The 115,343-nt window shown below is 67.1% G+C and carries 98 protein-coding genes, 1 tRNA gene and 2 pseudogenes (1 of these 101 running past the window's edge); 39 read left to right on the forward strand and 62 right to left on the reverse strand.

What is annotated here, in order from left to right; genetic code table 11:
* Both IEW22_RS19900 and IEW22_RS00005 read right to left on the reverse strand, forming a co-directional pair.
* Positions 1 to 227 (reverse strand): hypothetical protein (locus IEW22_RS19900; protein WP_229742036.1); only part of this gene is annotated, 227 nt, incomplete at its 3' end.
* Between the two features lie 429 nt (positions 228 to 656).
* Entirely contained in the window at positions 657 to 1,985 is a 1,329-nt protein-coding gene (locus IEW22_RS00005; protein ID WP_188584541.1) for a salicylate synthase, read from the reverse strand.
* A 153-nt stretch (positions 1,986 to 2,138) separates the two neighbouring features.
* Between IEW22_RS00005 and IEW22_RS00010 the strand changes: the two genes are divergently transcribed.
* Entirely contained in the window at positions 2,139 to 3,809 is a 1,671-nt protein-coding gene (locus IEW22_RS00010; RefSeq protein WP_229742037.1) for a (2,3-dihydroxybenzoyl)adenylate synthase, read from the forward strand.
* A gap of 57 nt (positions 3,810 to 3,866) precedes the next feature.
* Here the strand turns inward: IEW22_RS00010 and IEW22_RS00015 are convergent, their stop codons facing one another.
* Genes IEW22_RS00015 through IEW22_RS00025 form a run of 3 tightly spaced genes read right to left on the reverse strand, consistent with a single transcriptional unit; the run spans position 3,867 to position 5,516 of the window.
* A complete protein-coding gene (locus tag IEW22_RS00015; RefSeq protein WP_188584542.1) occupies positions 3,867 to 4,175 on the reverse strand; it encodes a protealysin inhibitor emfourin in 309 nt (102 codons plus the stop codon).
* 40 nt (positions 4,176 to 4,215) lie between these two features.
* Complete coding sequence (locus IEW22_RS00020) at positions 4,216 to 5,265, reverse strand: M4 family metallopeptidase (RefSeq protein WP_188584543.1); 1,050 nt, start codon at positions 5,263 to 5,265, stop codon at positions 4,216 to 4,218.
* A gap of 35 nt (positions 5,266 to 5,300) precedes the next feature.
* Entirely contained in the window at positions 5,301 to 5,516 is a 216-nt protein-coding gene (locus IEW22_RS00025) for a hypothetical protein (RefSeq protein WP_188584544.1), read from the reverse strand.
* A gap of 153 nt (positions 5,517 to 5,669) precedes the next feature.
* Here IEW22_RS00025 and IEW22_RS20535 point away from each other — a divergent pair, with 153 nt between their 5' ends.
* Both IEW22_RS20535 and mftM read left to right on the forward strand, forming a co-directional pair.
* A complete protein-coding gene (locus IEW22_RS20535) occupies positions 5,670 to 5,996 on the forward strand; it encodes an amino acid permease (RefSeq protein WP_373284113.1) in 327 nt (108 codons plus the stop codon).
* 375 nt (positions 5,997 to 6,371) lie between these two features.
* A complete protein-coding gene (gene mftM, locus IEW22_RS00035; RefSeq protein ID WP_188584546.1) occupies positions 6,372 to 7,226 on the forward strand; it encodes a mycofactocin oligosaccharide methyltransferase MftM in 855 nt (284 codons plus the stop codon).
* Positions 7,227 to 7,263: 37 nt separating this feature from the next.
* Here the strand turns inward: mftM and IEW22_RS00040 are convergent, their stop codons facing one another.
* The 4 genes from IEW22_RS00040 to IEW22_RS00055 form a co-directional block, all read right to left on the reverse strand.
* A complete protein-coding gene (locus tag IEW22_RS00040) occupies positions 7,264 to 7,932 on the reverse strand; it encodes a MadR family response regulator transcription factor (protein ID WP_229742038.1) in 669 nt (222 codons plus the stop codon).
* A 128-nt stretch (positions 7,933 to 8,060) separates the two neighbouring features.
* Positions 8,061 to 9,569, reverse strand: a complete 1,509-nt coding sequence (locus tag IEW22_RS00045) for a MadS family sensor histidine kinase (RefSeq protein ID WP_229742039.1) — start codon at positions 9,567 to 9,569, stop codon at positions 8,061 to 8,063.
* Positions 9,566 to 10,813 (reverse strand): iron-containing alcohol dehydrogenase, encoded by a 1,248-nt coding sequence (locus tag IEW22_RS00050; protein ID WP_373284106.1) that lies wholly within the window; start codon positions 10,811 to 10,813, stop codon positions 9,566 to 9,568. The genes IEW22_RS00045 and IEW22_RS00050 overlap by 4 nt, the downstream gene beginning before the upstream one ends.
* 80 nt (positions 10,814 to 10,893) lie before the next feature.
* Complete coding sequence (locus IEW22_RS00055) at positions 10,894 to 12,045, reverse strand: Nickel transporter NicT (protein WP_188584754.1); 1,152 nt, start codon at positions 12,043 to 12,045, stop codon at positions 10,894 to 10,896.
* Positions 12,046 to 12,504: 459 nt separating this feature from the next.
* On the opposite strand from IEW22_RS00055, the gene mdo reads away from it, so the two are divergent.
* The 3 genes from mdo to IEW22_RS00070 all read left to right on the forward strand — a co-directional run bounded on the left by mdo (position 12,505) and on the right by IEW22_RS00070 (position 16,817).
* Entirely contained in the window at positions 12,505 to 13,797 is a 1,293-nt protein-coding gene (mdo, locus tag IEW22_RS00060; RefSeq protein ID WP_188584548.1) for an NDMA-dependent methanol dehydrogenase, read from the forward strand.
* A 142-nt stretch (positions 13,798 to 13,939) separates the two neighbouring features.
* Positions 13,940 to 15,271 (forward strand): AAA family ATPase, encoded by a 1,332-nt coding sequence (locus IEW22_RS00065; protein ID WP_188584549.1) that lies wholly within the window; start codon positions 13,940 to 13,942, stop codon positions 15,269 to 15,271.
* 13 nt (positions 15,272 to 15,284) lie between these two features.
* Complete coding sequence (locus IEW22_RS00070; protein ID WP_188584550.1) at positions 15,285 to 16,817, forward strand: VWA domain-containing protein; 1,533 nt, start codon at positions 15,285 to 15,287, stop codon at positions 16,815 to 16,817.
* A 75-nt stretch (positions 16,818 to 16,892) separates the two neighbouring features.
* On the opposite strand, the gene murA is transcribed toward IEW22_RS00070, so the two are convergent.
* A complete protein-coding gene (gene murA / locus IEW22_RS00075) occupies positions 16,893 to 18,146 on the reverse strand; it encodes a UDP-N-acetylglucosamine 1-carboxyvinyltransferase (RefSeq protein WP_188584551.1) in 1,254 nt (417 codons plus the stop codon).
* 240 nt (positions 18,147 to 18,386) lie between these two features.
* Between murA and IEW22_RS00080 the strand changes: the two genes are divergently transcribed.
* Complete coding sequence (locus tag IEW22_RS00080) at positions 18,387 to 18,992, forward strand: cob(I)yrinic acid a,c-diamide adenosyltransferase (protein ID WP_188584552.1); 606 nt, start codon at positions 18,387 to 18,389, stop codon at positions 18,990 to 18,992.
* Between the two features lie 92 nt (positions 18,993 to 19,084).
* Here the strand turns inward: IEW22_RS00080 and IEW22_RS00085 are convergent, their stop codons facing one another.
* From IEW22_RS00085 to IEW22_RS00205, 25 genes are all read right to left on the reverse strand, one after another.
* The gene (locus IEW22_RS00085; RefSeq protein WP_188584553.1) at positions 19,085 to 19,510 is read right to left on the reverse strand and encodes a DUF2550 domain-containing protein; all 426 of its coding nucleotides are present in this window, start codon (positions 19,508 to 19,510) and stop codon (positions 19,085 to 19,087) included.
* Positions 19,511 to 19,681: 171 nt separating this feature from the next.
* Positions 19,682 to 20,065 (reverse strand): F0F1 ATP synthase subunit epsilon, encoded by a 384-nt coding sequence (locus IEW22_RS00090; RefSeq protein WP_188584554.1) that lies wholly within the window; start codon positions 20,063 to 20,065, stop codon positions 19,682 to 19,684.
* A 9-nt stretch (positions 20,066 to 20,074) separates the two neighbouring features.
* Positions 20,075 to 21,526 (reverse strand): F0F1 ATP synthase subunit beta, encoded by a 1,452-nt coding sequence (gene atpD, locus IEW22_RS00095; RefSeq protein ID WP_188584555.1) that lies wholly within the window; start codon positions 21,524 to 21,526, stop codon positions 20,075 to 20,077.
* A gap of 15 nt (positions 21,527 to 21,541) precedes the next feature.
* The gene (locus IEW22_RS00100) at positions 21,542 to 22,465 is read right to left on the reverse strand and encodes a F0F1 ATP synthase subunit gamma (protein WP_188584556.1); all 924 of its coding nucleotides are present in this window, start codon (positions 22,463 to 22,465) and stop codon (positions 21,542 to 21,544) included.
* Positions 22,466 to 22,514: 49 nt separating this feature from the next.
* Positions 22,515 to 24,146, reverse strand: a complete 1,632-nt coding sequence (atpA, locus tag IEW22_RS00105) for a F0F1 ATP synthase subunit alpha (RefSeq protein ID WP_188584557.1) — start codon at positions 24,144 to 24,146, stop codon at positions 22,515 to 22,517.
* 126 nt (positions 24,147 to 24,272) lie between these two features.
* Positions 24,273 to 25,625, reverse strand: a complete 1,353-nt coding sequence (locus IEW22_RS00110; RefSeq protein ID WP_188584558.1) for a F0F1 ATP synthase subunit B/delta — start codon at positions 25,623 to 25,625, stop codon at positions 24,273 to 24,275.
* Positions 25,626 to 25,629: 4 nt separating this feature from the next.
* Positions 25,630 to 26,118, reverse strand: a complete 489-nt coding sequence (locus IEW22_RS00115; protein ID WP_188584559.1) for a F0F1 ATP synthase subunit B — start codon at positions 26,116 to 26,118, stop codon at positions 25,630 to 25,632.
* Positions 26,119 to 26,168: 50 nt separating this feature from the next.
* On the reverse strand, positions 26,169 to 26,429 hold the full coding sequence (locus IEW22_RS00120) for a F0F1 ATP synthase subunit C (RefSeq protein WP_188584560.1): 261 nt from the start codon (positions 26,427 to 26,429) through the stop codon (positions 26,169 to 26,171).
* A gap of 112 nt (positions 26,430 to 26,541) precedes the next feature.
* Entirely contained in the window at positions 26,542 to 27,306 is a 765-nt protein-coding gene (gene atpB, locus IEW22_RS00125) for a F0F1 ATP synthase subunit A (protein WP_188584561.1), read from the reverse strand.
* Positions 27,303 to 27,716 (reverse strand): ATP synthase subunit I, encoded by a 414-nt coding sequence (locus IEW22_RS00130; RefSeq protein WP_188584562.1) that lies wholly within the window; start codon positions 27,714 to 27,716, stop codon positions 27,303 to 27,305. Before IEW22_RS00130 ends, atpB begins: the two co-directional genes overlap by 4 nt.
* A 306-nt stretch (positions 27,717 to 28,022) precedes the next feature.
* On the reverse strand, positions 28,023 to 29,405 hold the full coding sequence (locus IEW22_RS00135) for an MraY family glycosyltransferase (protein ID WP_373284107.1): 1,383 nt from the start codon (positions 29,403 to 29,405) through the stop codon (positions 28,023 to 28,025).
* A gap of 66 nt (positions 29,406 to 29,471) precedes the next feature.
* Positions 29,472 to 30,125, reverse strand: coding sequence for an L-threonylcarbamoyladenylate synthase (locus tag IEW22_RS00140; RefSeq protein ID WP_188584563.1), 654 nt, complete (start codon positions 30,123 to 30,125; stop codon positions 29,472 to 29,474).
* Positions 30,126 to 30,174: 49 nt separating this feature from the next.
* Complete coding sequence (prmC, locus tag IEW22_RS00145; RefSeq protein WP_188584564.1) at positions 30,175 to 31,083, reverse strand: peptide chain release factor N(5)-glutamine methyltransferase; 909 nt, start codon at positions 31,081 to 31,083, stop codon at positions 30,175 to 30,177.
* Complete coding sequence (gene prfA, locus IEW22_RS00150) at positions 31,080 to 32,171, reverse strand: peptide chain release factor 1 (RefSeq protein WP_188584565.1); 1,092 nt, start codon at positions 32,169 to 32,171, stop codon at positions 31,080 to 31,082. Before prfA ends, prmC begins: the two co-directional genes overlap by 4 nt.
* 188 nt (positions 32,172 to 32,359) lie before the next feature.
* Entirely contained in the window at positions 32,360 to 32,596 is a 237-nt protein-coding gene (gene rpmE, locus IEW22_RS00155; RefSeq protein ID WP_188584566.1) for a 50S ribosomal protein L31, read from the reverse strand.
* Positions 32,597 to 32,819: 223 nt separating this feature from the next.
* Positions 32,820 to 34,859, reverse strand: coding sequence for a transcription termination factor Rho (rho, locus tag IEW22_RS00160; protein ID WP_188584567.1), 2,040 nt, complete (start codon positions 34,857 to 34,859; stop codon positions 32,820 to 32,822).
* Positions 34,860 to 35,292: 433 nt separating this feature from the next.
* Positions 35,293 to 36,270 (reverse strand): homoserine kinase, encoded by a 978-nt coding sequence (gene thrB, locus IEW22_RS00165; RefSeq protein ID WP_373284114.1) that lies wholly within the window; start codon positions 36,268 to 36,270, stop codon positions 35,293 to 35,295.
* Positions 36,267 to 37,343, reverse strand: a complete 1,077-nt coding sequence (gene thrC, locus IEW22_RS00170; RefSeq protein ID WP_188584569.1) for a threonine synthase — start codon at positions 37,341 to 37,343, stop codon at positions 36,267 to 36,269. Before thrC ends, thrB begins: the two co-directional genes overlap by 4 nt.
* Complete coding sequence (locus tag IEW22_RS00175) at positions 37,336 to 38,709, reverse strand: homoserine dehydrogenase (protein WP_188584570.1); 1,374 nt, start codon at positions 38,707 to 38,709, stop codon at positions 37,336 to 37,338. The genes thrC and IEW22_RS00175 overlap by 8 nt, the downstream gene beginning before the upstream one ends.
* A complete protein-coding gene (gene lysA / locus IEW22_RS00180) occupies positions 38,706 to 40,127 on the reverse strand; it encodes a diaminopimelate decarboxylase (protein ID WP_188584571.1) in 1,422 nt (473 codons plus the stop codon). The genes IEW22_RS00175 and lysA overlap by 4 nt, the downstream gene beginning before the upstream one ends.
* Positions 40,124 to 41,776, reverse strand: a complete 1,653-nt coding sequence (gene argS / locus IEW22_RS00185) for an arginine--tRNA ligase (RefSeq protein WP_188584572.1) — start codon at positions 41,774 to 41,776, stop codon at positions 40,124 to 40,126. Before argS ends, lysA begins: the two co-directional genes overlap by 4 nt.
* Before the next feature lie 79 nt (positions 41,777 to 41,855).
* On the reverse strand, positions 41,856 to 42,692 hold the full coding sequence (locus IEW22_RS00190) for a shikimate 5-dehydrogenase (protein ID WP_188584573.1): 837 nt from the start codon (positions 42,690 to 42,692) through the stop codon (positions 41,856 to 41,858).
* An 831-nt stretch (positions 42,693 to 43,523) separates the two neighbouring features.
* Positions 43,524 to 43,596: transfer RNA gene (locus IEW22_RS00195), tRNA-Arg, on the reverse strand.
* Between the two features lie 53 nt (positions 43,597 to 43,649).
* Positions 43,650 to 46,697, reverse strand: coding sequence for an AAA family ATPase (locus IEW22_RS00200; protein WP_188584574.1), 3,048 nt, complete (start codon positions 46,695 to 46,697; stop codon positions 43,650 to 43,652).
* A complete protein-coding gene (locus IEW22_RS00205; RefSeq protein WP_188584575.1) occupies positions 46,694 to 47,896 on the reverse strand; it encodes an exonuclease SbcCD subunit D in 1,203 nt (400 codons plus the stop codon). The genes IEW22_RS00200 and IEW22_RS00205 overlap by 4 nt, the downstream gene beginning before the upstream one ends.
* Positions 47,897 to 47,987: 91 nt before the next feature.
* On the opposite strand from IEW22_RS00205, the gene IEW22_RS20435 reads away from it, so the two are divergent.
* Together IEW22_RS20435 and IEW22_RS00210 are read left to right on the forward strand one after the other, a co-directional pair.
* Positions 47,988 to 48,632 (forward strand): hypothetical protein, encoded by a 645-nt coding sequence (locus IEW22_RS20435; protein WP_308421333.1) that lies wholly within the window; start codon positions 47,988 to 47,990, stop codon positions 48,630 to 48,632.
* Positions 48,566 to 49,609 carry a molybdopterin-dependent oxidoreductase gene (locus IEW22_RS00210; protein WP_308421334.1) on the forward strand — a complete coding sequence of 348 codons (1,044 nt, stop codon included), beginning with the start codon at positions 48,566 to 48,568 and terminating at the stop codon, positions 49,607 to 49,609. Before IEW22_RS20435 ends, IEW22_RS00210 begins: the two co-directional genes overlap by 67 nt.
* A 49-nt stretch (positions 49,610 to 49,658) precedes the next feature.
* On the opposite strand, the gene IEW22_RS00215 is transcribed toward IEW22_RS00210, so the two are convergent.
* The 3 genes and pseudogenes from IEW22_RS00215 to IEW22_RS00225 form a co-directional block, all read right to left on the reverse strand.
* Positions 49,659 to 50,297, reverse strand: a complete 639-nt coding sequence (locus IEW22_RS00215; RefSeq protein ID WP_407066589.1) for a TetR/AcrR family transcriptional regulator — start codon at positions 50,295 to 50,297, stop codon at positions 49,659 to 49,661.
* A 114-nt stretch (positions 50,298 to 50,411) separates the two neighbouring features.
* Positions 50,412 to 51,930, reverse strand: a pseudogene (locus IEW22_RS00220) (MFS transporter).
* Positions 51,931 to 51,934: 4 nt separating this feature from the next.
* Complete coding sequence (locus IEW22_RS00225) at positions 51,935 to 52,618, reverse strand: PadR family transcriptional regulator (protein ID WP_188584577.1); 684 nt, start codon at positions 52,616 to 52,618, stop codon at positions 51,935 to 51,937.
* A 212-nt stretch (positions 52,619 to 52,830) separates the two neighbouring features.
* Here IEW22_RS00225 and IEW22_RS00230 point away from each other — a divergent pair, with 212 nt between their 5' ends.
* The 4 genes from IEW22_RS00230 to IEW22_RS00245 all read left to right on the forward strand — a co-directional run bounded on the left by IEW22_RS00230 (position 52,831) and on the right by IEW22_RS00245 (position 62,899).
* Positions 52,831 to 53,937, forward strand: coding sequence for a glutathione S-transferase family protein (locus tag IEW22_RS00230; RefSeq protein ID WP_229742041.1), 1,107 nt, complete (start codon positions 52,831 to 52,833; stop codon positions 53,935 to 53,937).
* Positions 53,934 to 54,758: a hypothetical protein gene (locus IEW22_RS00235; protein WP_308421335.1), complete on the forward strand. Its 825-nt coding sequence runs from the start codon at positions 53,934 to 53,936 to the stop codon at positions 54,756 to 54,758. The genes IEW22_RS00230 and IEW22_RS00235 overlap by 4 nt, the downstream gene beginning before the upstream one ends.
* Complete coding sequence (locus IEW22_RS00240; protein WP_229742042.1) at positions 54,755 to 58,753, forward strand: ABC transporter ATP-binding protein; 3,999 nt, start codon at positions 54,755 to 54,757, stop codon at positions 58,751 to 58,753. Before IEW22_RS00235 ends, IEW22_RS00240 begins: the two co-directional genes overlap by 4 nt.
* A gap of 243 nt (positions 58,754 to 58,996) precedes the next feature.
* Positions 58,997 to 62,899 carry a multifunctional oxoglutarate decarboxylase/oxoglutarate dehydrogenase thiamine pyrophosphate-binding subunit/dihydrolipoyllysine-residue succinyltransferase subunit gene (locus IEW22_RS00245; RefSeq protein WP_229742066.1) on the forward strand — a complete coding sequence of 1,301 codons (3,903 nt, stop codon included), beginning with the start codon at positions 58,997 to 58,999 and terminating at the stop codon, positions 62,897 to 62,899.
* Between the two features lie 113 nt (positions 62,900 to 63,012).
* Here IEW22_RS00245 and IEW22_RS00250 read toward each other — a convergent pair whose 3' ends face one another.
* Entirely contained in the window at positions 63,013 to 63,645 is a 633-nt protein-coding gene (locus IEW22_RS00250) for a TetR/AcrR family transcriptional regulator (RefSeq protein ID WP_229742043.1), read from the reverse strand.
* A 93-nt stretch (positions 63,646 to 63,738) separates the two neighbouring features.
* Between IEW22_RS00250 and IEW22_RS00255 the strand changes: the two genes are divergently transcribed.
* On the forward strand, positions 63,739 to 65,217 hold the full coding sequence (locus IEW22_RS00255) for a flavin-containing monooxygenase (protein ID WP_188584580.1): 1,479 nt from the start codon (positions 63,739 to 63,741) through the stop codon (positions 65,215 to 65,217).
* Complete coding sequence (locus IEW22_RS00260) at positions 65,214 to 66,071, forward strand: SDR family NAD(P)-dependent oxidoreductase (RefSeq protein WP_188584581.1); 858 nt, start codon at positions 65,214 to 65,216, stop codon at positions 66,069 to 66,071. Before IEW22_RS00255 ends, IEW22_RS00260 begins: the two co-directional genes overlap by 4 nt.
* Positions 66,072 to 66,228: 157 nt before the next feature.
* On the opposite strand, the gene IEW22_RS00265 is transcribed toward IEW22_RS00260, so the two are convergent.
* Entirely contained in the window at positions 66,229 to 67,098 is an 870-nt protein-coding gene (locus tag IEW22_RS00265; RefSeq protein ID WP_188584582.1) for a glycine betaine ABC transporter substrate-binding protein, read from the reverse strand.
* A gap of 243 nt (positions 67,099 to 67,341) precedes the next feature.
* On the opposite strand from IEW22_RS00265, the gene IEW22_RS00270 reads away from it, so the two are divergent.
* Positions 67,342 to 68,409: a magnesium and cobalt transport protein CorA gene (locus tag IEW22_RS00270; RefSeq protein ID WP_188584583.1), complete on the forward strand. Its 1,068-nt coding sequence runs from the start codon at positions 67,342 to 67,344 to the stop codon at positions 68,407 to 68,409.
* Between the two features lie 59 nt (positions 68,410 to 68,468).
* On the opposite strand, the gene IEW22_RS00275 is transcribed toward IEW22_RS00270, so the two are convergent.
* Positions 68,469 to 69,074 (reverse strand): suppressor of fused domain protein, encoded by a 606-nt coding sequence (locus tag IEW22_RS00275; RefSeq protein WP_188584584.1) that lies wholly within the window; start codon positions 69,072 to 69,074, stop codon positions 68,469 to 68,471.
* Positions 69,075 to 69,194: 120 nt separating this feature from the next.
* On the opposite strand from IEW22_RS00275, the gene IEW22_RS00280 reads away from it, so the two are divergent.
* Positions 69,195 to 69,950, forward strand: a complete 756-nt coding sequence (locus IEW22_RS00280; protein ID WP_188584585.1) for a metallophosphoesterase family protein — start codon at positions 69,195 to 69,197, stop codon at positions 69,948 to 69,950.
* Entirely contained in the window at positions 69,940 to 70,809 is an 870-nt protein-coding gene (locus IEW22_RS00285) for a chromosome partitioning protein ParB (RefSeq protein WP_188584586.1), read from the forward strand. Before IEW22_RS00280 ends, IEW22_RS00285 begins: the two co-directional genes overlap by 11 nt.
* 40 nt (positions 70,810 to 70,849) lie before the next feature.
* Here the strand turns inward: IEW22_RS00285 and IEW22_RS00290 are convergent, their stop codons facing one another.
* From IEW22_RS00290 to IEW22_RS00310, 5 genes are all read right to left on the reverse strand, one after another.
* The gene (locus tag IEW22_RS00290) at positions 70,850 to 72,049 is read right to left on the reverse strand and encodes an ABC transporter ATP-binding protein (RefSeq protein WP_188584587.1); all 1,200 of its coding nucleotides are present in this window, start codon (positions 72,047 to 72,049) and stop codon (positions 70,850 to 70,852) included.
* Positions 72,050 to 72,054: 5 nt separating this feature from the next.
* Positions 72,055 to 72,885: a carbohydrate ABC transporter permease gene (locus IEW22_RS00295; protein WP_188584588.1), complete on the reverse strand. Its 831-nt coding sequence runs from the start codon at positions 72,883 to 72,885 to the stop codon at positions 72,055 to 72,057.
* 6 nt (positions 72,886 to 72,891) lie between these two features.
* Positions 72,892 to 73,923, reverse strand: a complete 1,032-nt coding sequence (locus tag IEW22_RS00300) for a carbohydrate ABC transporter permease (protein WP_308421336.1) — start codon at positions 73,921 to 73,923, stop codon at positions 72,892 to 72,894.
* On the reverse strand, positions 73,920 to 75,335 hold the full coding sequence (locus IEW22_RS00305) for an extracellular solute-binding protein (protein ID WP_188584759.1): 1,416 nt from the start codon (positions 75,333 to 75,335) through the stop codon (positions 73,920 to 73,922). The genes IEW22_RS00300 and IEW22_RS00305 overlap by 4 nt, the downstream gene beginning before the upstream one ends.
* Before the next feature lie 265 nt (positions 75,336 to 75,600).
* A complete protein-coding gene (locus tag IEW22_RS00310; protein WP_188584589.1) occupies positions 75,601 to 76,095 on the reverse strand; it encodes a general stress protein in 495 nt (164 codons plus the stop codon).
* Between the two features lie 242 nt (positions 76,096 to 76,337).
* Here IEW22_RS00310 and IEW22_RS00315 point away from each other — a divergent pair.
* From IEW22_RS00315 to IEW22_RS00330, 4 genes and pseudogenes are all read left to right on the forward strand, one after another.
* Positions 76,338 to 77,661, forward strand: a pseudogene (locus tag IEW22_RS00315) (magnesium transporter MgtE N-terminal domain-containing protein).
* A 31-nt stretch (positions 77,662 to 77,692) separates the two neighbouring features.
* On the forward strand, positions 77,693 to 78,211 hold the full coding sequence (locus tag IEW22_RS00320) for a DUF1003 domain-containing protein (protein WP_188584590.1): 519 nt from the start codon (positions 77,693 to 77,695) through the stop codon (positions 78,209 to 78,211).
* A gap of 270 nt (positions 78,212 to 78,481) precedes the next feature.
* A complete protein-coding gene (locus IEW22_RS00325) occupies positions 78,482 to 79,915 on the forward strand; it encodes a lytic transglycosylase domain-containing protein (RefSeq protein ID WP_229742044.1) in 1,434 nt (477 codons plus the stop codon).
* A 66-nt stretch (positions 79,916 to 79,981) separates the two neighbouring features.
* Positions 79,982 to 81,121, forward strand: a complete 1,140-nt coding sequence (locus IEW22_RS00330; RefSeq protein WP_188584591.1) for an Mrp/NBP35 family ATP-binding protein — start codon at positions 79,982 to 79,984, stop codon at positions 81,119 to 81,121.
* A gap of 79 nt (positions 81,122 to 81,200) precedes the next feature.
* Here IEW22_RS00330 and tatB read toward each other — a convergent pair whose 3' ends face one another.
* The 4 genes from tatB to sigE form a co-directional block, all read right to left on the reverse strand.
* Complete coding sequence (gene tatB, locus IEW22_RS00335) at positions 81,201 to 81,692, reverse strand: Sec-independent protein translocase protein TatB (RefSeq protein WP_188584592.1); 492 nt, start codon at positions 81,690 to 81,692, stop codon at positions 81,201 to 81,203.
* Between the two features lie 154 nt (positions 81,693 to 81,846).
* Positions 81,847 to 83,535, reverse strand: coding sequence for a trypsin-like peptidase domain-containing protein (locus IEW22_RS00340; RefSeq protein ID WP_188584593.1), 1,689 nt, complete (start codon positions 83,533 to 83,535; stop codon positions 81,847 to 81,849).
* A 125-nt stretch (positions 83,536 to 83,660) separates the two neighbouring features.
* Positions 83,661 to 84,155, reverse strand: coding sequence for a hypothetical protein (locus tag IEW22_RS00345; protein ID WP_188584594.1), 495 nt, complete (start codon positions 84,153 to 84,155; stop codon positions 83,661 to 83,663).
* A gap of 214 nt (positions 84,156 to 84,369) precedes the next feature.
* Positions 84,370 to 85,038 carry an RNA polymerase sigma factor SigE gene (gene sigE / locus IEW22_RS00350; protein WP_188584761.1) on the reverse strand — a complete coding sequence of 223 codons (669 nt, stop codon included), beginning with the start codon at positions 85,036 to 85,038 and terminating at the stop codon, positions 84,370 to 84,372.
* Positions 85,039 to 85,565: 527 nt separating this feature from the next.
* Between sigE and IEW22_RS00355 the strand changes: the two genes are divergently transcribed.
* On the forward strand, positions 85,566 to 86,285 hold the full coding sequence (locus IEW22_RS00355) for an O-methyltransferase (RefSeq protein ID WP_188584762.1): 720 nt from the start codon (positions 85,566 to 85,568) through the stop codon (positions 86,283 to 86,285).
* A 69-nt stretch (positions 86,286 to 86,354) separates the two neighbouring features.
* Here IEW22_RS00355 and IEW22_RS00360 read toward each other — a convergent pair whose 3' ends face one another.
* The 3 genes from IEW22_RS00360 to rfbD all read right to left on the reverse strand — a co-directional run bounded on the left by IEW22_RS00360 (position 86,355) and on the right by rfbD (position 89,534).
* Positions 86,355 to 87,467, reverse strand: coding sequence for a mannose-1-phosphate guanylyltransferase (locus IEW22_RS00360; RefSeq protein WP_188584595.1), 1,113 nt, complete (start codon positions 87,465 to 87,467; stop codon positions 86,355 to 86,357).
* 137 nt (positions 87,468 to 87,604) lie between these two features.
* On the reverse strand, positions 87,605 to 88,516 hold the full coding sequence (locus IEW22_RS00365; protein WP_308421342.1) for a glycosyltransferase family 2 protein: 912 nt from the start codon (positions 88,514 to 88,516) through the stop codon (positions 87,605 to 87,607).
* Positions 88,517 to 88,598: 82 nt separating this feature from the next.
* Positions 88,599 to 89,534 (reverse strand): dTDP-4-dehydrorhamnose reductase, encoded by a 936-nt coding sequence (gene rfbD / locus IEW22_RS00370; protein WP_229742045.1) that lies wholly within the window; start codon positions 89,532 to 89,534, stop codon positions 88,599 to 88,601.
* A 1,008-nt stretch (positions 89,535 to 90,542) separates the two neighbouring features.
* Between rfbD and IEW22_RS00375 the strand changes: the two genes are divergently transcribed.
* Together IEW22_RS00375 and IEW22_RS00380 are read left to right on the forward strand one after the other, a co-directional pair.
* Complete coding sequence (locus IEW22_RS00375) at positions 90,543 to 92,045, forward strand: LCP family protein (RefSeq protein WP_229742046.1); 1,503 nt, start codon at positions 90,543 to 90,545, stop codon at positions 92,043 to 92,045.
* A 155-nt stretch (positions 92,046 to 92,200) separates the two neighbouring features.
* Complete coding sequence (locus IEW22_RS00380; RefSeq protein ID WP_188584597.1) at positions 92,201 to 92,911, forward strand: TIGR03089 family protein; 711 nt, start codon at positions 92,201 to 92,203, stop codon at positions 92,909 to 92,911.
* Between the two features lie 164 nt (positions 92,912 to 93,075).
* Here IEW22_RS00380 and IEW22_RS00385 read toward each other — a convergent pair whose 3' ends face one another.
* The 3 genes from IEW22_RS00385 to IEW22_RS00395 all read right to left on the reverse strand — a co-directional run bounded on the left by IEW22_RS00385 (position 93,076) and on the right by IEW22_RS00395 (position 96,118).
* Positions 93,076 to 94,236 carry an acyl-CoA dehydrogenase gene (locus IEW22_RS00385; protein ID WP_188584598.1) on the reverse strand — a complete coding sequence of 387 codons (1,161 nt, stop codon included), beginning with the start codon at positions 94,234 to 94,236 and terminating at the stop codon, positions 93,076 to 93,078.
* Between the two features lie 120 nt (positions 94,237 to 94,356).
* Positions 94,357 to 94,914 (reverse strand): 5-(carboxyamino)imidazole ribonucleotide mutase, encoded by a 558-nt coding sequence (purE, locus tag IEW22_RS00390; protein WP_188584599.1) that lies wholly within the window; start codon positions 94,912 to 94,914, stop codon positions 94,357 to 94,359.
* On the reverse strand, positions 94,898 to 96,118 hold the full coding sequence (locus tag IEW22_RS00395; protein WP_229742068.1) for a 5-(carboxyamino)imidazole ribonucleotide synthase: 1,221 nt from the start codon (positions 96,116 to 96,118) through the stop codon (positions 94,898 to 94,900). The genes purE and IEW22_RS00395 overlap by 17 nt, the downstream gene beginning before the upstream one ends.
* 260 nt (positions 96,119 to 96,378) lie before the next feature.
* Here IEW22_RS00395 and IEW22_RS00400 point away from each other — a divergent pair, with 260 nt between their 5' ends.
* Positions 96,379 to 96,981 carry a GtrA family protein gene (locus tag IEW22_RS00400; protein ID WP_188584601.1) on the forward strand — a complete coding sequence of 201 codons (603 nt, stop codon included), beginning with the start codon at positions 96,379 to 96,381 and terminating at the stop codon, positions 96,979 to 96,981.
* Between the two features lie 29 nt (positions 96,982 to 97,010).
* Here the strand turns inward: IEW22_RS00400 and IEW22_RS00405 are convergent, their stop codons facing one another.
* The 3 genes from IEW22_RS00405 to IEW22_RS00415 all read right to left on the reverse strand — a co-directional run bounded on the left by IEW22_RS00405 (position 97,011) and on the right by IEW22_RS00415 (position 99,770).
* Positions 97,011 to 98,327 carry a HAMP domain-containing sensor histidine kinase gene (locus tag IEW22_RS00405; protein WP_188584602.1) on the reverse strand — a complete coding sequence of 439 codons (1,317 nt, stop codon included), beginning with the start codon at positions 98,325 to 98,327 and terminating at the stop codon, positions 97,011 to 97,013.
* An 87-nt stretch (positions 98,328 to 98,414) separates the two neighbouring features.
* Positions 98,415 to 99,092, reverse strand: a complete 678-nt coding sequence (locus tag IEW22_RS00410; RefSeq protein WP_188584603.1) for a response regulator transcription factor — start codon at positions 99,090 to 99,092, stop codon at positions 98,415 to 98,417.
* Positions 99,093 to 99,173: 81 nt separating this feature from the next.
* Positions 99,174 to 99,770, reverse strand: coding sequence for a PH domain-containing protein (locus IEW22_RS00415; RefSeq protein WP_229742047.1), 597 nt, complete (start codon positions 99,768 to 99,770; stop codon positions 99,174 to 99,176).
* Positions 99,771 to 99,930: 160 nt separating this feature from the next.
* Here IEW22_RS00415 and IEW22_RS00420 point away from each other — a divergent pair, with 160 nt between their 5' ends.
* Positions 99,931 to 100,578 (forward strand): hypothetical protein, encoded by a 648-nt coding sequence (locus IEW22_RS00420; protein ID WP_188584605.1) that lies wholly within the window; start codon positions 99,931 to 99,933, stop codon positions 100,576 to 100,578.
* A 91-nt stretch (positions 100,579 to 100,669) separates the two neighbouring features.
* Here the strand turns inward: IEW22_RS00420 and IEW22_RS00425 are convergent, their stop codons facing one another.
* The gene (locus IEW22_RS00425; RefSeq protein WP_188584606.1) at positions 100,670 to 101,506 is read right to left on the reverse strand and encodes a biotin--[acetyl-CoA-carboxylase] ligase; all 837 of its coding nucleotides are present in this window, start codon (positions 101,504 to 101,506) and stop codon (positions 100,670 to 100,672) included.
* Between the two features lie 79 nt (positions 101,507 to 101,585).
* Between IEW22_RS00425 and IEW22_RS00430 the strand changes: the two genes are divergently transcribed.
* The 7 genes from IEW22_RS00430 to IEW22_RS00460 all read left to right on the forward strand — a co-directional run bounded on the left by IEW22_RS00430 (position 101,586) and on the right by IEW22_RS00460 (position 109,317).
* Positions 101,586 to 103,214: an acyl-CoA carboxylase subunit beta gene (locus tag IEW22_RS00430; RefSeq protein WP_188584607.1), complete on the forward strand. Its 1,629-nt coding sequence runs from the start codon at positions 101,586 to 101,588 to the stop codon at positions 103,212 to 103,214.
* On the forward strand, positions 103,211 to 103,480 hold the full coding sequence (locus IEW22_RS00435; RefSeq protein ID WP_229742048.1) for an acyl-CoA carboxylase subunit epsilon: 270 nt from the start codon (positions 103,211 to 103,213) through the stop codon (positions 103,478 to 103,480). Before IEW22_RS00430 ends, IEW22_RS00435 begins: the two co-directional genes overlap by 4 nt.
* A gap of 2 nt (positions 103,481 to 103,482) precedes the next feature.
* Positions 103,483 to 104,187: a Maf family protein gene (locus IEW22_RS00440; RefSeq protein WP_229742049.1), complete on the forward strand. Its 705-nt coding sequence runs from the start codon at positions 103,483 to 103,485 to the stop codon at positions 104,185 to 104,187.
* 196 nt (positions 104,188 to 104,383) lie between these two features.
* The gene (locus IEW22_RS00445; RefSeq protein ID WP_188584608.1) at positions 104,384 to 105,298 is read left to right on the forward strand and encodes a sulfurtransferase; all 915 of its coding nucleotides are present in this window, start codon (positions 104,384 to 104,386) and stop codon (positions 105,296 to 105,298) included.
* Positions 105,295 to 105,711 (forward strand): SufE family protein, encoded by a 417-nt coding sequence (locus IEW22_RS00450; RefSeq protein WP_188584609.1) that lies wholly within the window; start codon positions 105,295 to 105,297, stop codon positions 105,709 to 105,711. The genes IEW22_RS00445 and IEW22_RS00450 overlap by 4 nt, the downstream gene beginning before the upstream one ends.
* A gap of 48 nt (positions 105,712 to 105,759) precedes the next feature.
* Positions 105,760 to 107,223, forward strand: a complete 1,464-nt coding sequence (locus tag IEW22_RS00455; protein ID WP_188584610.1) for a condensation domain-containing protein — start codon at positions 105,760 to 105,762, stop codon at positions 107,221 to 107,223.
* A 288-nt stretch (positions 107,224 to 107,511) separates the two neighbouring features.
* Entirely contained in the window at positions 107,512 to 109,317 is a 1,806-nt protein-coding gene (locus IEW22_RS00460) for an acetyl/propionyl/methylcrotonyl-CoA carboxylase subunit alpha (RefSeq protein ID WP_188584611.1), read from the forward strand.
* Positions 109,318 to 109,483: 166 nt separating this feature from the next.
* On the opposite strand, the gene IEW22_RS00465 is transcribed toward IEW22_RS00460, so the two are convergent.
* Positions 109,484 to 110,080, reverse strand: a complete 597-nt coding sequence (locus tag IEW22_RS00465) for a nucleotidyltransferase family protein (protein ID WP_188584612.1) — start codon at positions 110,078 to 110,080, stop codon at positions 109,484 to 109,486.
* A gap of 82 nt (positions 110,081 to 110,162) precedes the next feature.
* Here IEW22_RS00465 and uraD point away from each other — a divergent pair, with 82 nt between their 5' ends.
* On the forward strand, positions 110,163 to 110,714 hold the full coding sequence (gene uraD / locus IEW22_RS00470) for a 2-oxo-4-hydroxy-4-carboxy-5-ureidoimidazoline decarboxylase (protein WP_188584767.1): 552 nt from the start codon (positions 110,163 to 110,165) through the stop codon (positions 110,712 to 110,714).
* Positions 110,711 to 111,031, forward strand: coding sequence for a hydroxyisourate hydrolase (gene uraH / locus IEW22_RS00475; RefSeq protein ID WP_188584613.1), 321 nt, complete (start codon positions 110,711 to 110,713; stop codon positions 111,029 to 111,031). The genes uraD and uraH overlap by 4 nt, the downstream gene beginning before the upstream one ends.
* 79 nt (positions 111,032 to 111,110) lie before the next feature.
* Here the strand turns inward: uraH and IEW22_RS00480 are convergent, their stop codons facing one another.
* Positions 111,111 to 112,487, reverse strand: a complete 1,377-nt coding sequence (locus IEW22_RS00480) for an amidohydrolase family protein (RefSeq protein ID WP_188584768.1) — start codon at positions 112,485 to 112,487, stop codon at positions 111,111 to 111,113.
* 257 nt (positions 112,488 to 112,744) lie between these two features.
* Between IEW22_RS00480 and IEW22_RS00485 the strand changes: the two genes are divergently transcribed.
* The 3 genes in view from IEW22_RS00485 to IEW22_RS00495 are tightly spaced (each overlapping or abutting the next) and all read left to right on the forward strand, a layout consistent with a single transcriptional unit that may run on beyond the window.
* Positions 112,745 to 114,094 (forward strand): 8-oxoguanine deaminase, encoded by a 1,350-nt coding sequence (locus IEW22_RS00485; protein WP_188584769.1) that lies wholly within the window; start codon positions 112,745 to 112,747, stop codon positions 114,092 to 114,094.
* Positions 114,094 to 114,906 carry an FAD binding domain-containing protein gene (locus IEW22_RS00490; protein ID WP_188584614.1) on the forward strand — a complete coding sequence of 271 codons (813 nt, stop codon included), beginning with the start codon at positions 114,094 to 114,096 and terminating at the stop codon, positions 114,904 to 114,906. The genes IEW22_RS00485 and IEW22_RS00490 overlap by 1 nt, the downstream gene beginning before the upstream one ends.
* Positions 114,903 to 115,343, forward strand: partial view of a molybdopterin-dependent oxidoreductase gene (locus tag IEW22_RS00495; RefSeq protein ID WP_188584615.1) — the beginning only. The gene runs 2,331 nt beyond the window's last position; the window shows 441 of its 2,772 coding nt (coding positions 1-441); it begins with the start codon at positions 114,903 to 114,905; its stop codon lies beyond the right edge, outside the window. Before IEW22_RS00490 ends, IEW22_RS00495 begins: the two co-directional genes overlap by 4 nt.

Here is a 115,343-nt window from a genome sequence, read left to right on the forward strand (position 1 = left end):
CCACCACCAACCCCACACAGATCGAAACCCACAAGAGCCGGCAGCCATTTCAACACAAACTGGAGAATCAAAACCCCAACCAAAAAAACAAAAAACTGACATAAACTCAAAAAACGCGGCCACAACCACCAACCAGGCAAACCATGGCCGCACAAAAAGTCAACGCCAGCAAAAATATGTGGCATCAACAAAACAACCAAACACACTATCGAGTTCTCAAAGAACACACACCCCCAACAACCATCCACCACCAGGGCAAACAACCATCAGAAGCAGTCTCCAATTATCAGCCACCCCGTCTCCGGAGCAACTCTTCCAGCGTACACACCCCACAGCAACTCCGCAAACCCGCATCCGGATCGACGTTGTACTGAGGGAGGCTCAGCCAGACCGCGCTGACCAACCGCGCATCAAAACACGCGGAACACATCAACACGGGGCGGCCAACACGTATTCCCGGTCTCCGCAACCAGCGGGCTTCCGTAGAACCCCGGGGCGGCGCCGTGGCGCGCTGACTCGACATAAGTTACGCACCCACACCCCACAACACAAATCCCCAGGTCAACGCCCTGAGTTGCGTCCAAAACCCCAGTTCACCGCGCCTGGACCCGTCTACCGAGCCGATTCGATCTACTGTGACGCCGAGCACTCGCCGCTCATTGAACTGGCTGTGAGCGCGCGACGACATAGGGAGCGACGCTGGCCAACTTCTCGCAGGTCTCCTCGAACTCCCGCTCGGGCGTCGACTGTGCAACGACGCCGGCGCCGGCGCGAAGCCACGACTCGCCAGCAGAGGAGAAGACGCTTCGTAAGGTCAGCGTCGCCTCGAGGTCGCCGTGCGACGACGCTGCGACAACGGCCCCCGAGTACAACCCGCGTCGGTCCGGCTCCAGTCGATAGATCGCATCCACAGCCTGCGCTTTCGGGATCCCCGAAGCGGTGATGGCAGGGAAGGTCGCAGCCAGCGCTCGCCACGGTCCGTTCTCAGGCGCGAGCTTTCCCCGCACAGTCGACGCGAGGTGCTGGACACTGCCACGTTCTCGCACCGCCATGAACTCGCTCAACGCAGTGGACCCCGGCACCGACACCGAGTCGATCTCTTCGAATGCGGCCTGCACCGAAATCGCATGTTCGGCAATCTCTTTCGGGTCCGCCAACAGCTCTGCTCGCGCTGCTGAGTCGAGTTCGTCCGAGCGTCCGAACGCACGGGTCCCGGCCAGCGGGTGGCTCACCACCGTCCCGTCGAGTTTGGTCGCGACCACGATCTCCGGGCTGAAGCCCGCTGCTTGCAGGTCGCCGAGCTCCAATAGATAGGACCGCGCCGGGTTGTTGCTCGCACGACCACGCGCATAGGTCGCCGGGATGTCGACCTCGAACGGGATCTCGACTCGTCGCGACAGGATCACCTTCTGATAGCGCCCAGCCTCGATCTCGTTGATCGCCTGTGCGGCGCGATCCCGGTAGTCGTCGGGGTCGGCGGTCACGTCGACCTCGGTCGGCGGTGCGGGTTCAGCAACACGACCGGCTAACACGCGGAGTCGCACTGCGGTCGCGGGGTCGGCATCCCCGGTGTCGACCCCTGCAGCATCTATGAATGCTTCGAAGCGCGGCACGATCAGATGCGCGAGCACCGTGTCTTCGCCGATCCGGTCGACAAGGTCGAAGCGGGGCGCACAGAAGTCGAAGCCAACCCATCCGTATACGCGCCAACTGGCGTCCTGCAGCGAGTCCAGCGCTCGTTCGAGTGCTCCGGCAGGGTCGCCGTCCCAGCGACTGACGGTCTGTTCGCCGTTGTCGGTCACCACGATCTCGTCGCGGGTCAGCACGATCCTGCTCGCCACCCCTGCGGCGAACACCCAGCTCAGGCCACGTTCGTACACCACGTACTCGCCGAATTCACCCGATGACGCCCATGCCGCACAGATCTGAGCGGCCCGCTCTGGCGACAATGCGGCCCGAGCGTGTGAATCGATGAGCAGCGACATGAGGCCTCCCCTTGAGCGTGGGCGAGTCCGGGTATCCCGACCCACCCAACGAAACGTGGTAAGGCTAACCTAATCCAACAGCGGACACCTTGTGGCACCGCCCCGGACACACCGGCGGTCATCGGCCGAGGGTGCGAGACCAGAAAGGCCAGCGTGACCAACCCGATCCTGAGCGAGACCGCATCCGATCTCACCACGGGCTTCACCCCGCACCCGTCGGCCGCCGCGCAGCGCTACGCCGATGCCGGGCTGTTCCCTCAGCAGCCGCTATGGCGAGTACTCGATCAGGCTGCCGACCGAACCCCCGGAGCACCGGCAGTGACCGATGCCTCGACCGACGGGCCGCGCACGCTGACCTACGCCTCGCTTCGTGAGGCCGCGATTCGGCGCGCGGCCGGGTTCACGGCCGCCGGTCTTGCACCAGGTGAACGAGTGATCGTGCAGCTGAACAATTCGGCGGAGTTCGCGATCACCCTGTTCGCACTCCTTCGTGCCGGAGTCGCCCCGGTGATGACGCTGCCCGCGCACCGCCGGACTGAAATCGTCCATCTCGCACAGAGTTCCGGCGCGGTCGCCTACATCACCGAGGACGGAAGGCGCGGCTTCGACTACCGCGACCTCGCCGGGGAGCTGCGTACAACCGTCGACACGATCCGCACCGTATTCATCGACGGCGATCCGGGGCCGTTCACATCGCTGCCCGAGTCCGACCCGGGTGCGGTCACCCTTCCCGATGCTGCCGAGACCGAACCCGATTCGCCCGCACTGTTCCTGATCTCGGGCGGCACCACCGGACTGCCGAAGCTGATCGCCCGCACGCACAACGACTACGCCTACAACGCCCGGCGATGCGCGGAGATCTCGGCGCTCACAGACACCGACACCTACCTCGTCGCCCTTCCAGCGGCCCACAACTTCCCACTGTCATGCCCGGGCATCCTCGGCACGATGATCGCCGGCGGTCACGTGGTGTTGACCGACAACCCGAGTCCCGACAACGCCTTCGACCTCATCGAACGCCACCGTGTGACTGTCACCGCCCTTGTACCCGCACTCGCGCAGGTCTGGTGTGCGGCAACCGAGTGGGAGCCTGCCGACGTCAGTTCGCTGCGTTTGCTCCAGGTTGGCGGTGCGAAACTCGCCGAGCCGGATGCGATCGCGCTCGACGCGGCGCTGGGGAATGTGGTCCAGCAGGTCTTCGGAATGGCCGAAGGGTTGATCTGTCTCACTCGCCTCGACGACCCGCGCGAGCTGGTCCACGCGGTACAGGGCGCGCCGATCTCGGAATTCGACGAGATCCGCGTCGTCGATGACCAGGGCGGTGACGTCGCCGACGGCGACGAAGGCGAACTGCTGGTGCGCGGGCCGTACACGATCCGTGGGTATTACCGCGCACCCGACCACAATCTGCGGTCGTTCACCGACGACGGTTTCTACCGTTCCGGCGACAAGGTTCGTCGGCTGCCGTCGGGACATCTCGCCGTGACGGGCCGGATCAAGGACACCGTGGTCCGGGCGGGTGAGAACGTGGCCGCCGACGATGTGGAAGAGAATCTGCTGGCGCACCGCTCGATTCGCCAGGCCGCAGTCATCGGACTGCCCGATGATGCGCTTGGCGAGCGGATCTGCGCGGTGGTGGTCTTGTCGCATGAACATCCCCGCACGCAGGCGCTGGACCTCTCGTCGGTGCGTTCGTTCCTCACCGAGCGCGGGCTGGCATCGTTCAAGTTGCCTGACGCGCTGACAGTGGTGCCGTCACTGCCCTTGACCGCCGTGGGAAAGATCGACAAGAACGCACTCAAGGCGACCCTCGCGACACACTGAATCGTTGGTTTCGATGGACAGCGTGGCCCGCATGGTCAGCCTGATCGATCGGAACGATCACGCTGGTGACGCTGGCTGTGCGCGCTTTCCGAGGTCATCCAGCAGTGGCCGCACCGCCGCTGGAACCTGCGGTCCCGACCACTGGTACTGCTGACTTCGAGAGCCGTCGCTGACGTTGACCTCGTAGGTGAATCCGTCTGGCACACCCGGAGAATCGCCCTGACGTAGATTGTCGCCACCGGACAGGAGATCGGCCGCGACCCCAGCGTGTTCGTCGGGCAGATCCCGGGAGTCAACGCTCGCGGTCATGTCGATGCCGGCGATACCGCCAGATCTGCGGAAGTCGATGTGCACCGGAGTCGGCACCTCGATCACCTCACCATCTCAACCGATCCGTCACCAACGCTCATTTCAGCGGCACCTTGACTGCTTCCCATCCTGCCTCGACAGCCTGGGCCTGGGAACTGTTGGTACCGAACTGGACACGGGCTTGATGAAGTGTGATGGAAGCGAACGACGCGAACGTTGCGTTCGGCTTCAGTCCCGGATCGGCGAGACTCTTGTACCAAATCGATCCCGCATCTTTCCAGGCCGATCCGCCGATGGTGGTGGCCACCACGTAGAAGGCGTGGTTGGGGATACCGGAGTTGGTGTGCACCCCGCCGCTGTCGGCGGTGGTGTGTACGAAGCCGGTCATGTCGGCGGGTTGGTTGTCGTGTGCATTCGCAGTTCCCGGTGCCTTCATCGAGCGCAATGCGGGGGCGAGTTGCTTTCCCACGATGTCGGCGCCGATCAGCCAGTCGGCCTGATCCGCTGTCTGCCCGAGGTGGTACTGCTTGACCAGGGATCCGAACACGTCGGAGATCGACTCGTTGAGCGCTCCGGATTGACCGGAGTAGGTCAGGTTCGCCTCGTACTGTGTCACGCCGTGGGTCAGCTCGTGGCCGATCACGTCGAGCCCCTTGGTCGTATCGGTGAGCAGCTGGCCATCACCGTCACCGAAGAACATCGCATCCTTGCCGTCCCAGAACGCATTGTCATAGTCGGTGCCGAAGTGAACCAGACCTTTGATGGGCATCCCGTGTCCGTCGATCGAGTCGCGCGCGAAGACCTCCCAGTACATCTGGTACGTGAAGCCGAAGTTGTCATAGGCGGCGTTGACCGATGCGTCGGCAACCGGCTTGTCGCCCTCGGAGCGAACCAGTGTTCCTGGCGATGTCTGAGTCGAGTGCTTCTGGTCGTAGATGCTGCGGTGGGGTTTTCCGCCGACCGTCGGCGCTGCCGCTTGGGGGCCGCTCACGGCGCGGCGGGCGCTGACCTCGGCGCGGGTGAGGCGGAACGAGTGGTCGATCTCCAGGGTGCGCAAGATCGCCTTGGCCTGCGCCTCAGATGCGTCTCGAGCAACGGACTGAAGCAGGTCGGGTGGCAGGATGCAATGGATACTGTTGTGGTTCACGGTGTTTCCTTTCCGAGATGACGTCTGTTCACGAATCAGAGGGCGGCGATCAGCGCCCAGCACACGATCGCGCTGCACTCCGAACTCCACCTGCCGAATGCCCGGTAGATCGCCGCCGCGAGCGCTGCCTGCTGATGAAGGTCGATTCCGGTCGCATCGATCTCGGGGTCCGAAACGTTCCGTACCGCCAGCCACGGTGGCGCAGCGGAACCGAGCTCGTCGGCGACGAGACCGAGTACGGCATCCCCCATCTCCGACACATCGCCTTTGCCCCACAAACCGTAGTGGTTGTCGGAGGTGTCGAACCCAAAGAAATCAGTGGTGACAACTGATTTCGCGGGATCGCCCGGCCCGGCATCGACGATACGGGACGCACGTGTGTTGTCTCGCGGAAGCTGACCCGCATTCGCTGTGAACAGTGCGAGGGCGGTGTCGAAGAACTTGTCGTCGGCGGGCGTGCTTTTGTCTCGATCATGTACGTGCTGCTTGCGCTCGCGGTGCAGACAGTTCTCGCACCCTTGGACACGAAAACCCTGACCTCTCCCATCGAAGCGGTCGTGACGCGCACGGTGTCATCTGCCGCAGGCGTGGGAGTATCGGTTCTTGGAGTCGTCATCATCGTGGCCAACTTGATCGGTGCGATCTGGGGTGCCTCACGCCTAGTCATGTCGAGCGCTCGCGAGGGACTGCTCCCGCGAAGACTCGCACGAATGGGCCTGGTGCACGGATAGGTGACAGGGTTAGTCACGCGGCCTGAGGGGCCTCGTGGTTGATGATGGTCTCGAATTCAATGGGGGTCAATCTGCCGAGGCNCAGGTCCACGTGCCACCAGAACCCCCAGGTCACCGCATCGCTTCCTCGATTCGCGTCCGCAACGTACTCTCTGTGACGCCGGGCACTGTTGCCGCCGGTGGTTTCTGTCGGGCGAGTCATTCACTGATCTGCCCTCATCCCTTCTCCCGCCATCCCCAGTAGGCAGCAGTTTCAGCAGGCAGTGGCGCACGACTTGCTCCTACCGGCCGACCCCTGTCCCTTAGGACAGTTACGTCGTGCTTCTGTCCCTTAGGACAGTTACGTAGTGCTTCGCAGCCTCCTACCGTGTGGCCATGACTTCGGGACATGTGATGTCAGCGGTCTCAGACCCCTCGTCGATCTCGGTCACCAGCGACAGGTCGACCTCCGCTTCCTCGCGGTTGACAGGTCAGCGGTCGGAATCCGGCCGTCTCGCGTGGCGACACGACGCCGACGGCGTACACATCACCCACGGCTACACCAGCGCGGATGTCTGTGACTCGCTCCTGGTGGAGGAGGTCGGCCGGCTCGTCGAGGTGGGCGCCATCGCCGGCCAGGTCGCGTTCGAAGCGGTGATGACCGCGATCCTCGACACCTGCGCCGAGAATGGCGCGGGCTGGGACGCGTTCTACGACAACAGCCTCGCCGAGCTCCGCTCGGGACGCTCCCCGTTCTCCCCCGTCCACCACAGGGCACTCCAATGCCTCTCCGGCACAAGCATTCTGGAGGTAGGGTCCTGCTTCGGCTTCCTGGCGCTGCAGGCCGCAGAGGATGCGTCGACCGTCCATGCATGCGACATCTCGGCCGGATCCGTGGAACTACTCAGGCGACAGTCTCGACGCTGCGGGACTCCGATCGACTGCCGGTGGGCCGACGCGCGCGATCTGCCCTATCCCGACGGATCGATCGACACTGTCACCCTCATCCATCTGCTCGAACATCTCGACGGATCCGACGTGCGTCTGGCCGTGGAGGAGGCAACACGTGTGGCCCGCACCTCGGTCGTCATCGCAGTGCCGTTCGAGGAGGTGCCCAATGAGCACTACGGTCACCGACAGTCACTGACGCTCAGCGACCTCGCCGAATGGGGGACGTTCGCCGACACCCGGCAGTGGAGCGCCGAGATATCCGAACACCACGGCGGCTGGCTTCAGCTCTCGCGACGCTGAGCCCGACCGCGTCACGACCCGCCGGGCCGACACAGCCTCAGATGAGTCCGCGCTTGCTCGCGGTGTAGACCGCCTCGGTGCGTCGGCTCACTCCGAGTTTGCGGATGATGTTGCGGATGTGGAATTTCACGGTGGACGCCGAGATGAACAACTCCTCCCCGATCACCTTGTTGCTCTTGCCATCTGCCATCAACCGCAACACCGCACGTTCTCGCTCGCTGAGTTCCCCGCGACTGTTGGTGTCCCCGGCCAGTGCCTGCACGACCATCGATGCGCTGCGCGGATCGAAAGCACTGTTTCCGGCGTGCACCGACCGAATCGCGCGGACGAGCTCGGTGGTGTCGACGTCTTTGACCACGTAGCCGTTGGCGCCGGCGCGCACGGCGCGCACCACCAACTCGTCGTCGAGGAAGGTCGTCAGGATCAGCGTCGACACCTCCGGATGCGATGCCCGCAACTCCCCGACCAGTCGCAAGCCCTCGTACTCGCCGCCGGCGGAGAGTTTCAGGTCCACCACGGCCACATCCGGGCGGCACCGCGACATCTCGGCGATCGCCTCGTCGGAACTGCTGGCCTCCCCCACCACCTCGATGCCGGTCTCGACCTCGAGAAGTGCGCGGATCCCGGCGCGTAACAGCGCGTGATCGTCGACGAGGACGACACGGATGGCGCCGGTGCGATCACCCGGGTGCGGCTGTGCGGTCACGGCTCCGGCATGTTCCGCGGCGGCACGGTGGGGAGCTCTGACCGACGAGTGCGCCGAGGCGGGCCGGTGGGTCGTCACCGTAGGCCTGTTCAGAGGAGCCGTAGGCCTGTTCAGAGGATCGGGGTGGGTCATCGGGTCGCCTCCCTGGTGACGCGATCAGCTGCCGTGGGGTCGGCTGCCGAGGAGTCCGCTGCGGAGTAATCAGCCGCAGAGTGATTCGCCGCTGGGGGATTCACTACTGGGGAATCCGCTGCTGGGGGATCCGGCGGTGTCGTCGGCGCCGGCACTGCCGCGCTGATACGTACACCGCCCAACCGCGACCGGCGGATGCTGAATCGCCCGCCGAGTTCGGCCACGCGCGTACGCATGTTGACCAGGCCTCGGTGCCGGCCGGCCAGATCCCCGGCCGACGCTGTCCGCAGGACGCGGCGCAGGTGGTCCGGATCGCCGTCACCGTCGTCGTCGACCGCGAGGGTCACCCTGTCGTCGAAAAACGTCAGCGTGATCTGCACCCGTGTTGCGTTGGCGTGCATCGCCGCGTTGAACAGCGCCTCACCGGCCACCCGCAACACCGCGTGCTGGACGTTGTCGTGGAGGTCGCGTTCGATGCCCAGTGTGGTCACCTCTGTGGCGAGCTCCCCGGGGACGTGCATCGAGGACAACTCGACGAGCGCCTCGCGCAGTCCACCGGTCTCGCGGGGTGGGGTGTGATTGAGGGTGTAGATCACGCTGCGCAACTGGTCGACCGCGCCTCGGGTGAGTTCACCGGCGGTGGCCAGACGTCCACTGGGATCTGTGAGGTTCTCGCGGCGGCACAGTTCGATCTGCACGCCCGCAGACAGCACCGACTGGGTCACCGAGTCGTGGAGCTCCCTGGCGATACGCCCGCGCTCCTCGCCGAGCAGACGTTCGCGCATCGCGGTGGACAGTTCGCGTTGGGCCTGTTCGAGTTCGGCATTGCGCACAGCGAGATCCTCTGCGTGCCTGGCCGTCTGGGCGTGGGCTCGCTCGGCTCGGTCGAGCTGGCGGCGACTCTCGTCGAGCAGCGCGGCGTTGAGCAATGCGACCATCGCCTGGCTGGCGAGGATACGCAGCACCACCACGTCGGACGGATCGACGCTCCGGTCGTCACCGATCCATGCCGACAGTCCGCCAACCACCTTCCCGTAGAGCTCCAACGGCGCATGGACGTGATGGGGTTCGGCGATCGGGATGGCCAGCTGGTCGACCTGGTTGCGCAGGATATCGGTGAGCCGGTTGAGCACCTCGTCGGGAACCGTGGCCGGCTCGCGCGCTTCGGCAGCACCCTCGAATGCGAACGTCGTGCCGGCACCGTCCATCAGCAGATGGCGCGGCGAGGTCTGTTCGAGATGGCCGTCGCCCAGGGCGAAGACCACCCAGCGCGCACCGAGGTGTTCGCGCGCCGCGTCGACGACCGACGCCACCAGCGCCTCGGGACCATCTGCGGTGCGGACCAATGCCCGCGAGATCCGGTCGAAGGCCGAGATCACCCGGATCAGCCGCTGTTCGCTGCCGCGCAGCTGGGCGTAGTGGCGAGTCTTGATCGAACGCAACCCGACCAGCGATTCGAGATCACCCTCGATTCGCGTCTGCTGTTGCGAATAGTGGGTCGTCACAATGCTTCCCGATACAGCTGGGCGATCTCGTCGGCGGTGGCCAGACGCGGATTGGTGGTCATACACGCATCCCGCATCGCCAACGTGGCGAGCATCGGGATGTCCTCGGCGACGACGCCGAGATCGGCGAGCCGCGCAGGCATCCCGACGCGCTGCGCCAGGCTCTCCACAGCGTGGGCGAGCCGATCGGCGACGACTCTCGGTGAGCCCGTGGTGTCGATACCGATCGCATCGCCGAGTTCGGCATAGCGCGCGGGATGCGCCTGGGCGTTGTACCGGATCACATGCGGCAACAGCACCGAGTTGATCGCGCCGTGGGCGGCGTCGCAGCGCCCGCCCACGGGGTGGCTCATCGCGTGGGTGGCACCGAGTATCGCGTTGGTGAACGCCATCCCGGCCTTCAACGTGGCATAGGCCATGTCCAGCCCCGCCTCGGGATCGGCCGGGTTGTCGACCAGCCGCGCCAACGACGACCAGGCCATCGACAATGCCTGCAGCGCAAGGCCGTCGGTCATCCGGCTGTGCGCAAGGGAGACATACGCCTCGACGCAGTGGGAGACCACATCCATACCCGACTGCGCCGTCACCGCCGAGGACACCGTCTGTAACACCCGCGGGTCGACGATGCTCACGTCGGGCACCAGCGACCGTCCGACGATCGTCACCTTGGTCCCTCGTGCCGAATCGTTGATGATGCAGAACTGGGAGACGTCGGATCCGCTGCCCGCGGTGGTCGGCGCCGCGATGACCGGCGGCAGGGGCAAGCGCGCCCGGTCGATACCTTCGTAACGCAGGATGTGGCCGCCGTTGGTCGCCATGATCGCCACACCCTTGGCCGCATCGATCACCGAGCCGCCGCCGAGGGCGATCACTCCGTCGGCACCGTGGTCGAGGTAAGCGGTGAACGCCGCGCCCACCTCCTCGGCGCGCGGGTTGGGCGAGACATCGCTGAATCCCGACACCGCCAACGGCAGCCGGCGCAGCGACGAGTCGAGTTCGCCATGCCAGGCGGTGGCACGAACGGTCGCATCCGAGACCACCAACGGGCGCGACATGCCCAGTCCGATCGCCACCTCCGCGACGGATTCGAGTGCGCCACGCCCGATGATGACCTCTGGCGTGTGGAACTTGACCACCGCGGGTGGCTGCATGTGTGTGGGCGTGGGCACCGGTGTCACCGACTCACCGAGCACTCCCGCGGCGGAGGAGCCCGGCGCACGCTCGGTCTGCTCGACCGCTTCCATCTGCCTCACCCGGCCTTCGTCGCCTCGACACCCGCGACGATACGCACGAAGAGCGTTGCGCATGCCCGATTCGGCGGGGGTCATGGCCGTGACACGGAATCCTCGGTCACCGAGGCGTGCGCACCCGCCGCCTCCCAGCGTTGTTCGATGCGTCCGAAACGCCACATGGCCAGCGCCGCCAGCCACGTGAGCACGAAGATCCCGGCGACGAAGAACCCGACGGTGTTGAGGTCGACCGACGCCAACCAGGTCCACACGCCACCGCTGAGGTCGAGTTCGCTGCTGACGATGCTCAACACCTGGAAGACACCGATCACCAGCGCGACCATCACCGACAGACCGGTGACTGTGAGGTTGTAGAACACCTTGCGCACCGGCCGCGAGAACGCCCACTCGTAGGCGAACGACATGAATGCGCCGTCGATGGTGTCCAGAAGCGACATGCCCGCGGCGAACAGCACCGGCAGACAGAGGATGGCGTACCACGGCAGACCGATCGCCGCGCTGGTGCCGGCGAGCACCAGCAGCGCGATCTCGGTGGCCGTGTCGAAGCCCAATCCGAACAGGACCCCCACCGGATAGATCTGCCATGGCTTGGTGATCGACCGTGTCATCTTGCCGAAGAACCTGTTGGCCAGCCCGCGGTTGGCCAACTTGGCCTCGAGTTCGGCCTCGTCGAGCTCACCGGTGCGCATGTCCTGGAAGATCTTCCAGATACCCGCCAGGAGAACGAGATTCACTATCCCGATCAGCAGCAGGAAGAATCCTGACACCGAGGTCCCGATCAGCCCGGTGTAGTGGTGCAACGTCGAATCGTCGTCCTCCACGGGACCGACGATCGCGCGGATCCCCAGCGACAGCAGCACGGCGAGACCGAAGACGACGGTCGAGTGGCCGAGGGAGAACCAGAAGCCGACCGACAGCGGCCGGGATCGGTTGGACTGCAACGAACGGGTGGTGTTGTCGATCGCCGCGATGTGATCGGCGTCGAAAGCATGTCGCATGCCCAATGTGTAGGCCGTCAGACCGATACCCACCCCGAATGTCTTGGTGCCCAGGTCGTGGTGCTGCGGCGCCACGATCAGCACGAGCACACCCCAGCCGACCAGGTGCAGCCCGAGGATGAACAGTCCCATCCCGATCAGACTTCCCCATTCCCGTCTGGTCAGCCGCGTTGCGGCCCGCCGAAAACGTCCACCGGTTCCCCGCTGTGGCCCGGATGAACTGGGCATCCCTGCGGATTGCCCGGATCCCACATCGGTCGTCGTCATCGATGTACTCCTCTTCTCGGTCATCGCCGCCGTTCTGGTGACGGCAATGGCTCGCGAATGCGCGTGAGCTCAACCGTGAGCCACGCGACACCCCGTTCGTGCGTCTTTGTCGCAGAACGAACCCGTGTGGCCAGCGACACCTGTCCTACCGGACAGGTGTGCCCCGATTCCTCTGCGCCGCTCGTCCCGATGGCCGAATATATGAGCCGCCAGACACCTGTCTGTCCAGACACATCTTTGCCGCACCGCACCTCCTTGCGCTAGCCGAACGGACAGGTGCGGCGAGCCGACCGGCCAGCAGCCACCTGAGCCTCGGTCAGTTCTGCGGGCGATGTGCCCCGTTTCGCCGATGGCGCTGCCTACTGTCGCCACGTCCACGAAGGACGTGACTGACGTCTCATTCCTCGCAAGGAGGCCCCGATGCAGGTCGACGAGCTGCTCAAACCCTTTCCCATCAAGGAGTTCCACCCCTTCCCCCGCGCCCTCATGGGTCCTGGCGGGTGGGAGATGGTGGGTCCTGAGGCCCTGAAGCTGGGCTTCACCAAGACCCTGGTGATGACCACCGGTCTGCGCGGCAGCGAAACCGTCGCCAAGCTCATGGGATCGCTGAAGTACCACGGCCTCGACGCCGTCTTGTACGACAAGGTGGAGTCCAATCCCAAGGACTACAACGTGATGGACGCGGTCTCGCTGTACCAACAGGAGAAGTGCGACTCGTTCATCTCGATCGGCGGCGGTTCGGCCCACGACGCGTGCAAGGGCGCGCGGATCTCGGTCGCACACGACGGTCGCAACATCAACGAGTTCGAGGGGTTCAACAAGAGCGAGAACCCCAAGAACCCGCCCCACATCGCCATCTCCACCACGGCCGGCACCGGCTCGGAGACGTCGTGGGCCTATGTGATCACCGATACGACCACCGACCCCGACAAGCCACACAAGTACGTGGCATTCGACGACGCGGCGGTGACCACCCTCGCGATCGACGATCCGGTGCTCTACTACGACCTGCCCATCGACTACACCGCCCAGTGCGGATTCGACGTTCTCGCACACGCTTCCGAGCCCTACGTGTCCCGGCTGAACTTCGCCCCGTCGCTGGGCAACGCCCTCTACGCGATCAAACTCACCGCGGAGAACCTGCGTGAGGCGACGTGGAATCCGACCGAGCTCAAGGGCCGCGAAGGAATGATGTACGCCCAGTACATCGCTGCGCAGGCGTTCAACTCCGGCGGTCTGGGCATCATCCACTCGATCAGCCACGCCGTGTCGGCCTTCTACGACACCCACCACGGCCTCAACAACGCCATCGCGTTGCCGCGGGTGTGGGCGTTCAACATGCCGGTGGCCTACCAGCGCTTCGCCGACATGGCCGAGGCGATGGGCGTGGACACGCACGGGATGACGAAGGTGCAGGCGGCCGACGCCGCACTGGCCGCAGCGATCCGGCTGCTGCGCGACGTGGGCATCCCCGAGCGGTTCGTCGATGTCAACCAGAACAGCTACTCCAAGAATCGGCTCGGCCAGGGGCCGACGAAGTACTACGAGCAGCGTCCGGAGATCATCGCCGACAAGACCAACATCGACGCCCTGACCAACCACGTGCTCGGCGATGCGTGCACCCCGGGCAACGCCAAGGAGTGCACCTTCGACACGGTGCGTCCGGTGGTCGAACACTGCATGGTGGGCGACCTCGACGACTTCCTGTCGTGATGCCCTGATACTCCTGGCCGGCGCCCGGACCTCGGGCGCCGGCCCACCCTCGTCGTCCCTGCACCACTTGGGTTCTGCACCACATCCGTTCCGCCCCACACCCGTTGACCACCAGCCGAGATCTCGGCGAGTGAGGAAAGACATGTCCGTGGACTCCGACATTGATTCGACCACTACGACGCCATCGGCATCCGCATCGGCCGACCATGCGCGCGTCGAGACCGATTCTCCGCGTGCTGAATTCGATTCGGTCGACGATGTGATCAGACGTTTCGCCGAGGTCGGCTACCTGGCCGATCAGCGTCTGGCGACGACGGTCTTCCTGCAGTCACGCCTCGTCAAACCAGTCCTCCTCGAAGGCCCCGCAGGTGTCGGCAAAACCGAGCTGGCCAAGGCGCTCGCCGCGGTCACCGGTCGGACCCTGCTGCGCCTGCAGTGCTACGAGGGTCAGGACGAGACAACCGCACTCTACGAGTGGGACTACGGCAAACAGCTGCTCTACACGCAGGTACTCAGAGAGAAGATCAATCAGGTTGTCGCCGACGCCGCGTCGCTGACCGAGGCGGTCGACCGGATCGGCGCCGAGGAATCGGTGTTCTTCTCCGAGCGATTCCTCGCCCCGCGTCCGCTACTGCAAGCGGTGCAGTCGGGAGAGCCGGTGGTGCTGCTGATCGACGAGGTCGACCGGGCCGACGAGGCGCTCGAAGCGGTGCTGCTGGAACTGCTCGCCGAGTACCAGGTGTCGGTACCCGAGATCGGCACCTTCGTCGCCGAACATCCGCCGATGGTCATCCTCACCTCCAACAACACCCGCGATCTGTCGGCGGCGCTCAAACGCCGGTGTCTGCACCTGTCGCTGGACTATCCCAGCGCCGACAGGGAACTGGAGATCATCAAGTCCAAGGAGACCGGCCTGTCGGAGACATTGGCCGCGCAACTGGTCGACATCGTGCGAGAGCTGCGCGAACTCGATCTGCGCAAGGCACCCAGCATCTCCGAGGCGGTGGACTGGGCGCGCACGCTGGCTGTACTCGGGGCCGAGGAACTGACGCCGGCGATTCTCGCGCAGACTGCCAACGTGGTGGTCAAATACGACCGAGATCTGGCCAAGGCACTATCGGCCATCCCGCGCATGGTCGACCCGAACGCCGAGGTTCCCGACGAGCGTCATCGGCATGGGCATTCGCATGGTCATTCCCATGGCGGACACTCACATTCACACGGCGACCACACAGACGGCGACGACCACACACACGACGATCCCCACGCGGATGCATCGCACACCCACGACGAGGGCGACAGTGACGGTCGGGCGGTGCGCGCGGCCAAGGACTCCCCCGGACGCCACGCCGACAACTACTACGGCGCACCCGGCCGCACGGATGCCGGCACCACGTCTGCGGTCAGTTCCTCGCAGGGTGGTCGATCTTTCGCCGCACGGACCGGCGGTGGCCGCAAGAAGCGTCCGTTCTAGGCTGGGAACGACTGTGCGAGAAGCTATTCACAGGTTCGTGCGACTGCTGCGACTTCACGGACTGCGTATCGGGGTGTCCGAGACCGTCGACGCGATCGCCGCCGCATCCACGGCCGGAGTGCTGTCGGACCGGGAACTGCTGCGCAGCGCGCTGCGGGTCTGTCTGGTCAAGGACCGCCGCGACGAGGACGCATTCGACCGTGTCTTCGACGCCTTCTTCGGCTTGCGGCCGGTGCTGGACGCACCCCACGACCACGGACACTCCCATTCTCACGACGACCTGACCGACAACGGCGAACTCGAGGAGTTCACCCTCTCCGAGGATGTGGGGACCACACCCCAGCAGGGGCACAGCCACGGCAAACCGTCGGATATCCGCGACTACTTCGATCCCGACGACCTCGCCGAGCAGTACAACCTCCATCAGGAGGCGAACAAGCTGGACATGGCCTCGCTGACCGACGAGATCGTGCTGTCCACCGATGCCTTGCCCGGTAACGCCGACGCCGCCCGTGTGGAGCTGGCGCTGTCACGACTGCACAACCCCGGCCGTCCGGGCGATCTCATGAGCGGCAACCCGACCCGTCTGGACGCCGAACTGTCGGTGGCGCAGGAGATGGCGCTGCTCGACTGGCTGGACTCGGCCGACGGCGACGACGGCAAGGCTCCCGAACGCGAGGATCTCACCGCGCTGCGGCAGGCATTGGCCGGACTCCTCGACGGGTTGCCCGAGACGCTGCGTCGTCATCTCGAGCAGCTGCTGGCCACCGACGCACAGATCGAGGAGCGCGAGATCGAGGCAGCGGCCGCAGCCGCGATCGACGAGAGTCGCCGAGCCGATCTCGAGGAATCGTTGCGACGGCTGATCCACAGCCTGCACGGCGCACCACGCTCACGGCGCAAGGTCGCCGCGCGTGGCAGCGTCGACGGTGCGCGGACGATGCGCAAGAACCTGCGCTACGACGGTGTCCCGTTCCGTCCGATCACCGTCGCCAAGGTCTCCGATCGCCCCGATCTCGTGGTGCTCGCCGACGTGTCGCTGTCGGTGCGTTCGGCCGCCGGCTTCACCCTGCAGATGGTTCACGGCCTGCAGGGCCTGGTCTCGCATGTGCGGTCCTTCGCCTTCGTGGCCGATCTCGTCGAGATCACCGAGCTGTTCACCGAACATCCACCCGAGCAGGCGTTGTCGATGGTGGTCTCGGGTCTGCCCGCCGGCGGTGTCCTCGATGTGGACGCCGACTCCGACTACGGCGCCGCCCTGGGACGGTTCGCCGACGACTTCTCGTCGACGATCACCCGCCGCACCACGGTGCTGATCCTCGGCGACGGTCGCGGGAACGGCCACGATCCCAACCTGCGCGCGTTCGAGGAGATCACCCGCCGCGCTCGCGAGACCATCTGGATCACACCGGAACCCCGCTACTCGTGGGGGCTGGGATCGTGCGATCTGCCGGCATATGCGGCACTGTGCGACCGTGTGCACATCGTGCGCGATCTGGCTGGACTCGAACGAGTGGGGATCGAACACTCTCTGACCGGCGTCTGACACGTCGCCCCCGGCAGCCGCTTCCAGGTGCCCGCGGGCCCTGTCGGACGACCAGCTCCCGGTGAACCGAGGATGTCAGCCGACGCGCTCGATCTCGCCGCCGAGCTCCCTCAGCTGTTCGACGAAGCCCGGGTACCCACGGTCGATGTGATAGACGTCGTGGATCTCGGTGACACTGTCGGCGACGAGACCGGCCAACACGAGTCCGGCGCCGGCGCGGATGTCCGAACACCAGACCGGCGCACTCGAGAGTCGTTCGACGCCACGGATCACCGCATGGTGCCCGTCGGTTCGGGCGTCGGCACCGAGCCGGACCATCTCCTCGACGAAACGGAACCGCGCCTCGAACACGTTCTCGGTGATCACCGACATACCGTCGGCCACCGATGCCAGCGCGATCGCCAGCGGTTGCAGATCGGTGGGAAACCCGGGGAACGGCAACGTCGAGAAGTTGACGGCGCTCGGTCGGCCCGACTGCCGGACGCGAAAGCCGTCGTCGAACTGGTCGACCTGGGCGCCCGCGTCGACCAGCTTGTGCAGGACCAGTTGCAGATGGGCCGGCGAGACGCCGGTGACCCGCACGTCGCCGCTGGTCATCGCGGCCGCGATACCCCAGGTCGCCGCGACGATCCGATCGCCGACCACCACATGCGTGGTGGGCGTGAGATCACGGACACCAGTGATCGTGAGCGTCGACGTGCCCGCCCCGGCGATCTGGGCCCCCATCTGGGTGAGCATTTCGCACAGGTCGACGATCTCGGGTTCGCGAGCGGCGTTGTCGATGGTGGTCACGCCGTCGGCCAGCACCGCGGCCATCAAGATGTTCTCGGTGGCGCCCACCGACGGGAATTCCAGCGCGATCGGACCGCCGATCAGCGTGTCGGCCGACGCCACGACACATCCGTGCTCGATCGAGCTCTCGGCCCCGAGTGCACGCAGGCCCGCCTGGTGCATGTCGAGCGGACGCGAGCCGATCGCATCGCCACCGGGCAGGGCCACCACCGCGCGGTGACACCGGGCGATCAGCGGCCCCAGCACACAGACCGAGGCACGGAACTGCTTGACCGCGTCGAAGTCGGCGTTGTACTTGGGTTCGGCCGGCGTGTCGATCGTGACCGTGTCGCCGTCGATGGTCACCACCGCCCCCAGTCCGCGGAGAACCTCGGCCATCAGCGGGACATCGGCGATGTCGGGACAGTTGCGCAGGGTGGTGGTTCCCTCGGCGAGCAGCGATGCCGCCATCAGCTTGAGGACGCTGTTCTTCGCGCCGCCCACAGCCACCTCACCGGCCAGACGCGCTCCCCCGGTGACCAGGAACCGATCGTTCACGCACGCCACTCTAACGAATGCCCGACGCCTCTCGATCACCCCCGACAGATGTCGCGCGTCCGCGTGGTGTGCTCGGTCTGCCATCGCAACCGCGCCGATGGCACACGACCTGATCCGAGTGCGACGGCGGTTCGGCTGCACCGCGGGACCGCCGTGCGACAGGATGGAGATCCGGCGGTCCCACACGACGCCAGGGCATCCGCCCGCGTCTCACCGGCCGCGGACGGCAGGAGGGGTGTGATGGCTGTACATCTGACGAAGATCTATACGCGCACCGGTGATGACGGGACCACCGGTCTGGCCGACTTCGCCCGTGTACCCAAGACCGACGCGCGTGTGGTCGCCTACGCCGACTGCGACGAGGCGAACTCGACCATCGGGGTCGCGATCGCACTGGGACACCCCGACCCACGGATCACCGAGGTGCTCACCCGCGTCCAGAACGACCTGTTCGACGCCGGCGCGGATCTGTCCACACCGGTGGTCCCCGATCCGCCGCACCCGCCGCTGCGGATCCAGAGCAGCTACATCGACGACCTCGAAGCATGGTGCGATGAGTTCAACGAGGGTCTTGCTCCGCTGACATCGTTCGTTCTGCCGGGCGGAACTGCCCTGGGTGCACTCCTGCACCAGGCACGCACCGTCGTGCGGCGTGCCGAACGCTCGGCGTGGTGTGCGGTGGAGGCCCACCCCGACACCACCAGTACGACGCCGGCGAAATATCTGAACCGCCTCTCCGACCTGCTGTTCATCCTCGCCAGGGTCGCCAATCCGGAGGGCGACCGGGTGTGGACCCCCGGCGGCGATCGCACGCGTCCGGCTGCCGCAGGCGACGCACAGAACTGAAACCCGGGGAGATCGGCCCTTATCCGGAGATCGGCCCTGTCCGGAGATCGGCCCTGTCCGGAGACCAGCACTGGGCGGAACAGAGAGAACGCTCAGGCCATCCGGCGGCGCTGCGCGCGTTGTGAGGGTCGCGACTCCACCCAGGAGCGGAACGCGGTCATGGCATCGGTGTTCATCGCGATCTCCACCTCGCCGCGATCGTCGGTGACCTCGAGGATGTCGTACCCGTCGATGAGGTCGCGCTCGGGTCCCGCCGCACTGCGCACACCGTCGATCGTGATCTCGCCGCGGCGCAACGTGCGGTTGGGTCCAGGCTTACAGCTGCGCAGCCGGAAGAATTCGACGCCGTCGTCCTCGTAACGCATGATTCCGTGACGCCATCCGTGATCTCCGGAGGCCGGCATCTCCCGCAGGATGACCTGCGTGCCGCTGCCGCGCAGCCCGTTGACGCGCATACCGCCCAGGATCAGACCCACGACAACGACCACCACGACGATGACGACGATCGCGATGCCCATCGGCGAACCTCTCCCTGTGGGACCGTTGCTGCAAGAGCGGACAAACCCAAACTATCGCACAACGCGAACAGACGAAAAACGAGTTCGACCCCCACCCGAAAACGGGTGGGGGTCGCGAACCGGCGGTCGGGACCGCACGTCACCTGCTCAGTCGCAGATGATCTGCTCTCGTCACTTCTTCTCGAGCATCTCCACTGCGCGGAGGCGGGAGAGGGCGCGCTCGTATTCCGGGGAGCCCTCCTCCGCCGACTCGAGGACCTCGCGCTCCTGTGCCGCGTCGACCGAACTGGCCCACTCGGCAGCCTCGGCGAGGACGGTCACCTTCTCGCCGGTGACCGACAGGAAGCCACCGTGCACAGCGGCGACCAGCCGATTGCCGCCGACCTCGTCGATCACGACGAAACCGCCGGGATTGAGCTCACCGAACAACGGCTCGTGGCTTGCCAGCACACCGAGCTCACCCTCGGTGGTCTGGGCGATCACGAACGTCGCTTCGCCCTCGTAGAGACGCTCCTCGACCGACACGACGTCGACAGCGAACACTCCGTCAGCCATGGGTATCGATCACTTCCCGGCGATCTTGGCCGCCGCGGCCTCCACGTCGTCGAGACCGCCGCAGCTGTTGAACGCCTGCTCGGGGTAGGAGTCGTACTCGCCCTTGCACACCTTGTCGAACGCCGCGATGGTCTCCGACAGCGGGACCACAGAACCCTTCTGACCGGTGAACTTCTCGGCGACCAGGAAGTTCTGTCCGAGGAACTTCTGGATACGGCGGGCGCGCTGGACGGTGACCTTGTCCTCTTCGGACAGCTCGTCCATACCGAGGATGGCGATGATGTCCTGCAGCTCCTTGTACTTCTGCAGGATGCGCTTGACCTCGTTGGCGACGCGGAAGTGCTCGTCACCGACGATCGACGCCTCCAGGATGCGCGAGGTCGACGTCAGCGGATCCACAGCGGGGTAGATACCCAGCTGCGAGATCGGGCGCGAGAGCTCGGTGGTGGCATCGAGGTGGGCGAAGGTCGTGGCCGGAGCCGGGTCGGTGTAGTCGTCGGCGGGCACGTAGATGGCCTGCAGCGACGTGATCGAACGACCCTTGGTCGAGGTGATGCGCTCCTGCAGCTCGCCCATCTCGTCGGCCAGCGTCGGCTGGTAACCCACGGCCGACGGCATACGACCGAGCAGGGTCGAGACCTCGGAGCCGGCCTGGGTGAACCGGAAGATGTTGTCGATGAACAGCAGCACGTCCTGGTGCTTGACGTCGCGAAAGTACTCGGCCATGGTCAGGGCCGAGAGGGCGACGCGCATACGCGTGCCCGGCGGCTCGTCCATCTGGCCGAACACCAAGGCGGTGTCCTGGAGCACGCCCATCTCCTCCATTTCGAGGATGAGGTCGGTGCCCTCACGGGTGCGCTCGCCGACGCCGGCGAACACCGAGGTTCCGGAGAACTCACGCGCGATACGGGTGATCATCTCCTGGATCAGAACGGTCTTGCCGACACCGGCACCACCGAACAGACCGATCTTGCCGCCCTTGACGTACGGGGTCAGCAGGTCGATGACCTTGATGCCGGTCTCGAGGATCTCGGTCTTGCCCTCGAGCTCGTCGAAGGCCGGCGGCTTGCGGTGGATACCCCACTGCTCGCCATCGCGACCAAGACCCGGGCTGTCGAGGCAGTCACCGAGGGCGTTGAACACGTGGCCCTTGACGACGTCGCCGACCGGGACGGTGATGGGCTTGAGCGAGTCGGTCACCACCGCACCGCGGACCAGGCCGTCGGTGGGCTGCATGGAGATGGTGCGGACGATGTTGTCGCCGAGCTGCTGGGCGACCTCGAGGGTCAGCGTCTTGGCGACGGACTCGAGGGTGATCTCGGTGTGCAGAGCGTTGAAGAGATCGGGAACGGAGCCACGGGGGAACTCCACGTCCACGACCGGACCGATGATGCGGACGATGCGACCGGTGACCTCACCGGTGCCCGCATCCGCGGTCTGCTCGGGTGCTGCTGTGGTCATTGTTGTCACTTCCGTTTATTCTGCGAGGGCGCTCGCGCCGCCCACGATCTCGGTGATTTCCTGGGTGATCTGAGCCTGGCGAGCCGCATTCGCCGTACGCGACAGGTTGCGTACCAGATCTTCTGCGTTGTCGGTGGCCGCCTTCATGGCGGTACGACGGGCGGCCGACTCCGATGCCGACGAATCGAGCAGCGCGGCGAACACGCGGGTCGAGACGTACTTGGGCAGCAACGCCGAGAGCAACGCATCCGCCCCGGGCTCGAAGCTGTAGTTGCGGGCGGGCGGGTGCTCTTCGCCCTCCCCGGCCTCGGCCACCACCAGCGGCGCGATGCGACGGACCTCGGGAGTCTGGGTGAGCATCGTGACGAACTGTGTGTAGACCAGATGCAACTCGTCGACACCCTCGAGTGTGCCCTCGCCGTCGGGACGCTCGATCTCGTTGCCCGAACCAGCGGTGAACAGATCCACGAGGAAGTCGGTGGCCGCCCATGCGTCGGTGTACTTCGGGTCCTGGGAGAAGCCGGTCCACGACGCCGCGACGGGGATGCTGCGGAACGCGAAGTAGCTCACGCCCTTGGTACCCATCACGAAGAGCACAGGGTCCTTGCCCTCGCTCTTGACCAGCTCGATCAGCTCACGCGTCTCGCGCAGCACGTTCGCGTTGTACCCGCCGCACATACCGCGGTCGCTGGTGATGACCAGGATCGCGGCACGCTTGGGATTGTCCCGCTCGGTGAGCAACGGGTGATCGAGATTGCCCGCGTTGGAGGCCAACTCGGACAGCACCGCGGTCATCTCGTCGGAGTACGGCTTGGCTGCGGCCACCCGCGACTGCGCCTTGGTGATGCGCGAGGTGGCGATCAGTTCCTGTGCCTTGGTGATCTTCTTCGTCGACTGCACCGAGCGGATGCGTGAACGCAGTTCACGGATACTGGCCACGGGTCACGCTCCTTTCTGTCGGTAACACCACGAACGGGTTGAGGTCACGTCAGGACTTCCGAACCGTGATCTGCTCCTGGTTGACCTCTTCGGCGTCCAGGGCGTCGACGGCCGGCTCGTTGACAACGCGCTTGCCGTCGTGGGTCAGGAAGGACTGCTTGAACCGGTTGGTCTCGTTCTTGAGGACCTCGGCCTGGTCGTCGGCGAGCACCTTGCCGCCGGCGATCGACTCGTAGACACCCGATGCGGAGTGATGCAGGTGCTCGAGCAGTTCGGCCTCGAAGCGACGCACATCGGCGACCGGTACCGAGTCGTACATGCCGTCACCGCAGAGGTAGATCGACACGATCTGGTCTTCGACGGGGACCGGGCTGTACTGGTCCTGCTTGAGGATCTCGACCCAGCGGGCGCCGCGCTCGAGCTGCGCCTTCGAGGCGTCGTCGAGGTCAGAGGCGAATGCCGAGAACGCTTCGAGCTCACGGAACTGGGCGAGCTCCAGACGCAGCGAACCGGAGACCTTCTTGAGGCCCTTGGTCTGCGCGGCGCCACCGACGCGGGAGACGGAGGTGCCGACGTTGATGGCCGGGCGCACACCGTTGTTGAACAGGTCGGACTCGAGGAACACCTGACCGTCGGTGATCGAGATGACGTTGGTCGGGATGAACGCCGAGATGTCGTTGGCTTTGGTCTCGATGATCGGCAGACCGGTCATCGAGCCCGCGCCGAGGTCGTCGGAGAGCTTGGCACAACGCTCCAGCAGACGCGAGTGCAGGTAGAAGACGTCGCCGGGGTATGCCTCGCGGCCCGGCGGGCGACGCAGCAGCAGCGAGATCGCGCGGTAGGCCTCGGCTTGCTTGGACAGGTCGTCGAACACGATCAGGACGTGCTTGCCCTGGTACATCCAGTGCTGGCCGATGGCAGAACCGGTGTAGGGAGCCAGCCACTTGAAGCCGGCCGAGTCCGAAGCGGGAGCCGCGACGATGGTGGTGTACTCCATCGCGCCGGCCTCTTCCAGTGCGCTCTTGACACCGGCGATGGTCGAGCCCTTCTGGCCGACCGCGACGTAGATGCAGCGCATCTGCTTGGTCGGATCGCCGCTCTTCCAGTTCGCCTTCTGGTTGAGGATCGAGTCGATGCACACGGCGGTCTTGCCGGTCTTGCGGTCGCCGATGATGAGCTGACGCTGTCCGCGGCCGATGGCGGTCATGGCGTCGATGGCCTTGATTCCGGTGGCCATCGACTCCTCGACGGGCTGGCGCTCCAGAACGGTCGCCGCCTGCAGCTCGAGGGCACGCGTGCCCTCGGCCTCGATGTCGCCCAGGCCGTCGATCGGCTGACCCAGCGGGTTCACCACACGACCGAGGAACGCATCGCCGACCGGCACCGAGAGCACGTCGCCGGTGCGCGCCACCTGCTGGCCCTCTTCCAGGCTCGCGTACTCGCCGAGGATGACCGCACCGATCTCGTCCTCGTCGAGGTTCAGCGCCACGCCGAGCACACCATGCTCGAACTGCAGCAGCTCGTTGGCCATCGCACCGGGCAGACCTCCGACGTGCGCGATGCCGTCGGAGGTGTCGGTGACGACGCCAACCTCCTCGCGCGAGGCCTCGGCCTCGAACGAGGAGACGTACTTGTCGATCGCACCCTTGATCTCGTCGGGTGAGATGGTCAATTCGGCCATGGCTTCTTCGTTCCTTGCGTTCGTGTTATGAGCGTTTGTGGTGGGTGCCCGTGAGGGTCGCGCCCGGTGGTGCCGGTCGTCGTCGGTCCGGTCACGCGACCCACGGGGCCGCATCACCGGCATCGATCAGCGGGGTAGCTGTTCGGCCGCTTTGGCCAGCCTCGTCGCGATGTCGGCCTCGATCACCTCGTCGCCGATGATGATGCGCATACCGCCGAGCAGTTCCGGATCCACCTCGACCTGCGTCGAGACGGGGCGTCCGTATACCCGGCCGAGCACCTGGGTGACCCGACCGACCTGCTCATCGGTCAACGAGGTCGCGGCGATGACATGAGCAACCGCTTCACCACGACGCGCGGCCGCGAGATCGGCGAGTTCGGACACCACGGAGTCGGCAGGCCGCCCGCGCAGTGTGCGGATCGCACCGGCGACCAGCTGCCTGGTGGTGTCACTGACTTTACCGGCCAGCAGCGAGTCCAGGAGTTGCACTCGTCCCTCGGTGGGTGCGAGCGGGTTCGAGACCTCTTGGGTCAGTGCCGGCTGAGCGACCAGCAGGCGACCGATCCGGAAGAGCTCGTCCTCCACATCGTCGATGTTGCCCTGGAGTTCGGCCACCTTCAGCAGCGCGAGGCGGGACAGGCGCTCGAGTGCGAACGACAGATCCCGCGCGGTCGACCAGCGGTGGTTGACCGCGACCTTGACGATTCGCACGGCGGGCTCGCCGATCTTGCCCCCGAACAGGGAGTCGATCATGTCGCCCTTGGCACCGCCGTCGTCGTTGACCTCGGCAAGGTGCTTGCGCAGCAGCGGATGCTGATCGAGCGCGCCGACCACGCCGAGCAGATCGTCGGACAGCTCGGTGAGACCTGCGGAGTCCATCGACGCGGTGGTGTCGTTGAACGCCTTCTGCAGCGCGCGGATCGACTCGCGACTGGTGGCGCGCATGGTGTGCGTGCCGATCGCCTCGGCATGCGAACTGATGGTGGACGGCGTCGCCGACCCCTGCGCCATCTCCTCGAGCTCACCGATCACGCGGTCGATCGATTCGGACTTGGCGCCGGGCTGGTCGAGGTGGTCGCGCACCAACTTGCCCGCCAGATCCACCGTCGACAGACCGAGCTCGGCCCGCAGCGAACGGATCAGAGCCGACCGGTTCAGTGCGACCTGTGCCTTGCCGTGCTCCTTGATGCGGGCAACCTCGGCATCGGCCTGCGCCCGGATGTCCTCGATGATCGACTGCGCGTCCTCGCGGGCCTCGTCGCGGATCTTGCTCGCCTCGGCCTTGGCCTGCTCCATCGCGTCGGCGTAGGCGGTCTTGGCCTCGGCCAGCCGCTTCTTGGCGACCTCGCTCTCGTCGATCTGAGACTGGATCTCCGACTGACGCTTCTGCGTGGCCTTCTTCAGCGGCGGTCCGACGAACTTGACCAGCACACCGACGATGATGACGAATGCGAACAGCTGCGAAATGAATACGCCCATTACCTCAGCCCACCCCGTTTGACGATGTCGCGTTGTCGGACGCCGCGACCTGGACACCGAGGACGCGGCTGGCGAGCGTCGAGGCCAACGATCCGACCTCGCCGCGTGCTTGCTCGGCGGCCTTGTCCCCGTCGGACTTCAGCTCGGCGTCGGACTCGGCGAGTGCCATGTCGGCCTCCGCCGTGGCGCGCTGCCGCATGTCGTCGAGCTCCTCGCGACCCTTGGCCCGAGCCTCGTCCCGGATTGCGGTGGCCTCACCCCGCGCATCTCGCATCGCCGAGAGGTACTGCTGCTCGGCGTCCTCGAAACTCTGTGCCGCTGCATGACTGTCCTTCGACGTCTGTGCGACACGCTCGTCCCGCTCGGCGAGAGCCTTCTGGATCGGCGGCACGACGAACTTCCACACGACCGCCAACACGATCAAGAAGATGATCAGGCAGATGACCAGCGTGAAGTTCGGTACGAGGAAGTTCTTGGACTCGGCTAGTGCCATGGTGTCCTTACCTGTTTACCTGGGTGGACTGGGGAATGACGAGCCCGGGATTACGAGCTCTGGCCGCTGATCGGGGTCGCGAAGACGAACAGCGCCATGAAGGCGAGGTTGATGAAGTACGCAGCCTCGACCAGACCGACGGTGATGAAGAACGGGGTGAACAGTCGGCTCTGAGCCTCCGGCTGCCGTGCGATTCCGGCGATCAGCTGCGCGCCGGCCAGGCCGTCACCGACGCCGGCACCGATTGCGCCACCGCCGAGGATCAGGCCGCCACCGATGAGGGCGCCCATACCAATCAGATTCGGATCCATTTACTTTCCCTTTCGCTGTTCTGGCGATTGCCAGCTTTTGGGGGTGTTCGGGAGGCGCCTGTCGGTCGCCGCCGGGCTTGTCTCCCGGTGATCTGCACCGGGAGATCGAGTGTCAGTGGTGCGAGTCGGCCTTCTCCATCGACTGGCTGAAGTACAGGATCGTCAGCAGCGCGAAGATGAATGCCTGGATCAGGCCGACGAACAGGTCGAAGAGCTTCCAGACCGTGTTGGGCGCCCAGAGGATGTACGGCGGGAACAGCGCGATCAGCGAGACCATGATGCCGCCGGCGAAGATGTTGCCGAAGAGTCGCAGTGACAGCGACACGGGCTTGGCGATCTCCTCGATGATGTTGATCGGGGCGAGGAATGCGACATGGCCCTTGACCAGCTTCTTGGGGTATCCCAGCAGACCGTTGCGCTTGAAACCTGCTGCGTGGTAACCGAAGAAGACCACCAAGGCGAGCGGGTAGACGAAGTTGACGTCGGATGCGGGCGCCTTGAGCCACTCACCGGTGGAGCCGTCGGAATTGCCGTACTGCATCGGCAACACCGCGATCCAGTTGGCCGCCAGGATGAAGGTGAACAGCGCCACCGCGAGCGGGAGCACGAACGGCGCGATCTTCATGCCGATCGAACTCTCGATCTGGCTGCGCATCTGGATGGTGACGGTCTCCCAGTACAGCTGCACCTTGCCGGGTACGCCCGAGGTGTACTTGTAGCGCAGGACGAACGCCAACACGAGGACGACGGCCGCCGCGATGAGCGTTCCGAGGATGGTGTCGAGGTTGACCGTCTGCCCGAAGATGTGGCCGTAGTCGTGTTCGCCGACGTGGATTTTCGATTCTTGACCTTCGGCCAGGTACGAGACGTCGCTCATGACTGGTTGCGGAGTCCTTTCATCACGGGAAGGACGGTGGCCAGCACCAAGATCACCTGGCACACCGCGAGGCCGAACATGACGCCCAGGCCTTCGGGACGGAAGAAGAATGCGATCACGAGCGCGAAGACCGTGATGATGCCCAGACGCACCGCTGTGTTGAAGACCAGCGGCTTCTTACGAGGGTTCTCCTCGGCGGTGATGGCCGAAACCGTTCCGCGGACGAGGAATGCGTTGCCGAAGATCAGCGCCGCACCCAGTGCGAACCAGAGGCCGAAGGCGATGTGTCCGACCAGTCCACTGATCACCAGTGCGATGACGACGGCGAGCACCGCGATCACCGCCGGGACCCGGAAGGACAACGGCGCGTGCGGATACACAGGCGCCGAGCCCGGGGCTGACGTCGTCATCTGCCTTCTCCTCAAACTTCACAACTTCACGCGGACACACGTGGACTGTCAGCTCGGGGTGATCTGATCTCGCCTGGTGTGCCAACGATGTGGTCGACGCCTCCGCAGTACCCTTCGACATTGCCGAACCGGGAAGCTCAGTCGGGTCGACCTGCGGCATTCCCGACCATCCGGCCCGCTGACGTTGGGGCGTCTGTCCAATTCGCCTGTGACCCTATCAACACTCGGAGGCTTGGAGAAACCGGGGTCTCTCGACCTCGATTCCGCCCGCTACCTGAGCACTTGAATCTACTACGGGGGATAGTACTAGATCCCTTTACGCCCGATATCAGCGGAGCGGACATCGGCGGGAGCGGTACGGGGCATCGGGGCCGTCGGGGCATCGGACACCGCACGCGCCGAGGTGCGCGCAGCCGCCGCCGACATCGTCTCACCCGCCCGGCGCCGGGTCGGCGTCGCCTGGGCTCGCGCCCGCTCCCCGACTGGTCGCTCGCGTTGGCCACGTCGGCGATGTGTTGTCGATTGTGCCCACTGCCTGCGCAGACGCGGCACGATCGTGGCGATCAAGGCCACGATCAGCCCCGCGCCGAGCGCCGGCGCCACCACGGCGATCGGGTAGATCCTGCTCGCAGCCGCGCTGAATGCCAGCACCGCCACCCACAGATAGATGAGCAGCACCGTGTGGCGGTGAGAGTGCCCGAGACCCAGCAGGCGGTGATGCAGATGCATCTTGTCGGGTGTGGAGAAGCCGACGCCGGCGCGGGTTCGGCGCACGATCGCCATCAGCATGTCGAGCATCGGGATGAACATGACGCCGGCCACCAGGATGAGCGGCGAGAGCAGGGTGAACACGTCGGCCGGGCCGTAGGCGTTCACCGCGATCCGGCCGGAGGCGCTGGTCGCCGCCGCGGCGAGCATCAGGCCGATCAACATCGATCCCGAGTCCCCCATGAAGATGCGGGCCGGCTGGAAGTTGTGGGGAAGGAACCCCAGGCAGGCGCCCGCGAGCGCCGCGGCGATCAGCGCCGGTGAGTAATAGCTGACGTTGCCGCCCTGCTCGTTGAGCAGACCGAGTGAGAACAGGCCGATGGCCAGCGCTGCGATGAGCCCCAGTCCGGCTGCCAGACCGTCGAGGCCGTCGACGAAGTTGACGGCGTTGATGGTGGCGACGGTGATCGCGATGGTCAGCAGACCCGCCTGCAACGGGTCGAGCACCACGGTTCCGACATTGCCGAATGGCACCGGGACCACGTTCCAACTCACGCCCATCACCACGAGCACCCCGGCGGCAGTGAGCTGGCCGACGAACTTGGTGAGTGCGTCGAGTCCCCACCGATCGTCGATGATGCCGACGATCACGATCACACCGCCGGCGGCGATCACCGCCATGACGTCTTTGCTGTAGGCGAATCCCCTGGTCAGCGCCGGAAGCTGTGAGGCGACGAGAAAGGCGGCCACCACACCGGCGTACATTCCGACGCCACCGAGGCGCGGAGTGGGCACGCTGTGGACATCGCGCACGCGAGGCACCGCGACCGCACCGAACCGCACGGCCACCACCCGGACCACCGCAGTGGCGAAGTAGGTGATGAGGGCAGCGGCGATCCCGACGAGCATCAGCTCGCGATATGGGACACCCGCACCCGCGAATTCCTCCGCGGCCACGGCATGCGACGCCAGGTTGACCACAGGGATCACGGTACTAGCGCCGACAGACCGCCCGGTGTATCCATCGCCGCAATCGCGGCCATCGGATCACCGCAACAGTGTCGCCACATCCACGCCCACCACGTCGGAGACCTGCGCGGCGGTCACCGCGCCCTCACGCAGGATGCGCGGTTCGGTGTCGGTGAGATCGACGATCGTCGAGGCCACCGCCTTGGCCGCGGGTCCGCCGTCGAGGTAGACCGCCACCGACTCACCCAGCTGATCGCGCGCCTGATCGACGGTGACCGCCGGCGGCTGACCCGACACGTTCGCGCTCGACACCGCCATCGGTCCCACTTCACGCAGCACCTCGATGGCCACGGGATGCAGCGGCATCCGCAGCATCACGCTCCCGGAGGTGTCACCGAGATCCCACGACAACGAAGGCGCCTGTGCCACCACGAGGCTCAGTCCGCCCGGCCAGAACGCCTCGACGAGGTCGCGAGCGGTCTGCGAGACGCTCAGGATCAGCCCGTCGACCGTGTGCCACGAGCCGACGAGTACCGGCACCGGCATGTCCCGGCCGCGACCCTTGGCCGCGAGCAGCGCAGCGACTGCCTCGGAATCGAAAGCGTCACAACCGATCCCGTACAGCGTGTCGGTGGGTAGTACCACGAGCCGGCCGGCCTTGGCGGCGCCGACGGCGGCCTGGACGCCCACCGCGTGCGAATCGGGATCGTTGCAGTCGAACACTGTGCTCACGGCTGCAATCCTGCCAGAAGCCCGAGAGCCGTCAGCCGGTGCCCGCCGGTCACCGTCCGGTGCGCCGCGCGGTCACGAACCGCGGACGCCCGGCCAGATCACGGTGGGCGGTCACGTCCGCGAAGGCGCCCTCGGCGGCGAACGCTGCGATGACCGCGTGCGCCGTGCTGTCATCGTGTTCGAGTGCCACCACTCCCCCGTCCCGCAGCAGATCGGCGATCACCCCGATCATCGGGGTGATGACCGCCATGCCGTCGCCGCCGCCGAACAGCGCCTCATGCGGATCGTGGCCCTCGACGTCGGCCGGTAGCTCGTCGGTCACCGGGATGTAGGGCGGATTGGTCAGAACCACATCCACCGCGCCGTGGAGTCCCAGGCGTACCGGGAGCTCACGGTCTGTCACGTCCGCGTCGTGGACGGCGACCCGTTCGCCGGCCTCGCCGGCCTCGGATACGTTGCGGCGCAACCATTCCAAGGCACTGGCGCTGTTCTCCACAGCGTGTACCCGAAGCTGCCGAGCGCTCGCGGCCATCCCCAGCGCCAGCGCCCCGCTGCCGCTGCAGAGGTCGACTGCGACGCTCGCGGCAGTCAGACTCGGGGCGGCCCATTCGAGCAACAATTCGGTCTCGGGGCGCGGGATGAACACGCCAGGTCCCACCGCGAGATCGACACCACCGAAGTGCGCGCGGCCGGTCAGATGTTGCAGCGGCGTGTGGGCGCTGCGACGGGCGACGAGATCGAGAAAACTGCGCGACATCTCCGAATCCACGACATCGACGAGGATCAGACGTCCGGGCTCCACGCCGAGGGTGTGAGCGAGCAGTAGCGAGGCCTCGGCCGCGGCACTGTCGATGCCCGCCGCCGCGAGGGTCCTCGTCGCCACGGCGAGCAGCGACCGGCGCTGCTCACCTGCCGGGTCGGTACCCACCGGATGAGGAGTCGCCGGCTCAGGACTCATTCGGCCTCCAGACGCGCCTGCCTGTCGGCGGCGACCAGCGCATCGAGCAGGGCGTCCATGTCGCCGTCGAGCACCGCGTCGAGATTGTGCGCCTTGTAGCCGATCCGGTGGTCGGTGATGCGATTCTCCGGGAAGTTGTAGGTGCGGATGCGTTCGGACCGGTCGACCGTGCGCACCTGCGCCGCACGCCCTTCGGCCGCCTCGCTGGCCGCCTCCTCCTCGGCGAGGGCCTGCAGCCGCGCGGCGAGGACGGCCATCGCACGCGCCTTGTTCTGCAACTGCGAGCGCTCGTTCTGGCACGTCACGACGATGCCGGTGGGCAGATGTGTCAGCCGCACCGCCGAGTCGGTGGTGTTCACGCCCTGTCCGCCCTTGCCGGAGCTGCGGTAGACGTCCACACGCAGATCCGAGTCGTCGATCTGCACCTGTTCGACCTCGTCGGGTTCGGGATAGATGAACACACCCGCCGCCGAGGTGTGGATGCGGCCTTGTGATTCGGTGACCGGCACACGCTGCACCCGGTGCACCCCGCCCTCGAACTTCAGCCGCGACCAGACGCCGTCGCGTTCGTCGCCCCGGCTCTTCACCGAGATGATCGCGTCCTTGTAGCCACCGAGATCGGATTCGGTCACGCCGATGATCTGCGCTTTCCAGCCGTGCTGTTCTGCATAACGCAGGTACATCCTGGCCAGATCCGAGGCGAACAGCGCCGATTCCTCGCCGCCCTCACCGGATTTGATCTCGAGCACCACGTCGTCACCGTCGTGCGGGTCGCGCGGCGCGAGCAGGTCGGTCAGCGTCGCGTCGAGTTCCTCGACGGTGTTCTCCAGTTCGGTCACCTCGCCGGCGAACGAGGCATCATCGGCAGCCAGTTCCCTTGCCGCACTGAGGTCCTCACGGGCCGAACGCAGACGCGTATAGGTCGCCATCACCGGTGCGAGCTCGGCGAACCGCTTGCCGACACGTCGGGCGAGTGCCGGATCGTCGTGCAGTGACGGGTCGGCGAGTTGCTGTTCGAGACCAGCGTGTTCGGCGAGGATGTCGTCGATCGCCGACTGATCGCGGCCGCTGTCGTCGCGAACGGTCATCTCTGGGACTCCTCTCGGTGTACAGCCAGTCCGGATGACGAACCGGTCCTACAGCTGATGGGTGTGATGGTGCATGTGCCCGCGCGCCCCGCCGTGGAGCGCGCGGCGATCGATGGCGGCACGACCCGCACAAAAAACAACCGACGCCCGCCTCCGGTTCAGGGAGGACGGGCGTCGGTTGGACGTGACTACTTGTCGGCAGTCGCCTTGCCGCCGCGCTCGCGCTTGCCGTAGCGAGCCTCGAAGCGAGCCACCCGGCCGCCGGTGTCGAGGATCTTCTGCTTGCCCGTGTAGAACGGGTGGCACTGCGAGCAGACCTCGACCGTGATCTGACCCTCGGGGCGGGTGCTGCGCGTGGCGAATGTGGCGCCGCAGCCGCAGAGCACGGTGGTCTCGTGGTACTCGGGATGGATTCCCTGCTTCATTCTGGTGTCCCTTTCTGGTGGTCGCCGGGTCACCGCCGTGGATTCGGCGGCGTGAACCGGAACCGGACTCGACCGATCAGTATGCCATCGCTGCAGGCCCCGACGGAAATCGCGGTCGGAAACGGCACGATCGCGATCAGGTCCTGACCGTGCGATTGCCGGCCGTGCGAACGCTGAGCTCGTACGAACGCTGAGCTCGTACGAACGCTGAACTGGTACGAACTCAGTCGTCGGCCATCGACCCGGGTGCGGTCTTCTGCACCTGCATCAGGAACTCGACGTTGTTCTGGGTTTTGCGCAGCTGACTGATCAGCAGGTCGATGGCCTGCTGGGAGTCCAGACCCGACAGCACGCGACGGAGCTTGTGGACCACCGCGAACTCGTCGGGCGCCATGAGCAGTTCGTCCTTACGGGTGCTCGACTGGTTGACGTCCACAGCCGGGAACACCCGGCGGTCGGCGATCTTGCGGTCGAGTTTGAGCTCGGCGTTGCCGGTGCCCTTGAACTCCTCGAAGATCACCGTGTCACCGGTCGAACCGGTCTCCACCAGCGCCGATGCGATGATCGTGAGCGAGCCGCCGTTCTCGATGTTGCGTGCCGCACCGAGGAACCGCTTGGGCGGGTACAGCGCGGTGGAATCGACACCACCGGAGAGGATGCGTCCGGACGCCGGCGAGGCGTTGTTGTAGGCGCGGCCCAGGCGGGTGATCGAGTCCAGGAGGACCACGACGTCCTTGCCCTGTTCCACCAGTCGCTTCGCGCGCTCGATCGCCAGCTCGGACACCGAGGTGTGATCTGACGGCGGCCGATCGAAGGTCGAGGCGATGACCTCACCCTTGACCGAGCGCTGCATGTCGGTCACCTCCTCGGGACGCTCGTCGACGAGCACGACCATGAGGTGGCATTCGGGGTTGTTGGTGGCGATCGCGTTCGCGATGTCCTGCAGAATCGTGGTCTTACCGGCCTTCGGCGGGGACACGATCAGTGCACGCTGCCCCTTGCCGATCGGCATGATCAGATCGATCACGCGGGTGTCGAGGCGTTCCTTGGTGGTCTCCAGGCGCAGACGCTGATTCGGGTACAGCGGCGTGAGCTTGTTGAACTCGGGACGCTTACGCGCACTCTCGACGTCCATCCCGTTGACGGTGTCCAGGCGGACCAGCGGGTTGAACTTCTGACGCTGATTCTGCTGCTCGCCCTCGCGAGGCACCTTCACCGCGCCGGTCACCGCGTCACCGCGACGCAACCCGTTCTTGCGCACGAGGTTCATCGACACGTAGACGTCATTCGGCCCGGCGAGGTAGCCCGACGTACGCACGAAGGCGTAGTTGTCGAGGACGTCGAGGATGCCGGCGACGGGCGCCAACACGTCGTCGTCGGAGACCTGGGTGTCGTTGCCACCGGAGGAATCACGGTCGCGCCCACGGCGACGTTCGCGGAAGCGACGACCGCGGCGACCCCGCGAGCCGCCCTCGTCGTCGTCGCGATTGTCGCGATTGTTGTGGTGGGCCCCGTTGGAGCTGTTCGACGACCCGGAGTCGTTGCCGCTGCGAGTGCTGTCGCCGTCACCGCGGTTGTTGCTCTCCCCGCGGTTGTTGTCACCGCGGTTGTTGTCACCGCGAGTGTTGTCACCCCCCCGGTGGTTGTTCTCGTTCCGGTTGTCGCGGTTGTTGTCACCCCGATCGCGACGGTCACGCTCGCGACGCGTCCGGTTGCCCGACTCCCCACGCGCACTGCCCCGCGTCGCGTCGGCGTCGTCTGCGGTATCGGTGGCCTGCTTGTCGGTGTTGCGCTTGTCAGTGCTCGGCTGATCGGTGCCCGACTGATCGGTGCGCTGCGGATCACGGGCAGCGGACTTCTCGGCCCGAGCGTCCTCGCCGCGCGCGGTCGGCGCATCGTCGGCGGACACTGCCTTGTCGGCGCCACTGTCGGCAGCACTCTTGTCGGCACCCGACTTCTGTGCGGGAGCCTCACCCACACCGTCGATGCTGGTCTGACCCTCGGGCGCAGCCGCGCGACGGGTGCGCGCCGGCCGGGTCGAGGTCGCCGCGGTGGCGGCGGGACCGGAGCTCTGACGCTCCTGGATCGCGGCGATGAGGTCGCCCTTGCGCATCCCCGAGGTGCCCTTGATACCGAGTTCACCGGCGAGCGAGCGCAGTTCGGTGAGCACCATCCCCGAGAGCCCACTTCCACCGCGCCGACGCGGTGCGGCCGGGGATTCGGTGTCGACGGCGGGTGTGGTGATGAGGTCCGTATCCGTCACGGATATCCTTTCGTTCCTCTGGTGGCGACACGCCGGCAGAGGGTTCTTCTGGTGTTCCACGATGCGCGGGGTTTCTGTGCCCACCTCGCCGTACACGGGGTCAGTGGTGATGGCGCCGTGAACGCTGGAACGAAGTCACTGGGTCTGGTTTGCGCAATCCGCTCGGGGGGCTGAGAGGCCGATCGGGCAGGTCTGGAAATCCTCAGTTGGACGAAGATTCCTTCAGACGAACACGCCGTCGGCGACAATCACTCGAGAGTTCCGAATTGGGTACCGGCTCGTGAGCGGATGTCACGCCCGGCGGTCGGGCAGCTTGCGCGGCTAGACGGATACATGCTAACCATCTGCGCCAAATACAGCAACAACGGCGAGCGGGCGTGTCATTCCCCGCCCGAACCGAGTGCGGAAGCGGCCATGCCGTGACGCCGAGATGTCAGACGATCGAGACACCGTCGGCGATCGGCGGCTCGACCACCGAAAAGCCCAGGCGGGCGGCCAGTTCACCGGCCGCTGGCGGCAGTGACTTCCAGCGAAGCACCAGCACCGTCGGCCCGGCTCCCGAGATCACCGCGGCCAGACCCATCTGACGTAACCCGGCGACGAGTTCGGCACTCGGACGCATCACGGGGGCACGGTAGTGCTGGTGGAGCCGGTCTTGTGTTGCGGCGAAGAGACATTCCGGGTCGCGCGAGAGCGCGATGACCGCCAGCGCCGAGCGGGACACGTTGAACACTGCATCGGCGCGCGCGACGGAGTCGGGCAGCAGCCCACGCGTCACGCTGGTCGAGGACTCGACGGCGGGCACGAAGGCCGACACCGCGAGGTCGTCGTGCAATGGGATCGATCGAGCGAAGTACCTGCACCCACCCGCGGAGGCCTCGGCTGCCGAGTCCGCACCCGATGCGGCCGATCCTGCGTCGGCCACCTCGGTCCACGACACCACCGCACCACCGAGCACGCTGGCCGCGGCGTTGTCGGGGTGACCCTCGAACTCGCTCGACAACTGGATCAACTCATCGTGACCGAATCGCGGTGCCACTCCGGCCGCTGACACCAGACCCGACGCGGCGGCCAATCCCCCCACGGCCGCGGCCGCGGACGAACCGAGTCCCCGCGAGTGGGGGATCCGGTTGACGCAGCGCACATGCAGCCCGGGGGCCGACACACCGGCCACATCGAGTCCACGGCGCAGGGCGCGGACCACCAGGTGCGCCTCGTCCAGCGGGACACCGCCGGCACCCTCCCCGGTCACCTCGACGGTCAGTCCCTCATCGACCACCGTGACGTCGACATCGTCGCTCACGCCCAAAGCGATTCCGAGACAGTCGAATCCGGGTCCGAGATTTGCCGAGGAACCGGGTACGCGCACGGAGGTCGACGTGCCGACAGGCAGCACCGCGCCCACGGTCAGCCGAGACCGAGTGCGCGGGCGACCGACACCGGGTCGACCGGGATCGCCTCGACGGTGGGGATGCCCGCCAGCGCCGTGTCGGGATCCTTGAGACCGTTGCCGGTCACCGTGCAGACCACCGTCTCGCCCGGCTTCACCCAGCCGTCGGCATGCGCGGCCAGCAGACCCGCCACACTCGCCGCCGACGCCGGCTCCACGAACACGCCCTCATGCCCGGCGACGATCCGGTACGCCTCGAGCAGCTTCTCGTCGGTCGCGGCGCGGAAGACCCCGCCGGACTCTTCCTTGGCCGCCACGGCCTGGTTCCAGCTGGCCGGCGAACCGATACGGATGGCGGTGGCGATGGTCTCCGGGTTCTTCACCGGTGCACCGTTGACCAGCGGCGCGGCACCGGCCGCCTGAACCCCGAGCATGCGCGGTCGCGACGTCGACACACCGTCGGCGTAGTACTCGCTGTAGCCCTTCCAGTAGGCGGTGATGTTGCCGGCGTTGCCCACCGGCAGCGCGTGCACATCGGGGGCGCGCCCGAGCACGTCGACGATCTCGAACGCCGCGGTCTTCTGCCCCTCGATACGAGCCGGATTGACCGAGTTCACCAGCTCGATCTCATCGAACTCCGCGGTCGCCTTGCGAGCGAGTTCGAGACAGTCGTCGAAGTTGCCCTGAACCTGAATGATCTTGGCCCCGTGCATCACCGCCTGGGCGAGTTTGCCCATGGCGATCTTTCCCTCGGGGATCAGCACAGCACAGGTGATCCCGGCGCGGGTGGCGTAGGCGGCTGCCGACGCCGACGTGTTACCGGTGGAGGCACACAACACCGCACGCTTACCACGGGTCACCGCATCCGAGACGGCCATCGTCATCCCGCGGTCCTTGAACGATCCGGTCGGATTGAGACCCTCGACCTTCAGGTAGACCTCGCATCCGGTGAGCTCGGACAGGTACGGCGCGGGCAGCAGCGGCGTGTTGCCCTCCTGCAACGTCACCACCGTGAAGTCCGGGCCCACCGGCAGCCGATCCCGATATGCCTCGATCAGACCGGGCCAGCCCGGGTGGGCCTGTGCCCTATTCATCTGTGACCTCCAGTCGAAGAACACTCGACACATTGCGTACCGAGTCCAGATCTTTCAGCGCCTCAACAGTTTTCGACAGAGCCGAATCCTTGGCGAAGTGTGTGACCACCACGAGCCGGGCGTCCTCACCGGCACCCTGCTGACGCACGGTCGCGATGCTCACGTCACGCTTGGAGAACTCACCGGCCACCGCGGACAGTACGCCCGGACGATCCGCGACGCGCATCGAGACGTAGTAGCGGGTGTTGATGTCGCCGATGGGGGCGATCGGCAGCGAGGCATAGGTCGACTCCAGCGGACCGCGGCCACCGAAGACCCGGTTGCGGGCGGCCATCACGGTGTCGCCGAGCACCGCCGACGCCGTGGGTGCACCACCGGCACCCTGCCCGTAGAACATCAACCGTCCGGCGTTCTCGGACTCGACCACCACGGCGTTGAAGGCACCGCCGACCGAGGCCAGCGGATGATCGAGCGGGATGAGCGCGGGATAGACCCGCGCCGACACGCGCTCGTGGCCCGCGCCGTCGTCCACGCGTTCACAGATCGCCAGCAGTTTCACGGTGCAGTCGAGTTTGCGGGCCGACTCGAGATCGGCGGCGGTGACGTGTGTGATGCCCTCGCGGTAGACGTCGGCGGCGGTCACCCGTGTGTGGAAAGCGAGCGATGCGAGGATGGCCGCCTTCGCCGCCGCGTCATAGCCTTCGACGTCGGCCGTCGGATCGGCCTCGGCGTAACCGAGTCGCCCTGCCTCGGCGAGGACCACGTCATAGTCCTGCCCGTCGGCGGCCATCGAGGAGAGGATGAAGTTGGTGGTGCCGTTGACGATTCCGGCAACCCGGTTCACCGAGTCGCCGGCCAGGCTCTGCATGAGCGGGCGGATCACCGGGATCGCGCCGGCCACGGCGGCCTCGAAATACAGGTCGACATTGGCCTTCTCGGCGGCCTGCGAGAGCTCACCGGTGTACTCGGCGAGCAGCGCCTTGTTGGCGGTCACCACCGACTTCCCGTGCTCGAGTGCGGCATTGATCAACTCACGCGCAGGATCGATACCACCGATCAGCTCGATCACGATGTCGACGTCGTCGCGGACCACGAGCGCGGCCGGGTCGTCGGTCAGCAGCTCGGTATCGATGCCACGATCACGCGAGGTGTCGCGCACCGCAACACCGACCAGTTCCAGTCGGGCACCCACCCGGGCACGCAGGTCCTCGGCGTTGCGCTGCAGGATCTGCACCACCTCACTGCCGACATTGCCCGCCCCCAGCACGGCGACACCGATACGGTCGGTGCGGCGCCGAGACAGATCGGCATGGGCCGCATCGGATTCCACCGCTGTGCGGGCGGAATCCGGTGTGGTCTGTGTCATTGCTGAACCTCCAGGCTGAGCAGATCCTCGACGGTCTCGCGGCGCAGGAGCAGACGCGACTTCCCGTCTTTGACGGCGACCACCGCGGGACGGGGTGCCATGTTGTATCGGTTGGACATCGAGTAGCAGTACGCGCCGGTGGCAGCGACCGCGAGCAGATCCCCTGGCGCGGTGTCACCGGGGAGCCAACAATCGCGGACAACGATATCGCCACTCTCACAGTGCTTTCCGACTACCCGACTGACCGCCGCGGGACCGTCGGAAACACGGGAGACCAGTCGGACGTCGTATTCGGCGTCATAGAGCGCGGTGCGGATGTTGTCACTCATCCCGCCGTCGATCGAGACATATCGACGCTGCCCGCCGGCACCGAGGGAGACCTCCTTGGTGGTGCCCACCCGGTAGAGCGTCACCGTGCCCGGTCCGGCGATGGCCCTGCCCGGTTCGACGGCGAGCGTCGGTACCGGCAGACCCACGAGTGTGGATTCGGTCTCCACGATCGATCCCAGTTTTGCGGCGACGTCGGCCACCGGCGGCGGATCGTCGCTGGGGATATAGGAGATGCCCAGTCCCCCACCGAGATCCACCGTCTCCAGCTGTGCGGTCTTCTCGACACCGAATTCGTCGACGATCTCGGCGAGCAGTCCGAGCACACGGTGCGCGGCAAGTTCGAACCCGTCGAGGTCGAAGATCTGCGAGCCGATGTGACTGTGCAGTCCGACCAGTCGCAGGTTGTCGGTGGCGAACACACGGCGCACCGCCTCCATGGCGACCCCACCCGACAGCGAGAAACCGAACTTCTGGTCCTCGTGTGCAGTGGCGATGAACTCGTGGGTATGCGCCTCCACGCCCACGGTGATACGCACGAGCACGTCGGCGACAACACCGCGATCGGCCGCGAGGGCGTCGAGCCGGTCGATCTCGATCAGTGAATCCAGCACGATGTGGCCCACCCCGGCGTCGAGCGCCGCAGCAAGTTCTTCGGAGGATTTGTTGTTGCCGTGCAACGCGATTCGCTCCGCCGGAAATCCTGCTCGCAGCGCGACCTCGAGCTCACCGCCGGTACACACATCCAGCGACAGTCCCTCATCACGCACCCACCGGGCGATCTCCGAGCACAGAAAAGCCTTGGATGCGTAGTGCACCCGGCCATACGGGCCGAAGGCCGCACGCATGTCCGCACAGCGCGAACGGAAGTCGTCCTCGTCGATCACGAACAGCGGTGTGCCGTACTCGGCCGCGAGCTCGTCGACCGACACACCGGCCAGTCGCACCACGCCGTCGGCGCCACGGCTGGCGTTGCGCGGCCACACCGCTGCGGGCAGCTGCGCCAGTTCCTCAGGGGCGTTGGGACGTTCGGCCAGATGCGGTGCGGCGGGCACCTCGGCGTGGCGAGGCCCGGCGGGATGGGCGTTCACATCCGCTCCGGTGCGCTCACGCCGAGCATGGCCAGGCCGTTGGCCAGGATCTGTCGGGTCGCGTCGCACAGTGCCAGCCGCGCCGAGTTGACGTCGGTGACCTCCTCATCACCCTGGGGCAGCACCCGGCACTTGTCGTAGAAGCGGTGGTAGGACCCTGCCAACGTTTCCAGATATCGCGAGACACGGTGTGGCTCACGGAGTTCGGCAGCCGTGCGCACCACCTCGGGGAAGTCGCCGAGAGTGCGGATCAGCTCGCCCTCGGCCGGATGGTCGAGCAGCTCGAGGTGTTGGGTGGAGGCCGAGATGCCCAACGGGGCGGCGTTACGCGAGATGGCCGACAGCCGGGCATGCGCGTATTGCACGTAGTACACCGGGTTCTCATTCGACTGGCTGGTCAGCAGATCGAGGTCGATGTCGATGTTCACGTCGACCGAGGAGCGGATCAGCGAGTAGCGGGCGGCGTCGACCCCCACCGCGTCGATCAGATCCTCCATGGTGATCACGGTGCCGGCGCGCTTGCTCATCCGGACCGGCTTGCCGTCGCGCACCAGGTTCACCAGCTGACCGATGAGCACCTCGACGGTGTTCGGATCGTCACCCAACGACGCCGCGGCGGCCTTGAGTCGCTTGACGTAGCCGTGGTGGTCGGCGCCGAGCATGTACAGGCACAGGTTGAAGCCACGATCACGCTTGTCGCGGTAATAGGCGATGTCACCGGCGATGTAGGCGGCTTCGCCGTCGCTCTTGATGACCACACGGTCCTTGTCGTCGCCGTAGGCGGTGGTCCGCAGCCACCAGGCGCCGTCCTTCTCGTAGAGGTTGCCGTTGTCCTTGAGCTCGGTGACCAGCCGGTCGACCAGACCCGACTCGAACATCTTGTTCTCGTGGGTGAACACGTCGAAGTCGGTGCCGAAGGTGTGCAGCGTCGACTTGATCTCGTCGAACATCAACGCGACACCGCGCGACCGGAACTCCTCGACCCGCTCGTCGTCGGGGAGGTCGAGGATGTCGGGCTTCTGCGCGACCACCTGTGCAGCGATCTCGCTGATGTAGTCGCCGCCGTAGCCGTCCTCGGGGGTCGGCAGCCCTCGCGCGGCGGCGTCGAGCGATCGGGCGAATCGGTCGATCTGCGCGCCGTGATCGTTGAAGTAGTACTCGCGCGTCACGTCGGCGCCCTGGGCGGTGAAGACGCGACCGAGGGCATCGCCGACAGCCGCCCAGCGCGTGCCGCCGAGGTGGATCGGGCCGGTGGGGTTGGCGGACACGAACTCGAGGTTGACCACGGCGTCCGCCATCAGATCGCCGTGTCCGTAGTCGGCACCCGCCTCGAGGATCGCCGAGACGATGGTGCTCTGCGAGGCGGCCGAGAGCCGCAGGTTCACGAATCCCGGACCGGCGACGTCGGTCGCGGCGATGTTGTCGGCGGTGGCCAGCTCGTCGGCCAGCCAGCCGGCGAGGTCGCGGGGGTTGACACCGGCCTTCTTGCCCAGACGCAACGCCACGTTGGTGGCGTAGTCACCGTGGTCGGGGTTGCGCGGTCGCTCCACGTCCACCGTGTCGGGCAGCAGTGTCTCGTCCAGTCCGTGTTCACGGAGGACGTTTGCGGTTGCGCCACGTATCTGCGCTGCGAGATCGGCAGGAGTCACGGTCATCCATCCTATTGATTCGCAGCCGGAGGCGGCGTCCCGGGTCTGCTGCCACGGCGTCGGCCGACCCCGCGATGTCTCAGCTGCGCGAATACTCCGATGCGACGCGGATCTGCTCGGGGCTCGGGGTGACGCCCGTGTACAGCGTGAACTGGGCCGCAGCCTGCAGCGCGATGACGGCGTCTCCGCTGATCACGGGGATATCGCGGGCGCGGCCCGCACGAACCAGCGGTGTCTCGGCGGGCATCGCGACCACGTCGAACACGCCGAGTGCATTGTCGACCACGGCGACATCGAAGGGCAGGTCATTCGCGGCGGGTCCACCGGCCATCCCGACCGGCGTCGCATTGACGAGCAGCCGCGGCGAGGCGTCGGACAGCTCGGTGCGGTGGACGAAGCCGTACTGACCGGCCAGCGCCTGACCCGTCTCCGGGTTGCGGGCGACCACGGTCACATCGGTGAACCCGGTGTCGCGCAGTGCCGCGGTCACGGCCTTCGCCATTCCACCGCTGCCGGCGACCGCCACCGGCCAGGACGTGTCGAAATCGTTCTCATCGTCGGCGAGTAGGTCGGCCACCGCTTGGTAGTCGGTGTTGTAGGCGCGCAGGAGGCCGTCATCGTTGACGATCGTGTTGACCGAGGAGATCGCCGACGCCGACGGCTCCAGCACGTCCACGAGCTCGATGACGTCCTCCTTGTACGGCATCGACACCCCGGCGCCTCGGATCCCGAGCCCGCGGATCCCGGTCACCGCCGCCACGATGACGGTGGGAGCGAACGCCTTGTAGACGTAGTTGAGACCCAGTTCGTCGTAGAGATAGTTGTGAAAGCGTGTCCCGATGTTCGACGGACGCGCTGCCAGCGAGATACACAGGACAGTGTCACGGTCGAGGCTGCGCTCGTGGCCATGTGTCATTTGCCCGACTCTACTCATCGGGAGTGCACGTGAGAGAACGTCACGACGCCGACCGACGCCCGCTGGGACTCGACGATGACACGACCTCGTGACGACGTTCGACGGGTCTGTTCTCCCCGCGGCGATGTCCGCGGTACCCGCACCCGCCGTCACGCCGGCGGGTTGTGTCTCCTCATCGGGGTCTCCGCATTGCGCGTGGGATGCCCGACGGAACTGCCAGTGCCACTGATGGATTCGTGATGTGCGGGCTCAGTGTCCCGCCTGGGCTGTGGATGCAAAGGCCACCAGCCGACCCACCAGAACCTCAGGGCAATCGGGGCCATTCGCCGACGGAGCGGTGCACCTGAACCGAACACGGTGGGTTGCCGGGACAGAGCAGAGCAGCGAGCACGCCTCTCGCATTCATTCCTCGCTCAAGGCCGTCCGGTAACGATCCTTTTACTCGATGCGATCTACTGGGCACATGCATGTGGTGTGGCGTTCGGAGAACCCACGCGTGATCGCGACAGCTCACCTGGTCGCGGTCCTGCCACGCGGCGGCTCGAGACTCGGGCCGACCCGCCGTCTCGATCACCGTCTCGATCATTCGACACCTCGCCAGATACGGGCACATCGTGCACGTCACAGACGAACCACTTCACACGCGAACAGGAGAACATCATGGGCAGTACAGAATTCATCCAGTGGGTCAGCGAGGGCTACCTGGCCGGGGACCCCGTCCGCTCGGCGTTGTTCCGGTGGTGTTCCTGGCTGTAGGCGCCTGGAGCCTGCTCACCGGAGCGCCGATCGTCATCTGAGCCGGAAGCCGCGGCGCGCCAAGTCATGTGATTGTGCCCCCGGTAGGATTCGAACCTACGGCCTTCTGCTCCGGAGGCAGACGCTCTATCCCCTGAGCTACGGGGGCTCTGGGCGGGCATCAGCCTATCGCATCGCGCCGATCATGACCGAATCGGCAGGTCACGGCGTGGCGAGAAGAGTTCCGCTCACCCTCACGCGCGATCCGCTCTCCCCGCGCAGCACCTGCAGCTGCGCGGGGATGCGGGCGCGCAGCTCGTCGACGTGGCTGACCACACCCACCACACGTCCACCCGAGCGCAACTCGTCGAGCACACCCATCACCAGATCGAGGGCTTCGGGGTCGAGGCTGCCGAACCCCTCGTCGATGAAGATGGTGTCGAGCACCCGACCTCCACTCTCCGCGGACACCACATCGGCGAGCCCCAGGGCCAGCGCCAGCGAAGCGAAGAAGGTCTCACCGCCGGAGAGTGTGGTGGCGGCGCGGACCACACCGGTGTAGCCGTCACGGACCTCGATACCCAGGCCACCACGACGCCCACGTGGGCCGACCGCATCCGAATGGGCGAATTCGTAACGGCCTGCGGACATCTGGAGTAGACGAGCAGAAGCTGCGACCAGTACCTCCTCCAGCCTCGCCGCCAGTACATAGGACCGCAGCGTCATCTTCTTGGCATTCGCACCACGACCGGCGACCAGTTCTGCCAGACCGGCCAGCTCGGCGTGCTTGGCCTGCAACGGGGCGAGTACGTCGAGCGCGGCCCAGAACTGCGACCGGAAATCGGCGGTGTCGGCCAGCCGCTGCGCGGCGACGCCGTGTCGCGCCGCCGCATCATCGGCGCGGGTACGCGCCGCCGCGGCGAGTGCCTCGAGTGCGGCGACATCAGCGGCCTCGCCCTCACGCGCACGGGCGACCTGTGGGTCATCGACGGTCTCTTGCGCTGCAGCCCTCATCTGAGCAGCCTCGCGCAGGCGTCGGTCCCACTCGGCGATCTGACGGTCGTCGGCGGCCGCGTCACGCAGGGCTGCGACGTCGCCGAAACCGGCCTCGGCACACCGTGTCTGCAGCCGGATCGAGAGATCGTGATGGGTTCGGATGGCCTGGCGCGCTGCCCGACGGGTATCGCGCACAGCTGACGCCCGCGCGCACAGCAGCGCGAGATGTTCGCGACGCTCGGTCACCGACATGACCCCGCCGGTCGCCTTGCGGACGACGTCGTCGAGTTCGGTCAGATCGGCGCGAGCACCTGCGATCCGTTCCTCGAGGGTGGCCAGCTGTGCGTGCGCCTCGCCGATGCGCGCACGCAGCGCTTGCGCATGATCATCGAGCCGAGTGATCTCCCGCTCGAGCACATCAGCCTGTGCCGCAACAGCTTCGGCCTCGGACAATTGAGCGTCCAGAGCTGTGAGCCGCGCGGTGACCTCGGTCGCGATCGCCCCACCGATGACATCGTCGAGACCCTCGCGGCGATCGAGGAGAACACGTAGTTCGGCATCGGCTGCCGCCGAGCGATCGGCCGCGCTCCGCTCGGCCTCCACAGCACGTGACTCCTCGGCGTCGCCGACCCGTTCGGCGTCGTCGGGGTGCATCGCGGGCTGTGGGTGCACCAACGAACCGCACACCGCACACGCCTGCCCGTCGACCAGTTGCCGTGCGAGCTCGGCGGCCATGCCGGCGATACGGCGCTCCCGCAGCCGCACGAGCGTCTCGCGGGCATTCAAGTGGAAGTCCTTGAGCGCCAGGACTTCTCGCTCCTTCTCGGAGATCGTCGCGATCAGGGATTCTCGCGACGACAACGCGGCGGCGACGGATTCGACCTCGCGACGTTCGGCTGCCAGCACGGGAACGCGTGCGCCGGCCCGGGTGGCCTCGGTCAGTGTCGCGACCAGCTCGTCACGGCGCACCGGGAGTGCCGTGAGCGCCGTGTCATCGTCGGTGATCCGACGCTGGAGCCGGTCGATCTCGGTCACCATGTTCTCGATGTCGGAGATCATCTGCGGCCGCATGCTCACGCGGCGCGCGAGTGGCTCCCACCTGCCCGATTCTGCGGTCCATTCGGTGATGGCGCGATCGATCGCGGAATCGTCGTCCGCATGCCCGGCGGTATCGGGTTGACCGTCGCCGTCAGCAGCATCATCGATCTCGGGCGACCACACGAGACCGGCGCACAGCTCGTCACCTTCCGGCAGCTCGATCAGCGGCGTCTGTGCTCGAACCCGCGCCGCCTCAGCCTTCTCCCCCGCGGTGAGCGCGGCATCGACATCGTCGGCCAGCGGCACCAGTACCGCCGCTCGCCGGGCCGCGGCGAGGGACTGATCGACAGCGGCGAGCATCGGCTCGGCCTCACGCAGCGCGACCAGTCGAGCCGCCGCCTTCTCACCGCGCCCGCGCAGGTCGTTGTGCGTGCGGCCGGTGTCGAGCGCCTCCTGGGCCTGACGTGCGGCGGTGCGAGCAGCGGCCAGTTCGGCCGCGACGCCACGTTCGTCATCTTCCATCGCAGACAGCCGCGAATCGGCCCAGTCCATATCCGGCTCGGCCGGCACCTCGCCGCCGCTGACCGCGGCAATCTGCCCGGCGAGCCTGTCCACCGCGTCGGAATGCTGTGCGAGCAACGCCGAACCGGTGCGCGCCCGGTCGCGTAGCCAATTCTCGAGATCACCGAATCGGGCGGTGTCGAACAGCTTCTCCAGCAGCTGTTCACGCTCGTCGTTCTGAGCCCGCAGGAAACGCGCGAAGTCACCCTGGGGCAGCAGCACCACCTGGAAGAACTGATCGGCACTCATCCCCAGCAGGCCGGTGACGGCCTCACCGATCTCGGGCAGGCGGGTCAGATCAGGGCGCGATCCATCGAGCCACACCAGGGTGGCGCTGGCATTGGTCTTGGTGGTACCGCTACCGCGCTTCTTGGGTCGCACGTATTCGGGCGAGCGGCGGATGCGCACTCGCCGACCACCGATGGTCGCCTCAAGGGTGACCTCGGGGACCGCCTGCGGATCGGCGTGATCGGAATGCAGCCGGCGGTGGGTGTCACGAGCGCCGGGTACTCGTCCGTACAACGCGAAGGCAACCGCGTCGAGGATGGTGGTCTTGCCCGCGCCGGTCTGGCCGTGCATCAGAAAGAGTCCGTCGCAACCGATCTCGTCGAAGTCGATCGAGACCTCGTCGGCGAACGGCCCGAACGCGCGGATCCGCAGGTGGTGCAGTCTCATGCCGACGCGGCCACCTCGGTGATCTCACCGGATCGCTGCGAGAGGATCTCCTCGGGCTCGCTCGCCACCGCCGTCAACCCGGCCGTGATCAGCGCCCGCTCGGCGTCGGATGCGGCGTCGCGCATGTCCTCGACGAATGCCTCGACGATCTCGATGTCGTTGCGGTCGCGGACCCGTGCCCGGTAGTCGAGTCCGCCCTCGCGTTCGGGCGGGGCCCACTGCACGTGCACCGCATGCGGAAAACGCGCGCGCAGCTGACGCATCGCGTCGATCGGACGGATCGCGTCGGTGAGCGTGACCTCCACGTAGTGCTCCTCGGCGGCGGCGAAGTCGGCCGCGGTGAGGAGCTCGTCGAGAGTGCCGGTCAGCGAACTCAGTCCGCGGATCACCGGCAGGTCGTGGCGCGTCACACGCACCGGGGCATGCCCCTCGATGTCGAGGATCCACACAGCCTTGTGGTCGCTGCGTTCCCCGAACGAATACGGCAGCAGCGAACCGCTGTAACGCACTTCGTGCGTGATTTCCTGGGGTGAATGCAGATGCCCGAGTGCGACATAGTCGACATCTGAGAAAGTCGATGCCGCAACGGTTTCCACACCACCCACACTGATCGAGCGCTCGGAACCGCCCGCCTGCGCACCGACCACGAAGGCATGCGCGGCCACCACCGACCGCAGCGGGACGTCGGCGTGTGCGCGGCGCTCGGCGAGGTCGGCACGGACCAGATCCATCGCGGCCCCCAGCACCTCGGCGTGACTGCGCGCGGTCTCGACACCGACATCACGCCGCGCGGTGTCGGGTTCGAGATACGGGATACCGTAGATGGCCACCGACGTGTCTCCCTCCGACACCACCACCGGCTCGGTGATGCCGGCGATCGAGGTGCGCAGGTGGAGTCCGCCGGCGGCGGCGAATGCCGAACCGACACCCAGACGCGTGGGCGAGTCGTGGTTGCCGGAGGTGACCACGAGTTGCGCTCCGGCCGAGCGGATACGGGCCAGCCCCTCGTCGTACACCGCGACTGCGCCTGCCGAGGGTACCGAGCGGTCGTAGACGTCTCCGGCGACCACCACGACGTCGATGCCGGCAGCCGCAACCACGTCGGCGATCGACTCCAGGGCGGCACGCTGATCGTCGAGGAGATCGACACCGTGGAAGGTACGTCCGAGGTGCCAGTCCGAGGTGTGCAGGATCCGCATGCGACAACCGTAGGGGTGCCCACCGACAGAACCGCGCAAGGCAGGGCGGCGTGTGGGGTCCCACCGCGCACCGCTGTGGATACTGGACACGGTGGTGACCACCGAACACTCCCCACTGACCCGGCAGCACACCGGGCACCGACTCGGGCTGCGCGCGGTATACGGGATGATCGCAGCCGGCATCGCGCTGGGCGTCGGCGAGCTGCTCGCCGCCGTCGTCGACCCCGCCTCCTCGCCTTACCTCAGCGTCGGCAACGCCATCATCGACCACGTGCCGTCGGGGCCGCGCGAATTCGCCATCGACACCTTCGGCACCTCCGACAAGAACGTCTTGCTCATCACGATGGCGGTGGTGATCACCATCGCCGCCGCCATCGCCGGTGTGCTCGAACGCAAGCGCGCACCCGTCGGCAGCGCACTGTTCGCCGCAGCCGGGGTGTTCGGGATCATCTGCGCGACGAGTCGACCAGGCGCCCACTGGGACGCGGCGGTGCCGACGCTGCTCGGTGTGCTCTGCGGCATCGCATTCTGCGGCTGCCCTTCACCCACCTGTCCCCGGCACCGACGGCCTCGACGGGTCCGAACAGCAACGATGACCAAGCCTCGCCTTCGGATTCCCCATCGCCCGACACCTCGGGTACCACCATCGCGAGCGCCAACCGTCGATCGGTGCTGCGCGCCATGGGGTTCGGGGCGATCGTCGCGGCAGTCACCGGCTTCGGTGGTCGCGCGCTGAGCCGCAGCCGCACCGACCTCGGAGCGGACCGCTCGCAATTCACCGTGCCGCGTGCCACCAATTCCCTTGCGCCGATTCCCGACACCGCCCAGCCGGGCATCTCCCCCTACATCACCCCGAATGCCGACTTCTACCGCATCGACACCGCACTCGAGCCGCCGCGACTGCGCAGCACCGACTGGTCGCTGCGGATCCACGGGATGGTCGACCGCGAGATCCGCATCGACCTCGCCGACCTGCAGCGCATGCCCGCGATCGACAAGTTGGTGACCTTGACGTGTGTGTCCAACGAGGTGGGCGGCGATCTGATCGGCAACGCCCGGTGGACCGGGTACCGACTGGCCGACCTCCTGGCGATGGCGCACCCGCACGCCGACGCCGACATGGTGCTCTCGCGCAGCTCCGACGGTTTCACCGCCGGGACCCCGCTGACCGCGATGACCGACGGCCGCGAGTCGTTGCTGGCCGTCGCGATGAACGGGCAGCCGCTTCCCGTGGAACACGGATACCCCGCACGGCTCGTGGTGCCCGGACTCTACGGCTACGTCTCGGCCACGAAGTGGGTGGTGGAACTGGAAGTCACCCGATTCGACCGTGCGACGTCGTACTGGGTCGACCGGGGCTGGGCGGAGAAGGGCCCGATCAAGATGAGTTCCCGTATCGACACGCCGCGGTCGGGTTCTTCGATCCGCCCCGGGATGGTCACCGTCGGCGGAGTGGCATGGGCCCAACAGCACGGCATCGACCGCGTGCAGGTCCGCGTCGACGACGGGCCCTGGAACGACGCCGTGGTCGAGCTGCCCGACGACATCGACACCTGGCGGTTGTGGCGGTGGAACTGGCAGGCCACCTCCGGCAGCCATGCGCTGTCGGTGCGCGCCTTCGACCACAACGGCGTGGCGCAGTCCACGTTGACCGCGTCACCGATCCCCGACGGCGCGAGCGGCCTGCACCGCATCTCGGTCACGGTGCGCTGAGACGGCCCCGGCCGGTTCAGACGGACCGGTGTTCAGACCGGGCCGGTGTTCAGACCGGGCGGGCGAATCCGCACAGCCAGCCGGTAAGCAGCTCGAACGCCGAACGCGCGGCATCGTCGTCGCGATCGCTGAGCCAGCCGTAGAGGATCCCGTCGACCCACTGCAACGCAGCACCGACCACCGTCGTCAACGGAACCGTCCACGTCATCGCCGAGGCCTCGGCCGCCGCCTGCAGGAACTGCGCGACGAAATGTTCGGCGATGCGATTCTGCCGCTCCCCGATCCCGTGCAGCGGTGAGCCCGGTTCGGCGCGAAACGACATCACCATCGATTCGCTGTGCAGGATCCATCGATCGGGGAATTCGGCGATCTTGCGCCACACCGACAGCATGGTGGCGTCGAGGCGGTCGGCCAACGCCTGCGCGCCGATGCCGGCCGGTTCGGCCATCGACCTGAGCACGTCGTCACCGGTGAACGCCTCGAGCTGTTCGGTGATGATCCGCTCGATGAGCGCGGCCACCAGCGCGTCCTTGCTGTCGAAGCAGTAGTGGACGATGCCGAAGGAGACGTCGGCCTGGTCGGCGACGGCGCGGACGGTGACCGCATCGAGTCCCTGGCGCAGTGCCAGCGACAGCGCCGCGGAGACCAGCTGCTCGCGGCGCTGCTCGGCGGACAGCCTGGTCAACATGGGGACAGTAGACGCGTCGGAGTGCTGCACGTCAACTCCGGTCCCCGTGCTCGGCCGCTCGGGCTGCACACACCCGGGACTGCGGTCACCTCTGCGTCCTCCGCTCGTGACCTGTCAGGCCTCCACCGCTCCGCCGATCGGCCGTGACGTGTCGGCGCGGGCGGCAGCCGCCGACTGGGCCGCGACGCCCAGATGGCGAGGCCGGGCGAAGAACATCGCGGCGACCACGCCGATCAGCAGCACCACGCCGGGCAGATAGAGGGTCTGACCCATCGCCTCGGAGAACGGTGACCGCACGAACTCGGGAAGCCGACCCGAGATGTGATCGGCCGAACCACTCAAGCCGGGGAGTTCGTCGGCCAGCCGCGTCTGCAGCAGCGCACCGACCGCAGCACTGCCCAGCACCGACCCGATCATTCGGGTGGTGTTGTAGACGCCTGATCCCGCGCCGGCCTGCGACATCTGGAGGTTGCGCGTCGCGGTCGCCGCGAGCGGCGCCCAGATACCCGCGCTGGCGACACCCATCAGGAAGTTCGGGATCAGCAGCAACCAGACCGGTGTCTCCGGCCGTGTGATGATGCCCAGCCAGATCACCGACCCCGCCATCAGTGCCATCGCCGACCCGATGATCAGACGCGGGTGCAGCCGGTCGACCAGTCGCCCGATGATCGGCGCGAGCACACCGGTGGCGACAGCCATCGGCACCATCATCAGTGCACTCTGCGTGGGCGACATGCCGCCGACGAGCTGCAGGAAGAACATCGTCGGAACCATCATCCCCGACACCGCGAAACCCATTGCGGCGATGCAGATGTTGGACAGGGTGAAGTTGCGATCAGCGAACAGCGACAACGGCAGCAGCGGTTCGGTGCGGACCTTCGACTCCCACCAGATGAACAGAGCCATCACCACGAGTCCACCGATGATCAGAGCCCAGATCCAGCCCGACCAGTTGTACTTCTCGCCGTCCTGGATGCCGAAGACGAGCGCGAACATGCCGACGGCACTGAGGATCACACCGACCCAGTCGAACGAATGGTTGCGCGTGGGGATGTTGGGCACGAAGATCTGCGCCAGCACGATGCCGACGATCCCGACCGGGATGTTGACGAAGAAGATCCACTCCCAACCGAATGCGTCGGTCAGGATCCCGCCGAGCAACGGGCCCACGAGGGTCGCGACACCGGCGACCGTGCCCCACACGCCCATGGCGGCGCCGCGCTTCTCGGGCGGGAAGATCCGGGTGATGACCGACATCGTCTGCGGGGTGATCAACGCCGCGCCCAGTCCCTGGACCGCGCGCGGCGATCAGCATGCCGATCGAGGTCGACAGACCGCACCACAGACTCGCTGCGGTGAACACCACCAGTCCGATCTGCAGGATCAGTTTGGGGCCGTAGCGATCTCCGAGACGTCCGGTGATGAGCAGCGGCACCGCATAGGTGAGCAGATAGGCGCTGGTCACCCAGATCACGCCGTTGAAGTCGGTGTGCAGCGACTCCTGGATCTTCGGCTGCGCGACCGCGACGATCGTCATGTCGACGAGGATCATGAAGAACCCGAAGCAGATCGCTCCGAGCGCCAGCCAGGGGCGCGTCGTCAGCGGCGCCTCGGTGGGAGCTGAGGTGGACATCGGGTCAGCCTTTCGTGGAGTCCCGCGGTGCGGGTTGGTCATGCGGGTGCGGTGAACTCGAGTCCGGGGCGCGCTCATTCTGGGCACGCAGGTCGCCGGCGCGGAAGTCCGGATCGTCGGTCCACACCATCGCGCCGGTCGACATGGCCTCGACGAGCTCCTCGAGCCAGCCGATCTGCGCGGTCAGCGTGGTGATGCGGACACCGAGATCGAGATAGAACAGTTCGGGTTTGCCCGCGGCGAGCAGTGTGTGACGCGCGCCGGTGATGTCGTCGAGTTCGGAGCGCATCGCGTCCAGTCGCTGCGCGAGCATCTCCAGAACGGTCCGACGGTCCAGCTCATGCGCCTGGGCCACGGCGAGGAACAGCTCCGGGTACTCCTGTTTGCTCGACGCGAGCATCCCGGCGACGCGGTCGGTCATCGCCGCCACGCCCGCATCGGTGGTCTCGTAGAGGGTGCGTTCGGGCCGGTTTCCCTGGCGTTCCACATCGGCCACCCGGATCAATCCCATCTCGGTGAGCCGGTCGACCGCGTGATAGAGCGAGCCGGGTCGGACGTTGGCGAACCGGTCCTCATGCCGTGCGATCAGCGTCTGCACCATCTCATAGGGGTGCATCCGGGATCTCTCGTTGAGCAGGCCGAGAACCAGAACCGACAGCGGGTTCAGCCCGCCACGTGAACACTCCATCGGCTTCCCTCCTCCTGCGTTCGGGAACCGCATTCGGCGAACCCGTGACATTCCTCGCGGGATATAACGGAAGGAATACTCCACGTGGACTATCTCGCCGGGAGAGCGTACCCGTCGATGATCCGAGTCTCCAACGCGCACGTCGCAGACCCGGCTCTTCTTCTCGTCCGGCCACGATCGATGCCTGGGTGAGAGTGGCTAGGCTGGAGCCGGTGAGCACCTCGTCGACCGATTCCACCAGCGCCCCCGCCTCGGGTTCGAATCCCGGAAAGTACGTCGAAGCGGGGTCTGAATACGTCCGGGACACCAAGTACATCGAGACTCGGATCACCCGCGACGGCCGCGACGGCTATCCCGTCGAGCCCGGTCGGTACCGACTTGTCGTCGCGCGGGCCTGCCCCTGGGCCAACCGCACGATCATCGTGCGCCGACTGCTCGGACTCGAGAGCGCGATCTCGATGGGCATGTGCGGACCCACGCATGACGCCGACAGCTGGACCTTCGATCTCGACCCGGGCGGCGTCGACCCGGTGCTCAAGATCCCCCGGCTCAAGGACGCCTACCTCCGACGCGACCCGGACTACGCCAAGGGCGTCACCGTGCCCGCGGTCGTCGACATCCCCACCGGCGCGGTGGTCACCAACAACTTCCCGCAGATCACCATCGACTTCGAACTCGAGTGGACCGACTACCACCGCGACGGCGCCCCCGACCTCTACCCCGAGGACCTGCGCGAGGAGATCGACACGGTCAACAAGGGCGTCTACACCGAGGTCAACAACGGGGTCTACCGCTGCGGCTTCGCCGGCAGCCAGGATGCCTACGACAAGGCCTACGACCGGTTGTTCACCAAACTCGACGAGCTCTCCGACCGGCTGGCGCGCCAGCGTTACCTCGTCGGTGACACCATCACCGAGGCCGACATCCGCCTGTTCACCACCCTCGCCCGATTCGACGCGGTCTACCACGGCCACTTCAAATGCAATCGCAGCAAGCTCAGCGAGATGCCTGTGCTGTGGGCCTACGCGCGCGACCTGTTCCAGACCCCGGGATTCGGCGACACCGTCGACTTCACCCAGATCAAGCAGCATTACTACATCGTCCACAGCGACATCAATCCCACGCAGATCGTCCCGAAGGGACCCGACCTGACCAATTGGCTGACCCCGCACGGACGGGAGAAGCTCGGCGGACGCCCGTTCGGTGAGGGGACCCCGCCGCCACCGCCGATCCCCGCAGAGGTGGTCCCGGCCGACCACTGGGTGCCGTTGTCGGGTGGCGTCAACACCGCATCCGGTCACGAGACCACGACTCGATGAGCGATTCCGCCACCACACCGACTCCCCGACACATGCTGCCGGGCCGCTCACCCGTCGACCGTGTCGGGGAATGGTTCACGACGATCGTCGATCACGGGTCTCGGCTGCAGGCACCCGCGGTCGCGGCCTACGTGCGCGCGCTGCGTCAGGCCCACCCCGACGAGACGCCCGCGCAGATCATCGGACGTCTGGAGAAGCGCTACACACTCGCGGTCACCGGGTCAGGCGCCGGGGTGGGTGCGACTGCGGCCGTGCCCGGGATCGGCACACTCGGGACCGTCGCCGCACTCGGCGCGGAGTCGGCCTTCTTCGTCGAGGCGTCAGCGCTTCTGGCCTTGTCGATCGCCGAGGTGCACGGCATCTCCCCACGTGATCAGGAACTACGAAAGACGCTGGTGCTCAGCGCGATCCTCGGCGACGAGGGGCTGGTCACGCTGGCCGCCGCGCTCGGGACGCGGGTCGGTCCGCTCCGACGGTTCGGACTGGGGTCGATGGCCTCCTCACGGGTGGTCGGTGTCAACCGCGCACTGCTCAAGCTGCTCACGCGCAAGACGCTGGTACGCAAGGCCCCACTGGCGCTGGGCAAGATGCTGCCCGCCGGGATCGGAGCGGTGATCGGCGGAGCGGGCAACCGCGCCCTCGGACAGTCGGTGGTCGGCAACACCCGTGACGCCTTCGGTCCCCCGCCGAGGACCTGGCCGGTGATCGACGGGCACCTCGCCGACCCAGTGAACCCTGCCGACCCTGTGGATCCTGCTGGTGCTGTGAACCCTGCTGACGCCGGCCACGGTGGCGCACACCAGGAGTCCGACAACCGGTGAGCACGGGCTGGATCTCGACGCTGGCCGCCGACTGCCTGTCCCACCGCAAACTCGTCACGATCACGATGGCGGTGACGCTCGTCGGGGTCGGGATCGAAGTGGTGGCACCACTGCTCACCAAGGCAGCCGTCGACGTGGCGACCGGCGACGCCACGCACCGGATGACGATCGCCACCATCGTCACGATCCTCGTGGTGCTGGCCGTGGTGCGCTATGCCTGCCAGTACGCCCGGCGACTCAACGCCGGGCAGTTGTCGCTGGAGGTCCAGAACGATCTGCGCGTGCGGCTGCTGCACACCGTCCTCGGACTCGACGGCAGGTCCGCCGACACCGTGCGCACCGGGCAGGTGGTGTCGCGCTCGATCTCCGACCTGCAGATGATCCAGGGTCTGCTCGCGATGGTGCCGCTGTCGCTCGGTGCGCTGGTGCAGGTGGTGCTGGCGCTGGGGATCATGCTGTACCTGTCACCGCTGCTGACGCTGATCGCCCTGCTCAACGTGCCCGCGGTGGCACTGGTGGTCTGGCACAACCGGCGCAAGCTGTTCGCGGCCACCTGGTCGGCCCAACAGCAGGCCTCCGATCTCGCCCAGCACGTGGAGGAGACCGTCACCGGTGTCCGCGTGGTCAAGGGCTTCGGTCAGGAACGTCGCGAGGTCGACACCCTGGACGGACATGGCAGGCGCCTGTACTCGCTGCGTATGCGCGCCGCGCGCGTGAACGCGCGCTTCGCACCGACGATGTCGTCGATCCCTCAGCTGGGCACGATCGCGATCATCGCACTCGGCGGCTATCTCACCCTGCATCACCACATCACCGTGGGCACTTTCCTCGCATTCGCCACCTACGTGGCGACCATGACCAGCCTGGCCCGTCTGCTCACCAACCTGGTGGTCAGCGGGCAACTCGCACGCGCGGCCGTCGAGCGCGTCTACGAGGTCATCGACTACCCCACCGACCCCGGACTCGAGCGCACCGGCACTCTCCCCAACGGACCGGTCGGGGTGCGGTTGACCGACGTGCACTTCTCCTACGGCTACTCCCCTGACGGATACGAGTCGACCGGCGTGTCCGACCCGGTCGTCGACGAGGCCAGAGCGCGTGAGGGCGGGGCGCCGCACACCGACTCCACTCCCGCAGTCCTGGCCGGATTCGACCTCACGGTGGCGCCCGGCGAATGCGTGGCGATCGTCGGCGGCCCCGGCTCGGGCAAGTCCACCATCGCCTCGCTGATCGCTCGGCTCTATCGCCCCGACTCCGGCTCCATCTCCCTCATCGCCGGTGACTCCGACCACCCCCTCGACGACATGCCCCTCGACGATGTGGCCGTCGACCAGCTCTACTCGGCGCTGACCGTGGTCTACGACGAGCCGTTCCTCTACTCCGCCTCGATCGCCTCGAACATCGACCTCGTCGACGACGACGTCGCACCGGCGATGCCGCGGATCGCCGATTCGGCCCGACGCGCGGCTGCCGCGGAGTTCATCGACGCGCTGCCGCACGGATACGACACGGTCGTCGGCGAACGCGGCCTGACCCTCTCGGGTGGGCAACGTCAGCGCATCGCTCTCGCGCGCGCCCTGTTCGCCGACCCGAGACTGCTGATCCTCGACGACGCGACGTCGGCGGTCGACGCGGTGACCGAGGTGGCCATCCTCGACGAGCTGCGCGCCCGCAATCGCGACCGGGTGGGGCGCACGATGATCGTCATCGCCCATCGTCGATCGACCCTGGCTCTCGCCGATCGGGTCGCGGTGCTCGACCACGGCCGGGTCGCCGACATCGGCACCGTCGACGAGCTCGACGCCCGGTGCGAGCTGTTCCGGTCTCTCATGAGCTACGAACCCGCCGATTTCGACCCGGTGAGCGCCGCCGACCTCGACCGGACCCCCGATCGCGAGGGGACGCTGCAGATCGCGGCGGCCGAGAACCCCGAGTGCGAGAACCCCGAGTGCGAGAACCCCGAGACCAAGAACCGCGAGGGCGACAGCACCGGACCAGCGTCGAGGACCGCGTCGACCGTCGACCTGTGGCCCGACGCCGACGAGCTCCCGACGCCGACCCGCGACCGACCGAGCGCCCCGGCACCCACCGCCGGTCGGGGCGGGCGCGGCGGTGGCATGTCGAGCGCACTGGGGTCGATGCCGGCGTCCCGCGAACTGCTCGACGAGGTCGCCGCACTGCCACCCGCCGACGAACAGGCACCGGCATCGATCGACTCCGCACGTACCGACGACGGGCCGTTCTCACTGCGCGGCCTGCTGCGATCGGTGCGCTGGCTGCTCATCGCGGCGGTGATCGCGATCGCCATCGACACCCTCTCAGGTCTGGTGTACCCGTCGGTGGCACGTGTGGCCGTCAACGCGGCAACCGACGGACACGCCGGGTCGATGTGGACGGCATGTCTGTGGGGGCTGGCGTTCGTGGCCCTCGGCTGGTTCGCGGCCGCCGCGATGACGATGACGAGTTCACGGGGCGGCGAACGCATCCTGCTCTATCTGCGCATCCGCACCTACGCTCATCTGCAGCGACTGGGTCTGGACTTCTACGAGCGCGAACTCTCCGGACGCATCATGACCCGGATGACCACCGACGTCGACGCACTGTCGACCTTCCTGCAGACCGGGCTGTCGCAGGCGGTGGTCGCGGTGCTGACGATCCTCGGCGTGGCGGTGGCACTGCTGCTCACCGACCTGACCCTGGGACTGTCGATGCTGGCGGTGTTCCCGCCGCTGATCGTCGCGACGATCATCTTCCGGCGCATCTCCTCGGTCGCCTATGCGCGTTCCCGCGAGATCGTCAGCGGTGTCAACGCCGACTTCCAGGAGAACATCGGTGGCCTGCGCACGACGCGTATCTACCGGCACACCCAGATCGCCGAACGCCGCTTCGGCCGGCGCGCCCGTGACTACGTGCGAGCCCGGATGACCTCGCAGCGCGCGATCTCGGTGTACTTCCCCTTCATCACCTTCGTGTCGGATCTGGCCACCGCGGGAGTGATCGCGCTGGGCGCCCATCAGGTGGCCACCGGCAGCACCGGTCCCGGCACGCTGGTGGCGTTCGTGCTGTATCTGGCGATGTTGTTCGGACCGGTCCAGCAACTCTCGCAGGTGTTCGACGGCTATCAGCAGGCCGCGGTGGGTCTGCGCCGGATCGGCGAACTGCTGCGGACGCCGTCCAGCCTCGACATCGCCACCGGCGACGAGCGACTCGAGCGCCCCGACCGGTTCCGCGGCGACGCGGCGCTGCGCGAGGTGTCGTTCCGCTACTCCGGGGCGGCCACCGATGCCCTGTCTCAGGTGAACCTGCACATCCCGGCCGGCTCCTCGCTCGCACTGGTCGGGCGGACGGGAGCCGGCAAGTCGACCATCGTCAAACTGCTCGCACGGTTCTACGACCCCACCACCGGCGAGGTGACGATGGACGGCACCGACGTCCGCCGGTTCGGCCTGCTCGACTACCGCGCCCGCCTCGGTGTGGTCCCGCAGGAAGCCCATCTGTTCACCGGCACCGTGGCCACCAACATCGCCTACGGCCGCCCCGACGCCCCTCGTGAGGACATCGAGGCGGCCGCCACCGCGGTGGGCGCGCTGGAGATGATCGCCGCGCTGCCCGGTGCAATGAACCAGCCGGTCGGCGAGCGCGGGCAGGGCCTGTCGGCCGGGCAGCGTCAGCTGATCGCACTGGCGCGCGCCCAACTCGTGGACCCCGACCTGCTGCTGCTCGACGAGGCGACGGCGACCCTGGACCCGGCCACCGAACGCCGCGTTCTCAGCGCCGGCGCGCAACTGGCCTCCCACCGCACATCCGTGCTGGTCGCGCATCGACTGGCCACGGCGGCGCGCGCCGATCAGATCGCGGTCGTGGACGCCGGCCGGATCGTGGAGCTCGGAACACATCGCGAGCTGATCGCGTTGAAGGGAAGGTATCGCGACCTGTGGGTTGCGGGAACGTCACCGGCAGTCGACGTCGTGGATTCCTCGTCACGGCCGGTGTGACCCGTGTTCACCTGCGCGCTTGGGCCGGCCCGTCGGGCGTGACCGGGACATGGCAGGCCCACACCGGGGGGTCTACCCTCTAACAGGAACCGCGACACGACTGTCGCGCGCGCGCGTGACACCGTCACATCACAGCTTGATACGAAACGCAATAGGGAATCGAGGCGAAGCACTGAGGTGAGCAGCTCGGAATCGGATTTGGGGCCGAACGACTGGGGTCAAAACGAATGGCTGGTCGACGAAATGTACCAGCGTTTCAAGAAGGACCCGAACTCGGTGGACCCGAGTTGGCATGACGTCCTGAAGAACTATCAGCCAGGCACGGCCGGAGCCACCACTGCATCGGCCACGGCGACCGCCACCGTCGACAGGCCCTCGACCAATGGCAACGGCAGCGCCGCCTCGGGCAGCACGAACGGCAACGGCAACGCTCCGAAGAGCGCCGCCCCCCAGAGAGCTGCACCGAAGTCAGCTGCACCCACGTCAGCCGCTCCCCAGTCGGCACACAGGGCCCCGGCGAACGGCACGACCGACTCCCCGTCGAGCAGCGCGAGCAGGCCTGCATCGGGTGGACCCACCGAGAGCCCGGCCACCAAGGCCGCCTCGGGCAAGGCCACCGTGACGCGCGACGGCTCCGGCGCCTCCGCCCGTACCGCAACCGCACCCGCCGCCAAGGACACCACCCCCGCTGCAGCCGAGAAGAAGGCCAAGGCCGACGACGCGGCCAAGCCCGCTGCTGCCCAGGAGGAGCGCAAGGTCCTGCGTGGCCCGGCGGCGGCGATCGCCAAGAACATGTCGGCCTCGCTGGAGACCCCGACGGCAACCAGCGTGCGCGCCATCCCGGCCAAGGCGATGATCGACAACCGCATCGTCATCAACAACCACCTCGCCCGCACACGCGGCGGCAAGGTGAGCTTCACCCACATCCTCGGCTACGCGATCGTCCAGGCGGTCAAGAGCTTCCCGAACATGAACCGGCACTTCGCCGAGATCGACGGCAAGCCCAATGTGGTGACGCCGCCGCACACCAACCTCGGTCTGGCCATCGACCTGCAGAACAAGGACGGCAGCCGCTCGCTGGTGGTCGCCGCGATCAAGGGCACCGAGACCCAGAACTTCAATGAGTTCCACGACGCGTACGAGGACATCGTGCGTCGCGCCCGCGACGGCAAGTTGACCGCCGACGACTTCGCCGGCGTGACCATCTCGCTCACCAACCCCGGCACCATCGGCACCGTGCACTCGGTCCCCCGCCTGATGAAGGGTCAGGGGGCCATCATCGGTGCCGGCGCGATGGAATACCCGGCCGAGTTCCAGGGTGCTTCCGACGAGCAGATCGCCGAACTGGGCGTCGGCAAGCTCATGACGCTGACGTCGACCTACGACCACCGCATCATCCAGGGCGCCGAGTCCGGCGACTTCCTGCGCAAGATCCACGAGCTGTTGCTCTCCGATGACTTCTACGACGAGATCTTCACCTCGCTGCACATCCCCTATGAGCCGGTCCGCTGGCGCAAGGACATCTCGCCGAAGTCGGTCGACAAGAACGCCAAGGTGATGGAACTGATTGCGGCATATCGCAATCGGGGCCATCTGATGGCCGACATCGATCCGCTGATGATCGACTCCGACGCGCGTGCGGCACATCCGGACCTCAACGTCCTCACCTACGACCTGACCCTGTGGGATCTCGACCGCACGTTCAACGTGGCCGGCTTCCACGGCCAGGAGAAGATGACGCTGCGCGACGTGCTGTCGGTGCTGCGCGACGCCTACTGCCGGCACATCGGTGTGGAGTACACCCACATCCTCGAGCCCGAGCAGCAGAAGTGGATCCAGGATCGCGTCGAGGTCAAGCACGTCAAGCCCTCGGTCGCCGAGCAGAAGTACATCCTGTCCAAGCTCAACGCCGCCGAGGCCTTCGAGACCTTCCTGCAGACCAAGTACGTCGGTCAGAAGCGGTTCTCGCTCGAGGGTGCCGAATCGACGATCCCGATGATGGATGCGGTGATCGACCAGGCCGCCGAGTACAGCCTCGACGAGGTCGTGATCGGTATGCCGCACCGCGGCCGCCTCAACGTGCTGGCCAACATCGTCGGCAAGCCCTACTCGAAGATCTTCACCGAGTTCGAGGGCAATCTGAACCCGTCGCAGGCCCACGGGTCGGGCGACGTGAAGTACCACCTCGGGGCCGAGGGCAAGTACTACCAGATGTTCGGCGAGAACGAGATCGACGTCTCGCTCACCGCCAACCCCAGCCACCTCGAGGCCGTCGACCCGGTTCTCGAAGGCCTGGTGCGCGCCAAGCAGGACAACATCAACCTGGGTGAGGGTGCCTACACCGTCTTGCCGCTGATGCTGCACGGCGACGCCGCCTTCGCAGGTCAGGGCGTGGTCGCCGAGACGCTGAACATGGCCATGCTGCGCGGCTACCGCGTGGGCGGCACCGTGCACATCGTGGTGAACAACCAGATCGGCTTCACCACCGCACCCGAGCACTCCCGCTCGTCGGAGTACTCCACCGACGTCGCGAAGATGATCGGCGCACCGATCCTGCATGTCAACGGTGACGATCCGGAGGCCTGCGTGTGGGCGGCGAAACTCGCCGTGGACTACCGCGAGCGCTTCCACAAGGACGTCGTGATCGACCTCGTGTGCTACCGCCGTCGCGGCCACAACGAGGGCGACGATCCGTCGATGACGCAGCCGGCGATGTACGACGTGATCGACACCCGCAAGAGTGTCCGCAAGAGCTACACCGAAGCCCTCATCGGACGTGGTGACATCACCACCAAGGAGGCCGAGGACGCCCTGCGTGATTACCAGGGTCAGCTCGAGCGCGTCTTCAACGAGGTGCGTGAGCTCGAGAAGTACACGCCCAAGCCGTCCCCGTCGGTGCAGGACGACCAGCCGCTGCCCACTCATCTCGACACGTCGGTCTCGATCGACACGGTGCATGCGATCGGCGATGCCTTCGGCAACCCGCCGGAAGGCTTCACCGTCCACCAGCGGGTGAAGCCGGTGCTCAAGCGCCGTCTGGAGATGTCGCGCGAAGGCCATGTGGACTGGGCATTCGGTGAACTGCTCGCATTCGGTTCGCTGGTGCACGAGGGCCGTACGGTCCGCCTGTCGGGTCAGGACTCCCGTCGTGGCACGTTCACCCAGCGCCACTCGGTGCTCATCGACCGCAAGACCGGCGAGGAGTACACCCCGCTGAACACGGTGGCCGCACCCGGCGACGAGGACGGCCACCCCGGTGGACGTTTCCTCGCCTACGACTCGCCGCTGTCGGAGTACGCGGTGATGGGCTTCGAATACGGCTACTCGGTGGGCAGCCCGGATGCGCTCGTGTGCTGGGAAGGCCAGTTCGGCGACTTCTTCAACGGCGCGCAGTCGGTGATCGACGAGTTCATCTCCTCCGGCGAGGCCAAGTGGGGTCAGCTGTCCGACGTCGTGCTGCTTCTGCCGCACGGCCACGAAGGGCAGGGTCCCGACCACACGTCGGGTCGTATCGAACGCTTCCTGCAGTTGTGCGCCGAGGGCAACATGACCGTGGCCCTGCCGTCGACACCGGCGAGCTACTTCCACCTGTTGCGCCGTCACGTCCTCGACGGGATCAGCCGTCCGCTGATCGTCTTCACGCCGAAGTCGATGCTGCGCAACAAGGCGGCGGTCTCCCCCGTCGAGGCCTTCACCCAGGGCAAGTTCCAGTCGGTCATCGACGACCCGAGCTTCCCCGGCGGCGGCGAACTGTCCAACTCCGAGGCCACCGGCGACCGCGACAAGGTCACCCGGGTGCTGATGGTCAGCGGCAAGCTGTACTACGAGCTCGCCGCCCGCAAGGAGCGCGACAAGCGCGACGACGTGGCAGTGGTCCGCGTGGAGCAGCTCTACCCGGTGCCCTACCGGCGACTGCCCCAGACCCTCGACAAGTACCCGAACCGCAAGGAAGTGTTCTGGGTCCAGGAGGAGCCGGCGAACCAGGGCGCCTGGCCGTACTTCGGCCTCAACCTGCCCGAGCTGATGCCCGACTACTTCTCCGGACTCAAGCGCATCTCGCGGCGCAGCATGTCCGCACCCTCGTCGGGCTCGTCGAAGGTTCACGCCGTCGAGCAGCAGGAGATCATCGACAAGGCGTTTGAGTGACGCCTCCGCGTCAGGCGTTCGAGTGACGCCTGAGCGAGAAGTATGACGACGGGGCCCGTCCGGATTCACTCCGGACGGGCCCCTCACCATGTGATCCCTACCGCCGCATGTTCCTACCCCGCTGAGCTGGGCTGGAATCCGAGCAGTCCGGCGGGCACCAGACCGGCCGCGACACCGATCATCGGCAGCGACGTGGTCACGAGGTCCAGCAGCTCATCCCGGCTGACGATCGGGTCGCGCAGCCATCGCGAGATCACATCCTCCGCCAGTGCCATCCACCCGTTGACCCCGAGCTCCACCAGCGGCGTGGCCTCCACCTCGGCCAGGCTCACATATCGCAACGTCCGGGCGACCATGGCCGCCCGGGTGTCCTCGAAGACCTGACTCATCTCGGGTCCGCTCGTCGGGGTCCCCCGAAGCAGCGACAGATATGCCCCGCGATTCTCTGTCACGAAGTCCACGAAGCGTTCGATGGTCCCCCGCAGTACCTCGATGGGGTCGTCGAGCGTCAGATCGGGATCGGTGTAGGCCAGCAGCCGATCGCTGAGCGCCCGTGCGAGCTCGACGTGGAAATCCTGTTTGGTGTCGAAGTAGTGGAAGATCAGCGCTCGCGAGACACCGACCTCCTCGGCGACCAGTTCCACGGTCACCTCGTCGATCGGCTGGTCGTTGGCCATCTGCAGCGCCGCGTCGAGCAACTGCTGACGACGTGCCTGCGGGGTCATCCTGGTCCGCTTCACCGACATGCCCCTCATCTTACTGACCTGGAGACAACAAGCTACTGACCACGAGACAACAACGTATTGACGTCCGGTCAATACGGCTCTACGATCGTTCCTATGACCGATGTCACAATCGCCATCATCGGCGCCGGATTCTCCGGTCTCGGTGCGGCAATCAAGTTGCAGCAGAACGGGTTCGAGGACTTCGTCATCCTCGATCGAGGCAGCGATTTCGGGGGGACGTGGCGCGACAACACCTACCCCGGAGCCGCATGTGACGTGCCGTCGCACCTCTACTCCTACTCATTCGCACCCAACCCGAACTGGTCGCGATCGTTCTCTCAGCAGCCCGAGATCCACCAGTACATCAACGACGTGGCCGAGACGTACGACATCCGCTCCCGCACGCGGTTCGGAGTCGAGGTCCGCGACGCCCGCTGGGACGACACCTCGCAACGGTGGACCATCGACACCGACGCCGGTGAGTACACCGCGAAGTACCTCGTCGGCGCGGTCGGACCGCTGTGCGAGCCGAACCTGCCCGACATCAAGGGCATCAACGAGTTCGGTGGCGAGATCTTCCACTCGGCGCGCTGGAACCACGACTACGACCTCACCGGCAAGCGGGTGGCCGTGATCGGCACCGGCGCCTCGGCGATCCAGATCATCCCCGGCATCGCCGACAAGGTCGGACATCTCGACGTCTACCAGCGGACCGCGCCGTGGGTGCTGCCGCGCGCCGATCGCCCGTACACGGGCCTCGAACACTGGGCGTTCAAGAACATCCCCGGCTACCAGAAGCTGTGCCGACTGGGCATCTACTCGGCTCACGAGCTGGTGTCCTTCGGTCTCACCTACGCTCCCGACGTCCTCAAGCCCGCGGTGCGCGCCGGCAAGGCGAACATCGCACGCGCCATCTCCGACCGGACGCTCCGCGAGAAGGTCACCCCCACGTTCAAGCCCGGCTGCAAGCGGATCCTGCTGTCCAACCTCTACTACCCGGCACTGGCACAGGACAACGTCGAGGTGGTCACCGACGGCATCTCGCACGTCACCGAGACCGGCATCGTGACCGTCGACGGCGAAGAACGAGAGGTCGACGCGATCGTCGTGGCCACCGGCTTCCACGTGACCGACTCGCCCACCTTCGAGCACATCGTCGGACGTGGTGGTCGCTCACTGGCCGAGACCTGGCAGTCGGCAGGCATGAAGGCCTACAAGGGATCCACCGTCCACGGCTTCCCCAACATGTTCCTCATGATCGGGCCGGCCACCGGACTCGGGCACACCTCGATGGTGTACATGATCGAGTCGCAGCTGAACTATCTGGTCGACGAACTGAAGAAGATCCGCTCCCAGTCGATCTCGACGATCGACGTCAAGGCCGACGTCCAGGATTCCTACAACGCGTCCATTCAGAAGACACTGCGCCGCAGCGTGTGGATCGCCGGAGGGTGCTCGTCCTGGTACAAGGACGCCGATGGCAACGTCACGACGGTGTGGCCGGGATTCACCTTCCGGTTCCGTAATTCGTTGCGCACCTTCGATACCGACGCCTACACCATCACCCGCGAGCGGGAGGAGATCTCAGCGTGACCAGTTTCTCAGGCAAAGTCGCCGTCGTCACCGGTGCGGGATCGGGTATGGGTCGAGACCTCGCGATCCAACTGGTCGGCAAGGGCGCCAAGGTCGCCATCTCCGACATGAACCCGGCCGGCCTGGCCGAGACCGAGCGATTGGTGAAAGCCGCAGGCGGAGAAGTTCATTCGGCGTTGCTCAACGTCGCCGAACGCGAGGCAGTGCTGGACTACGCCGAGCAGGTGGTCGACCACTTCGGCGTGGTCAACATCGTGTTCAACAATGCCGGCATCGCCTATCACGGCGAGATCGAACGCACGGAGTTCAAGGACTTCGAGCGCGTGATGGATGTCGACTTCTGGGGAGTCGTCAACGGCACCAAGGCTTTTCTCCCGCATGTCATCGCCTCGGGCGAGGGTCACATCGTCAATACCTCCTCGTTGTTCGGCATTCTGTCCGAGCCCGGACAGGCGCCCTACAACTCCGCGAAATTCGCCGTGCGAGGATTCACCGAATCGCTCAATCAGGAGATGCGCGTGGCCGGCCACCCGGTCAAGGTGACGTGCGTGCACCCGGGCGGCATCAAGACCGCGATCGCCCGCAACGCCACGGTGGCCCAGGGGTATGACCAGAAGAGCACAGCGGCACTGTTCGACAAGTACTTGGCGACCACCTCTTCCTCGAAAGCGGCCGAGATCATCCTCAAGGCGGTGGAGCGCAACCACTCCCGCGTGCTGGTCGGTGCCGACGCGAAGTTCCTCGACCTGTTCGTGCGGATCACCGCGTCGTACTACATCCCGATCGTGGCGAAGGTGACCAAGACTGCGCTCAAGCGGGCGAAACTCACCCCCTCGCAGGCGAAGGTGGGCTGAGCGCGCACGCCTCCCGGCGGGAGTGCTCGACGGCAGTGGCGGTGCTACGCGAGTGCACCGTGATGCCGAGGAGACCCGGTGTGGCCACCTGTCCAGGTGGCGACACCGGGTCTTCGGATATCCCGGTTCGATCCGCTCGTCCAGGACGCAAACGCCCTCAGAGGCTGTGTTCACCGAGCCAGCGCGAGGCGATGTCGTCGGCACGCCCGCCCGATGCCGCATCGGCAGCCATGGTCGCGAGATCGGCGGTGGTGAGCTCACCGGCCACCCGGTTGATGGCCTTGAACTCCTCGCGGGTCAGCGAGGCAGACCGGAACACCGGCACGAGGTTCTGCGCACGTTGATGATCGCCGTCGTCGGTGAGCGCCTGCAGTCTCGTGTCACCGGCGCCGGGGTCCACCGCCGCGATGAGTCCGTAGAAGCGTCCGGTGGCCACGTGGTCGGCGACGGCGCTGCTCGACGGCTGCGTGAGCGTGGCGCCGTGTCGGCATCCGGTGGCGTCCATGAGCGCCAGTCCCGACGCACGTACGTCGTCGGTGGTCGCGACCTGCATCTGCGCCGGAAGCATCGCACAGTCGGCCAGTGACCGCGCCGATGCCGACGCCGCCACCGACTTGGCGACCACCACCTGCACCACATTGTTCACCGGAGTCGCATCACCCACCGAGACCCCTTGCGGGAGAACCCGATTGAGCTCCTCATAGACATCATCTGACGACATCGCCGATGACTGCGGCACCAGCACGTCGAGTAGTTGTCCGGAATACCCGGCAAACAGGTCGATATCGCCGGTCGCTGTCCGGTCGAGCAACGCGCGCACGTCGGCGATACGCGGTGGGTCCGACACATCGGCGCCGGCATGCCTGAGCACCCCGGCGTAGATCGCGGCGGCCACACGGTCCGCCGGCGCCGATCCCGACCCCACCACCAGCTCGTGGCGCGCGGTTCGCTCGTCATCGCAGCCGGCGAGCATCCCGCAGACGGCAGCGATCATCACCACGAGTACGACCAGTCGACGCGAGATCACGACTGTCAACGTAGTCGACACGCGCTGCCGCGATGTCAGGGTGTGAGGCCGCGTCCAGGATCAGGCACACCCGGAGGGAGACACATCAGGCGGGATCGACACCACGAGCACGGTTACGATGTCAGCGATCGTCATGGTCGATCCGTTGCAGTGCAGCGCCGACCTCCGGCGGTCACGACGTCGACCACCGGAAGCGGTCGGGATCGATCAGGGTACCCACGCGAACCGGGAGGTGATGTGCCGATGCCATCCATGCCGTCGTTGCGACCCCGCGGCAGGGAGCCGCGACCGCAACCACATATCCCCGTGCCCGTCGAACGGGCCGTCGTCGACTGCGGCGTCTACGTCGACGGCCACCGGCTGCGCGGCCGTTTCTCCTATCAGAAAGCCCTCGAGGTGATCCGCGAACGCGGCAGCGGATTCGTGTGGCTCGGTCTGCACGCACCCGACGAGGGACAGATGTCGGGGGTCGCCGAGGTGTTCGGACTGCACGAGTTGCTGGTCGAGGATGCCGTGCACGCCCATCAACGTCCCAAACTCGAGTTGTACGACGAGCTCAAGTTCCTGGTGCTGCGCACCGTCAAATACGTCGAACACGACGCCGCGGAAGGCAAAGAGGTGGTCGCCACCGGTGAGCTGATGGTGTTCACCGGCCGCGATTTCGTCATCACCGTCCGCCACGGCGAGCACACCCATCTCACCGGCCTGCGGCGGCGGCTCGAAGAGCGCCCCGATCGGCTGGCACTGGGACCCGACTTCGTGATGCATGCCGTCGCGGACCTGGTGGTCGACACCTATCTGGAGGTCGCGGAGTCCTTCGAGGTCGACGTCGACACCGCCGAGGAGAACATCTTCACGCCCGAACGCAGCGTGGACATCGATCCCATCTACATGCTCAAACGCGCGATCATCGAACTGCGTCGATCGGTGGAACCGCTCGCCCGGCCGTTGCAACGACTCACCTCGTCGGAGGAGCCGCTGGTGAACAAGGAGATCCGACGACTGTTCCGCGACGTCGCCGACCACCACGAGATGGTCTCCGAACGCATCGCCGGCTATGACGACGTCCTCGAATCACTTCTCGACGCCGCCCAGGCGAAGGTCGGTATCCAGCAGAACACCGACATGCGCAAGATCAGCGCCTGGGTCGCGATCGCGTCGGTGCCGACCGTGGTCGCGGGCATCTACGGCATGAACTTCCAGTACATGCCCGAACTCGAATGGCGCTACGGCTTCTGGGTGCTGATGATCGTGCTGCTCGCGGTCTGCGGTGGCCTGTGGTGGGTGTTCCGCAAGAACCGCTGGCTCTGAAACGCCGGGCTGCGACGACCCGGGTCGGCCCTTCGGCGACGCCGTCACCCGGCAGACACTCAGCTGGGGGTGCCCGCGGCCCGCTGCGGGTCGTTGATGTCGATGCCGGCTTCCGCCCATGCGACGCGCAGCGCGTCGACACCCTTGAGGCGCACCCAGGCGGCCTCGTTGGCGGTGATGGGGATGGCCCGTAGGAAATGCACCGGCTCAGCGCGGCCCGGTAGGTCCAGATCGGGGAGTTCGAGATCGGGGCCTTCCAGGTCGGCGAGCACCACGGCGGTGAACACCGAACCGTCCCACAGGGGTTCGCCGAGGTCGATCAATGCGTCGGCGCCGAGGACGAGTCCCTCCACCGACGGCGCGGCCGCGATCGTGGCGAGGCTGCGGTGCAGTCCGCGCATCGGCCCGCTCACCGTCAGGCGAATGAGGACCTCCGCGCGGGGTCCCGCCTCGGGGTCGGCATGGATGTCGAGCGGATCGCTCATCGGATGACGCGAACATCCCACCGAGGCGTAGGTCGCCTGCACACCGGCGCCGACAGGCTCGGCGAACAGCAACACGTCGATCGGCTCCACACCCAGGAAGGTGACCGAGGCGCGCTGGGGTTCACCGGACAGGTGCTCCCGGAGATGTGCCTCCACCAGATCCGTGACGTCGCCGCTCATCTGGCCCAGTAAACCCGATGTGCACCTGTGCCGGCCCGCCGGGTTCGCATGCCCCGCCGGACGCCCCGGCGTGCGGGTTGTCCAGGTGCCGCCTCGACGACCGCGATAGGGTCGGCTGTCATGGTGCGGGTGCTCGCGGTCTCCGACGAGATCGTCGACAGTCTCCTGCTCGGGGCTGCCGCCGAGATGAGACCCGATCTGATCCTCGCGGCGGGTGATCTGCCGTTCGACTACCTCGAGTCGCTGATGATCAGCTGCAATGCCCCGCTGGCCTACGTCCCGGGCAATCATGATCCGGATCTGAGCGGGTACCGCCGCGGCCGCACGGGGTGGACCCGCGCCGGTATGCCGGCATCCGATCCCGGACCGCTGGGTGCGATCGCGCTCGACGGCCGGGTGCGTACCGTCGCCGGGCTGCGCATCGCCGGGCTCGGCGGATCGATCCGCTACAGCGACGGCCCCAACCAGTACCGCGAGTCGGCCATGCGCATCCGCGCGGCCCGACTGGCGGTGCGCGTGCTGGCAGCACGGTTCATCCGCCCCGGCCGCACGGGCGAACGCATGAGAAGCCACGTCCACGCGATCGACGTTCTGCTCACCCACAGCCCGGCACGCGGATTCGGCGACGCCCCCGACCCGGCGCACCGCGGCTTCGCCTGCTTCGTCGGACTCGTCCGGGCCCTCACACCGCAGGTGCTGATCCACGGTCACATCCACCCGCACGGCCGGCCCGCCGCAGAGCGCGCGATCAGCTGGCGGCGAGCACGCGGGAACGCCGAGTCGACCCCGTGTATCAACACCGTCGGGTACTGTTTGTTCGAGATCGACCCTGGCGGTGACTCTTTGGCGATCATGAGGCGCAGACGTGGCACGTGACACGGGATTCCCCGATGCCGACGCGGAGAACGACTTCAGCAGGTTGCGCAGACAGGCCGAGCTGTCGCGTCTGGGAGCGTGGCTGCGCCGCCAGCCCGCCGACGTCAACACCGTGCTTCCCTTCGACGACGTGGTCTCCGCACTCGGCCGCACCGGCGAGACCTATCTGGGACTGCAGTCGGTGGAAATCTCGTCGATCGTGGGAAGTGTCGACCGCACAAGGGATTTCGACCGCTACTTCCGGCCCACCTCACCGCATGTCCGCGCACGGTGGCAACGACTCGCCGCAGCGCAACGTCGCGGTGAGGCCGTCCCGCCGGTGGTCCTGTACCGGATCGGGTCGATGCATTTCGTCGTCGACGGTCACCACCGGGTGTCGATCGCGATCGCGCGTCACGACAAGGTGATCGACGCCTACGTCACCGAGATCCACACCCGCATCTCACCAGAGGGTATCCGGGCGCCGTCGGATCTGGTGCTCAAAGACCACCGCCGACTGTTCCTGAGTCGTGTTCCGCTACCGCAGACACAGGCCTCGGCGATCACCGTCACCGATCCCTTCGACTACGCCGAGATGGCCGAGGCGGTGGAGGCGTGGGGGTTTCGGCTGATCCAGGAGACCGGCGAGTTCCTCACGCGTGCGGAGGTGGCGCGCCGCTGGTTCGGTGAGGAATTCCTCCCGGTGGTGCGGATGGCCAGGCGCGCCGGCATCGGTGATGAGAACACCAGCGATGCGGAGCTGTACATGTGGCTGGCCTCCGAGCGCTATCGCCTTGTCCGCAGCCATGTCTGGGATGAGCAGATCATCAACGAACTCCGCGAACGACGAGACCACCGCAGGCGGCGACGTCTGCCGTGACGGTCACCGCAGACGTCGCCGAGGTGATGATCCCGGACGCTCAGCGCGCCCCGGCCGCAACGGGCTGTGCGACCCGCAGGTTGTGACCACCGGAGGCGTCGAAGACCGAGATCTTCGCGGGGTCGAAGACCAGCTCGATCTGCTCGCCGCGGGCGGCACGCGACTCCGGGGACAGCCGCGCGATCATCTGCCCGCCACCGAGTTCGGCACCCGAGTCGGCGGCGAGCTCGATCAGCGCATCGTTGGCGGCACGCTCGGTGTCCACGGTGAAGTAGGCGTACTTGTCCGAGCCCATCGACTCGAGCACGTCGACCTTCGCGGTGAACGTGACGCCACGGGCGGCCACCGCCGGGTCGACCAGTCGGGCGTCCTCGAAATGCTCGGGCCGGATCCCCACGAGCACCGACCCGTCGCTCTGCGATGACGAGGCGGCGCCGCTCACCTCGTCGTGATCGGCGAGCGGGATCTCGCCGAGTGCGGTGCGCACGCCCGACGACGTGAGGTTGCCGCTGAGGAAGTTCATCGCCGGCGAACCGATGAACCCGGCGACGAAGACGTTGGTCGGGGTGTCATAAAGCTCCTGCGGCGTGCCGATCTGCTGCACACGGCCGGTGCGCAGCACCACGACCCGGTCACCGAGCGTCATCGCCTCGGTCTGGTCGTGTGTCACGTAGACGGTGGTGGTGCGCAACCGGTCCTGCAGACGCGAGATCTCTGTCCGCATCTGCACGCGCAGCTTGGCATCGAGGTTGGACAACGGCTCGTCCATGAGAAAAGCCTTGGGAGAGCGCACGATCGCGCGACCCATCGCGACGCGCTGGCGCTGACCGCCCGACAGGCTCGACGGCCGCCGGTCGAGGAACGGCGTCAGGTCGAGGATGCGCGCGGCCTCGTCGACCTTGGCGTTGATCTCCGACTTCGACATCTTGGTCAGGGTCAGGGGAAAGGCGATGTTCTGCCGCACGTTCATATGCGGGTAGAGCGCATAGCTCTGGAACACCATCGCGATGTCACGATCCTTGGGGGCTTTCTCGTTCATCCGCTCGCCACCGATGCGCAGCTCACCCGACGAGATGTCCTCGAGGCCGGCGATCATGTTGAGTGTGGTGGATTTTCCACAGCCCGAGGGCCCCACCAGGATCACGAACTCGCCGTCGGCGATGGTGATGTCGATGTCGTCGACCGCCAGCGAACCGTCGGCGAAGCGCTTGCTCACGTGATCGAGAACGATTTCGGCCATTGGACTTATCCCTTCACAGCACCGGAGGTCAGCCCGGCGACGATACGACGTTGGAAGATCAGCACGAAGATGATGATCGGGATCGTGATGACCACGGCCGCGGCCGCGATCGATCCGGTGGGCTCCTCGAACTGCGAGCTGCCGGTGAAGTTGGAGATGGCCACCGGCGCGGTGATGGATCGGTTGGTGGAGGTCAGCGACAATGCCAGCAGAAGGTCGTTCCACGCGAAGATGAAGACCAGGATCGCCGCGGTCACCACACCCGGTGCGGCCAACGGCGCGATCACCTTGCGGAACGCCTGCGAGGGCGTGGCCCCGTCCATCTGCGCAGCCTTCTCCAGCTCCCACGGGATCTCACGGAAGAACGCCGAGAGCGTGTAGATGGCCAGTGGCAGGGCGAAGGTGATGTAAGGGATGATCAGACCCGGCCAGGTGTCGAACAGCCCCACCGTGCGTTCGATGTTGAACATCGGCGTCACCAGCGAGATCTGTGGGAACATCGCGATCAGCAGGGCGGCTCCGACGAAGATCTTCTTGCCCGGAAAGTCCAGCCGCGCAACCGCATATGCGGCGATGGTGCCGATCACCACGGCGATCAGCGTGGTGATCAGACCGATGCCGATCGAGTTGATGAGCGCGCGGGTGAAGTCGTTGGTGGAGAAGATCCCCTTGTAGTTGTCCCAGGTCCATTTCTTGGGGATGAAACTACCGTCGGTGACGCTGCCGACCGGCTTGAACGACAGGCTCATGATCCACCACAGCGGGATGATCGCGTAGAGGATGACCAGCAAATCGGCGACCAGCCAGAAGACCCTCTTGCGCGGCGAGTTGTCCATGACGGCTCACTGCCCTTCCGATGCCGAACCCGGCGCCGAGGCACCGAATCCCTTGATGAACACGAAGGCGATGATCGCCACACAGAGGAAGATCAGGACGCTGATCGCCGATCCGACACCGGTGTTGAACGCCTTGAAGAGGTTGTCGTAGCCCAACAGCGACACCGAATAGGTCTCGTTGTTGCCCTTGGTGAGCACGTAGATGTTGTCGAAGATCCGGAAGGCGTCGAGGCTGCGGAACAGCAGCGCCACCAGGATCGCCGGCTTCATCATCGGCAGGATGATGCGGCGCAGGCGCGTCCATGCCCCGGCCCCGTCGACCTCGGCAGCCTTGATCAGGTCATCGGGAACCAATGCCAGACCCGCCAACAGCAGCAGCGCCATGAACGGCGTGGTCTTCCACACCTCGGCCAGGATGATGATGAACATCGACGGCCAGTGCTCGGTGAGCGGCGCCGACCCGTCGGGTAACAGATTCGCGAGATAGCCCGTTCCCGGTGTCCACGCGTAGTACCAGGAGAAGGCCGCCGCGACGGTGACGATGCCGTACGGGATGAGCACGAGAGTACGGATCAGCGACTTGCCGAAGATGGTGCGGTGCATCACCAACGCGATCGCCAGACCGAGGACGAACTCGATCGCCACCGACACCACGGTGATGAACAGCGTGACCCACAGCGCGGTCCACCAGTACGAATCCCCCAGCACCGTGCCGTAATTGGTGAACCAGACGAATTTGTCCTGCCCGGGAGCCGACAGACTCGACCGGTGCAAGCTGAGCCAGAGGGCATAGAAGATCGGGTATCCGGTCACCACCAGCATGAGGACCGCGGCCGGTGCGATCAGCCACAGTCCCAGCCGACGCTCGGCACGACGACCCGCCGACATCTCACCCTTGTGCGGTGTCTGCGCACCGTGACGTCCGCCCGATGTGTCGTCGTCCGCCGTCGCGGTCGCCACCGCGCCCGGTGCGGATGAGGAGTTCTCGGCCTCACGCCGCGCATGCCTGCCGTGTGCGTGCTCACTCGAAGTCGTCATGGGATGAGCCCCTTGCCGTCGATGGCTTTACGGACGGTATCTGCCAGGGTGTCGACCATCGACGCGGGATCCCACGATCCCACCGGCGACAGTTTCGCCACGACCAGAGTCGAAATGGCCTGATAGACCGGCGAAGCCGGGCGCAGTGCAGCGGTGTCGGTCTGCAACTGGTCGCGGATGTCGTCCCCCATCGGATAGGCGGCCTTGAACTCGGGATCGTCGTAGAGCGCCGAGATCGTGGGCGGGGTACCGCCGCTGATCGAGTACACCTTCTGCGCCGCTTCGTCGGTCAGACACTGAGCGGCCTTGAACGCCAACGCCTTCTTCTGCGAGGTCGAGGCGACGGCGATGTTCACCCCGCCCAGCGTCGACTTGGCCGCAGTGCCCTGTACGACACCGGGATAGAGGCCGAAGTTGAACTTGGTACGCACCAGATCGTTGACCGGGCCGAGCTCGGAATCCTTCGGAGGGTTGTCCGGATCGGCGAATTTCGCCTTGTACCTGGTCATCTCGGGGAAGAAGGAGACATCCCCCGACGCCGCGTTGGACCGCATCGAGGGGAACACGAAGGGCCAGTTGACCTCATAGCTGGCCTTGCCCGACTCCATACCCAGCCGGGCGGCACTCTCGTCGGAGTTGGTGATCGACGGATCGTGACCGGGTGCGGTCGCCACCGCCTTGAGGATCGACAGTGCCTTCTCGGTGGCCTGACGGTGCGCCGGGGTGTCGTTGAGCGTCACCTTGTCGGGGTCTTCGGGGTCGAGGATCATGCCGCCGGCGCTCTGCAGCACCGAGTTGAACCACACCATCAGACCCTCGTACTGCTTGCCCTGCACCATGATGTAGCTCGGTCCGCCCTGTTGGCGGATCTTCTCGGTGTCGGAGAGCATCTGATCCCAGGTGGTCGGGGGCGTGGTGCGTCCGAGGTACTTCTGCTCGATATCCGGCCGGTACCAGAGCAATTGGGTGTTGGTCCAGGTGGGTATCGCATACAGACGCTCGGCGGAGTCGGAGGTCGACTTCCACATCGCGGTGTTGAGCGGACCGCCGAGCGATTGCTTGGCGATCGTGGCGGCCAGAGCGGCGGGTACCGGCTCGATCCAGCCGGCGTCGGCGAACTCGGCAGTCCAGACCACGTCCATACCCATCAGATCCAGCGAATGGTCATTGCCCGCGAGTCGTCGCGCCAGCTGGAGTCGCTGATCGTCGGCCGCTTTGGGCAGCGGATGGGTCTTGATGACGTACTCGCCGTGTGAATCCGCGCTGCACTTGTCGCCGACCTGCTCGATGAACGACGCGCCGTCGGCAGGCGGATAGATGTTGAGGGTGTGGTCGCCCGACGACGATCCGCACGCACTCACACTCGGGATGATCGCGACGCTCGCGGCCGCGGCGACGCCCCAGCGGCGCATGCGTCTGCCCCGATTCCCCTTCCACTTCACGCACATCCTCCTCGATGACGGCACGCGCGAAGCCTGACGCAGCATGCAGCAGTGAACGCTTTGTGTGCCGATCACGTTAGCCCGGCCGAACAGTGATGGTCAGCACATTCGGACAATCACCGACCGCGTGTCCGTACCGTGCGCATGTCTGAGAAGCCCCGCCGCACTGAGGCATCTGGGGGATCGACTCCGCGACGGGTCACCGCCCCGCAGAAGAGATGGGTACCTGACGCGCTCAGTGGGACAGATCGAGATGCGACAGCATGGTGCGGGCCTTCTCCGCCGTCTTGGGATCGCAGATCACGTCGTAGCGCCCGGCGACGAGCTGCATGGTGGAGGCGAAGTCGCGCTGACCTCGGGTGGCCGCATACGGGATGGCCGCGGTGATGATGCCGAAGATCAAGCCGCCGATCACGCCGAACAGCAACGGCGCCAAAGGATTCTTCACCACCAGCGAGACCATCAGTCCGAAGAACAGACCCAGCCACACACCCGAGGCCATCCCGGTGCTGAGCACCTTGCCCCAGGTGAGTCGCCCGAGAACCCGTTCGACCTGCATGAGATCGACACCGACGATGGTGACGTCCTCGACAGAGAATTCGTTGTCCGACAGGTAATCGACCGCTCGCTGCGCCTCGGCGTAGGTGTTGTAGGACCCGATCGGCCACCCCCTCGGCGGCGTCGGTAGACCCGACGCCGCGCGAGCACCGGGGTTCATCGGATTCGTCATCGCAAGCTCAGCTCCTCGAAGTCGGTCGAGCGGCGCACCGCGTTCGGCGATCCGGTCCCGCGGCGCACCACCGATCATCCCACCCACACGCGCGGATGCGCCACGAAACACCCCGACGATCGGCGGCGGGTCGGCCGATCGTCGCTCACGGGCGGCACCGGCCACTTCCCGGCCACGCACCCGCACACACGTCACATGCGTGATGTCGGACGAGCGCGGGGACGGGTAATACGCTTAGCACCATGGCAACGGTGACCAAGGCGTTCGTGGCCCGACTCGCGGGGCTGGCGGTCCTCGGTCCCGACGGCGAGTCGATCGGCCGCGTCCGCGATGTGGTGGTCGGCGTGCGTTCGGATTCCCAGCGTCCACGGGCGCTCGGACTGGCGGTGGAACTGCCGACGCGCAAGCGGATCTTCGTGCCGATGCTGCGGGTGAACTCTCTCGAGCCCACCGCGGTGGTCCTCAACACCGGCACGGTGAGTCTGCGGCGATTGAATCTGCGACCGGGTGAGGCCCTGGTCATCGGTCAGATCCTCGACACACGGGTACGCATCGACGATCCCGATCTCCCCGACCTGCGCGACAGCGATGTGGTGGTGGTCGACGTGGAGATCGAACGCACGCAGACGCGGGACTGGCTGGTCGGCCGGGTGGCCGTGCGCACCATCCGCTCGCGACTCGGCCGCCGCGGCGAAACCCACGTGGTGGCGTGGAACTACGTGCACGGACTCAGCCATACCACCCTGTCCCTACCAGGACAGGGTGTGGCACAAGCGATCTCGCAGTTCGACGGAATGCGCGCCGCCGACGTGGCCAACGTCTTGCGTGAGCTGCCCGACAAGCGCAGGCAGGAGATCGCCGCGGCACTCGACGACGAACGGCTCGCCGACGTCGTGCAGGAGCTGCCCGCCGACGACCAGACCTACCTGCTGACCCATATGGAGGTCGAGCGGGCTGCCGACGTCCTCGAGGCGATGGAACCCGACGATGCCGCCGACGTGCTCGGCGAACTCCCCGAGGCCGACGCCGAGAAACTGCTGCAGCTGATGGACCCGGTGGAATCCGAACCGGTGCGACGTCTGCTCACCCACTCCCCCGACACCGCCGGTGGTCTGATGACCCCCGAACCGCTCGTGGTGACGGCCTCGACCACTGTGGCCGAGGCGTTGGCCCGCGCGCGCGACCCTGATCTGACACCGGCCTCGGCGAGGATGGTCTACGTGGTCCGCCCGCCGACGTCCACACCCACCGGCCGTTATCTCGGATGCGCACATCTGCAGGCCCTNCCGTTATCTCGGATGCGCACATCTGCAGGCCCTGCTGCGCGAACCTCCGGCCAACCTGGTCGCCGCGGTGCTCGACAAGGACTTGCCGGCGCTGTCGCCCGAGGACGATCTGGAGACCGTCACCCGCTACTTCGCTACCTATAACCTTGTGTGCGGTCCGGTTCTCGACGAAGCCCGCCACCTGCTCGGTGCGGTGACCGTCGACGACCTCCTCGACCATCTGCTACCCGATGACTGGCGGGAGAGCGAACCCGAGGACGCCGACCAACCCGCACACTGATCCACGCCCGACCTGATCTGGAGGTGAACCGATGAGCCCGGATTCGTCGTCGTCATCGGGACGCCGACTCGACACACCGATCGGGCGTCGCAAGCTGCGTATCTCGATCGACCCCGACCTGATCGGCAACTACAGCGAACGCGCCGCACGGTTCCTGGGCACTGGCCGCTACCTGCTCATCCAGACCGTCATTGTGGTGGTGTGGATCATCTTGAACCTTGCATGGGTGGCGATCCGGTGGGATCCCTATCCGTTCATCTTGCTGAACCTGGCGTTTTCCACCCAGGCCGCCTACGCCGCACCCCTGATCCTGCTCGCGCAGAACCGTCAGGAGAACCGCGACCGCATCGCACTCGAGGAAGACCGCTCGCGCGCAGAACAGACCAAGGCCGATACCGAATTCCTGGCCAGGGAACTCGCCTCAGTGCGCCTGGCTGTTGGCGACACCGTCAGTCGCGACTACCTCCGCAAGGAACTCGACGACCTGCGTGACGATCTACGCAAACTTCTCGAACGTACTGACGAGGCTCTTGACGAGAAGTCACGCTGACCTGCAATTGCGGTGCAGCCCATCACATTTGTGTGTGTCACCGACCTCCTCTGGCACATCGCGTGAGCACGCACACCGAGTAACCTGCTTCGCGTCTGTCGTGTGAATGGATTTATTTCACTCCACTCATCTTCTGTTTCAGTCCCATGTATCGTGACGGTTGTCACCAGCGTTGGGGCAGACACCGATCGGGATGATGCGAATCGCAGCACACCGAGTCGCCAGTACACCGAGTCGTCTGCCCGGATCGACACAGGAGATCCCCGGACTGTGATCGCCAAGAAGCAACCGACTCTGCGTCGGTGGGTCAAGGGCACCCGGTCGGGATTCCGCTTTCCTCAGCTGCTCAGTGCGAGCGCGCTCAGTGCGTTGGTCGTCTTCGGCCTCGCCGGCATCGCTGGGGCGAGCGGACAACCCACGATCGCGCAGCGTGAAGCCGCGGCCCGCCCCACACCACCGGCAGCCGGGGTGCTGACCGGGCCGGCGCGAGCAGCAGCCTTCGCCCCGCCGGTGAACACACCCGGTGGCGGGCAAGGACTTCCCGGCGGAGGATCGTCGGACATGTCCGGTTCGCTGACCGCGGCCGATCTCGCCTCGATGGCGGCGCTGTCGCAGGCCGGTTTCGCCGGCGGCCCGCTGGGTATCCCCGAGATCGTGCTGCGCGCCTACAAGCTGGCCGCCGACAGGGTGAACGCCGAGTCGCCGGGGTGTGACATCCCCTGGGCGTTGCTGGCGGGTATCGGCAAGGTCGAGTCCAACCACGCCGGCAATGGTGCCGTCGACTCGTCGGGCAGGACGCTCGTACCCATCCGGGGCCCCGTCCTCGACGGGACACTGCCGGGCAATGAGGTCATCACCCTCTCCGACGCCGGGGGTGCGACCGGCGGCCCGCAGTACGCCAGCGCCGAGGGACCGATGCAGTTCCTCCCGGGAACCTGGGCCCGGTGGGGCGCCGACGGCAACGGTGACGGGAAGGCCGACGTCGACAACGTCTTCGACGCCACGTTGAGTGCCGGACGCTATCTGTGCTCCGGTGTCACCGGCGGAATCATGAACAACGGCAACCAGATCCGCGCCGTCCTCCGCTACAACAACTCCATGCAGTACGTGGGGCTCGTGCTGTCGTATGCGGCGGCCTACGCGGCCGGCGTCACACCGACAGTGCCGGTGATCGATCTGCGCACTGTCTCCGGCGACGGGGTCGACGGTAATGCCGATCCCGGCGCGGCCGGTGGTGCACCCGACCCTGCCGACCGCACGTCGGCGACCAGCACGAACAAGGACAAGAAGAACAAGGACAGCACGAAGAAGGACAGCAGGAAGCCGGGATCACCCTCGACTCCCGGGGGCCCGTCCACACCGTCGGGTGTGCCGCCGTCGACGCTGTGTCTGGTCGTCTGCTTCCCCGTCCCGTCGATCTCGATCCCGCCACTGCCGACGCTGCCGCCACTGCCGACGCAATTGCTCCCGCAGCGCCAGCCCGCGCCTCCGGCGACCCCGTGCCCGACACCACCTCCGCCGACGACCCGCACCCCGAAGAAGCCCGTCACGTGCACGCCCACACCGTCGACGCCGTCCACACCACCGCCGGCCGGCGCCCCGGCGACCACCACGCCCAAGCCCGCACCCTCGAAGCGGGTCGCGCCACCACCTGCGGCGCCCGCCGCACCCACCACCAGCCCGGTGCCGACACCGCATCGCTAGGCCGACCTCACGCGAGTGGCGACCGCGTCGTCGTCGGGCGATCCGCACGCGGATAAGCTGGCGGGGATGAATGCTGCAATTCCGGCCGACTCCACGATCCGCGCCGCTCTGGCCAAGGTGATGGACCCCGAGATCGGCAAACCGATCACCGACCTGGGCATGGTCAAGTCGATCGACGTCACCGATGACGGTGCGGTGAACGTCGGCGTGTACCTCACCACCTCCGGATGTCCGATGCGCACCGAGATCGCCGACCGTGTGCGCACGGCGGTCGCCGACATCCCCGGGACCGGCCCGGTGACGGTCGAACTCGACGTGATGGACGACGACCAGCGCACCGAACTGCGTAAACAGCTGCGCGGTGACCGCGGCGAACCGGTGATCCCCTTCGCCCAGCCCGGTTCACTCACCCGCGTCTACGCGGTCGCGTCGGGTAAGGGCGGCGTCGGAAAATCGAGCGTCACGGTGAACCTGGCGGTGTCGCTGGCAGCGCGCGGACTCAGCGTCGGTCTCCTCGACGCCGACATCTACGGACATTCGGTGCCCCGGATGATGGGTAGCGACGCGGTGCCCACCCAGGTGGAGAAGATGATCCTCCCGCCGATCGCGCACGGGGTGAAGTTCATCTCCATCGCACAGTTCACCAAGGGGAACACCCCGGTGGTGTGGCGTGGGCCGATGCTGCACCGCGCACTCCAGCAGTTCCTCGCCGACGTGTACTGGGGTGACCTCGACGTCCTGCTCCTCGACCTCCCGCCCGGAACCGGCGATGTGGCGATCTCGATCGCACAGCTGATCCCCTCGGCCGAAATCCTCGTGGTGACCACGCCGCAGCAGGCGGCCGCCGAGGTCGCCGAGCGGGCCGGTGCCATCGCACTGCAGACACGACAGAAGATCCTCGGCGTGGTGGAGAACATGTCGTGGATGACGCTGCCCGACGGCTCGCGCATGCAGCCGTTCGGCTCCGGCGGCGGTGCCGCCGTGGCAGAAAGCCTCACCCGCAGCGTGGGCTCGCAGGTGGAGTTGCTCGGACAGGTCCCGCTCGATCCGGCGCTGCGCGAGGGCGGCGACGCGGGGACTCCGATCGTGCTGGGCGATCCGGAGTCCGAGGCCGCGGGTGCACTACGCGCGATCTCCGACCGGCTCGCCGTGCGTCGCCGCGGACTGGCCGGCATGAGCCTGGGGATCGACACCACCCGCCACTGATCGCGGCGGCGCCGACTGAGGGATCACCAACTGGAGATCCACCGACTGGGGAATCAGCGGCGGGGATCGACGCCCTCGGTCAGGTCGCGTCCCACTGGTCGACAGTCGATTTGTGGTCGGCATCGGAAGGGCTGTCGACGGCCGGTCGCGGCGCGCGGGTCCGCGTATGCGTGGGCCCGTCCGACGCCTGCGAGATATCCGGCGTGCGATCGGCGAGAGCGGCGGCGTCCTGTGAGCCGGCGGGCACCGGACTCGAGACCGGTTTGACCGGCGCCTCGTCGAAGTTGCCGGTGAAGAACGAATCGTCGCCGTCGAGAAGATGTTTGGTGATGATGGAGCGCGGCGTCATCCCGCGCAGCTCGTTGAGCTCGGCGAGCGGCTTGCGGAGATCCTCGAACTCCGGCCCCATCTCGTTCTTGAGGTTCTCGGTGGCCCCTGTCGCATAATCCCGCACCTGGCGGATGCTGCGCATCGTCCACGACACCGCTCCGGGCAACCGCTCCGGCCCCAGGATCACCAGACCGGCGATCACCAGGATGAGCACCTCACCCCACCCAACGCTTCCGAACACGCGTTAAGAGTACGCCGCGACCCCGGCATTTCCACTCGGAGCATCCCGTTGGCTGCGGGCCGTCGGGATGGCGATGCCGCCAGGGCCCGACGGTCTGCGCTCAGGCTGGTCGTGCCGCGGACAGCCCCGGCACGTGAACGCCGACGCCACCGACTCAGGAATCCGCGGCGGGGCGCACCGAGGTGGTGAAGGTTCGGCCGTCACGCCAGTAGGTCACCGGCACCGACTTTCCGATCGCGGAATTCTGGACCGCCACGGTGAGCTCGTCGGCGCTCTCGATCGGGCGGTCGCCGAACTGCGTGATCACGTCGTTCTCGCGGAGGCCTGCCGCCGCCGCGGGGCCGCCAGCCACCACATTGCGCACCAGTGCACCGAGCACTCGATCGTTGCGGACAGAGCTCGCGTTCACCCCGATCTGGGCGTGGACGGCGCGGCCGTCACGGATCAGCGACTCGACCACCGGTATCGCCTCGTTGATGGGGATGGCGAAACCGAGTCCGATCGATCCGCCGCCGGGCACCAGGCCCGCGGTGTTGATGCCGATGACCTTCGCCCGGTCGTCGACCAGCGGCCCGCCGGAGTTACCCGGGTTGATGGCCGCATCGGTCTGGATCGCGTCGATCACCGCGTCGGTGTCGGATGTGGCGTCGGGCCGCAGCGGCACGGGACGGTTCACGGCCGACACGATGCCGCTGGTGACCGTTCGATCCAGGCCCAGCGGCGAACCGAAGGCCACCACCTCCTCGCCGATCTGCAGCGCGGAGGAGTCACCGAGCGAGGCCACGGTCAGGTTGCTCACCGAGTCGACCTTGATCACCGCGAGGTCGGTGCGGATGTCGCGACCGACGATCCGCGCGGGGACACGCGTCCGGTCGTAGAACACCACCTCGAGCTTGGCCGAACGGTCGTTTGCCGCCATCGACACCACGTGATTGTTGGTGACGATGTACCCGTTCTTGTCGATCACCACACCCGAGCCGGTCCCGAAGGCGTTCGCCGAGCGGACGTCCACCGACACCACCGACTTCTCGACGGCTCGAGCCACCCGGGCGACCGAACCCCGCGGCGACGAGTTGTCGCCGCCGCTGCCCGACAGATGGACCGAATCGGAGAACAGCGGGGCCGACACCTCGGCGGTGAGACGTCCGATCAGACCGCCCACCAGTCCGATGAGCAGTGCGCCGACGCCCAGGACCACCAGTGCCTGCCAGGTGATGGCGCGGTCGAACAACAGCGACCGCACCCCCACCTTCGGGCCGGCGGCCGTGGGTTCGGGTGCGCGAGGGGCAGCGAGCGCCGGATCGTCGAGGGAGGCCACCGAGTCGGGGTCGCGCCAGGGATCCGGCGGAGATGCCGGGGCATCGTCGTCATCCCCGAAACGCGCGTCGGGGTCGCGGGGCATCGGGTCCGACGTTCCCTCCGGCCGGCCGAAGGCCTCCCGAAGCACCGGATGCGGATCGGCGACGACCGGTTGCGGCCGGCGTGCGCCGCTGAGGGTTCCGGTGGGGACACCGCCGGGGGCGAACGATCCACTCACTCCCTCGGGCCGGCCGAACACTGCGGCAGCGCCCGCGGGCACCGGTTCCTGGCGGGGATTGCGTCCGGGTGCGCTCGCATGCGACCCCGGCGTGTCATCAGCGTCACGCTGGGCCCACGTACTGTCCCGGTCGGCCGCGCCGCCGCCGGGGCCTGCCTCGCGTGAGTGCTGGTTGTCCGCACGTCCCGTCGGGGACGTCGGCGCTGTGGGGGACGTCGGCGCTGTGGGAGCCGTCGGTGGCGTGGCACTTCCCGGGGAAGTGGTGTCGGGGGTATCCGGCCCGGAATCGCCGTTGCGATCAGTCATTGTCCGACCGAGGTTACCGAGCCTGCCCGGCGACCGATGCGATGCGGGCACCGGTGTCGCCGCCGGACGCAGAATCGGCGTGGTCGGCCGGTGTCGTCACGGGCGGTGTCGTCACGGGTGGCGGCTCAACGATCACGCCACGGGCCACGATGCAGATGAAGGCCAGAACGCCGGCGTCCGCGGTGGCGTTCGGGATCAGCCGACATGTCGATCTCCCTGGTCGGGATCTGCTGCAGCGACCCGAGGAGTCCGGTGGGGATGGCCACGTCGTCGGACTGGCGCAGCGCCGCACGCGCTGCGGCCTGGGCCTCCACCTCGGCGCGGCAGGTGACGCACAGCGTCAGGTGGCGGGTGGCTCGCATGAAGGCGACGGCACCGAGCTCGTTGTCGACGAAAGCAGCGACCGCCTCGATCGAGAGGTGGTCGGTCGGGGCGAATCGCGGTGGCTGACGATCCGCCGGCCAGGGCCGATCGCCGCATGCCGACTCGTTCTCGAGTGCGCGCTCGTTGGGGACGGGCTGGTCGGTCCGGGCGGGACCGCTGTCGGGGAACCCGTCGCGAGCATCCCCGGGGACGTCATCTCGATGGGGTCGCTCGCCGCGAGAGCGAAAAACCGCCATCGTGTGTCCTCCTGCTCGTCGTCTGCCTGGGCCGGTCGATCCACGCTCGCGGACCGAACCCGGCTCGTCGGTGCACGACCACCGTAGGCACGTGATGGGGTGACGCGCATGAAGTCGGGCGTCGCGCACGGGGTCGGGTGTCCGCACCGCAGGTTCAACGACCCGGCCCCGTCGCGAGTTCCACGGCCCGCGGTCACCGACCACGGTCACCGCGTCAGCTGCGGCCGGCGCTCAGCGGCGAGGAGGATCCTTGCAGGAGTGTGAGGTGGTCGCGGATCGCCTGGCGACCACGGTGGATACGAGAACGCACTGTGCCCAGTTTCACACCGAGAGTCGCGGCGATCTCCTCATAGGACAGGCCCTCGATGTCACACAGGACCACCGCGGCGCGGAACTCCGGAGCCAGTGCATCCAGTGCAGCCTGCAGGTCGGGGTCGAGGTTCGCGTCGCTGTAGGCCTGCTCGGGGTCGGGCGTCGACCCGGGGACACGGTCGTAGTCCTCGGGCAACGCCTCCATCCGGATCTTGGCCCGTCGGCGGACCATGTCGAGGAACAGGTTGGTGGTGATGCGGTGCAGCCATCCCTCGAAAGTGCCCGGCCGGTAGTTCGACAGCGACCGGAACACCCGGATGAACGTCTCCTGGGTCAGATCCTCGGCGTCGTGCTGATTACCCGAGAGACGAAACGCCAGACGGTACACACGGTCGGCATGCTCGCGGACCAGCTCGTCCCACGAGGGCATCAACGTCTCGTCGCCGGTAGCGTCGAATCCGGCGGTGCCGGTGTGCGGCGCAGATACGGACTCGTCGGTGTGGTCCTGGAAGTCGGTCTGGTCCTGGATGCCGGTGCGGTCCTGGATGCTTCGGGTGATCGTGGACTCCATATCGGTGGCCGAAGAATGCTCGGCGGAACGGGAAGAATGCTCGGTGGCAAGGGCATGCAGGTCGTAATGACCGGTGTGGCCGTACGCGCTCGTGGCCTCGGGCGCGCGCTGGCCGGTGGGGTGTTCGGTGGACTCGTTCATCGGCGCTCTCCGCTCCTGCCGGTCAAGCGTGAGTTCACAATCGTCAACAACCTTGGGTCTATGACATTTGTTCCCCGGAAACCATGTGTCAACTGCGGCAGCACGCTCAACGCGTGCACATCCGACAGTCGAGACGCGGCCTGGCGTCGCGCGCCGCCGAGCGCTGCGCGCACCGGAGGCCGCTCACGAGACAAGAGCCTGCTGTCGGTCACTCCCTCACCATTTCCCAGCCGATTGTGGCGGCACTATGAGTGGGCTGAGGTTTGCCTGAGAGTCGGTTTGCCTGAGAGTCGGTGTGCATGAAGATCGGCGCACCACCGAACCGCAGGTACACGCCCACCGCTGACCCGCGCACGCCCACCGCTGACCCGCGCGGATGCGCACCGATGATCCCGTCGGGGTGCATCGATGCTCTAGTGTTCTTGAACGTGACAGGCACCGAGCACGCACCCGATCCCGGCTCATTGACCGCCTACGCGGAGTCCGCCATCGCCGAGGACGACACCCTTCGGGATGCACGTGCCCGCGCCGCCGAATTGGGCGCGCCCACGATCACGCCCGCGGTCGGTGCCACACTGTGCATGCTGGCGCGGCTGACCGACGCGCACTCGGCGGTCGAGGTCGGCACCGGCGCGGGCGTCGGTGGACTGTGGATCCTCGGCGGCATGTCGTCCGAGGGGATCCTCACCACCATCGACGACGAATCCGAGCATCACGCCGCTGCCCGCGCGGGCTTCTCGGCAGCCGGCATCAGCCCGTCGCGTACCCGCCTGATCACCGGCCGCGCGGCCGATGTGCTGCCGCGGCTGGCCGACGCCTCCTACGACCTGATCTTCATCAACGGCGAGGTGATCGACCAGCCCCGCTATGTCCGGGAGGCATTGAGACTGGTGCGCCCGCGCGGCGTGATCGTCGTCCACGACGCGGCCGCCGGCGGGAAGATCGCCGACCCCGACTTCACCGACCCGGAGACCACGGCGGCACGCGAGGCAGCCACCATCATCGCCGAGGACGAGACCCTGCTCCCGGTGGTCATCCCACTTGGCGAGGGTCTCCTCGCAGCGGCCAAAGCCCCTGTCTCAGAGACTGATTCGTCCACGTCCTGACACCCGCCGAGCCGGCAGGGGGCGAGCTGACACCCGCCGAGCTGACGGGGACGAGTGCCCTCGCACGACTCAGACGTCGGTCGAGTAGCGGATGCCGCCGTCGGGAATCTCCACCCCTGGCCAGACACGGGCACCGCGCAGGAGCTCGCATCGCGCACCGATGTCGGCGCCGTCGGCGATGACACCGTCACGGATCAACGCGCGCGGTCCGATGCGGGCGCCGAATCCCACGATCGAACGCTCGACCACTGCGCCCGCCTCGATCACCGCACCGTCGAAGACCACCGCACCGTCGAGGCGTGCGCGCGCACCGATCTCGGCACCGCGACCGACCACCGTGCCACCGATCAGCAACGCACCGGGCGCGACCCCGGCCCCCTCGTGGACGAGACTCTCGCCGCGATGTCCCGACAACGCCGGGGACGGCGCGATACCGCGCACCAGATCGGCCGAGCCACGGACGAAGTCCTCGGGTGTGCCCATGTCACGCCAGTAGGTCGCGTCGACGTATCCGTAGACCCGATTGCCGTTGCGCAGCAACGTCGGGAACACCTGGCGCTCCACCGACACCGCGGTGTCGGCCGGGATCTGCTCGATGATCGACTTGTCGAAAACGTACGTGCCCGCGTTGATCTGGTCGGTCGGCGGATCCTGGGTCTTCTCGATGAACGCGGTCACCCGACCCTCGTCGTCGGTGGGGACCGAACCGTATGCGCGGGGGTCGCCGACACGGACGAGGTGCAGGGTGACGTCGGCGTCGTTCTCCTCGTGGGTGCGCAGAACCGCACCGAGATCACAGCCGCTGAGCACGTCGCCGTTGAACACCATGACGGTGTCGTGCTTGATGCTGTCGTAGACATTGCGGATTCCGCCGCCCGTACCGAGTGGCTCGGACTCGGTGACGTACTGGATGGACAATCCGAGTTTGGAGCCGTCGCCGAAGTACTCCTCGAACACGCTGGCCTTGTAGGACGTCGACAAGATCACGTCGGTGATCCCGGCGGACCGGATACGACTGAGCAGATGTTGCAGGAACGGCAGGCCCGCGGTGGGCAGCATCGGTTTGGGGGTCGACAACGTCAGCGGACGCAGGCGGGTGCCCTGCCCGCCCACCAGGACCACGGCCTGCACCGGCAACGGTGTGGCGGGATCGGCGGGTGTGGAAACCTCGGAACCGGTCATGGCATCTCCCACTGTGAGGGTCGAGTCGTCATCGGGTGGTCATCAGAGTCACGTGCTCGTCGGGGTCACGTGCTCATCGGGGTCACGCGGTCGTCGGGGTTAAGTGGTCGTCGGGTCGAACGGCCGGACTCTCGTTGTCAGGAGTGATCATCACGGCGTGCGGCCCGTACCGCCAGTCGGGAACGCATCGCCAGTCCGGCGCGCAGTGCCCACCGCAGCGGCGCCTGCCACGCGTGCGGGTGCCGGTCGGCCTGGAACCGGTAGGCGCTGCGGTGGTGGGCAGGCAACATCAACTCCGGATGCTTTCCGGCCGAGTGGCCCTTGTCGTGGACGATCTCGGCGTCGGGGACATAGACGTTGAGCCAGCCGGCTGTGGCCAGCCGGTCACCGAGGTCCACATCCTCCATGTACATGAAGTAGCGGGAGTCGAAGCCGTTCACCGACTCGAAGGCACTGCGGCGCAACACAAGACACGAACCCGAGAGCCAGCCGACGCTGCGTTCGGAGATGGACTGGTCGTCCTGCCGATAGGACGCAGTCCACGGATTGGACTTCCACACCGCGCCGAGCAGCGCATGTCCGGTTCCCGAGACCAGGTCCGGTACGCGACGGGCCGACGGGTACACCGTGCCGTCGGGTTCGCGGATCAGCGGGCCCAGCGAGCCGGCACGCGGCCAGCGGTCCGCAGCGGCCAGCAGCGCGTCGAGCGAACCCTCACCCCACACCACGTCGGGGTTGGCGACCACCACGAAATCCACCGGCTCGGCATCGGGCCCGTCGGACGTGCGTGCCAGTCGGCCCAGCTCGGCGACGGCCCGGTTGACCGCACCGCCGTAACCGATGTTCGCCCCGGTGCGCACCACGTGCACCCGCTCGAACTCGTCGGCCACGGCTGCCGGCACGTCATCGGACTCGGCGTTGTCGGCGATCACCACGAGCGGTGCGGCGGTCGTGGCGCGCCCAAGGCTCGCGACGAACGCACGCAGATGGTCGCCCGAGAAATACGACACGGTGACCACCGCGAACGACGACCGCCCCCGGGCCGGCACCCCGGTGCCGGGCAGGGACTGCTGGTCGGGGTGCGAGGTTGCGGTCACGCCCGACACCCTAACAATCGCCGGTGCGCATCCTTCATCGCTGCGCGGCCGAGTCGCCCAACGTGCCCGACTCGGCCGGTGCCGCCGCGATGGCGGCGTGCAGCGCGGCCTGCCACTCGCGCAGTGGGGTGAGGCCGGCCTGTGACCACGACCGGTTCGACAGCACCGAATACGACGGGCGCGGAGCCGGGCGCGGGAACTCCTCGGTGGTGCAGGGCTGCACACGGGCCGGATCTGCCCCGACCTCGGCGAACACCGCCCGCGCGAGCTCGAACCACGTACACGAACCGGCATTCGTGGCATGAAGGATCGCCCCGATTCGGCCCTCGCCCGGCGTGGTCGCGAGTTCGAGGAGACCCTGCGCCAGGTCGACGGTGTAGGTGGGCGACCCGCGCTGATCGTCGACGACGCGTACCTGATCTCGCGTCTGTTCGAGCCGACGCATGGTCGAGACGAAGTCGGCATTGGCCGGGGTGCCCGTGTAGACCCATGCCGTCCGCACGATCGTGGTCCGCGGGTCGGTCGCCCGTGCGGCCAGCTCGCCGTCCCGTTTGGTACGACCGTAGACCGACGCCGGCGTCACCCCGTCGGCGTCATCGGGCTCATACGGGCGCGTGGCACGACCGTCGAAGACGTAATCGGTGGACACGTGGATCAACCACGCCCCCGATCGCCGGGTCTGTTCGGCGAGCAGCCGCGGCCCGGCGGTATTGACGGCCGCAGCACCGTCTGGATCGGATTCGGCGGCGTCGACCTGGGTGTGGGCGGCGCAGTTGATCACCACATCACCGGCGGTGAGTGCTGCCAATCCCGAGCGCACCGAGTCCGGATCGCTGATGTCGAGTTCGCCGGAACCGAATGCACGCACCGGCCACGGGGATCGGGCGGCGACCTGCCTGCCGAGCTGTCCACGCGCGCCGGTGACGTAGATGGTCGGCGTCGGGGTCTCCCCGACTGCTCCTGCACTCACTGACTCCCCCTGTGACCCGGTTTTATCCGATCGACAACGGATTGCTGCACGCCACCTGCGCCGCCGATCACGACGACCCTCGTACTGCACGTCCGCGACCGCGATGAGGTGGGCGACACCGACTCGGCGGCGTTGCGGTCCCACGCATGCGTCATCGTCGCACGTAACCTGACACCATCACGTATTCGCGATGGCGAATCGTCGTGAGCGGCCGCGCAGTGCGGTCGCAAGCCACTATCAGCGAGGAGCCAGGGGACTCGGGTGCCAGAGGAGATGCACGACGGGCGACGTTCGCCGCGCCGCCGGTCGGCGCAACCGCCCAGCCAGTCCGATCCCCGGTCGCAGCGCGATCCCGGCGATGCTCGCGAGGCCGGCGGTCGGCCCCGTCGCGACAGCGGCAATCCGGCTCCCCGTCGCGACAGCGGCAATCCGGCTCCCCGTCGCGACAGCGACAATCCACCTCCCCGTCGCGACAGCGGCAATCCGGCTCCCCGTCGCGACAGCGACAATCCACCTCCCCGTCGCAGGAACGACACTCCACCTCCCCGTCGCAGGAGCGACAATCCGCAGGCGGGCGGTCGGCCCCGTCGACCATCGTCCGACGCCCAGCGGGCCGGTCACGGTTCCGCCGAGCCCCGAGGTGGCGACCCCGACCAGAACCGGCGCACGTCCGCGGGCGGTCGCAACGCCGGCGGAGGTGACCCCCGCGGTGCGGGTCGCACGCGCAGGCCGCGCACCACTGAGCCGGGCGACGCCGGTTCCCCGTCGACCAGGTCGGGTTCCACACCGCGTGCGGCCGGCCATCGGACAGACACGCACAACCCGGCGCCCGACGGCCACCACCCGATCCGGCGGCAGGCGGATGCATCCCGGACATCGCGACAGTCCCGGCCGGCGCGCACGCAGCGATCGGGGAACGGCAGTCGGCGTCGTGACACCGCGGGAGCGGCCCGCCCCGGCACACAACGGTCGGGCACCACGGCTCCCGCGCGCACGGGGGCGATGGCGATGCTCCTGCCCCGCTACTGGGGTCGCGCGCTGATCGCACTGGTGTCGGTGGTGATCCTGTTGCTCACCGGATACGCCTGGCACAGCGTGACCACACTGGAGTCGCGTGTGACCAAGCTGGGCGGCCTCGGCCTGGGCTCCGGCAAAGACGGCGCCGTGGACATCCTGCTGGTCGGCACCGACTCGCGCACCGATGCCAACGGCAACCCGCTGTCGGCCTCGGAGTTGGCGAAAATGCATGCCGGCGACGACGTCTCGACCAACACCGACACGATCGTTCTGGTGCGCATCCCCACCGACGGGTCGTCGGCGACAGCCATCTCGATCCCCCGCGACACCTACGTCGACGTGCCCGGGCTCGGCAAGAGCAAGATCAACGGCGCATTCGGCGCCACCAAAGAGCTCAAACGCGAGGCCCTGGTCAATGCCGGCGACGATCCCGCCGACGCCGAGAAGCAGGGTGTCCAGGCTGGGCGAAAGGCGCTGGTGGACACCGTCGAACAACTCACCGGCGCCCAGATCGACCACTATGCCGAAATCGGACTGGTCGGCTTCGTCCTGCTCACCGATGCTGTCGGCGGAGTGGACGTCTGTCTCAAAGCTCCTGTGAACGAACCGTATTCGGGCGCGCACTTCCCCGCCGGCGAACAGACCCTCGACGGCGACGAGGCATTGAGTTTCGTGCGGCAACGGCACGGACTGCCGCGCGGTGACCTCGACCGCATCGTCCGCCAACAGGTGTTCATGGCCTCGCTGGCGCACAAGGTCCTCTCGGCGGGCACCCTGTCGAATCCGAGCAAACTGTCGAATCTGGAGAAGGCGGTCAGCCGGTCGATCGTCATCGACGACGACTGGGACGTGGTGCGTTTCGTCGAGCAGCTCAAGGATCTCACCGGCGGCAAGATCCGCTTCGCCACCATCCCGGTGATCACCGATCAGGGGTGGAGTGACGACGGCCAGCAAAGCGTTGTCAAGGTCGACCCCGATCAGGTCCGCGCCTTCACCTCCTCGCTGCTGACGCCGTCGAGGAAGAAGAACGGCCGCACGAACTCCGACTACACGGTCAACGTGGTCAACGCGGGTTCGGTCGAAGGACTGGCGTCGAATGTCTCGAACATCGTGACGCTCAAGGGCTTCGGCAAGGGAACTGCCGGCAATGCGGACTCCTCAGGCGCATCGTCGAGCCAGAGTCCGGATGAGGATTCCCAGAGCGCGGTGTACGCCCACGACTCCGGTGATGCTGCGGCGCGCGCTCTCGCGAAGGACCTCGGTGGTCTGCCGGTGCGCGCCGACAGCTCCCTGCCCGAGACGACACTGCGCGTGATGCTCACCGACTCCTACACCGGTCCGGGGTCGCTCGCCGACGACAGCGGCGACAGCCAGGCAGCCGCGGCGGCAGCATCCGCGAGCGCGCCCTCCTCCGACGGCTCCGCGTCGGCGGCCCCGACCCCGGCACCTCCGCAGTTCACCGCGGGCGGCTCAGGACCCCAATGCGTGAACTAGACCCTGCGCGTGAACTAGACCCTGTGTGAACGTGGATCCAACCCCCGGCGTGAACCAGATCGGCCAGCGCGGCAGAGCCGGCGCCGGCGACGACATCGGCCGGGCGATGGCACGCCTACTGTCCGCAGACCGTGAAACCGGGTATGGATGGACCTATGAGTCCCACTCTCACCGACGCCATCCTCGGTCCGGCGCTGCGTCATGACCCGGCCCAGCCACTGCTGACCTTCTACGACGACGCCACCGGCGAGCGCACCGAGCTCTCCGCGGTGACGCTGGCCAACTGGGCCGCCAAGACCGCCAACATGATTCGCGACGAGTTCGGTCTGTCGCCCTCGGATGCCGTGGCGGTGGATCTGCCCACGCACTGGCAGAGCGCCGCGATCCTGCTCGGCACGTGGTGGGTGGGCGGCGACGTCAAGCCCGGACCGTCCGATTCGTCCGCGGCGCTGGCATTCTGCAGCGCCGACCGCATCGACGCACAACAGGCCGACGAGATCCTCGTCGCCGATCTCACTCCGTTCGCCCAGGGGATCTCGGATCTGCCTGCCGGCATCGGCGACTACGCCACCACGGTGCGGGCGCACGGTGATCGCTTCTCCGGCCCGCAGGCCGGCGACGAGCCGCTGCCCGGCCACACCACCGCCCAGATCCTCGACCTGGCGGCCCGGGAGACGAAGGCACAGAACATCTCGTCGGGCGACCGGGTGCTGTCCGACCGCGACTGGGAGCAGGGCGAGAACCTGGTGTCGACGTTCGTGGCGATCCCGCTGGCCGGCGCCTCCCTGGTGCAGGTGGCTCACGCGAATCCGGCCACACTCAACGACCGTGCGTCGAGTGAGAAGGCCACCAAGATCCTTCACTGACACCGAGCCTGCGCTCATCGACAGGGCCGCTCAATAGACAGGGCCGGTCAATAGACAGGGCCGGTCAATAGACAGGGCCGGTCAATAGACAGGGCCGGTCAATAGAGAAGGCCACCGTCATCGCTCGATGACGGTGGCCTTCTCGATGAGGGTCGGCGCGACGGTCAGCGCAGCAGTGCGCGAGCCATCACCACACGCTGGATCTGGTTGGTGCCCTCGTAGATCTGGGTGATCTTCGCATCACGCATCATGCGCTCCACCGGGAAGTCACGGGTGTAGCCGGCGCCACCGAACAGCTGGACGGCGTTGGTGGTGACCTCCATGGCCACATCGGAGGCGAAGCATTTGGCGGCCGACGAGATGAACCCGAGATTCTTCTCGCCACGCTCGGCGCGCGCGGCCGAGGTGTAGACCATCAGACGGGCGGCCTCGACCTTCATCGCCATGTCGGCGAGCATGAACTCCACACCCTGGAAGTTGCTGATCGCGGTGCCGAACTGTCGCCGGCCCTTGGTGTACTCGATCGCCTGGTCGAGTGCACCCTGGGCGACGCCCACGGCCTGCGCGCCGATGGTCGGGCGGGTGTGGTCGAGGGTTTCGAGCGCAGTCTTGAAACCAGTGCCCTCCTCGCCGATGATGCGATCGGCCGGGATCGTGCAGTCCTCGAAGTACAGCTCTGCGGTGGGCGATCCCTTGATGCCCATCTTCTTCTCGAGCGGTCCGACCACGAAGCCGGGGTCGTCCTTGTGGACCATGAATGCCGAGATGCCGCGCGCACCCTTGTCGGGATCGGTGACGGCCATCACGGTGTACCAGGTGGATTTGCCGCCGTTGGTGATCCAGCACTTGGTGCCGTTGAGCACCCAGCCGTCGTCGGAGCGCACCGCACGGGTACGCATGCTCGCAGCGTCGGATCCCGCTTCACGTTCGGACAGCGCGTAGGACGCCATCGCCTCACCGGACGCGATGTCGGGAAGCACCTGAGCCTTGAGCTCCTCGGACCCCTTGAGGATCAGGCCCATGGTGCCGAGCTTGTTCACCGCCGGGATCAGCGACGACGAGACGCACACGCGGGCGACCTCTTCGATCACGATGCATGCGGCGACAGAGTCGGCGCCCTGGCCGCCGTAGGCCTCGGGGACGTGGATCGCGTTGAATCCCGAGGCGACCAGCGCCTTGAGCGCTTCCTCGGGGAACCGCGACTTCTCGTCGACGTCGTGGGCATACGGTTCGATTTCTTTGGTCGACAGCGCGCGGATCGCGTTACGCAGTTCGACATGCTCTTCAGGGAGCCCGAACAGATCGAAGTCGGGGTTTCCGGCCATGGTTCCTCCTCGGAAACGGTTGGCGACGGTCAGTCTCCAATCAGCTTAATACCGCACTCGCCCGCAAGTTAATCGCGGGTAACCGAGACCGACCTGGGGCTTAGCGGGACAACCGGTGACTCAGCCGCCGAGCAGCCGGTCCCGCAGTGCCGCATCCTTTTCCAGCACCATCTCCTGCAACGAGAGCTGGTACTCCTCCATCTTCTGCGAGAGCGCCCGATCGGTGGCACCGAGGATGCGCACGGCCAGCAGCCCCGCGTTACGCGCTCCCCCGATCGACACCGTGGCCACCGGAACACCGGCCGGCATCTGCACGATCGACAGCAGTGAGTCCATCCCGTCGAGATGTTTCAGTGGCACCGGCACGCCGATGACCGGCAGCGGGGTGGCCGCCGCGACCATCCCGGGGAGATGAGCGGCACCGCCAGCACCGGCGATGATGACCGAGATCCCGCGCGCCGCTGCGCCTTTGGCGTAGTCGAGCATCCGGACCGGTGTGCGGTGCGCCGACACCACACCGACCTCGAACGGGATCCCGAACTCCACCAGCGCGTCGGCGGCGGCCTCCATGGTCGGCCAGTCCGAATCCGATCCCATGATCAGTCCCACCCGGGGCCCGCTCACCTGTTCGTCCTGCGCTACGTCTCCGGTCTGTGCGCTGTCAGTCACTGTGCTCATCCCATCCGTCGGTCCAGATCGCGTGCGACATCCAGTACGCGGCACGTTCGGCGCGTTCACGCAGCTCGGCGACATCGGCGGCCGAGTCGGGGCTCGCATCCAGCGGCGCGACCAGGTTGACGTGACCCACCTTGCGGTCGGGCTTCTCCTGCTTGCCGTACAGATGCACACGCGCGTCGGGCATCCGCGCCATCAGGTGGTGCAGCCGCTCGTCCATCGACATCTGCGGGGTCTGCTCGGCGCCGAGGATGTTGGCCATCACGGTGATAGGGGCCCGCGGTCGTGTGTCGCCGAGCGGGTAGTCGAGCACCGCACGCAGATGCTGCTCGAACTGTGACGTCACCGCCCCGTCCATACTCCAGTGTCCGCTGTTGTGCGGGCGCATCGCGAGCTCGTTGACCACCAGCCGACCGTCGGTGGTCTCGAAGAGTTCCACCGCCATTACCCCGACCACCCCCAGGCGTTGTGCCAGCAGCAACGCCATCTCCTCGGCAGCGGTGGCGACGTCGGTGGGCAGCGCCGGGGCCGGTGCGACCACCACGGCACACTGCCCCTTGCGCTGGACGGTCTCGACCACTGGCCACGTCGCTCCCTGACCGAAGGGTGAGCGGGCCACCATCGCCGACAACTCGCGGCGCATGTCGACCTTCGCCTCGGCGATCAGATGGGTGTCGTCGGCTCGCGCCGCGAGCATCGACATCGCTTCCTCCGCCGAGTCGACGATCCACACGCCACGGCCGTCATATCCGCCGCGCACGGCCTTGAGCACGATCGACCAGTCGTGGGCCTCGCCGAAACGACGCAATTCCTCCGCCGGGTCGCCGGTGGCATCGGGGCCGTTGAGATCGGCGAAATCGGGGACCGGGAGTCCGAGTTCGCTGAGCTTGACCCGCATCGCGAGCTTGTCCTGTGCGTAGATCAGCGCGGTCGACGGCGGGAGCACCGACACGCCCTCGGCCTCGAGGGCGGCGAGAAGTTCCACCGGCACGCCCTCGTGATCGAAGGTCAGCGCCACCGCACCGTCGGCGGCCCGGCGCAGATCGTCGAGGTTTTCGTGAGATCCGATCACCACATCGGGTGAGACCTGCGCCGCCGGTTCGGTGGCCGAACCGGCCAGCACCCGCAGGCGTTCGCCGAGTGCGATCGAGGCCTGATGGGTCATCCGGGCGAGCTGTCCGCCGCCGATCATGACCACCGTCGGCATCGTGTCGACATCGACGGCGCCCGCAACGGAGCGCTCGCCGACCGACCCGCCGTCTCGACCACCGGGCGTCGCCGCGCTCGCATCGGTCCCCTGCACCACCGCGCGCCGGTTCTCGCCTGTCGGGTCTTCTGTCTTCACGTCTGACATGGTCGCATGAGCGGTCCGGCTGCTCCGATTCGCCGCGTTCGAGCGTCCTTTCCGCGTGGTTTCGCGGCCCGGCATTCGTCTATCTCGGGTGTCGTTTCGTAGACTCAGCGTTTGTGTCCTACGTCGATGGGTTGCTAGCCCGCACGCCGCCGGCGATCCGTCGTCTCGCGATGCGCCACCATGAACTGATCAAATTCGCGATCGTCGGTGGCACGACATTCATCATCGACATGGCCATCTTCTACTCGCTGACCTTGTCGTTCATGGAGAACAAACCCGTCATCGCGCGCGTCATCTCCGGCGTGGTGGCCACCATCGCCAGTTACTTCCTCAATCGCGAATGGGCATTCCGCGACCGCGGCGGGCGCCAGCCGCATCAGGAGATGATCCTGTTCTTCGTCATCAGCGGTATCGGTGTGGTTCTCGCGGCCGCGCCGCTGTGGGTGGCCAACAATCTCTTCGACATCCGCCACGGCGTGAGCACCACCAGTCTCGTATTGATCGACTTCGTGCTCGGATTCATCCTCGGCAACATCCTGCAAATGGCGTTCCGGTTCTGGGCGCTGCGCAAGTTCGCCTTCCCCGATGAACTCGCCGAGGAGCTGGCCCCGATCCCGCTGCACACCGGTGCCGAGTCCCACCGCGATGCCGACACCGACACCGCCGACGACACCCCCCAGAGCGACGACAACGGTCCGACCCGCCGGGTGTCCTGACCCCGCGCGAACGCCGGCGAGACTGTCGCTCAGCGCGGTTCGGAGCTGGCCCGCCGAGGTGTCTCGGGTCCGGGTCCGGTCGGCACGACGATCGTGAACGTCGGGGGTCGCCGCGACGTCACCTCCAGCCGACCGCCGTCGGACTCGACCAGCGTGCGCGCCAACGTGAGGCCAAGCCCCGACGACGCCCCGCCGGAGAATCCGGGGGCGAAGATCATCGACGCGATCTCGTCGGGGATCCCCGGCCCCTGGTCGGACACCGAGATCCGCATCATCGACGAGTCGTGCAGGTCGGAGACGTCCACGGTGACATCTCCGCCGCCGTGTTTGAGCGCGTTGTCGATGAGCACGGTCAACGACTCACGCAGCCGACTCGGCGCGATCCAGGCCGCCGGGCTGCCCGAGATCTGCAGCCGCAACGTGCGGCCCATCCGGGCGAACAGCGGTGCGAAATCGGCGACCAGCGCCTCGATCGGTACGCGCACGCCCACCGGTTCCTTTGCGAGGGCATCGGTGGTGCGAATCACCGAGACGAGCTCGTCGAGCTCCGCGGTGAGCCGCTCGACCTGCTGCTGGGCCGCCTCGGCCTCGGCGACCACCGAGGAGTCGGCATGCATCGACAACTCGTCGAGCCGCAGGCCGATGGCGGTGAGCCGGCTGCGCAGCTGATGCGACACCTGGCCGGTGATCTCGCGCTCACGCGCGAGCCGCATCCGGATCTCCTTGCTGGCGTCCTCGAGTGCCTGCGAGACGCTGTCGAGTTCGGTGATGCCGTAGTGCTCCCATGACGACCGGAAGTCGCCGCCGGCGAGCTTCTCGGCCCGCCCGGCGAGCCGCTGCATCGGGACGGCCAGCCGCCGCGCGGTCGCCACGCCGATTCCCGTGCCCACCAGGATCGACACCAGTACCGCGCCGAAGACCGTCGCGACGGTGATCCACTGCCGTCTGCGCACCTCGTCGGAGGCGACGCTGAGCGTGAGCGACCCCGCGTTTCCCAGTCCGACCGTCTCGGTGAGCGGGCGCGCACCCACCCCGTCGGTCGCATCATCACCGGTCAGTGAGCTGGTGTGTTCGCCACCGCCGGGCACCGGATAGGTGACGGTGAGGACGCCGTTGGCCGGAACCGCACGCCGGAACCGGGTGAGGTCGAGCGCACCCTCGCGCACCACCCCCACCGGCTCCTCCTGCCGGACGAGCTCTCCGGAAACGGCCTTGAGGCGGGAGTTCATGTCCTCGCGAGCGGAGTCCTCCACCACGATCCAGCCCGCGATACTCAGCGGGATGCCCAGCACCATCGCGACCACCAGCACCGTGCCGATGATCGACAGCAGGATCCTGCGCTGCATCGTGAACCGGCCTCGCGCTCGTGGTCTGCGAATCGGGGATCTGCCCACTGTCGACACGGGTGTGGGGTGAGGACGCGTTCGCCCGGGCTATTCGGGGTCGAAACGGAAGCCGACGCCGCGCACCGTCACGATGCGCCTGCGAGTGCTCATCTGGTCGTCGCCGATCTTGCGTCGCAACCACGAGATGTGCATGTCCAGCGTCTTCGACGACCGCAGATCGGCCGACCCCCACACCTCGGTGAGGATCTCCTCGCGGCTGACCACCTGTCCGGGTCGTTCCATCAGGTAGCGCAGGAGCTCGAACTCCCGGTTGGCCAGGGTGACTTCCGAGCCCTCCACCAGCACCCGTCGAGCGGCCGGGTCGAGTGAGAGGCCGTCGGCCTCGAGCACCTCGTCGGTCGGCTGACGCCGGCGCAGCAGCGCGCGGACGCGGGCGAGCAGCTCGGCGAGCCGGAACGGCTTACCGACGTAATCATCGGCGCCGGCGTCGAGACCCACCACGAAATCGACCTCGTCGGTGCGGGCGGTCAACATCAACACCGACAGTCCAGGCCGCACGGCGCGGACACGCCGACACACCTCGAGGCCGTCCATCTCCGGGAGTCCCAGATCGAGGACCAGCAGTTCGAACCGATTGTCGAGGGCACGCTCGTAGGCCGCCGTTCCGGTCGACACGATCTCGCATCCATAGCCTTCACGCGTCAGTGCGCGGGCAAGCGGCTCGGCGATCGCGGCATCGTCCTCGGCCAGCAGTACGTCAGTCACGACTCATAAGGTACGTGGTCGCGAAACGACAGACGACGCAGCCGAACATTCCCGCGTGCCGGGTCAATGTCCGGCGCGCTCTCACCACCGCTCGCCGGGGCGGCCGGGATCCCCGCCGACGTCGAACGGCTGCTGCGGTGTCGGGCCGCCGAACATGCCGTCGCCGCCGTGAGCGGCGTCGGCGGGACCCTCGAGCACCTCGCGGTGAAGCAACCCGTGTACGCGTCGCGCGTCGGGGATGTCACGAAACTCCAGTCGATCGGCGGCCGAGGACTCCACCACGATGGTGCCGTTGCGCAGCATCCGGTCGATCACACTCTGGCGCAGCTCCACCCAGGTGATGCGGGCGATGGGCACGTCGATACCCGAACGCGAGAACACTCCCGACCGTGCCGCGACGCGGCGATCGGTGACCACGAAATGCGTGCTCCGCCAGCTGAGCAATGGCCGCACGAAGCCGAAAACCGCACACAACAACCAGATCCCGACGATCACCAGCCACAGCACCCCGCGCGTGGTCGAGGCCAGCGACGATCCCGACACGAGGCCGGCGGCCACACCGGCGAGCATCGAGATCACGAGAAACCCGAGCACCGGGGCGACCAGCCGCTTGACGTGCGGATGGTGGTGCACCACCACGCGTTCGCCCGGCCCCAGGATGCTCTGCGGATAACCCACGTGTGCACCGTAGACCGAACCCCCTGCGAGGGGCCGCATCCCGGTGTCCGGTCGGGACGGTCGTCTGTCGCCGCCGGTGGGGTCCGAGCAGCGATCGGCCCCCGGCCGGTCGGAGCCGACCCGTAGACTGCGGGCATCCACCTTCGACCTGGGAGACCCGATGAGTTCTCGCTACCAAGACAATTCGGACGACAGTCGCACCCAACGGTACGAAACCGGCTACTCCCCCGACCGGGGCAGCGGCCGATCCGGTGACGCCTACCGGTCGGCCTCATACAACCAGTCGGGCTACAACCAGTCTCGCTACGACAACCAATCGGGCGGATACCAGCAATCCGGATACCGCGGTGACTCGGGCAGCGGCGGCAACAATCGCACGCCTCAGGTGAACTACGGCTACTACGCCGGCGGCGTGATCGCGACCGCGGTGGTCACCGCGCTAGGGGCCTGGCTCGCCGCCTGGATCATCCGGGTGGTGTTCGAACGCCTCACCGACAGCGGCCGCTTCGGCGTGTGGAATCCGATGGCGCAGGACGAGTACTGGTTCGCGCTGGTCGGGTTCCTCTGCGCGCTGCTCGGCGGTCTGCTCTGGGTGCTGCTGGCACTCACCACGCCGTCGCCGAATCAGTTCTACACCTGGATCGTCGGCCTGCTGATCGCTGCGGCGATCATCATCCCGCTGGCTCTCTCCGAGGACTGGCGCACGGGGTTGGCCACCGCCATCGAGCACGCGGTGATCGGTTTCCCGGTGCTCTACCTGATCAAGGCGGTCGGCGCGAAGTGCACGCAGTGGCCCCAGGGCCGCTGACCCACGGGTCAGCCGACGGAGCAGTGCTCGCGCAGGCCCACAGATTCGGCATTTCCCCATGGCACTTCCCGCCACAGTGGGAGTCGCCCGATCAGTCCACCGGACGCAGATGAGTGACGTCTCCGGCGGTCACCTGATGCTCGGCACCCTCGTCGTCGGTCACCACCACACGCCCGGACGGGTCGATGTCGGTGACGGTGCCGACGATCTCGCGCTCTCCCGGCAGTTCGACGCGTACACGACGGTCGATGGTCACCGACCGCGCGCGGTAGTCCGCGGCGAGCGTGTCGAGGTCGTCGGGCCAGTGCCCCAACCGTGCGGCGAGTGCGTCGAGAATGGCCGCGGCCAGAACTGTGCGATCGACCGGCTCGTCGGTGTGCCGGTGCAATGAGGTTGCCGTCGGCACCGGGAGGTCCTCCGGTTCGAGTCCGGTGTTCACGCCCATCCCGATCACCGCGACCATCCCGTCGCGACCGCTGGTGAGTTCCACCAGGATTCCCACCGCTTTGTGCCCGTCGATCAGTACGTCGTTGGGCCACTTCAGCCCGGCCTGCACACCGAGTCCGGCGACGGCGTCGGTCACCGCGAGTCCGGCCAACAGGGGCAGCCAGCCCCACGCCTGCGGCGGTACGTCGGCACCCACAGCCACCGCCACCGACATCGCCAGCTGCGTACGCGGCGGCGCACCCCAGCTGCGCTCGTGGCGTCCGCGGCCGGAACTCTGGAACTCCGCGATCCGTACCGAACCGGCGACGTCGCCCGTCGCGGCCGCCGACAGCAGATCGGCGTTGGTCGATCCGGTCGACTCCACCACCGACACCGATCGCACGAGCGGATTGCCGGCGAGTGCGCGCCCGAGCGCCTCGGCGTCCACCGGGGCCGGCGCGGTTGGGCCCGCGGCCGAGACGGGTGACGAAGAATCGGTCATGTCCGAAAGCCTAGGCGGCCATCGACAACCCTCCCGCCGGTGGTGTCACGTGGGTCACGTGCGGTTAGCATCTACACCCATGACCTCAGCCGCCAGCGACCAGTCCGGGACGCCAGACATCCACACCACCGCGGGCAAGCTCGCCGACCTGCAGGATCGACTGTCTCAGGCCGAACACCCGGTGGGGCAGGAGGCAGTGGAGAAGGTGCACGCCAAGGGCAAGTACACCGCCCGCGAGCGCATCCTCCGACTGCTCGACGAGGGCTCCTTCGTGGAGATCGACGCGCTCGCGCGTCACCGCAGCACCAACTTCGGCCTGGCCGACCGGCGGCCGCTCGGTGACGGTGTGGTGGTCGGTTACGGGACCATCGACGACCGCGAGGTCTGCATCTTCAGCCAGGACTCCACGGTCTTCGGCGGCAGCCTCGGCGAGGTGTACGGCGAGAAGATCGTCAAGGTGATGGACCTCGCGCTCAAGACCGGGCGGCCGCTGATCGGCATCAACGACGGCGCCGGGGCGCGCATCCAGGAGGGTGTGGTCTCCCTCGGGCTCTACGGCGAGATCTTCCACCGCAACGTGCAGGCCTCGGGTGTCATCCCGCAGATCTCGCTGATCATGGGCGCCGCGGCGGGCGGTCACGTCTACTCCCCCGCGCTCACCGACTTCACGATCATGGTCGACGGCACCAGCCAGATGTTCGTGACCGGCCCCGACGTGATCAAAACCGTGACCGGCGAGGACGTCACGATGGAGGATCTCGGCGGTGCCCACACCCACATGAGCCGCTCCGGGGTGGCCCATTACGTGGCCTCCGACGAGGACGACGCTCTCGACTACGTCCGCGACCTGCTCGGCTACCTGCCCAGCAACAACCGCGCCGACCCGCCGCGACTGCCGGCATCGGATCCGATCACCGGGTCGATCGAGGAGTCGCTGACCGATGAGGACCTCGAGCTCGACACGCTCATCCCCGATTCGCCGAATCAGCCCTACGACATGCACGAGGTGGTCCGCCGGATCCTCGACGACGACGACTTCCTCGAGGTGCAGGCCGAGCGCGCACAGAACATCATCTGCGGTTTCGGTCGTATCGACGGCCGCAGCGTGGGCCTCGTGGCCAACCAGCCGACCCAGTTCGCCGGTTGCCTCGACATCAACGCCTCCGAGAAGGCCGCGCGCTTCGTCCGCACCTGCGATGCCTTCAACGTCCCGATCGTCACACTCGTCGACGTGCCCGGATTCCTGCCGGGTACCGACCAGGAATACAACGGCATCATCCGTCGCGGCGCGAAGCTGCTCTACGCCTACGGTGAGGCGACCGTCGGCAAGATCACGGTCATCACCCGCAAGGCCTATGGGGGCGCCTACGACGTGATGGGGTCCAAGCACATGGGTGCCGACGTGAACCTCGCATGGCCCACCGCACAGATCGCCGTGATGGGCGCGTCCGGTGCCGTCGGCTTCGTCTATCGCGCGCGCCTAAAGGAGGCCGCCGCGGCCGGTGAGGATGTGGACGCGCTGCGCGTGGAGCTGCAGCAGGAGTACGAGGACACCCTCGTCAACCCGTATGTGGCTGCCGAACGGGGCTACGTCGACGCGGTGATCCCGCCGAGCCACACCCGCGGCCAGATCACCACCGCGCTGCGACTGCTCGAGCGCAAACTCGTGTCGGTGCCGCAGAAGAAGCACGGGAACATCCCGCTGTGAGCGCGCAGGAGAACATCGTGGACCCAGAGCACACATCCGGCGAGACACCGACACCCGGGCAGCCGTTGCTGCGCATCGTCGCCGGCAACCCCACCGACGCCGACGTCGCGGTGATCACCGCCCTGTTCGCCTCGGCGGGCACCGCATCGGGCGAACGCACCCATCCGGGCCGTGCCCGCGACCAGTGGGGCTCGCCGTCTGACCGGCTACGCCGTCAGGGCGGGTTCTCGCCGTCCTGTTTCGTCAATCGCGAACCCTGGAGCTGACCGTGACGGGGCCGGGGCCCGGCCGATCCGCACCGGTGCTGGTGCTCGCCTCCGCCTCACCGGCACGCCGACGACTGCTGCAGGCCGCCGGGATCGACCCGGTGGTAGCTGTCTCGCACGTCGACGAGGATGCCCTGGTCGACGCCCTGCCCGGTGACACCGGCCCAGCGCAGGTGGTGGCCGCCCTCGCCGAGGCCAAGGCGCGTGAGGTGTTCACGCGGCTGCCATCGGCAACCGATCCGGCGCTGCCTGCCGGCACGCGCGTGGTGGTCATCGGTTGCGACTCGATGCTCGCGCGCGAGGCAACCCTGAGCGGCAAACCGCACACCGCCGAGGTGGCACGGCGCCAGTGGCGTGCTATGCGCGGCGAAACGGCGCAGCTGATCACCGGGCACTGCCTGATCCTCGGTACGGTCCCGAGCGGGGAGGACGCCGGCGGGCAGGACACCGGCGAGCCGACCGTCATCGTCGATACCGCATCCACCGACATCGTCTTCGGCTCCCCCACCGATGCGCAGATCGACGCCTATGTCGACACCGGCGAACCGCTGGAAGTGGCCGGGGCGTTCACGCTCGACGGACTCGGCGGCTGGTTCATCGAGCGGATCGACGGCGACCCCTCTTCGGTGATCGGGCTCAGCCTGCCTTTGGTGCGGCGACTCGCCGACACCGCGGGCGTCGACATCACCGAACTCTGGAATCGATAGCACGCACCGCTCGTACGAGTGCTCGTCACATCCGGCGTGAGCATCCTGTGATCGACACGAACACCGACCGGCACGCACCCGCACCTATGCGCGCACTACCCTCAATACCGGTGGACATCGCTGTCCACCTCAGTTGACCGCACGCCGGACGGCGCGCCCACAGGCGACCGACGGCGGCACACCCTGGGAGACACTTGTGAGTGTGGAGACCGACCCCAACCCGGTATTCGCCGCGTACGCCCATCCAGAGCGTCTGGTGACCACCGAATGGCTCAGTGCCCATCTGGGGACACCCGGCCTGAGGATCATCGAGTCGGATGAGGACGTCCTGCTCTACGACATCGGCCACATCCCGACCGCGCAGAAGATCGACTGGCATCTACATCTCAACGATCCGGTGATCCGCGACTACATCGACGGCGAGAAGTTCGCCGAGCTGATGCGCGACAAGGGCATCTCACGCGACGACACCGTGGTCATCTACGGCGACCGCAGCAACTGGTGGGCCGCCTATGCCCTGTGGGTGTTCACGCTGTTCGGACACCAAGACGTGCGCCTGCTCGACGGCGGCCGCGACGCCTGGTTCTCCGAGGGCCGCGACATCGCCATCGAAGTGCCCTTCTACCAGCCGACGCAGTACCCGGTGGTGACCCGCGACGACTCGCGTATCCGGGCGTTCGCCTCGGAGGTCCAGGACTCGCTCGGGTCGGTTCCGCTGGTCGACGTGCGGTCGCCCCAGGAGTACACCGGCGAGCGCACCCACATGCCCGAATACCCCCAGGAGGGCGCCCTGCGCGGTGGCCACATCCCGACCGCGGTGTCGATCCCGTGGGCACGATCTGCGGCCCCGGACGGCCGGTTCCGCTCCCGGGCCGAATTGGATGACATCTACAGCGACCTCGATCCCGCCGACGAGGTGATCGCCTACTGCCGCATCGGCGAGCGGTCGTCGCACACGTGGTTCGTGCTCACCCATCTGCTCGGCTTCAGCAACGTGCGCAACTACGACGGATCGTGGACCGAGTGGGGCAACACCGTGCGCGCACCCATCGCACGCGGCGACGAGCCCGGTCTGGCACCGACCGCGGCCGCCGGAGCAGCTCAGTCGTGACCCTGCCGGCGGCACTCGCCGAGATCGTCGACGACTTCGCCGGCGTGACCGAGCAGCAGAAGATCGAATTGCTCCTGGAGTTCTCCCGGGAGCTCCCCGACCTGCCGGAATCACTGCAGACCGAGGCGATGGAGCCGGTCCCGGAATGCCAGTCGCCGTTGTTCCTGTCGGTCGACGCCTCCGATCCGTCGTCGGTGCAGCTGTACTTCAGCGCACCGCCCGAGGCACCCACCACACGCGGATTCGCCTCGATCCTCCACCAGGGACTCGACGGCGCGTCGGCGCAGGAGATCCTGGCCGTACCGGCAGACTTCTATCACGATCTGGGTCTGGACTCCGCCGTGAGTCCCTTGCGCCTGCGCGGCATGGCGGCGATGCTGGCACGGATCAAAGCGCATCTGGCCACCTCCTGACGTCGGAGACCTCATGACACGTCTCATGACACCCCTGACCGTGCCCTCATGAAGTTCATCCAGATCCTCGATCAGCCGATCGAACCCGGCGGTCTGGTGGAGTGGAGTGCATTCACCCCCGGCGGGCTGGGCACCTGGACCGCCGACGAGCGGCCCACCTCCTACAACCACGAGAGCCATCTGCGCGGTGCCTTGGAGTACCGCTGGCGCACCCGCCGCGAGGGCGGCCGCGAGTCCTGGCTGGGTGTGGCGGTGGAGTTCGACGAGCCGATGTCGGTGCCGGCGATACGCGCGACGCTGCGGGCCTGGATCGACCGTCACGAGGTGCTGCGCTCACATGTGGTGCTCAAGGGCACCGGCCCGGCCCGCCTGACCACACCGCCGGGGTCGGTACAGCTGAAGATGGGCCGCATCGGCTGGTACAACGAGTCGGGTCCGTTGATGGACCAGATCGCCGGCACCTTCGACCGCGTGACGGCACCGCTGGCGTGGCCGGCCTACATCTTCGCCACGGTCGCACGCGAGCACAGCTTCACCTTGCTCTTCGCCGCCGATCATTCCCTGGTGGACGGCTATTCGCTGATCCTCGCCCAGCACGAGCTGTGGACGCTCTACCACGCGATGCGCACCGGCACCGATCCGCAGCTGCCACCGGTCGGCAGCTACGTCGACTTCTCGGCCGTCGAACGCCGGCTCGCCGACAACTCCGGCCCGGATCATCCGGCGGTCGCCGCCTGGTATCGGTTCCTGCATGCGGGCAACGGATCCTTTCCACGGTTCGCCGGGACAGGAAGCGGTCACGACGACACCGATCCGGCAGCGTCGGACCCCGCCGAGGGCGCACCACCCCAGTCGTCGGTGAGCGCACTGCCCCTCGACGACGAGGAGACCAACCGGTTCACCGCGGTGTGTTCGGCAGCCGGCGGCGGACTGTTCGCGGGTGTGCTGGCGGCGGCCGGACTGGCCTATCGCGATGTCACCGGCGACCCGTTCTTTCGCTGCGTGATCCCGCGCCACACCCGCGACGCACCCGAATGGCTGGGCGCGCTGGGCTGGTTCGTGTCCACCACCGGTTTCACCCTCGACGTCGGAGCGGGCGGCACCTTCGACCAGTTGGTGTCGCAGGCCACCGAGGAATTGCGCCGCACGAAGGTCGCCGCGACGCTGCCGTTCATCCGTGTCTCGCAGCTGTTGAACGACGGCGGTCAGCCCAAACTGGTGATCTCCTTCATCGACACCCGCTACGCGCCGATGGCCGCGGAGGCCGACGCCGGACGCGCCCGCGTGCTGCGCAGTCGCAGCTACTCCCCCGACGAGGTCTACGTCTGGGTCAACCGCACCCCGGGCGGCCTGCGGATCTCGGCGCGCTTCCCCTCCGACCAGGGGGCATACGAGGCGGTCTCGGGATTCCTGGAAACCTTCGGCGACATCATCCGGCGGATCGGCGCCCAGTCGACGTTCGGCAGCCGACACTCGGCCGTTCAGACCTCCTCCGACCGCTCGGCCGGGTGATGGCCCGCGCATACCCCCAGCCCGTCCCCCCAGCCCGTCCCCCCAGCCCGTCCCACCGCGCGCACAGCCACGCCGCGCGCAATCGGCAGGCTAGGGTAACCAGCGGGTGACCGACGTTCTACTGTGTAGTGGCGCACACCCTTGCAGAGGGTGTCGGACACCAACCATGTGAGCGCCGAAGAGGGCCGAGGCAACCAACGCCGACGCACTCGTCACGGTGAGATCTGCGCCGGCCACGAGTCGCGGCACGCAGTCCACCCGTCACATCGACACTGTCAGGAGTACGTAGTGCCCAGCCATGCCAGCTCAGACCTCAACAAGGTTTTGATCGCCAACCGCGGCGAGATCGCGGTGCGGGTGATCCGTGCAGCCAGGGATGCAGGGCTGACGAGCGTCGCGGTCTACGCAGAGCCCGATGCCGACGCACAATTCGTCAAGCTCGCCGACGAGGCATTCGCGCTCGGAGGACAGACCGCGGCCGACTCGTACCTGAACATCGACAAGCTCATCGACGCGGCGCGCAAGTCCGGCGCCGACGCCGTCCACCCCGGTTACGGCTTCCTCTCCGAGAACGCCGATTTCGCGCAGGCCGTCATCGACGCCGGGCTCACCTGGATCGGCCCGTCGCCGCAGTCCATCCGCGACCTCGGCGACAAGGTGACCGCCCGTCACATCGCCCTGCGTGCCGACGCCCCGATGGTTCCGGGCACCAAGGACCCGGTCTCCGGCGCCGACGAGGTCGTGGAGTTCGCCCGCGAGCACGGCGTGCCGGTGGCCATCAAGGCTGCCTTCGGCGGCGGCGGTCGCGGCATGAAGGTCGCCTACACCATCGAGGAGATCCCCGAGCTCTACGAGTCGGCGACCCGCGAGGCCGTGGCGGCATTCGGCCGCGGCGAGTGCTTCGTCGAGCGCTACCTCGACAAGGCCCGGCACGTCGAGGCGCAGGTGATCGCCGACCAGCACGGCAACGTGGTGGTCGCCGGTCTGCGCGACTGCTCGCTGCAGCGGCGCTTCCAGAAGCTGGTCGAGGAGGCGCCCGCACCGTTCCTCACCGACGAGCAGCGCACCCGCATCTACGAATCGGCGAAGTCGATCTGCCGCGAGGCCGGTTACTACGGCGCCGGCACCGTGGAGTTCCTGGTCGGCTCCGACGGACTCGTGTCCTTCCTCGAGGTCAACACCCGACTGCAGGTGGAGCATCCGGTGACCGAGGAGACCTCGGGCCTCGACCTGGTCCGCCAGCAGTTCACCATCGCCGCCGGCGAACCGATCGACATCAAGGAGGACCCGGCGCCGCGCGGACACTCCTTCGAGTTCCGGATCAACGGCGAGGACCCCGGTCGCAACTTCCTGCCCGCCCCCGGCAAGATCACCGCTTACCACGAGCCCTCGGGTCCGGGCGTGCGCGTGGACTCCGGTGTGGTGGCCGGCGATGTGATCGGCGGCCAGTTCGACTCGATGCTGGCCAAGCTGATCGTGACCGGCGAGAACCGCGAGCAGGCGCTGCAGCGTGCCCGCCGCGCCCTGGCCGAGTACCGGGTGGAGGGTATGGCGACGGTACTGCCGTTCCATCGCCACATCGTGGAGAATCCCGCCTTCATCGGACACGTCGACGAGAACGGCGACGAGACCTTCGACGTCTACACCAAGTGGATCGAGACCGACTGGGACAACCCGATCCCGCCGTTCGACGGCGCCGCGCAGATCGACGACGACGAGTCGCTGCCGCGCCACAACGTGGTGGTCGAGGTCGGCGGACGCCGTGTCGAGGTGAGCCTGCCCGGCGACCTGAGCATCGGCGGCGGCGCTGGCGCGTCGGCCGCGGCACGCAAGAAGCCCAAGGCGCGGGCCAAGAAGGCCGCCGCCTCACTCACCGGCTCGGGCGATGCCGTCGCCGCACCCATGCAGGGCACCGTGGTGAAGGTGGCCGTCGCCGAGGGTGACACCGTGACCGCCGGCGACCTGATCGTGGTGCTCGAGGCGATGAAGATGGAGAATCCGGTCACCGCCCACAAGGACGGCGTGGTCACCGGACTCGTCGTCGAGGCCGGGGCGGCCGTGACGCAGGGATTGGTTCTGCTCGAGATCAAGTGAGGCACGCCGCGATCGGATGATCGCGCACGCTCACGACGGCGGCCGTCGAGGATGACAACATGTCCTCGACGGCCGCCGTCGTCGTGGCGCCCGGGACCGCCGCGCAGTGATCGGCACCTGGTCGCGAGAGCCGTGGTCACCGGAACAGGATCACCGACAGACAGGGTCACCGACAGTCAGGCAGGTCGTGATCGACACCGGTGGCGAGGTCGCCGCACTCCACCGCGATGGTGTGGGGGTCTGCGGCCAGATACGGCCCGGCACCACGATCACCGGACACCGCGGCGAGCACCGACGGCACATGGTCGACTCCGATGTACACCGGGTGGCCCGGTACGCGCGAGTACACCGCGCGCACCAGCGCCGAACGCCGCGCATCCGCCACGTCGAGGATCCGCCTGCACACCTGCGCACCCACGTCGGGGGTGTCGACGACGTGCAGGAGGACAGCGGCGACATCGGGATATCGGACGGCGGCGGTCACTCCCGCGCGCACCGACGCCGACAACCCCTGCGCCCAGTCCGGCACCACGACGGTGACCACCGAGTCGGGCAGGGTCGGTTGCGCCGCCCCCACGGTCACCACCACCCGATCACAGCCGCCGACGTACAGCGCCTCGACGGCCCCGGCGAGCCAGCGGCCTTGGTGGGCAAGGATCTTGGGCATGCCGTAGCGACGTCCACCACCGGCGGCGAGCAGCACGCCGACCACGTCTCGGCCGTCGGCCGCACCGGCACGATCGGCGTCCGCGTGCTCACTCATCACCCCATCATCGCCTCTTCGCGGTGCGGTAACGTGAGCAGCCCGCACGCACACCGAGAGGGAGACGCCGATCGTGGCCGACATCGACCAATCCGATCCGACCGACAGCGTCGGTCTCGAGTGGTTCAACGGGCTCTCGTCGCAGCAGGTGTTGTCGGTGCTGCACGAGGTGTGCTCGGCTGCGGCATGGGCTGAGGCGATCGATGACGGCCGTCCGTTCGCCGACACCGAAGCCGTGCTCGACGCCTCCGACGACGCACTCGCCAGTCTCACCGAGGCCGACGTCGACACAGCGCTCGCCGGTCATCCCCGCATCGGAGAGCGCGCCCACAATGCGTCGTCGCAGGCCGAACAGTCCGGGGTCACCGGCGCGGGCCGCGATGTTCTCGACGAACTCGCGCGCGCCAACGCCGACTACGAGGACCGCTTCGGACATGTGTACCTCGTGTTCGCCAACGGACGGCCCGCCGACGAGTTACTCCAGATCCTGCGTTCGCGCCTGTCCAACGACCCGGCCACCGAACGGGCGGTGATCCGTACCGAACTCGCGAAGATCAACCGTCGCCGACTGGTCGGGCTGCTGGGCACCGGCCCCGCACCGTCCCCGTCGCCCTCAGAGGAGTCCCAGGCATGAGCTTGAGCACCCACGTTCTCGACGCCGTCGCGGGCCTGCCCGCGACGGGCATGACGGTCACCCTGCACGACGACTCGGGAACCGTCCTGGCGACCGGTGTGACCGACGACGACGGACGCATCCCGGGCTTCATGGCCGAATTGCCCACGGGCACATACACCATCCGATTCGACACCGGCGCATGGTTCGATGCGCATGGCATCGATGGCTTCTACCCGCGCATCGACATCTGCTTCGAGGTCACCGATGCGGCCCGTCACCATCACGTCCCGGTGCTGCTGAGCCCGTTCGCCTACTCGACGTATCGCGGTTCCTGATCGGCCTTCTCACACCGCAGACCGCACCGACGCCGGCCAGACATGGTGTGCACCCGGTGAGCCGGGGTCAGCGGATGAGTCAGGCGCGTTCCGACACGCACACCCCTCGTACGTACACGCCGGCGATGGCTTCCGGGCGTAGCCCGAGCAGCAGCGCGAAGAGTGTCTGGGCGGTCGCCATCTGTTCGTCGTCGGCGCGCACGGCCCACTCCAGGGACCGGCCCAGCGATTCCAGGCGCGCCGGTTCGACCACGAGGAGGTCGGCGTGTCGGCCCACCTCGAGGTTGCCGAAGGTGTCGGCCCGATCGAGTGCACGCGCCCCGGCCAGTGTCGCGCTGAGCAGCAGTTCGGCCGGATCCAGCGCGATCGCGTCCGCACCGGGCTCACTCATGTGCACCTTGTAGGAATCGGAGGCCACACGCGCGATCGACCATTCGTCCCCGGCGCCCACATCACTGCCGAGTGCGATCGTCACGCCGTGCGCCACGGTGCGCCGCCACGGCATCGTTCCCGACCCGAGAAACAGCTGTGACGTCGGGCAATGCGCGATGGATGTTCCCGTCTCGGCCATCCGGGCGAGTTCACGGTCGGTGCAGTGCACCGCATGGGCCAGGATGGAGCGCGGTCCGAGCAGCGAGTGCCCGCCCTTGTCCGACCCCGGCAGAAACCGGCCGTCATAGGTGTCGAGATAGTCGGCCACCTCATAGGCCGCGCGGACCGCGGCCACCTCGCCGGTGACCGGGCGGTCGTTCTCCGACAGATGGGAGTGGAAGTAGACGCCCTGTCCGCGCACCGATTCGTACAGTTCGCCGAGCGCGGTTAGGGTCCGTCGCGTCACCGACAGGGAGAACCGTGGCACCAATGCCACGTCGGTGAGATCGCCGCCGTGCCAGCGCAACACCTCGTCGGCGGCGAGTTCGATCGCGGTGTCCTCATCGGTGATCAGCGCATCGGCGGAGGAAGGTCCGACCGTCTGGATGCCGCGACCGGAGACGATCCGCAGTCCGTGGCGCACCGACGCCTCGAACAGTGCGTCCTGTGCCACCGGGAATGCCGAGCCGAAGACCATCGCCGCGGTGGTACCCACCGCGATTCTGTTGCGGCAGAACGTTTCCGCGGCGACAGCTGCATACTCGGGATCCGAGTAGCGCGACTCCCCCGGGAAGATACAGCGCTCGAGCCATTCGAGCAGCTGCCCACCGCCGTAGGCATTGCACAGAAAGGTCTGCGGATAGTGCATATGCGCGTCGACGAATCCCGGCAGGATGAACCCACCCCGGTGGTCGAGCACCCGATATTCCGAATACTCTTGTGGCAGTTGATCATACGGGCCCGAGTAGACGATGACACCGGCGGCGTCGACCGCCACCGCCCCGTCGGGCACCGAGATCAGGTGCTGTGCGGCACGCCCGGCCACGGCGTCGCCGGACAGGTGGAACAGATGTGCCCGGCTCACCGTACGTGCGAGGTCGGTACCTGACTGCATCGCCGCGATCGGCGTCGTCGCCGTCACCGGCTCGTCGGTGCTGGACGGACTCGTCTGGGCTGGCATGCCGACATTCTGGCACCCGCGGACCACCGATCTGCCGATCACCACGACACCGGGAGCCGGCCGAGCCCATCCCCACCCGCGTGCGTCACCCTGACAGACCCCCGCGAAACCTTCCCGTAACCGGATCGTCGTACGGTAACCACGTGTCCGACTCCACCTTCATCATCGACAATGCCGCGGTGATCACGATGGACCAGGGCAGGCGCGAGCTGACCAGCGCATCCGTGGTCGTCACGGGTTCGCGCATCGCCGCGGTGAGCACCGATCCGATCGATGCGGCCCTGCGCGACAACGCCCAGATCATCGACGGTTCGGGCTGTGTGCTGACGCCTGGGCTGGTCAACACCCATCACCACCTCTACCAGTGGATCACCCGGGGCCTGGCCGCCGATCACACCCTCTTCCAGTGGCTCACCACGCTGTACCCGATCTGGGCCGGGATCGACGAGGATGCCGTGCGGGTGGCCGCCACCGGCGGGCTCACCTGGCTGGCACTGTCGGGATGCACCACCACCACCGACCACCACTACGTCTTCCCGGCCGGTGCCGGCGACCTGCTCGGCGCCGAGATCGACGCCGCGACGACGGTCGGATTGCGGTTCCACCCCACGCGCGGGTCGATGGACCTCTCGGAAAAGGACGGCGGACTGCCGCCGGACTCGGTGGTGCAGACCATCGACGAGATCATAACCGCCTCCGCGGCGGCCATCGACCGCTGGCACGACCGGTCCCCCGACGCGATGGTGCAGATCGCACTGGCACCCTGCTCACCGTTCTCGGTGACCACCGATCTGCTGCGTGCCTCGGCCGAACTCGCCCGCGAACGCGGCGTGCGGCTGCACACCCACCTCGCCGAGACCTCCGACGAATCCGCTTTCTGCGCAGAACGTTTCGGCACCACCCCACTGGCCTATATGGAGCAGGTCGACTGGGTGGGTCCCGACGTCTGGTTCGCCCACGGCGTGCACTTCGACGACTCCGCCATCGCCCGGCTCGCCGAGACCGGCAGCGGTGTCGCCCACTGCCCGACCTCCAACGCACGTCTGGGCGCCGGCATCGCCCGCACCCGCGATCTGCTCGACGCGGGTGTCGCGGTGGGCCTCGGTGTCGACGGCGCGGCGTCCAACGAATCATGCCGACTCCTCGAGGAGGCACATCAGGCCGTGCTGATGGCACGTGCTGTCGGCGGCCCGACCGCCCTGACCACGCGCACCGCGCTGGAGCTGGCCACACTCGGCGGAGCCAGGCTGCTCGGACGCGATGGCGATCTGGGGTCCATCGAGGTCGGCAAGCTCGCCGACCTGGTGTTGTGGCGTCTCGACGGTCTCGGCCACAGCGGCATCGACGATCCGGTCGCCGCGCTGGTGCTGGGCGAGATCCCTCCGATCGAAGGCCTGTGGGTCGGCGGACACCGCGTCGTCGAGGCCGGAGTACCGCTCACCGTGGACGTCGACACCACCGCCGCCGACGTCGAGCGGGCCCACCGGACGCTTCTCGACCGGGCGCGCTGATGGATCTGCACACCATCGACGAGACGCTCTACCCCACCAGCCGTGACGATCTGGCCGCGCTGCGCGACGGCGACGGGCTGATGAGCGGTGGTACGTGGCTGATGAGCGAGCCCCAGCTGCACCTGCGCCGGGTGGTCGATCTGCGGGCGATGGGCTGGCCCGACCTCACGATCGACGACGCCGGCCTCACGATTGCCTCCACCTGCACGTTCCGCACGCTGATCGACGGCGTGTATCCCTCGGCCTGGTTGGCCACCCCGATCTTCGGACGCACCGCACGCGCCTTCCTGGCGTCGTGGAAGATCTGGCAGAACGCCACCGTCGGCGGCAATCTGTGCCTCGGATTCCCCGCCGGCGCGATGATCGGGATGTCCACCGTGATGGATGCACGCATCCTGGTCTGGCATCGCGACGGCACCGACTCGCTGCTGATACCCACCGATTTCGTGACGGGCAATGCGACGACCGTGCTCGCCACCGGCGACGTGGTGCGTTCGATCCTCATCCCCGATGCCGCGCTGCGCCAACCGACCGCGATCGCCAAGATCGCGCTCTCACCGCTCGGGCGGTCGGGTGCGGTGGTGCACGGGCGCCGCACCGACGCGAGCACGGTGGTGGCCGTGACCGCGGCCACCGACCGCCCGTACCGCATCGAGGTCGACTCCACACTGTCTCCGGAAGCTGCTGCGCGAGAGGTGGTCTCACAGATCCCCATGACGGCCTTCTACACCGACGCGCACGGCGCCGCGGACTGGCGACGACAGGTGACGGGGGTACTGACCCGTCAGGTGATAGGTGAACTGAACTCATGATCGTCAACGGAAAGCACGTCGCGACCACCCCGCGTCCGGGGCAGTGTCTGCGAACGTATCTGCGCGAGAACTCCCACACCGAGGTCAAGAAGGGGTGTGACGCCGGCGATTGTGGTGCGTGCACGGTCATCATCGACGGCCGCCCGCATCACTCGTGCATCATCCCGGCCGCGCGGGTCACCGACGCAGAGGTGACCACCGTCGCCGGACTCGGCACCCCCGACAACCTGCACCCGGTACAACAGCGGTTCGTCGACGCGGCCGGGTTCCAGTGCGGCTTCTGCACCGCAGGCATGGTGACCACCACCTCCTGCCTGTCCGACGAACAACGCGGTGACCTGCCGAACGCGCTGAAGGGAAATCTCTGCCGCTGCACCGGATATCGCTCGATCCGCGATGCGGTGGCCGGCGATGTGGGCACCGAGAAGGTCTCACCG

Origin of the sequence: Gordonia jinhuaensis, assembly GCF_014639795.1 — a bacterium.
GTDB lineage: Bacteria > Actinomycetota > Actinomycetes > Mycobacteriales > Mycobacteriaceae > Gordonia_B > Gordonia_B jinhuaensis.

Bases quoted from the DNA above. Each gene is read 5' to 3' on its own strand.
- IEW22_RS00005 (WP_188584541.1), bottom strand. From the start codon at position 1,985: ATGTCGCTGCTCATCGATTCACACGCTCGGGCCGCATTGTCGCCAGAG.
- IEW22_RS00025 (WP_188584544.1), bottom strand. From the start codon at position 5,516: ATGGGGGATGCCGTACTCGGTCTCGTCGCCGACGAGCTCGGTTCCGCT.
- mftM (WP_188584546.1), top strand. From the start codon at position 6,372: ATGACTTCGGGACATGTGATGTCAGCGGTCTCAGACCCCTCGTCGATC.
- IEW22_RS00050 (WP_373284106.1), bottom strand. From the start codon at position 10,813: ATGGAAGCGGTCGAGCAGACCGAGCGTGCGCCGGGCTCCTCCGCCGCG.
- IEW22_RS00055 (WP_188584754.1), bottom strand. From the start codon at position 12,045: ATGCCCAGTTCATCCGGGCCACAGCGGGGAACCGGTGGACGTTTTCGG.
- mdo (WP_188584548.1), top strand. From the start codon at position 12,505: ATGCAGGTCGACGAGCTGCTCAAACCCTTTCCCATCAAGGAGTTCCAC.
- IEW22_RS00065 (WP_188584549.1), top strand. From the start codon at position 13,940: ATGTCCGTGGACTCCGACATTGATTCGACCACTACGACGCCATCGGCA.
- IEW22_RS00080 (WP_188584552.1), top strand. From the start codon at position 18,387: ATGGCTGTACATCTGACGAAGATCTATACGCGCACCGGTGATGACGGG.
- IEW22_RS00085 (WP_188584553.1), bottom strand. From the start codon at position 19,510: ATGGGCATCGCGATCGTCGTCATCGTCGTGGTGGTCGTTGTCGTGGGT.
- IEW22_RS00090 (WP_188584554.1), bottom strand. From the start codon at position 20,065: ATGGCTGACGGAGTGTTCGCTGTCGACGTCGTGTCGGTCGAGGAGCGT.
- atpD (WP_188584555.1), bottom strand. From the start codon at position 21,526: ATGACCACAGCAGCACCCGAGCAGACCGCGGATGCGGGCACCGGTGAG.
- atpA (WP_188584557.1), bottom strand. From the start codon at position 24,146: ATGGCCGAATTGACCATCTCACCCGACGAGATCAAGGGTGCGATCGAC.
- IEW22_RS00110 (WP_188584558.1), bottom strand. From the start codon at position 25,625: ATGGGCGTATTCATTTCGCAGCTGTTCGCATTCGTCATCATCGTCGGT.
- IEW22_RS00115 (WP_188584559.1), bottom strand. From the start codon at position 26,118: ATGGCACTAGCCGAGTCCAAGAACTTCCTCGTACCGAACTTCACGCTG.
- IEW22_RS00120 (WP_188584560.1), bottom strand. From the start codon at position 26,429: ATGGATCCGAATCTGATTGGTATGGGCGCCCTCATCGGTGGCGGCCTG.
- atpB (WP_188584561.1), bottom strand. From the start codon at position 27,306: ATGAGCGACGTCTCGTACCTGGCCGAAGGTCAAGAATCGAAAATCCAC.
- IEW22_RS00130 (WP_188584562.1), bottom strand. From the start codon at position 27,716: ATGACGACGTCAGCCCCGGGCTCGGCGCCTGTGTATCCGCACGCGCCG.
- prmC (WP_188584564.1), bottom strand. From the start codon at position 31,083: ATGAGTCCTGAGCCGGCGACTCCTCATCCGGTGGGTACCGACCCGGCA.
- prfA (WP_188584565.1), bottom strand. From the start codon at position 32,171: ATGACCGTTCGCGACGACAGCGGCCGCGATCAGTCGGCGATCGACGAC.
- rpmE (WP_188584566.1), bottom strand. From the start codon at position 32,596: ATGAAGCAGGGAATCCATCCCGAGTACCACGAGACCACCGTGCTCTGC.
- thrC (WP_188584569.1), bottom strand. From the start codon at position 37,343: ATGAATAGGGCACAGGCCCACCCGGGCTGGCCCGGTCTGATCGAGGCA.
- IEW22_RS00175 (WP_188584570.1), bottom strand. From the start codon at position 38,709: ATGACACAGACCACACCGGATTCCGCCCGCACAGCGGTGGAATCCGAT.
- IEW22_RS00190 (WP_188584573.1), bottom strand. From the start codon at position 42,692: ATGACACATGGCCACGAGCGCAGCCTCGACCGTGACACTGTCCTGTGT.
- IEW22_RS00200 (WP_188584574.1), bottom strand. From the start codon at position 46,697: ATGAGACTGCACCACCTGCGGATCCGCGCGTTCGGGCCGTTCGCCGAC.
- IEW22_RS00205 (WP_188584575.1), bottom strand. From the start codon at position 47,896: ATGCGGATCCTGCACACCTCGGACTGGCACCTCGGACGTACCTTCCAC.
- IEW22_RS00215 (WP_407066589.1), bottom strand. From the start codon at position 50,297: ATGTTGACCAGGCTGTCCGCCGAGCAGCGCCGCGAGCAGCTGGTCTCC.
- IEW22_RS00225 (WP_188584577.1), bottom strand. From the start codon at position 52,618: ATGGAGTGTTCACGTGGCGGGCTGAACCCGCTGTCGGTTCTGGTTCTC.
- IEW22_RS00235 (WP_308421335.1), top strand. From the start codon at position 53,934: ATGAGCGATTCCGCCACCACACCGACTCCCCGACACATGCTGCCGGGC.
- IEW22_RS00245 (WP_229742066.1), top strand. From the start codon at position 58,997: ATGTACCAGCGTTTCAAGAAGGACCCGAACTCGGTGGACCCGAGTTGG.
- IEW22_RS00250 (WP_229742043.1), bottom strand. From the start codon at position 63,645: ATGTCGGTGAAGCGGACCAGGATGACCCCGCAGGCACGTCGTCAGCAG.
- IEW22_RS00255 (WP_188584580.1), top strand. From the start codon at position 63,739: ATGACCGATGTCACAATCGCCATCATCGGCGCCGGATTCTCCGGTCTC.
- IEW22_RS00270 (WP_188584583.1), top strand. From the start codon at position 67,342: ATGCCATCCATGCCGTCGTTGCGACCCCGCGGCAGGGAGCCGCGACCG.
- IEW22_RS00275 (WP_188584584.1), bottom strand. From the start codon at position 69,074: ATGAGCGGCGACGTCACGGATCTGGTGGAGGCACATCTCCGGGAGCAC.
- IEW22_RS00280 (WP_188584585.1), top strand. From the start codon at position 69,195: ATGGTGCGGGTGCTCGCGGTCTCCGACGAGATCGTCGACAGTCTCCTG.
- IEW22_RS00290 (WP_188584587.1), bottom strand. From the start codon at position 72,049: ATGGCCGAAATCGTTCTCGATCACGTGAGCAAGCGCTTCGCCGACGGT.
- IEW22_RS00295 (WP_188584588.1), bottom strand. From the start codon at position 72,885: ATGGACAACTCGCCGCGCAAGAGGGTCTTCTGGCTGGTCGCCGATTTG.
- IEW22_RS00300 (WP_308421336.1), bottom strand. From the start codon at position 73,923: ATGACGACTTCGAGTGAGCACGCACACGGCAGGCATGCGCGGCGTGAG.
- IEW22_RS00305 (WP_188584759.1), bottom strand. From the start codon at position 75,335: ATGCGCCGCTGGGGCGTCGCCGCGGCCGCGAGCGTCGCGATCATCCCG.
- IEW22_RS00310 (WP_188584589.1), bottom strand. From the start codon at position 76,095: ATGACGAATCCGATGAACCCCGGTGCTCGCGCGGCGTCGGGTCTACCG.
- IEW22_RS00320 (WP_188584590.1), top strand. From the start codon at position 77,693: ATGAGCCCGGATTCGTCGTCGTCATCGGGACGCCGACTCGACACACCG.
- IEW22_RS00330 (WP_188584591.1), top strand. From the start codon at position 79,982: ATGAATGCTGCAATTCCGGCCGACTCCACGATCCGCGCCGCTCTGGCC.
- IEW22_RS00340 (WP_188584593.1), bottom strand. From the start codon at position 83,535: ATGACTGATCGCAACGGCGATTCCGGGCCGGATACCCCCGACACCACT.
- IEW22_RS00345 (WP_188584594.1), bottom strand. From the start codon at position 84,155: ATGGCGGTTTTTCGCTCTCGCGGCGAGCGACCCCATCGAGATGACGTC.
- sigE (WP_188584761.1), bottom strand. From the start codon at position 85,038: ATGGAGTCCACGATCACCCGAAGCATCCAGGACCGCACCGGCATCCAG.
- IEW22_RS00355 (WP_188584762.1), top strand. From the start codon at position 85,566: ATGATCCCGTCGGGGTGCATCGATGCTCTAGTGTTCTTGAACGTGACA.
- IEW22_RS00360 (WP_188584595.1), bottom strand. From the start codon at position 87,467: ATGACCGGTTCCGAGGTTTCCACACCCGCCGATCCCGCCACACCGTTG.
- IEW22_RS00375 (WP_229742046.1), top strand. From the start codon at position 90,543: ATGCTCCTGCCCCGCTACTGGGGTCGCGCGCTGATCGCACTGGTGTCG.
- IEW22_RS00380 (WP_188584597.1), top strand. From the start codon at position 92,201: ATGAGTCCCACTCTCACCGACGCCATCCTCGGTCCGGCGCTGCGTCAT.
- IEW22_RS00385 (WP_188584598.1), bottom strand. From the start codon at position 94,236: ATGGCCGGAAACCCCGACTTCGATCTGTTCGGGCTCCCTGAAGAGCAT.
- purE (WP_188584599.1), bottom strand. From the start codon at position 94,914: ATGAGCACAGTGACTGACAGCGCACAGACCGGAGACGTAGCGCAGGAC.
- IEW22_RS00395 (WP_229742068.1), bottom strand. From the start codon at position 96,118: ATGCCGACGGTGGTCATGATCGGCGGCGGACAGCTCGCCCGGATGACC.
- IEW22_RS00405 (WP_188584602.1), bottom strand. From the start codon at position 98,327: ATGCAGCGCAGGATCCTGCTGTCGATCATCGGCACGGTGCTGGTGGTC.
- IEW22_RS00420 (WP_188584605.1), top strand. From the start codon at position 99,931: ATGAGTTCTCGCTACCAAGACAATTCGGACGACAGTCGCACCCAACGG.
- IEW22_RS00425 (WP_188584606.1), bottom strand. From the start codon at position 101,506: ATGACCGATTCTTCGTCACCCGTCTCGGCCGCGGGCCCAACCGCGCCG.
- IEW22_RS00430 (WP_188584607.1), top strand. From the start codon at position 101,586: ATGACCTCAGCCGCCAGCGACCAGTCCGGGACGCCAGACATCCACACC.
- IEW22_RS00455 (WP_188584610.1), top strand. From the start codon at position 105,760: ATGAAGTTCATCCAGATCCTCGATCAGCCGATCGAACCCGGCGGTCTG.
- IEW22_RS00465 (WP_188584612.1), bottom strand. From the start codon at position 110,080: ATGAGTGAGCACGCGGACGCCGATCGTGCCGGTGCGGCCGACGGCCGA.
- uraH (WP_188584613.1), top strand. From the start codon at position 110,711: ATGAGCTTGAGCACCCACGTTCTCGACGCCGTCGCGGGCCTGCCCGCG.
- IEW22_RS00490 (WP_188584614.1), top strand. From the start codon at position 114,094: ATGGATCTGCACACCATCGACGAGACGCTCTACCCCACCAGCCGTGAC.